The following is a 111,628-nucleotide window of genomic DNA, read 5'->3' as shown; positions in this document are numbered from 1 at the left end:
CATCGTGAAGAACGGCCGCGGATCGTCGGCCGCCCACCAGGCCAGCTCCGTACCGCTCGCGCGGGCCGGGGCGTGCGGGGTCGTGTAGCCACTGCGCCGGTACGCGAGCAGCGCCGGCAGGTCGATGTTCTCCACCAGGTAACCGCGGCCCGCACGCTGCTCCCCCTGCGGGACGTCACGGCCGGTCAGCCGCAGATGCAGGGCGCGGACCACGTCGATGCCCGCCTCGCTCTCGAACAGGCGGAACTGGGCCCCCATCCTCGGGTTGAAGTCGAGCAGCTTGTACTGTCCGTCGCGCCGGTCGAAGCGCAGATCGAGGTCGATGATGCCGGTGAAGCCGATCTGCTTGACGAAACGTGCGGCGAGGTCCGCGAGTTCCGGGTTGTCGACGACGTACGCGTGCGCCGTCATCCCCGCGTGCGGTGGCCACGAGCGGACCTTGACCCCGGTGAACAGCGCCCGCGGCGTGGAGTCCTGGTCGAAGTAGGCGTGCACGATCCAGTCCTCGGCGTCCTCGCGCGGCAGGTACTCCTGGAGGATCACGCCGGGCCGCTCGCCCCAGCCCCGGGCGAGCGCGCGCAGACCGTCGGGGCCGGCGATCCTCGTCGTCCCGTTCACCACCGGACTGCTGCGGCGGGTGAACGCCTCCCGGTTCTTCGCGACGACCGGGAAGCGCGCCTTCCCGGCGAACTCCTCGATCTCCGCGCGGCTGTCGGGGAACGAGGCCACCGGCGAGGGGATCCCGTGCTCCACGCACAGCTCGTGCAGCCCCTGCTTGCTGGCGAGGCGGCGCGGCAACTCCCGCTCCACGCGCGGGAAGAGATAGCCCGCACCGGCCAGCGGGTCCTGGTGCTCGGCGATGAGGACGGCCGCCTCCTCGTCCGTCGGGATCAGTACGGCGGGCCGGCCGATACGGCCCGCGATGCGCACCAGCCCTTCGACGAGGCGTTCGGGCTCCTCCACCCCGGTGGTCCGCCAGGGGAACGCCCGGCACAGATAACGGGAGGCCGCCGCGGGCGTGTACCGGTCCTCCGTGATCGCGTACATGGGCACGCCGAGACGGCCCAGGCTGCGGATGGCCCCCACCCCGCCGTGGTGCAACGGGTAGTCACCGAACTTGACGATGAGAGCCGGCACGGAGCGGTCCAGTGCGAACGGCACACCTCCGGCACCCCCGCGAGCACGACCGGGACTCCTGGCCATCGGGTTCCCCCACGTGTCCTGTCCCCCTCGGGCCCGGCCCCACCCCACCCGAGCCCACCGAGCATCGACGCTAAGCCGGAACCGACCACTCCATCAACGGGTCATTCGGACATTGCGAACTCTTTAGACACTGCCCGAACCCGCGTCCCCCACGTAACGTGAGCCGCACTCGACGGAAAGAGAGGCAGGTAGGCATGGCCCACGCGCCCGAGCACACCCCGCTCGACCTCCCCGAAGGCGATCCCTTCGGCCCGCACAACCTCCCCTACGGAGTCTTCTCGACGGCCCCCGACGACCGTCGCCGGGTCGGCGTCCGCCTGGGCGACCACGTCCTCGACGCGGCAGCGGCGGCAGCGGCCCTCGGCTCCCCCTACGCCGACCTCCTGGCGGGGCCGACCCTCAACCCGCTGCTCGCGGCGGGCCGTACGGCCTGGTCCGACGTGCGCCGCGCGCTGACCGCCTGGGTGACGGTGCCCGCCCACCGCGCCACCGTCCTGCCCTTCCTGCACCCGCTCTCCTCGGTCACGCTCCACCTCCCCTTCGAGGTCGCGGACTACGTCGACTTCTACGCCTCCGAGAACCACGCCTCGAACCTCGGCCGCCTCTTCCGCCCCGACGAGGAGCCGCTGAAGCCCAACTGGAAGCACCTGCCCGTGGGTTACCACGGCCGGGCCGGCACCGTCGTGGTCTCCGGGACCGACGTCGTCCGCCCGTCGGGCCAGCGCAAGAGCCCGGCCGACCCGGCCCCGGTCTTCGGCCCCTCGGTCCGCCTCGACATCGAGACGGAGGTCGGCTACGTGGTCGGGACGCCCTCCGCGCAGGGCACCGCCGTACCGCTCTCGTCCTACCGCGACCACGTCTTCGGTCTCTGCCTCCTCAACGACTGGTCGGCGCGCGACATCCAGTCCTGGGAGACCGTGCCGCTCGGCCCGCACCTCGGCAAGTCCTTCGCGACGTCGATCTCCGCGTGGATCACCCCCCTCGACGCCCTGGACGCCGCGCGCGTGGCGGCACCGCCCCGCACGGTCCCCTTGCTCCCCTACCTGGACGACGCCGACCCGGCCCTGGACCCCGCCGGTTACGACCTGCGCATCACGGTCTCCCTCAACGGCCACGTCATCTCCGAGCCCCCCTTCTCCGGCATGTACTGGACGGGCGCCCAGATGCTGGCCCACATGACGGTCAACGGCGCCTCGCTGCGCACCGGCGACCTCTACGGCTCCGGCACCATCAGCGGCACCGAGGAGAACGAGCGCGGCTCGCTCATCGAGATGACCTGGAACGGTCAGCGGCCCCTCGAACTCCCCGACGGCAAGCGCGGTTTCCTGGAGGACGGCGACGAGGTGACCCTGTCGGCGTGGGCCCCGGGCCCGAACGGCACCCGGGTGGGCCTGGGGGATGTGACGGGCAGGATCGTGGCGGCCGGCTGAGGGACCCGGGCCCGGGCGGGCGACCGACCGGGCTCGGTGCGCTCACCAGTCGATCTCCTCGGGCTCGGGCTCGGGCCCGAAGTCCGGCTCGGGCCCGGGGTGCGGCTCGGGCCCGGGGTGCGGCGCCTGCTCCGGCTCGCCCGCGCCCACGCCCGCGGCCTGACCGCCGCCGTCCAGTCCTGCCAGCACCGCGAGCACCCCCTCGCCCCACGTCGCCAGCTTCTTCTCGCCGACCCCGCCGATGGTGCCCAACTGCGCCAGCGACGTGGGCCGTTGCACCGCGATCTCCTTGAGCGTCGCGTCATGGAAGATGACGTACGCCGGGACCCCGTTCTCCTTCGCCTGCGCCCCGCGCCAGGACCGCAGCGCCTCGAAGACGGGCAGCAGCTCCTCGGGGAGGTCGGCGGCGGGCGTCCTGGCCTTCCGGTCGCGTGCGGCGGCCCGCACCGTCGCCGCCTTCGGCGCCTCCTTGCGCAGCCGCACCTCGCGCCGCCCGCCGAGCACACTCCCGCTCTCCTCGGTGAGCACCAGCGTCCCGAACTCGCCCTCGACCGCGACGAGCCCCTGCGCCAGCAACTGCCGCGCGACACCCCGCCATTCGGCCTCGCTCAGATCGTCGCCGATACCGAAGACGGAGAGCTGATCGTGGTCGAACTGGATGACCTTCGCGGTGCGCTTGCCCAGCAGGATGTCGATGATCTGCCCCGCGCCGAACTTCTGCCTGCGCTCCCGGTCGAGCCGCACCACCGTGGACAGGAACTTCTGCGCGGCGACGGTGCCGTCCCAGGTCTCCGGCGGGGCCAGGCACGTGTCGCAGTTGCCGCAGTCGGCCGCCTGCGCCTCCTGGCCGAAGTACGTGAGCAACTGCGACCTGCGGCACCGGGCCGTCTCGCACAGCGCCAGCATCGAGTCGAGGTGGGAGGAGGCCCGGCGCCGGAACGCCTCGTCCCCCTCCCCCATGTTGATCAGCTTCCGCTGCTGGACGACGTCCTGGAGCCCGTACGCCATCCACGCCGTGGACGGCAGCCCGTCGCGCCCGGCACGGCCGGTCTCCTGGTAGTACCCCTCGACGGACTTCGGCAGGTCCAGGTGGGCGACGAAGCGGACGTCCGGCTTGTCGATGCCCATGCCGAACGCGATCGTCGCGCAGACGACCAGGCCCTCCTCGCGCAGGAACCGGGACTGGTGGCGCGCACGGGTGCCCGCGTCCAGGCCCGCGTGGTAGGGCACCGCCTCGATCCCGTTCCGGCACAGGAACTCGGCCGTGGCCTCCACCGACTTGCGCGACAGGCAGTACACGATGCCCGCGTCGCCCTCGTGCTCCTGCTTGAGGAAGGAGAGGAGCTGCTTCTTGGGGTCGGCCTTCGCGACGATCCGGTACTGGATGTTGGGCCGGTCGAAGCTCGCCACGAAGTGCTTGGCGTCCGGCATCCCGAGGCTCTGGGTGATCTCCTGATGCGTGGCGTGCGTCGCCGTCGCGGTCAGGGCGATACGCGGTACGTCCGGCCACCGCTGCCCGAGGACGGAGAGGGCCCGGTACTCGGGACGGAAGTCGTGCCCCCACTGCGCCACGCAGTGTGCCTCGTCGATGGCGAAGACGGAGATCTTGCCGCGCGAGAGCAGATCGAGGGTGGAGTCGAGGCGCAGCCGCTCCGGCGCCAGGTAGATGATGTCCAGCTCACCCGCGAGGAACTCGGCCTCGACGGTGCGCCGCTCGTCGAAGTCCTGCGTCGAGTTCATGAACCCGGCGCGCACGCCGAGCGCCCTGAGCGCGTCCACCTGGTCCTGCATGAGCGCGATCAGCGGCGAGACGACGACGCCCGTACCTGGCCTGACCAGGGCCGGAATCTGATAACAGAGCGACTTGCCGCCACCGGTCGGCATGAGGACGACGGCGTCCCCGCCGCTCACCACGTGCTCGATGACCGCTTCCTGCTCCCCGCGGAAAGCGTCGTATCCGAAGACGCGGTGGAGCGTGGCTAGCGCCTCGCTCTCGATGACCTCGCTCATGTCCCAGTCCCGTCCTGCCGATCCCGACTTCCCCCGCAACGATAGGGGTCCGGACCGACAGCCCGGAGTTATCCACAGCAGCCCCTGTGGATAACTTCGTCACAACGACAAAGACGTTCACACGTCCGTATGAGACCGGATCATTACTGCCGGTCAGCCTGAAAGCTTTGGCGAGACTCCGTCCCATGGGAGCACCGAGGAGCATCGATCCGAAGGCGTCCGAGCATGCCTGGCCGATGCCGCCCGAGGGCGGCTGCACAGCCGACGACCTGGACCGGCTTCCGGATCTTCCTCCGCGCACGGAGCTGATCGACGGGAGTCTGGTCTTCGCGTGTCCGCAGACCATGTTTCACACGCGCACCATTGATTTCTTCAACTGGCAGCTCCAGTCCCTGGCACCGGCGCAGTTCGAAGTCGTCCGCGAGTTCACCATCGACATCGACCGCCAGAACCGCCCCGAGCCGGACGTGGTCGTCGTCCGGGAAGACGTCGTCGAGGTCCCGGACCAGACCCGTTTTCCCGCCGAAGCCGTGATCCTGGCCATCGAGGTCGTCTCCCCCGACTCCGTCTCCCGCGACCGCGAGACCAAGCCCGTGAAATACGCCCGCGCCAAGATCCCGCACTACTGGCGCGTGGAGAACGAGAACGGCAAAGTCGTCGTCCACGCCTTCGAGCTGGAGCCGGCCACCGGTGCGTATGTGAGCGTCGGCATCTTCCGTGAGCGCATGAAGGTGGACGCCCCCTTCACCGCGGACCTGGACCTCACCGCGATCAAGGCGCGCCGCGACAGGACCGCCTGAACGACCCACTCGCTCCCGGACAGCCGAAAGCCCGGCCCCCGACCGGGGACCGGGCTCTGCGGATCGATCGATGCCTACCGGACGAAGACGCTCGCCTGGCCGGCCAGATCCAGGAAGTACTGCGGCGCGACGCCGAGCACCACCGTCACCGCGACGCCCACCGCGATCGTCGTCATGGTCAGCGGCGACGGCACGGCGACGGTCGGCCCGTCCGCCTTCGGCTCGCTGAAGAACATGAGGACGATCACGCGGATGTAGAAGAACGCGGCGATCGCGGACGAGATCACACCGACCACGACGAGCGCGCCCGCGCCGCCTTCCGCAGCCGCCTTGAACACCGCGAACTTCCCCGCGAACCCGGAGGTCAGCGGGATACCGGCGAAGGCGAGCAGGAAGATCGCGAAGACCGCCGCCACCAGCGGGGAGCGCCGGCCGAGCCCCGCCCACTTGGAGAGGTGCGTCGCCTCGCCGCCCGCGTCACGCACCAGCGTCACCACGGCGAACGCACCGATCGTGACGAAGGAGTACGCCCCCAAGTAGAAGAGGACCGACGAGACGCCGTCGGGGCTCGTCGCGATGACACCGGCGAGGATGAAACCGGCGTGCGCGATGGACGAGTAGGCGAGCAGCCGCTTGATGTCGGTCTGCGTGATCGCGACGACCGCACCGCCGAGCATCGTGACGATGGCGACGGCCCACATGACCGGCCGCCAGTCCCAGCGCAGCCCCGGCAGGACCACGTACAGGAGCCTGAGCAGCGCGCCGAACGCCGCGACCTTCGTGGCCGCCGCCATGAAGCCGGTGACCGGGGTCGGGGCACCCTGGTACACGTCCGGGGTCCACATGTGGAAGGGGACCGCGCCGACCTTGAACAGCAGGCCCATGACGACGAGCGCCATGCCGATGAGGAGCAGCGCGTCGTTGCCCATGGTGTCGGCGAGGGCCGGGTCGATGCTCTGCACACTGCCGTCGGCGACGCTCGCGATGGTGGCGTACGAGACAGAGCCCGCGTAGCCGTAGAGCAGTGCGATGCCGAACAGGGTGAAGGCGGAGGCGAACGCGCCGAGCAGGAAGTACTTGACGGCGGCCTCCTGCGACATGAGCCGCTTGCGGCGGGCCACGGCGCACAGCAGGTACAGCGGGAGGGAGAAGACCTCCAGGGCGATGAAGAGGGTCAGCAGGTCGTTCGCCGCGGGGAAGACCAGCATGCCGCCGATCGCGAACAGGGCGAGCGGGAACACCTCGGTGGTGGTGAACCCGGCCTTGACCGCGGCCTTCTCACTGTCGCTGCCCGGTACGGACGCGGCCTGCGCGGCGAAGGAGTCGACGCGGTTGCCGTGCGCCTCCGGGTCGAGGCGGCGCTCCGCGAACGTGAAGATCGCGACGAGTCCCGCCAGCAGGATGGTGCCTTGCAGGAAGAGGGCCGGTCCGTCGACGGCGATCGCGCCCATGGCCGCGATGTGTGCCTTGGTCGTGCCGTAGCCACCGGCCGCGAGGCCCACGACCGCCGCGAAGGCGGCGGCGAGCGCGACGACCGACAGGAACACCTGGACGTAGTAGCGGGACTTGCGGGGCACGAACGCCTCGACCAGGACCCCCAGGACGGCGGCACCAATGACGATCAAGGTCGGGGACAATTGCCCGTACTCGATCTTCGGTGCGTCGATCTTGGAGATCGGCTCGGCGGCGGTTGTCCACAGGCTGTGGACGGCTGAAGCGCTCACTTGTGGGCCGCCTCCACTTCCGGCTTCGGGTCCTTCTTCTGGACGTCGGACATGGTGTGCTTGACCGCCGGGTTCACCAGTTCGGTGAGCGGCTTCGGGTACACACCGAGGAAGATCAGTACGCCGATCAGCGGGACCACGACCGCGAGCTCACGCACCCGCAGGTCGGTGATGCCCTCGGTCGACGGCTTCACCGGACCCGTCATGGTGCGCTGGTAGAGGACCAGCGTGTAGAGCGCGGCGAGAACGATGCCGAAGGTGGCGATGATGCCGATGACCGGGTAGCGCGTGAACGTGCCGACCAGGACGAGGAACTCGCTGACGAACGGGGCGAGGCCCGGCAGCGAGAGCGTCGCGAGTCCGCCGATCAGGAACGTGCCGGCGAGTACGGGAGCCACCTTCTGCACACCCCCGTAGTCCGCGATGAGCCGCGAGCCGCGCCGGGAGATCAGGAACCCGGCGACGAGCATCAGCGCGGCGGTCGAGAGCCCGTGGTTGACCATGTAGAGCGTCGCGCCCGACTGGCCCTGGCTGGTCATCGCGAAGATGCCCATGATGATGAAGCCGAAGTGCGAGATCGACGCGTACGCCACCAAACGCTTGATGTCCCGCTGGCCGACAGCGAGGAGTGCGCCGTAGACGATGCTGATGAGGGCGAGCACCAGGATGACCGGTGTCGCCCACTTGCTGGCCTCCGGGAACAACTGGAGGCAGAAGCGCAGCATCGCGAACGTGCCGACCTTGTCGACCACCGCCGTGATCAGTACGGCGACCGGGGCCGTGGCCTCGCCCATCGCGTTCGGCAGCCAGGTGTGCAGCGGCCAGAGCGGGGCCTTCACCGCGAAGGCGAAGAAGAAGCCGAGGAACAGCCATCGCTCCGTGTTGGTCGCCATGTCGAGCGAACCGCTCGCCCGGGCCTCGGCGATCTCCTGGAGCGAGAAGTTCCCCGCCACGACATAGAGGCCGATGACGGCGGCGAGCATGATGAGGCCGCCGACGAGGTTGTAGAGGAGGAACTTGACGGCCGCGTACGAGCGTTGGGCCGCCGCGTTCTCGTCCGTGCCCGCGTGGGCCCGGTCCCCGAAGCCGCCGATGAGGAAGTACATCGGGATGAGCATGGCTTCGAAGAAGATGTAGAAGAGGAAGACGTCGGTGGCCTCGAAGGAGATGATCACCATCGCCTCGACCAGCAGGATCAGGGCGAAGAAGCCCTGCGTCGGCCGCCACCGGGTGCTCCCGGTCTCCTGCGGGTCCGCGTCGTGCCATCCGGCGAGGATGACGAACGGGATGAGCAGCGCGGTCAGCGCGACGAGCGCGACCCCGATGCCGTCCACACCCAACTCGTAGCGGACGCCGAAGTCCGCGATCCACGCGTGGGACTCGGTCAGTTGGTAACGGCCACCCTCCGGGTCGAAGCGGATCGCGACCAGCGCCGCGAGCACCAGCGTCCCGACCGAGACCAGGAGCGCGAGCCACTTGGCCGCGGTGCGCTGTTTCGCCGGCACGGCGGCCGTGGCGATCGCACCCACGGCGGGGAGCACCGCCGTCGCTGTCAGCAGAGGAAAGGACATCGGTATCAGACCGCCCTCATCAGCAGGGTCACGGCGGTGATGACCGCCGCACCGCCGAACATCGAGACGGCGTACGAGCGCACGTAGCCGTTCTGGAGCTTGCGCAGTCGGCCGGAGAGGCCGCCCACCGACGCCGCCGTCCCGTTGACCACCCCGTCGACCAGGGTGTGGTCGAGGTAGACCAGCGAGCGCGTCAGGTGCTCGCCGCCGCGGACGAGGACGACATGGTTGAAGTCGTCCTGGAGCAGGTCGCGGCGGGCCGCCCGGGTGAGCAGCGAGCCGCGCGGGGCGACCGCGGGGACAGCACGGCGCCCGTACTGGAGCCAGGCGAGGCCGACACCGATGACCAGGCACACCATGGTGGCCCCGGTGACGACGCCCGCGCTGATCGGCGGGTGTCCGTGCTTGTGCCCGGTGACCGGCTCCAGCCAGTCCAGGAAGCGGTCGCCGACGGAGAAGAAGCCACCCGCGAAGACCGAGCCGACGGCGAGCACGATCATCGGGATCGTCATGGACGACGGCGACTCGTGCGGGTGCGGCTCGTCGTGGGCGCCGCGCGTCTCGGCGGCGGGCTCCGCGCTGGGCTGCTCCGGCGACGGCGTCGCCCGGTTCTTCCAGCGCTCCTCACCGAAGAAGGTCATGATCATCACGCGGGTCATGTAGAACGCGGTGATGGCCGCACCGAGCAGGGCGACGGAGCCGAGGATCCAGCCTTCCGTCCCGCCCTTCGCGAAGGCAGCCTCGATGATCTTGTCCTTGGAGAAGAAGCCGGACAGGCCGGGGAAGCCGATGATGGCGAGATAGCCGAGGCCGAACGTCACGAAGGTGACCGGCATGTACTTCCTGAGGCCGCCGTACTTGCGCATGTCGACCTCGTCGTTCATGCCGTGCATGACCGAACCGGCGCCGAGGAACAGCCCGGCCTTGAAGAAGCCGTGCGTCACCAGGTGCATGATCGCGAAGACGTAGCCGATGGGGCCGAGTCCCGCGGCGAGCACCATGTAGCCGATCTGCGACATCGTCGAACCCGCGAGGGCCTTCTTGATGTCGTCCTTCGCGCAACCGACGATCGCACCGAACAGCAGCGTGACCGCGCCGACGATGGTGACGACCAACTGCGCGTCGGGAGCCGCGTCGAAGAGCGCCCCGGAGCGCACGATCAGGTAGACGCCCGCGGTCACCATGGTCGCGGCGTGGATGAGGGCCGAGACCGGGGTCGGGCCCTCCATCGCGTCCCCGAGCCAGGACTGGAGCGGGACCTGCGCCGACTTGCCGCACGCGGCGAGCAGCAGCATCAGGCCGATCGCGGTGAGCTTGCCCTCGGAGGTGTCGCCGACGCTGTCGAGCACCGGCTCGAAGGCGAACGTGCCGAAGGTCGTGAACATCAGCATGATCGCGATGGACAGACCCATGTCGCCGACACGGTTGACCAGGAACGCCTTCTTCGCGGCGGTGGCCGCGCTCGGCTTGTGCTGCCAGAAGCCGATGAGGAGGTACGAGGCGAGGCCGACGCCCTCCCAGCCGACGTACAGCAGCAGGTAGTTGTCGGCGATGACGAGAAGGAGCATCGCCGCGACGAACAGGTTCAGGTAGCCGAAGAAGCGGCGGCGCCGCTCGTCGTGCTCCATGTACCCGATCGAGTACAGGTGGATCAGCGTGCCGACCCCGGAGATGAGCAGGACGAACGTCATGGACAGTTGATCGAGCTGGAAGGCGACGTCCGCCTGGAAACCCTCGACCGGGACCCAACTGAACAAGTGCTGACTGAACGTGCGCTCCTCCGCGCCCTTGCCGAGCATGTCGGTGAAGAGCACGACGGCGATCACGAAGGAGACGGCCGCGAGCAGCGTGCCGAGCAGATGGCCCACCCGGTCCAGTGCCCGCCCGCCGCACAGCAGTACGGCCGCTCCCAGCAAGGGCGCCGCCACCAGCAGCGCGATCATGTTCTCTGCGTTCATGTGGTTCGCGGCCCCTTACAGCTTCATCAGGCTGGCGTCGTCGACCGAGGCCGAGTGGCGGGAACGGAACAGCGACACGATGATCGCCAGTCCGACCACGACCTCCGCGGCGGCGACGACCATCGTGAAGAACGCGATGATCTGCCCGTCGAGGTTGCCGTGCATCCGGGAGAACGCGACGAACGCGAGGTTGCACGCGTTCAGCATCAGCTCGATGCACATGAACACCACGATCGCGTTCCGCCTGATCAGCACGCCGGTGGCGCCGATCGTGAACAACAGGGCGGCGAGATACAGGTAGTTGACCGGGTTCACTTCGACGCCTCCTCCGACCGCTCCAGGCGCTCCGCCGAGCGCTGCTCCAGGGCCTTCAGGTCACGGAGCGCCTCACCGGAGACGTCGCGGACCTGACCGCGCTCGCGCAGTGTCCCCATGACCGTGAGCTCCGACGGGGTGCCGTCGGGCAGCAGGCCGGCGATGTCCACCGCGTTGTGCCGGGCGTAGACGCCGGGGGCGGGCAGCGGCGGCAGGTGCTTGCCCTCGCGTACTCGCTGCTCGGACAACTCCCGCTGTGTCTTGGCCCGCTCGGTGCGCTCGCGGTGCGTGAGCACCATGGCGCCGACGGCGGCCGTGATGAGCAGGGCGCCGGTGATCTCGAAGGCGAAGACGTACTTGGTGAAGATGAGGGCGGCCAGGCCCTCCACGTTCCCGTTCGCGTTGGCCTCGCCGAGGCCGTTGAACTGGTTCAGCGACGCGTTCGCGATCCCCGCGAACAGCAGGACGCCGAAGCCGAGCCCGCACAGGGCGGCCAGCCAGCGCTGCCCCTTGATGGTCTCCTTCAGGGAGTCCGCGGCGGTGACACCGACCAGCATGACCACGAAGAGGAACAGCATCATGATCGCGCCCGTGTAGACGACGATCTGCACGATGCCCAGGAAGTACGCCCCGTTGGCCAGGTAGAACACCGCGAGGATGATCATGGTCCCGGCGAGGCACAGGGCGCTGTGCACGGCCTTCCGCATCAGGATCGTGCACAGCGCGCCGATCACGGCGACCGTGCCGAGGACCCAGAACTGGAACGCCTCACCGGTGGAGGTACCTGCGGCGAGGGTGACGGCGGTGAGCTGCGTCATCAGCCGATCACCTGCTCCGCGGCGGGCTCGCCGTCCCCGAAGGTCGTGGCCCCCTCTTGGGGCTTCTCGCCCTTGGAGAGCGCCACTTGGCGCTCGGTGCCGGGCGCGGCCTCGGTCACCAGACCCTGGTAGTAGTCCTGCTCGTCCGTGCCGGGGAAGATCGAGTGCGGCGACTCGACCATGCCTTCCTCCAGCCCGGCGAGCAGTTGCTCCTTGGTGTAGATGAGGTTGGCGCGGCTGCTGTCGGCCAGCTCGAACTCGTTGGTCATCGTCAGCGCGCGCGTGGGGCACGCCTCGATGCACAGGCCGCACAGGATGCAGCGGGCGTAGTTGATCTGGTAGACGCGGCCGTACCGCTCGCCCGGGGAGTAGCGCTCCTCCTCCGTGTTGTCCGCGCCCTCCACGTAGATGGCGTCCGCCGGGCAGGCCCATGCGCACAGCTCGCAGCCGACGCACTTCTCCAGGCCGTCCGGATGGCGGTTGAGCTGGTGCCTGCCGTGGAAGCGGGGAGCAGTGGTCTTCTTCTGCTCCGGGTACTGCTCGGTCAGCCGCTTCTTGAACATGGCCTTGAAGGTCACGCCGAAACCGGCGACAGGGTTCTGGAACCCGGGCTTGGTGTCTTTCTCGTCAGCCATCGGACGCCTCCTTTCCATCACGAGATCCGCCAAGTGATTCGTCACTCGCAGTATCGGGCCCACCACTGACAATCAACTCCCGCTCATGCCTCGGGCGTCGACGTGGCACGGGCGGCAGGGTCTGTCCGGGCAGCGGAGGAACGGGGAACCCGCCCGCCATCGGGTCGAAGGCGGCGGGCTCCTCGGTCTCCGCGCGCTGCTTGGCGCCCCGGTCGCGGAAGATGTCCACGACGAACGACAGCAGCAGGATCACGAGGATGGCGCCGCCGATGTAGAGGGCGATGTCGGCGAAGTCGTAGTTCTCGTTGTGCAGGGTCCGCACGGTGGCGACGAGCATCAGCCACACCACGGAGACCGGGATGAGCACCTTCCAGCCGAGCTTCATCAACTGGTCGTAGCGGACCCGGGGCAGCGTGCCGCGCAGCCAGATGAAGAAGAACAGCAGCAACTGGACCTTGACGACGAACCAGAGCAGCGGCCACCAGCCGTGGTTCGCGCCCTCCCAGAACGTGGAGACCGGCCACGGTGCGCGCCAGCCGCCCAGGAAGAGCGTCACGGAGACCGCCGAGACCGTCACCATGTTCACGTACTCGGCGAGCATGAACATCGCGAACTTGATGGACGAGTACTCGGTGTTGAAACCGCCGACGAGGTCGCCCTCGGACTCCGGCATGTCGAACGGCGCGCGGTTCGTCTCCCCGACCATCGTCACGATGTAGATCAGGAACGAGACCGGCAGCAGGACGATGTACCAGCGGTCGTGCTGCTGGGCGACGATCTCCGACGTCGACATCGAGCCCGAGTACAGGAAGACCGAGGCGAACGCGGCGCCCATCGCGATCTCGTACGAGATCATCTGCGCGCAGGACCGCAAGCCGCCGAGGAGCGGGTACGTGGACCCGGAGGACCAGCCGGCGAGCACGATGCCGTAGATGCCGACCGAGGCGACGGCGAGGATGTAGAGCATCGCGATCGGCAGGTCGGTGAGCTGCATCGCCGTACGGTGACCGAAGATCGAGACCTCGTTGCCCGACGGGCCGAAGGGGATCACGGCGATCGCCATGAAGGCGGGGATCGCGGCGACGACCGGCGCGAGGACGTAGACCACCTTGTCCGCGCGCTTGACGATCAGATCTTCCTTGAGCATCAGCTTGATGCCGTCGGCGAGCGACTGGAGCATGCCCCAGGGGCCGTGCCGGTTCGGCCCGATGCGCAACTGCATCCAGGCGACGACCTTGCGCTCCCACACGATGGAGAACAGCACGGTCACCATCAGGAAGGCGAAGCAGAACACCGCCTTGACGACGACCAGCCACCACGGGTCGGTGCCGAACATGGACAGGTCCTCGGCCGCGAGCGGGCTCAGTGCCATCGGGCTCATGACTGCACCTCCGGGGCCCCGGCGACGGCCGGGCCGATCTTCACCAGGGCGCCGGGGACGGCACCGGTGTCCGACGCGACGCCGCCGCCCACGGAGTTGAGCGGCAGCCACACCACGCGGTCCGGCATCTCCGTGACCTGGAGGGGCAGCGCGACCGCGCCCGCGGGCCCGGTGACGGCGAGCACGTCGCCGGGCTTGACGCCCACCTCGGCGGCCGTGGCGGCGGACACGCGTGCGTGGGCAGCGTGCCGCGTACCGGCGAGCGCTTCGTCGCCGTCCTGGAGACGGCCCTGGTCGAGCAGGAGCCGGTGCCCGGCGAGCACGGCCTCCCCGACGGCCGGGCGCGGCAACGGGCCGCCGGTCTCCAGCGGCTCGCTCGCGTGCGGCCCGTCCCAGTTGCCCAGGCGGTCCAGCTCACCGCGGGCGGCGCGCAGATCCGGCAGCCCCAGGTGTACGTCCATGGCGTCGGCCAGCATCTGGAGCACGCGCGCGTCCGCGGGCGCGACACGGCGCGTCATCTGGTCGGGCTTGAGCGCGGCCTCGAACATCCGCACACGGCCCTCCCAGTTGAGGAACGTGCCCGCCTTCTCGGCGACCGCGGCCACCGGGAACACGACGTCCGCGTGCTCGGTGACCTCACTGGGCCGCTGCTCCAGGGAGACCAGGAAGCCGACCTCGTGAAGGGCTTCACGCGCGCGTGCCGGGTTCGGCAGATCGGCGATCTCGACCCCGGCCACGACGAGGGCCCGCAGTTCACCGGTGGCGGCGGACTCGATCATCTGGCCGGTGTCGCGCCCGTAACGGTGCGGCAGTTCGGCCAGCCCCCAGGCCGCGGCGACCTCGTCCCGCGCGCGCGGGTCGGTCACGGGACGGCCGCCCGGCAGCAGCGACGGCAGCGCGCCCGCCTCGACGGCGCCGCGCTCACCGGCCCGGCGCGGGATCCACACCAGCTCGGCGCCGGTCGCGGACGCGGCCCGCACCGCGGCGGTGAGACCACCCGCGACGGCCGCGAGCCGCTCGCCGACGACCAGCACGGCGCCTTCGGTGCGCAGCGCCTCCGCGGCTGCCGCGCCGCCCTCCGCCAGGCCGACCCCGGAGGCGAGCGCGTCCAGCCACTCGGTCTCGGTGCCGGGCGCGGCGGGCAACAGCGTGCCACCGGCCTTCTCCAGGCCCCGCGTCGCGTGCGTGGCCAGCGAGAACACCCGCTGACCGTGCTTGCGCCACGCCTTGCGGAGTTTGAGGAAGACGCCGGGCGCCTCCTCCTCCGACTCGAAGCCGACGAGCAGCACGGCGGGCGCGCTCTCCAGCTTCCGGTACGTGACACCGCTGCCGTCCAGGTCCCGGCCCCGGCCCGCGACACGCGCCGCGAGGAAGTCGGCCTCCTCGCTGCTGTGCACGCGCGCGCGGAAGTCGATGTCGTTGGTGTCGAGGGCGACGCGCGTGAACTTGCTGTACGCGTACGCGTCCTCGACCGTCAGCCGGCCTCCCGTGAGGACACCGGCCCGACCGCGCGCCCCGGTGAGGCCACGCGCGGCGACCTCCAGGGCCTCCGGCCAGGACGCGGCCCGCAGCTCACCGGTGGCGGCGTCCCGCACCAAGGGCGTCGTCAGCCGCTGTGGCCGCTGCGCGTACCGGAAACCGAACCTGCCCTTGTCGCAGATCCACTCCTCGTTGACCTCGGGGTCCTCTGCCGCCAGGCGGCGCATGACCTTGCCGCGCCGGTGGTCCGTGCGGGTCGCGCAGCCACCGGCACAGTGCTCGCACACCGACGGCGACGACACCAGGTCGAAGGGGCGGGAGCGGAATCGGTACGCCGCCGAGGTCAGCGCGCCGACCGGGCAGATCTGGATGGTGTTCCCCGAGAAGTACGACTCGAACGGGTCGCCCTCGCCCGTGCCGACCTGCTGGAGCGCGCCACGCTCGATCAGCTCGATCATCGGGTCGCCCGCGATCTGGTTCGAGAACCGGGTGCAGCGCGCGCACAGCACGCACCGCTCGCGGTCGAGCAGTACCTGCGTGGAGATCGGCACCGGCTTCTCATAGGTGCGCTTCTTGCCCTCGAACCGCGATTCGGCCTGGCCGTGCGACATCGCCTGGTTCTGCAACGGGCACTCGCCGCCCTTGTCGCAGACCGGGCAGTCCAGCGGGTGGTTGATGAGCAGCAGCTCCATCACGCCGTGCTGCGCCTTCTCGGCGACGGGCGAGGAGAGCTGGCTCTTGACCACCATGCCGTCGGTGCAGGTGATGGTGCAGGACGCCATCGGCTTGCGCTGGCCCTCCACCTCCACGATGCACTGGCGGCAGGCGCCGGCCGGGTCGAGGAGCGGGTGGTCGCAGAAGCGGGGGATCTCGATGCCGAGCTGTTCGGCGGCGCGGATGACCAGGGTGCCCTTGGGGACGCTGATCTCGATGCCGTCGATCGTCAGCGAGACCAGGTCCTCCGGCGGAACGGCCGCCTCGCCGCCCCCGGAGGGAGCGTTGGTGGTCACAGTCACGCGTTCACCTCCGTGCGGTGCTGGTCGGCCCACACGGTGGAGCGGGCCGGGTCGAAGGGGCAGCCCTTGCCCGTGATGTGCTGCTCGTACTCGTCGCGGAAGTACTTGAGCGAGGAGAAGATCGGCGAGGCGGCGCCGTCGCCGAGGGCGCAGAACGACTTGCCGTTGATGTTGTCGGCGATGTCGTTCAGCTTGTCGAGGTCGCCCAGGGTGCCCTTGCCGGCCTCGATGTCGCGGAGCAACTGCACGAGCCAGTACGTCCCTTCGCGGCACGGCGTGCACTTGCCGCAGGACTCGTGGGCGTAGAACTCGGTCCACCTGGTGACCGCGCGCACGACGCACGTCGTCTCGTCGAAGCACTGGAGCGCCTTGGTGCCCAGCATCGATCCGGCGGCGCCGACGCCCTCGTAGTCGAGGGGTACGTCGAGGTGCTCCTCGGTGAACATCGGGGTCGAACTGCCGCCCGGTGTCCAGAACTTGAGGCGGTGGCCGGGCCTGATGCCGCCGCTCATGTCGAGGAGCTGGCGCAGCGTAATGCCGAGCGGGGCCTCGTACTGGCCGGGCGAGGCGACGTGGCCGCTGAGCGAGTAGAGCGTGAAGCCGGGCGACTTCTCGCTGCCCATCGACCGGAACCAGTCCTTGCCGCGATGCAGGATCGCGGGAACCGACGCGATGGACTCCACGTTGTTCACCACAGTGGGGCACGCGTAGAGGCCCGCGACGGCGGGGAAGGGGGGACGGAGTCGCGGCTGACCACGGCGGCCTTCGAGCGAGTCCAGGAGTGCGGTCTCCTCACCGCAGATGTACGCGCCGGCTCCGGCGTGCACGGTGAGTTCGAGGTCGAGACCGGATCCCAGGATGTTCTGCCCGAGGTATCCGGCGGCGTACGCCTCGCGGACGGCCTCGTGCAGGCGCCGCAGTACGGGGACGACTTCTCCGCGCAGGTAGATGAACGCGTGCTCGGAACGGATCGCGTAACAGGCGATCACGATGCCCTCGATGAGGCTGTGCGGGTTCGCGAAGAGGAGCGGGATGTCCTTGCAGGTCCCCGGCTCCGATTCGTCGGCGTTGACAACCAGATAGTGCGGTTTGCCGTCTCCCTGCGGGATGAACTGCCACTTCATCCCGGTCGGGAACCCTGCGCCGCCGCGCCCGCGGAGCCCCGCGTCCTTCACATAGGCGATGAGGTCGTCCGGCGCCATCGCGAGGGCCTTGCGCAGCCCCTCGTACCCGTCGTGCCGGCGGTACACGTCCAAGGACCAGGACCTGTCCTCGTCCCAGAAGGCGGAAAGGACCGGTGCGAGCACCTTCTCCGGGCCGGCCTCGTCGTTCTCGATCTCGGCTGCCAAGGTCATCACTCCCCCTCCTCGGCGGCGGGACCCGCCGGGTGGGACGGGTCGGAGGCCGATGTGTCCTGGGGCGCGTCGTGCGAGCTCAGGTGCTCGGCGGGCGACGGCTCGTGCGTCGTCGTGCCGTCCGTGGCCTCGGCGCGCGGGTGGACCACGCGCGCGGGCGGCGTCTCGCCCTTGGCGAGCCGCAGCCCGATCAGGGACGCGGGCCCGGCGCTGCCGCCCGCCTCGACGGCGCCCTCGCGCTCGTCGGGGAAGCCGGCCAGGATGCGCGCCGTCTCCTTGAAGGTGCACAGGGGGGCGCCGCGGGTGGGCGTCACCTGGGTCCCGGCGCGCAGGTCGTCGACGAGTCGCTTGGCGGACTCGGGCGTCTGGTTGTCGAAGAACTCCCAGTTGACCATCACGACGGGGGCGAAGTCGCAGGCCGCGTTGCACTCGATGTGCTCCAGCGTGACCTTGCCGTCCGGTGTCGTGCCGCCGTTGCCGACTTCGAGGTGTTCCTGGAGCGTCTCGAAGATGGCGTCGCCGCCCATGACGGCGCAGAGCGTGTTGGTGCAGACGCCGACCTGGTAGTCGCCGCTGGGCGCCCGCCGGTACATGGAGTAGAAGGTGGCGACGGCCGTGACCTCGGCGGTGGTCAGGTCGAGCATGTCGGCGCAGAACCTCATGCCGGTCCGCGTGACGTGGCCCTCCTCCGACTGGACGAGGTGCAGCAGCGGGAGCAGCGCCGAGCGGGAGCCGGGGTAGCGGGAGATGATCTCCTTGGCGTCGCTCTCCAGGCGGGCCCGGACGTCGTCCGGGTAGGCGGGCGCGGGCGGCTGGGGCATGCCCAGGCTGACGCCCTGCCCAGCGGAGTCCGTGGAACTGGTGGTCACCGGTCGACGCCTCCCATCACGGGGTCGATGGACGCGACAGCGACGATGACGTCGGCGACCTGGCCGCCCTCGCACATCGCCGCCATCGCCTGAAGGTTGGTGAAGGACGGGTCGCGGAAGTGGACCCGGTAGGGGCGGGTTCCGCCGTCGGAGACGACGTGCACGCCCAGTTCGCCCTTGGGTGACTCCACTGCGGAGTACGCCTGTCCCGGCGGGACGCGGAAGCCCTCGGTCACGAGCTTGAAGTGGTGGATGAGGGCTTCCATGGAGGTGCCCATGATGTTCTTGATGTGGTCCAGGGAGTTGCCGAGGCCGTCGGGGCCGAGGGCGAGCTGGGCGGGCCAGGCGATCTTCTTGTCGCCGACCATCACCTCGCCCGGGCGCAGCCGGTCCAGGCACTGCTCGATGATGTGCAGCGACTGCCGCATCTCCTCCAGGCGGACCAGGAAGCGGCCGTAGGAGTCGCAGGTGTCGGCGGTCGGGATCTCGAAGTCGTAGGTCTCGTAGCCGCAGTACGGGTCCGTCTTGCGCAGGTCGTGCGGGAGTCCGGCGGAGCGCAGGATGGGTCCGGTGGCGCCGAGGGCCATGCAGCCGGTGAGGTCGAGGTGGCCGACGTCCTGCATACGGGCCTTGAAGATGGGGTTCCCGGTGGCGAGCTTGTCGTACTCGGGGAGGTTCTTCTTCATCTTCTTCACGAACTCGCGGAGTTGGTCCACCGCGCCGGGCGGCAGGTCCTGGGCGAGTCCACCGGGCCGGATGTACGCGTGGTTCATGCGCAGGCCGGTGATCAGCTCGTAGAGGTCGAGAATGAGTTCACGATCACGAAAGCCGTAGATCATGATGGTGGTCGCGCCGAGTTCCATGCCGCCGGTGGCGATGCACACCAGGTGCGAGGACATCCGGTTCAGCTCCATGAGCAGGACGCGGATGACGCTCGCCCGGTCGGGGATCTCGTCCGTGATGCCGAGCAGCTTCTCGACGGCGAGGCAGTACGCCGTCTCGTTGAAGAACGGCGTCAGGTAGTCCATGCGCGTCACGAACGTGGTGCCCTGCGTCCACGTGCGGTACTCGAGGTTCTTCTCGATGCCCGTGTGCAGGTAACCGATTCCGCAGCGGGCCTCGGTGACCGTCTCGCCGTCGATCTCCAGGATCAGCCGCAGCACTCCGTGCGTGGAGGGGTGCTGGGGGCCCATGTTGACGATGATGCGTTCGTCGTCCGACTTCGCCGCGGACTGGACGACCTCGTCCCAGTCGCCGCCGGTGACCGTGTAGACGGTGCCTTCGGTGGTCTCGCGTGCCGAAGAGAACGACTGCTGCGCGTGGGGAGTGGTCACGAGTACGACCTCCGCTGGTCCGGAGCCGGGATCTGGGCGCCCTTGTACTCGACGGGGATGCCGCCGAGGGGATAGTCCTTGCGCTGCGGGAAGCCCTGCCAGTCGTCCGGCATCATGATCCGGGTCAGCGCGGGGTGGCCGTCGAAGACGATGCCGAAGAAGTCGTACGCCTCGCGCTCGTGCCAGTCGTTCGTCGGATAGACGGGGACCAGGGACGGGACGTGCGGGTCCGCGTCGGGCATGGAGACCTCTAGGCGGATCAGCCGGCCGTGGGTGAGCGAGCGCAGGTGGTAGACGGCGTGCAGTTCGCGGCCCTTGTCGCCGGGGTAGTGGACGCCGCTCACGCCCGTACACAGCTCGAAGCGCAGGGCCGGGTCGTCGCGCAGGGTGCGGGCGACGCGGACCAGGTGCTCGCGCTCGATGTGGAAGGTGAGTTCGCCGCGGTCGACGACCGTCTTGTCGATGGCGTTGGCGGGGACGACGCCCTGTTCCTCCAGGGCGCCCTCCAGTTCGTCGGCGACCTCGTCGAACCAGCCGCCGTAGGGGCGGACGGACTCGCCGGGCAGCCGGATCGACCGGACGAGTCCCCCGTAGCCGGAGGTGTCGCCTCCCTTGTCGGCGCCGAACATGCCGCGCTGGACGCGGATCTCCTCGCCCTGGTCGCCGCGCTGCCCCGGGAGGTTCGCGGCACTGAGGTCCTTCTCGGGGTTGGCCCCGTCGCTGTGCGCGTCACTCACCGCAGCAGCCCCTTCATCTCGATCGTCGGGAGTGCCTTGAGCGCCGCTTCCTCCGCCTCGCGGGCCGCCTCCTCGGCGTTCACGCCGAGCTTGGAGGACTGGATCTTCTGGTGGAGCTTGAGGATCGCGTCCATCAGCATCTCTGGCCGGGGCGGGCAGCCGGGCAGATAGATGTCGACCGGCACGATGTGGTCGACGCCCTGCACGATGGCGTAGTTGTTGAACATGCCGCCGGACGAGGCGCAGACCCCCATGGAGATGACCCACTTGGGGTTGGGCATCTGGTCGTAGACCTGGCGCAGGACGGGCGCCATCTTCTGGCTCACCCGGCCCGCGACGATCATCAGGTCCGCCTGCCGGGGCGATCCGCGGAACACCTCCATGCCGAACCGCGCCAGGTCGTAGCGGCCCGCGCCCGTCGTCATCATCTCGATGGCGCAGCACGCGAGTCCGAACGTGGCGGGGAAGACGGACGACTTGCGCACCCACCCCGCGGCCTGCTCGACGGTGGTCAGCAGGAATCCGCTCGGCAGCTTTTCTTCGAGTCCCATTGGTCTGTGGCTCCCGGTCTCCCCTGTACGGGGCTCAGTCCCATTCCAGGCCGCCGCGCCGCCACACGTACGCGTACGCGACGAAGACGGTGAGCACGAAGAGCAGCATCTCCACGAGCCCGAAAACCCCCAGGGCGTCGAAGGTGACGGCCCAGGGGTAGAGGAAGACGATCTCGATGTCGAAGACGATGAAGAGCATCGCCGTCAGGTAGTACTTGATGGGGAAGCGCCCGCCACCGGCCGGTGTGGGGGTCGGTTCGATCCCGCACTCATAAGCCTCAAGCTTGGCCCTGTTGTACCGCTTTGGACCGATAAGCGTGGCCATGACCACGGAGAAGATCGCAAAGCCTGCCCCGAGGGCTCCCAGTACGAGGATGGGCGCATACGCGTTCACCGCTCCTCGCTCCTCTCAGTCGGCACTGACTGCTGGCGGTCACGGGCCCGCGCCCCCACTCCCCGCAAGCGGTCGAAGATCGCTTACATGTGAAGCAGGTCACAAGCCCAACTTGCCCCGCATCTTATGCCTGCTCCTCTGTGATCTGCGACACGGGGTACGCCAACTACTTTGTGATCTCCACCACCTGACGAAGGATCATGAAGTCGGATGAGCGGTGATCTTCACACGCGAAGCACCTGAGTGATCACCAGAGGTGACAACTTGTCGCGTCATGGCTGGTGAGAGGCGCGTCGCACTATCAAGAGGTGCGCCGCGCGGGCAAATTGGCGCTGGACGCGAGTGGCTGATAGTGGACGCCGTTCACGCATCAGAGGGAAAGGCGCGGACGGAAGTGGACGGAGGGTCGTCCCCTAGGGGTTCTGTGTGACCTGCATCACGTGCCACGTAACGTCCCGGAAACCGGGCTTGGCCAACGGTGTCAACGAGTGGTAGGCGTCGGGCAATTCGGGCGTATTGCAGAAACAGCGTGATCACAGCCGTGATCAAGGTTGTCCGTATTGCCCGTTACGGCGTCAATAAGGGCCATGGCGCGCCCGATTCGCGCCGCAACTTCACAACTGTGGCGCACCACACGTTTCTTGATGGGAACCGTGAAGCCCTGATAGCGGTTGTACTCATGTCCCACACCGCTCACATACCCAGCCACCGGAAGCCCCGTCGCAGCGCCTCGAAGATGGCCCTGCGCGCCGGAGTCACCGGTGGCGTACTCAGCACCCTCGCCGTGGCTGGTGCGTCCGGTGCGGCGAACGCTGCCGAGCCCGTGACGCAGACCATCGAGCTGCCCACGCTCACCACCGACCTGTCCTCCCAGGTCGCCCAGTCCGCGGACGCCACCCAGCAGGCCGCGGCCAACTACCAGCTCCAGGCCGAGCGCGACGAGGCGTTCGCCAACGCCGCCAAGCAGGCGAAGAAGGACCAGGCCGCCGCCGAGAAGAAGGCGGAGGCCAAGAAGAAGGCCGAGGCCGCCGCCAAGGAGAAGGCCGAGCGCGAGGCCGCCGCCCAGCAGGCCGCCTCCCGCTCCAGCGAGCGCACGACGCTGTCCACCGCCTCCGCCCCGGCCGCCTCCACGGCCACCGTGGCCGCCCCGGCCAGCGGCTCGGTCGGCGCCGTCATCAGCTTCCTGCGGGCGCAGGTCGGCGACGCGTACGTGATGGGTGGCACCGGCCCCAACTCGTGGGACTGCTCCGGCCTCGTCCAGGCCGCGTTCAAGCAGGCCGGTGTGGACCTGCCGCGCACCTCCCAGGAGCAGTCGACCTTCGGCACCCCGGTCTCGCTGTCCAACGTCCAGGTCGGCGACATCCTCTACTGGGGCGGCGCGGGCTCGGCGTACCACGTCGGCGTCTACATCGGTGGCGGCCAGTACCTGGACGCCGCCAACCCCTCCAAGGGCGTCGTCATCCAGGACCTGTCGGGCTACCCGGCGAGCGGCGCGGTCCGCGCCCTCTGAAGACTCCCCTGAGCACGGCGAAGGCCGCCGCACCCCCGTTCGGGGCGCGGCGGCCTTCGTGCGTCGCGCAGGCGGCGTCCTGGCGGGCGCTCAGTCCTGCGGGGTCAGCTCGCCCATCGGGCCCCAGCCCTCGTTCGGGATGTCGGCGTTGATGATCTCGGGGGTGGTGGCGATGAGCGGCGCCATCGCGGCGAGGCCGTCCTTGAAGTGGTCGGAGGCGACGTGCGCCGCGCCCGCGTCACCGTCCCGGAAACCCTCCAGGAGGACGTACTGGTTCGGGTCGTCGACGCTGCGGGACCAGTCGAAGAAGAGGTTGCCCTCCTCGGCGCGGGTCGCGGCGGTGAACGCGGCGGTCTTTTCCAGCCAGGAGTCGGCGTGTTCGGGGCGGGCGGTGAACTTCACGGCGATGAAAATCATGGCTCCACCCTGCCCCCACCACGCATCCCGACCAAATCGGACCGCGGCCCGGCCGCTTTACGCCTTCGGCGCCACCTTGCTCAAGCCGTTGATGATGCGGTCCATGGCGTCGCCGCCCGTCGGGTCCGTCAGGTTCGCGAGCATCTTCAGCGTGAACTTCATCAGGATCGGGTGGGTCAGCCCGCGCTGTGTCGCGATCTTCATGACCTTCGGGTTGCCGATGACCTTCACGAAGGCGCGGCCCAGCGTGTAGTAGCCGCCGTAGGTGTCCTTGAGGACCTTCGGGTAGCGCTGGAGGGCGAGTTCGCGCTGGGCGTCCGTGGCGCGGGCGTGGGCCTGCACGATGACGTCGGCGGCGATCTGGCCCGACTCCATGGCGTACGCGATGCCCTCGCCGTTGAACGGGTTGACCAGGCCGCCCGCGTCACCGACCAGGAGCAGGCCCTTGGTGTAGTGCGGCTGGCGGTTGAAGGCCATCGGCAGGGCCGCGCCGCGGATCGGCATGGTCATGTTCTCCGGGGTGTAGCCCCAGTCCGCCGGCATCGAGGCGCACCACGCCTTGAGCACCTCGCGCCAGTCCAGCTCCTTGAACGCCTTGGAGGAGTTGAGGATGCCGAGGCCCACGTTGGACGTACCGTCGCCCATGCCGAAGATCCAGCCGTAGCCGGGCAGGAGACGGTCCTCGCCGGGGCCGCGCCGGTCCCACAGCTCCAGCCAGGACTCCAGGTAGTCGTCGTCGTGGCGGGGCGACGTGAAGTACGTACGCACGGCGACGCCCATCGGGCGGTCCTCGCGGCGGTGCAGGCCCATCGCGAGGGAGAGGCGGGTGGAGTTGCCGTCGGCCGCGACGACGAGCGGGGCGTGGAAGGTGACGTCGCGCTTCTCGCCGGAGTCACCGAGTTTGGCGTGGACGCCCGTGATGCGGCCGGTGCGGTCGTCGATGATCGGCGCCCCGACGTTGCACCGCTCGTACAGCCGGGCGCCCGCCTTCTGCGCCTGCCGGGCGAGCTGCTCGTCGAAGTCGTCGCGCTTGCGGACCAGGCCGTAGTCCGGGTAGCTGGCCAGGTCCGGCCAGTCGAGCTGGAGACGGACACCGCCGCCGATGATGCGCAGGCCCTTGTTGCGCAGCCAGCCCGCCTCCTCGGAGATGTCGATGCCCATGGAGACGAGCTGCTTGGTGGCGCGCGGCGTCAGACCGTCGCCGCACACCTTCTCGCGGGGGAACGCCGTCTTCTCCAGGAGCAGGACGTCCAGGCCCGCCTTCGCCAGGTAGTAGGCGGTCGTCGAACCGGCAGGACCGGCCCCGACGACAATCACATCTGCGCTGTGCTCAGCGTTGTCGGCGAGTCGCTTGGGCTGCTCGGTCACGGCGGGTTCTCCCCAGGCTCGAAAACGGTGTGCCGTCCGGCACGGACATGGGCAGTCTATTCAGCGGTACCGATCTCCCAGCCGAAGGGCCAGCCCATGAGTCGAGTCCTGCCCGCCGTGGATCTGCGCGTCCCCACCCACGAGGACGCCTTCGCCTGGCACCGGGTCTTCGACCACCCCGACGTCATGGAGTTCCACGGCGGCGCCCCGGCCGAACTGTCCGTCTACGAGGAGCTGACGGCCCGCCAGCGCCGGCACGACGCCGAACGCGGCATCTGCCTGTGGACGATGACCGACGGCTCCCGCGAGGTCATCGGTTTCACGGGTGCGCAGCCGTGGGACCGCGCGTGGGGCCCGACCGGTGAGATCGAGATCGGCTGGCGGCTCGGGCGCGCGTACTGGGGTCAGGGGTACGCCACGGCCGCCGCGTTCGCGACCCTGGAGCGGGTCCGGGCGGCGGGCGTCACCAGCGTCGTCGCGATGGTCGACGCGCGCAACGAACGCTCGATCGCGGTGACCAGACGCCTCGGCATGGAGCGGTCGGAGACGTTCGTGACCCCGACGGGGCGCCAGGGGCACTGCTTCCGCCTCGCGTTGTAGCGGGCGGTCCCGGAGGAGGCGGGGCGATCGCGTCGACAGGCGCCGGTACGCACCGGTACGCGCGGCGCCCCGCGTTGTAGCGGGCGGCCTCGGAGGACGCGGGGCGGTCGCGTCGACAGGCGCGGGTACGCACCGGTACGCGCGGCGCCTCGCGTTGTAGCGGGCGGCCCCGGAGGACGCGGGGCGGTCGCGTCGACAGGCGCCGGTACGCGCCGTTCCGCGCGGCGCCCCGCGAGGGCTACCCTGCCGGTACCTCCTGGGGGTGACCTCCGTGCACATTCCACCCGAGAACCCACCGGAACCGGCGGACGTCCGGGTTCCGAGACTGGTCGGTCTGATGGCGGTCGACGCGCGCAGCACGGCCGAGGGCCACGGCGTGCGGCTCGTCACCCCCGACCGGCCCGACTTCCCGCTGACGAGCGTCGACTACGTGGTGCGCCAGTACCCGCGTCCCGGCGCCGAGATCCCCCGGGACGCGGCGGTCACCGTCTGGTTCGACCTCGGCGAGGGGGACGGCGGCGGGGGCGCGGGGGTGCGGGTGCCCCGCGAGCCGGGCCCGCGGGGTGGTGGCATGCGGCGCGAACTCGACGAGCCCGCCGCCCCGTTCACTCCGTGTCAGTGAGCCGCCATGAGTCGAGCCCGACCTGGTAGGTACCGGCCAGCTCGTTCCAGACGTCCTCCTTGCCGGTGAGGAAGATGGTGTACTCGGTGCCGTCCGCGGTGATGTAGGACTGGTCGATGCCGTGGATCGTCTGCCCGGCCTCGTTCTCGTACGTGTACTCCCAGATGGCTCCGGGCTCGCCCTGGAAGGTGTTCGTGTCCAGGAGGATGCGCCGGTAACCCGTCTTCTTCTTGTCCTCCTTGAGGTGCTTCTCCATGGCGAGCAGGTTGCCGTGCGAGGTGTAGTCCGCGTTCGGGATGACGCCGACGACGTACTTCTCCATGCCGGTGCTGCCCGCGTAGGTGATCTGGCTGCCGTTCGTGACGCCGACGCGGTCCCATACGTCGGGGATGACGAAGGAGAAGCCCTTCTCGTCGAAGACCTGGTGGTAACCGGCGGGCACGTCGGGCATGTCGCTGGGCGCGGCGGCGTTGCCCGTCGTCGGGGGCGCGGTCGGGGTCGGGGTGGGCGGGGCGGGGGTCGGCGTCGGGCTCTCGTCCGGGGTCACCGGCGGGGGCGGGCTCTGCTGCTGGGAGCGGGTGGCGACCGGACCCGGCTTGTTGTCCGCGGTGTCCTTCTTGCCGTCGCCGTCGTCCTGGAGCAGCAGCACACCGGCCGCCGCGCCGCCGCCGATGACGAACGCGCCGACGATGGTCCCGACCCACACCCCGACGCGCCGCTTCGGGAAGGGTTCGGCCCCGGCCGGCGGGGCGAGCTGGAAGGCGCCGGGATCGTATGGTGCCGGGACGTGGCCGGGCGCGTACGGGCCCTGGTGGGACATGGCGGGCGGCGGAGGGGACGCGGGGGGCGGGGTGGGGGGAGAGGTGGGAGAAGAGGTGGGGGTGCGCAGCAGGCCGGGGCCCATGGTCAGCGCCTGGTCCAGGGCGGGCGGCGGAGCGGGAAGCGGCACGGGGCCGGGCGCGGGTGCCTGCGTCCCGGTCGGGGGCTGGTCGGCCTCCGCGTCCGGGCCGGATGCCGGTCCCTGCTCGGGCACGGGCGCCTGACCCGCGGACGCCTTGTCGAAGGCCGCGCTCCCGAGGGACGTCGTCGGCCGGTCGAACGCCGGGGCCGGGAGCAGGGGCGGGGGCGGCATGAGCCCCGTGCCGAGTCCTGCCATCCGCAGCAGGTACGGCGCGAGGAGCGCGGCGCCACCGGTCCACAGCAGCCCGAACAGCAGCGCGTCCGGGACGCTCAGGCCCACCTCGACCCGGCCCTGGCCGCTGCCGAAGAAGTCGAGGTCCCCGGCGAACTCCGCGCCCAGGCCCCCGACCCCGGCGAGCAGCAGGAAAAGGGCGAAGAACAGCCCGGCCGAGAGGAGGTGTTCGCGCCGGTCCAGTGAGCGCCGCGCGGTGAGCACGCCCATGGCCAGGGCGCAGACCAGCCCGAGGGCGAGGGCGTAGACCAGGGCTCCCGAGCCGAGTTCGTCACCGATCCGGGACAGCCCGAGCGACTCCTTCTCGTAGCCACCGCCGCCGAACGACGACGAACCTCGGCCACTGGCCTCCAGCGGGGCGCCCCAGCAGACGCCGAGCACCGTGAGGGCGAGATTGGGCAGCAGCATCAGGGTGGCGCCGAGCGCCGCCGCGGTCGAGCCGTCGAAGTCGGAGGAGTCGGAGACGTCGGACGGGCCGGAACCGCTGTCCTCACCGAAGATCGCGAGCCCGATCCAGCCGAGGACCGCGGCGATCAGCAGCACCCACCCCATGGCGCGCACCGCCGTGCCGAACGCCCGTGCCGTCAGCCGCACGCCCGGCCGGGCCGCCGCGACCCGGTACTTCAGGTCGTCGGCGTGGAGCACTCCCCCGGCGACCGCGAGCGCGAGGAGCAGTGTCCACAGCGCGGTGAGGAACGGCGCCGTGGACAGGGACACGCCGTGGATGTCCGGCTGTCCGAGCAGCGCGAGCGCCAGCGTCGCCGCCGTCACCACCAGCGCGACCCGCACGGCCGCTTCGAGACCCGCTGTCGCGCCGGTCGCGCCGCCCGGGGCGCCGGGCACGATCCGCGCGTACAGACGCGTGCGCAGCATCCGTACGCCGATGACGAGCGCCACGATCCACAGGATGGTGACCAGAAGCGGGATGACGGACAGCGACGCGGTGCCGGAGGAACCGGAGTCGTAGCCGCCGTACAGCGATCCGCCGGAGTCCGCGCCGGAGACTTCGAGGCTGCCGCCGAGGCCCTGGAGCAGTACGGCCAGGGCGATGCGCATGCGGTCGGCGAAGCCGACGGCCACGTCGTCGGAGTCCTGCCCGTACGAGGGGACGGCGAGGGCGAACGCGGCGATCAGCACCAGCCCGACCGGCCACGACGCGGCCTGTGCCGCCCCGGCCCAGTCGCCGCGCAGCGCGCGCCCGAGGAACTGTCCGACGGCCGAGGGCTGAGCGGGGCCCGGGGCGTGGTTCGGGGCGTGGTTCGGGGCGTGGTTCGGGGCGTGGTTCGGGGCGTGGTTCGGAGCGGGCGGGGCGCCGGGGGGAGGCGGCAGGGGAGGTGGCGGCGGTGGCGCCGCCGGGGACCGTTCCTGGCCGCATCTCATGCAGAAGCGGGCTTCTTCAGGAGCCTCGGCTCCACAGTGCGGGCAGGACGACGGCATGGGGTTGCTCCGTGATGTTCCGGGGACGATCGGGTGACGTACCGTCACCGGCCGTCACCACGTAATCAACGGAGACACATCTTTCCCGTGGCCCGGTTCCCGTCAACTGCAATGGGCGAAACGGGACTTACTTGATACCGCGGTGCAACGCGACGATTCCGCCGGTGAGGTCGCGCCAGGCGACCTTCTGCCAGCCGGCGCCCTGGAGGCGGGCCGCCAGCTCGGGCTGGGTCGGCCAGGCGCGGATCGACTCGGCGAGGTAGACGTAGGCGTCCGGGTTGGAGGAGACGGCGCGCGCGACCGGCGGCAGGGCCCGCATCAGGTACTCGGTGTAGACCGTGCGGAACGGGGCCCACGTCGGATGGCTGAACTCGCAGATGACGACGCGACCGCCCGGCTTGGTGACGCGGTACAGCTCGCGCAGCGCCTGGTCGGTGTCCTGGATGTTGCGCAGCCCGAAGGAGATGGTGACGGCGTCGAACGTGTCGTCCTTGAACGGCAGCCGCGTGCCGTCGCCCGCGGTGAACGGCATCCACGGGTGGCGCCGCTTGCCGACCCGCAGCATGCCGAGCGAGAAGTCGCAGGGGACGACGTACGCACCGGCCCGCGCGAACGGCTGCGAGGACGTGGCGGTCCCGGCGGCCAGGTCGAGGATCTTCTGCGCGGGGCGCGCGTCGACCGCCTTGGCGACCTCCTTGCGCCACAGCCGCGCCTGCCCGAGGGAGAGCACGTCGTTGGTGAGGTCGTACTTCTCCGCCACGTCGTCGAACATCGAAGCGACTTCGTGCGGCTGCTTGTCCAGGGATGCGCGGGTCACCTGCCCATTGTGGCAGTACGGGATCCCGCACCGGCGGACCGGGACCCGTCCAGGATGCGGACCTGTTCAACCGATCTTGGAGGCGGGCGAGTTGGCGGGGGCGCGCGGGAGACGGTCGCTGCGGTGGGCCGCCGGGGCGTGGGCGGTCCTGGTGGTGGGCGGCTGGGGGGCTGGGGGCCACGCAGGTCCTGGAGGGCGGCATCCGGGCGACGGACGGGCCGCGGGCGGGCCGCGGCCGGGCCGGTCGGCCCCGCCGTCACCGGCACCGACACCGACACCGACACCGACACCGATCACTCTGCCGGGGGCGTGCCCGTCCTCGTCCCCGCCGATACGCCCACCGATACGCCCAACCGATGCGCCCGCCGATGCTCTCCCCGGGCCTGATCCCGGGTGAGTCCGCCGTCCAGGTCAGCGACCACCTCGTGTACTCGACCCCGGTCGGGGTGACGGGCGCCGGGAACTGCGTGGTCCTCACCACTCGTCGACGGCGCGGACCGCCCGTCGAGCGGGGGTCACCGGCCCCGGTACACCAGTCGTCCCGCGATCACGGTCGCCACACACGTGGCCGCCCCCCGCCGCACCAGCTCCGCGCGGTCCGCCACGTCGAACACCGCGAAGCGGGCGGGGGCGCCCTCGGTGAGACCCGGCAGCAGTACCAGCGGCTTCGGGGAGAGGGAGACCGGTCCGGGAAGCCGGTCGGGGCGCGCGGCGAAGACGAGTCCGGAGCGCTGTGCCACGTCGAGCACCGGTTTGGCCCTCAACTCCCCGGCCAGGGCCACCGTGCCGTGCGCGAACAGCCGCTGCACACCCCGCCGGGCACTGGCGCCGAGCCGTGACGGGTCCGCCCGGAAGATCTCGCGGGCACGCGCGCCGCCGATCGGCGTGGTGCCGTACGTGTCGGCCTCGCGCGGATCGGGGTGGTACGTGTGCTCCAGGATCTCCGGGCCGTACGGGTTGAGCAGCCCGGGCGTGAGGATGCCGGGCCAGCGCCGCACCCGTGCGTCCGGGTGGGCGTCGGCCAGTTCCTCGCAGGGGCCGAGCGCCTTGACGTGCTCCCCGTCGACGAGGACGGCCGAGCCGTCGGCGACGGCGTGAAGTGTCAGCACCGGGGCCCTAGTTGGTGGCGACGAGCTTCAGCTCGGGGTGGGCCGTGCCGCCGTCGATCGCGGTGGAGGAGATGTGGGACATGACGCGCTCGTCGACCGGGTCGTTCGCCGGGTCGTCGTGCACGACGAGGTGCTCGTAGGTGGTGGCGCGCTGGGCGGGGACGCGACCGGCCTTGCGGATCAGGTCGATGATCTCCATACGGTTCGAGCGGTGCTTGGCACCGGCCGAGGAGACGACGTTCTCCTCCAGCATGATCGAGCCGAGGTCGTCGGCGCCGTAGTGCAGGGAGAGCTGGCCGACCTCCTTGCCCGTGGTCAGCCAGGAGCCCTGGATGTGCTGGACGTTGTCGAGGAAGATCCGGGCGATCGCGATCATCCGCAGGTACTCGAAGAGGGTGGCCTGCGTACGGCCCTTGAGGTGGTTGTTCTCCGGCTGGTACGTGTACGGGATGAAGGCGCGGAAGCCGCCCGTCCGGTCCTGTACGTCGCGGATCATGCGCAGGTGCTCGATGCGCTCGGCGTTGGTCTCGCCGGTCCCCATGAGCATGGTGGAGGTGGACTCGACGCCCAGGTTGTGGGCGGTCTCCATGATCTCCAGCCAGCGCTCGCCGGACTCCTTCAGCGGGGCGATGGCCTTGCGCGGGCGCTCCGGCAGCAGCTCGGCACCGGCACCGGCGAAGGAGTCGAGCCCCGCGGCGTGGATGCGCTGGATCGCCTCCTCGACGCTCACCTTGGAGATCCGCGCCATGTGCTCGACCTCGGACGCGCCCAGGGAGTGGATGACGAGCTGCGGGTACGCCTTCTTGATCGCGGAGAAGTGCTCCTCGTAGTACTCGACGCCGTAGTCCGGGTGGTGGCCGCCCTGGAACATGATCTGGGTGCCGCCCAGCTCGATCGTCTCCGCGCAGCGGCGCAGGATGTCGTCGAGGTCGCGCGACCAGCCCTTCTTGGTGTCCTTGGGGGCCGCGTAGAAGGCACAGAACTTGCACGCCGTGACGCACACGTTCGTGTAGTTGATGTTCCGCTCGATGATGTACGTCGCGATGTGCTCGATCCCCGCGTACTTGCGGCGGCGGATCGCGTCGGCGGCGGCGCCGAGCGCGTGCAGCGGGGCGTCGCGGTACAGCTCGACGGCCTCCTCGGGGGTGATGCGCCCACCGGCGGCGGCACGGTCGAGGACGGACTGCTGAGCGGCCTTCTCGGTCACCGGGCGTGCCCCTTTCGGAGGTTCTGGACAAAAGCGGGTCGGACCGTTTCAGCGTACGTCAGGCGGCCAGGGCCCCCAGCAGAACCCCCACGAAGCCCCCCATGATCATGAACGGGCCGAAGGGGATCTCCGTCCGGCGCCCGGCGCGGCGGGTGACGACGAGCACCGCGGCGTACAGGCCGTTGCCCAGCACCCCCGCGAACACGCCGATGGCCAGCACCCCGAGCCCGTACCAGCCGAGCGCCGCCCCGAGACCGACCGCCAGCTTCACGTCGCCGAACCCCATGCCGCGCGGGCTGATCAGGTGCAGCACCAGATAGAAGGCCGCCATACCGAGCGCCCCGAGCAGCGCGCCGCGCCACGACCCGCCCGGCTCGGGGAGCAGCGCGGCGGCGCCCAGCGCGGCAAGGGCGAGCCCGGCGAGCGGGAGCGTGAGCACGTCCGGCAGCCGGTGCACGGCGAAGTCGACCGTGGCCAGCAGGACGCAGAGGGGCGCGAGCAGCAGCCAGGCGCCGAGTTCGGGCCGGGTGCCGGTGGCCGCGGCCAGCAGGGCGCAGACGAGGGCGGTGCAGAGGGTGAGCGCCGGGGCGCTCGGGCCGTAGCGCGCGGTGCCGAGCCAGCCGCGGATCGGCCGCCCGGCGGGGTCCTCCGCGCGCCACGGCTCCTCCGGTTCCACGGAGAGGCGGTGGGCGGGGCGCGGCAGCAGCAGTCCCGTGGCGGCGCCCCACAGGGCGGCCAGGACGACGAGCACGGTCTGCGCCGTCTGCGGGGCCGGATCGGGGCTCAGCACCGGCTCACCGCTCCACCCGCGTCAGATCGGCCGTGGGGTTGCCCGCCTGCGGGTACCGGGACGTGTACGTGAGGGTGGCGCCGTCGCGCGTGAGGTGCACGGTGTGGGTGCCTTTCGCGCAGGTCCCCGGATTGTCCGGCGCGGCCTCGCCCCCGGCCACGAGCTCCTTGTCGTCGGCGGACCTCAGCGTCAGTACGTCGACGCACCGGATGCCCAGTGGATCGGTCGAGGTCACCGTGCCGACCCGCTTCCCTACCGCGGCCTGCTCCAGATCGACGCGGAACGTGCCGAAGGAGATGCCCGCTTGGACGGCCGGGCCGTCCCACGCGCCGAGGTAGAACGCCGGCACGGCCGCCGCACCCGTCGGGCGCACCGAGCCGGTGGGCGGGGCCGAGCCCATGGGCGGGGCCGCCGTCGTGGGGGCGCTGCCGTCGGCGCCCGCGTCCCTGTCCCCCGAGTCGGGGAGCATGTTCACCACGAAGATGCCGCCGACCGTGACCGCCGCCAGCGCCCCGGCCACCGCGAGCGCCACCGAGCAACTCACCTTGCGGCCATGGCCGTCGGCCGAGGTGGGCGTCGAGGTCGCCGACACCGAGACGGAGAACTTCCCGGGGGCGGCGTCCCGCGGTTCCCGCGATCCGTGCGGGGTCCGCGGTTCCCGCGCCGGTGGTTCCGTGCGTGGCAACGGCAACGGCAACGGCGCCGACACCGGCCCGTACGTCGGATCCGGCGGCCCGAAGACCCCCGCCGGGGGCGTACCCGGGGGCGAACTCCCCGTGACCGAGGGGCTGGTGAAGCCGACCGGGCCCGAGACCGGCGCGGGCGACGGGGTGCCCTCCAGATCCAGGAGCTGCACCGCGCCGCGCGACACCTGCTCCACCAGCGCCCCGGGCAGCCAGCCCGCCGCGACGAGCCGCGCCGCCCCCTCCGGCGCGAGCCGCCGCGCGATCTCCTCGGGAGCGGGCCGCGCCGCCGCCTCCTTGGCCAGGCAGGCCGCCGCGACCTCACGCAGGTCGCCGGTGAGGGCGCCGAGTTCGGGCTCCTCGTGGACGACCTTGTAGAGCAGCGCCGCCGACGAGTCACCGGGGAACGGGGATCGCCCCGTCGCCGCGTACACCAGGACCGCGCCGAGCGAGAAGACGTCCGCGGCGCCGGTGACGCCCTTGCCGAGGATCTGCTCGGGCGCCATGTAGCCGGGCGAGCCGACGGAGACGCCCGTGGACGTCAGCGACGCCGTGTTGTCGGTGGCCCGCGCGATCCCGAAGTCGATCAGCCGCGGCCCGTCCACCGTCAGCAGCACATTGGAGGGCTTCACGTCCCGGTGGACGAGACCGAGACCGTGCACGGCCGCCAGCGCCTCCGCGAGGCCCGCGCCGAGAACCCGTACGGAATGCTCGGGCAGCGTCCTGACGGGACCGCCGCCGAGATCACCACCGGGGTCACCACCGAGGCCGTCACCTGCGCTGCCGCCCGGGTCGGTCCCCGCGCCGGGACCGGCCGCCTGCGCGAGCGAGGGGCCCGCGACATAACCCGTCGCCACCCACGGCACCCGCGCCGCCGGATCGGCGTCGAGCACCGGAGCGGTCCACGCCCCGCCGACCCGCCGCGCCGCGTCCACCTCACGCCGGAACCGGGCCCTGAACTCCTCGTCGAGCGCGAAGTGCGGATGCACCACCTTCACGGCGACGGTCCGCCCACCGGCGCTGCGGCCCAGATACACCCGGCCCATACCGCCGTGCCCGAGCCTGCCGACGAGCCGGTACGGACCCACGGTCGCCGGATCGTCCGCCTCAAGCGGCTGCATCTCCCGAGCCACCTCCCCCGAAGCTCTCCCCCGTACGGCCGGAACCGTACGCCCGGAACCATCCGTACCGCGCACCTGCCCCAGCAGCGTAGTCCCGTGCCGTGAATGCCGTGCGTTCACACCGATTTCATCCAGGGCCCACGGAATTTTGCCGCCGAGTTCATTCCCACCGGAATTCCTCCGCACGCCCCGGTCGAATTCCGGGGGCCCGAGCGATCAGCGTGAGAGGAGTTCCACCGTGACGTCCGCGGGAAATCCGGTGGTCGGGCCGACCCGCCGCGCGAACTCCGTGACGCCTTCGAGCTGCGCCGCCCCGAACCGGAAGTCGAGCGTCGTGAAGTACTCCTCCAGCACGGCCTCGTCGAAGGCCTCCCAGCGCGCCGCCTGCTCGGCGACCTTGGAGACCTCCTCCAACGACACGTCCCGCGACGTCAGGAACGCCTCGTGCACCTGCCGCGTGATCACCGGCTCCCGCGCCGCGTACTCCTTGCGCGCGGCCCACACGGCGAAGACGAACGGCAGCCCCGTCCACTCCTTCCACATGGCCCCCAGATCGTGTACCTGGAGCCCGAGCCGCGGGGCGTCGTGCAGATTGGCCCGCAGCGCCGCGTCCCCGATGAGCACGGCCGCCTCCGCGTCCTGCATCATCAGGCCGAGGTCGGGCGGGCACGTGTAGTACTCGGGCTGTACGCCGACCCGCTCCGCGAGCAGCAACTGGGCCAGCCTGACCGACGTACGCGACGTGGAACCCAGCGCCACACGGCGCCCGTCGAGCTGGTCGAGGGGCACCTGCGACACGATCACGCAGGACATCACGGGTCCGTCGCAGCCGACGGCCAGGTCGGGGAAGGCGACCAGTCGGTCGGCGGCCTTCAGGAACTCGACGAGGGTGATCGGACCGATGTCCAGGTCGCCCTCGACCAACTGCTCGCTGAGCTTCTCCGGGGTGTCCTTCGTGAGCTCGAAATCGAGGAGTGATCCCGTCCTGGCGAGGCCCCAGTAGAGGGGCATGCAGTTCAGGAACTGGATGTGGCCTACGCGCGGCCGGGTGCGCCGCGCGGCCTGAGGAGTCTCGGGAGAATTGTCCACATCGGTGAGGCTAGACCCCATGCGGTACGGTGCATGCTCCGGGTGGCACAGGCCACCGGCCAACCCGTTCGGGCCTCCGTCAAACCTCTGGGTGACGTGATCTTGCCCTCTATTGCGTTCGGCTGCCTACGTGCTAGGCTCGCCGCAAGTTGCAGTTTGGTTTCCCTTGCAGTACAGAGCCTGCGGAGCATGTAACCGCAGGCTCTCGTCGTATTCAGACTTTTGCAGTTGTTCGCAAGCGCATTTGCAGGTTCTGGAGCAGGGCGACCCTTTGGCCCATAGGAGGGCTTATGGCTACCGGAACCGTGAAGTGGTTCAACGCTGAAAAGGGCTTTGGCTTCATCGCCCAGGAAGGCGGCGGCCCGGACGTCTTCGTCCACTACTCGGCGATCAACGCGAACGGCTTCCGCTCCCTCGAGGAGAACCAGGCCGTGACCTTTGACGTCACGCAGGGTCCGAAGGGCCCGCAGGCGGAGAACGTCACCCCCGCCTAATTCCTTCGTGATCGCACGGCAGGTGCCGTGATCCGATCCGGAACCTAGCGCAGTACCCAAGGAGCCCCGCTCCCCCGTCCGGTTTCGCCGGTGGGGTGAGACGGGGCTCCTGCCTTCGCGTTCCTTACGTGTCCGGCAGATGGTCAGTCAGCCGTGCATCCGCGCGCCCTTCAAGGCCTTGTCCACCGCGTTGCGCGGCCCGTACACCGCCACCCCCACCAGATCCAGGTCCGCGGCGGCCACCGCCCGTACCGCCGCCCTGTTGTCCGTGTCATTGCCGGTCGCGAACAGGTCCGAGGTGAACACCGCTCGCGGCAGCGCCCTGCGCAACGCGCGCTCGTGCGCCGCCCTCAGCACCTCCTTGCCACCCTCGAAGACCAGCACCGGCTGCCGGAACATCGGCAGGTACGGGGTGTCGTCGGCGTCCGCGTACGGCTCCCCGACCACCTCGGGCACCTGCGTGCCGAGGCCGCTCACGAGGAACGCCGTCACGTTGAGCCGCTGCCACGTCTCCAGGTCGTCCCTGAGCAGAACAGCGATCTTGGTGTCGAAGCGGGTCGGGTGCGGGACCTCGGCAAACGTCTCTGTGCTCATGCCCTGAGACTGCCGAACGGGCGGCGACCCGGTCTTGTACGTTTTTTGCATGGCGGCCGACGGCGCGCGGACCGGCGGGTCCGAGCAGATCACCGCGTGGCGTCCCCAGGTGCGGGGCGTCACGGAGGTCTTCCACGCCCACTTCACCCGGCACGCCTACCCGATGCACGTACACGACACCTGGACGCTGCTCATCGTCGACGAGGGCGCCGTCCGCTACGACCTCGAACGCCACGAACACGGCACCCCGCTCGGCACCGTCTCCCTGCTGCCGCCCCACGTGCCGCACAACGGTTCCGCCGCGACGCCGCTCGGCTTCCGCAAACGGGTGCTGTACCTCGACGCCGTCGGTGGGCCGCTGGACGCCTCCTTCATCGGGGCCGCCGTGGACACGCCCGATCTCGCGGATCCGCTGCTGCGGCGCCGGATCAGTCAGCTCCACGCGTCGCTGACGCATCCCGGTGACGAACTGGAGGCGGCGGCGCGGCTCGCGCTCGTCGGGGAACGGTTGCGGGAGCGGTTGCGGCCCCGGCCGGCCGAGGAGGCGCGGCCCGGGCCCGATCGGCGCGTCGCGCGGTCGCTGCGGGAACTGCTCGACGCGCGCGTCGTCGAGGGCGTCGAGCTGAACGAGGCCGCGGGGCTCGTGCATGCGCATCCCGCGCATCTGGTGCGGTCGTTCGGGGCGGCGTACGGGATCGCGCCGCATCAGTATCTGATGGCGCGGCGGGTGGATCGGGCGCGGCGGTTGCTGTTGGCCGGGCAGGCGCCGGGGGAGGTCGCGGTGGCCTGCGGGTTCTATGACCAGTCGCATCTCAACCGGCACTTCAAGAAGGTGGTCGGGGTGCCGCCGGGGCGGTACGCACGCGGCCGCTGACAGCGGCACCGCCCTGCGCCCTATCGCGTTGTGGGGCGGGGCCGCGCCGGGTACCTCCTCGGCCGGATCAGGTGCCTGGCCCTCCGAACGCCGAGCGGCACCGCCTTGCGCCCCGTCGCGTTGTGGGGCGGGGCCGCGCCGGGTACCTCCTCGGCCGGATCGATTGCCTGGCCCTCCGAACGCCGAGCGGCACCGCCCTGCGCCCCGTCGCGTTGTGGGGCGGGGCCGCGCCGGGGTACCTCCTCGGCCGGATCGGCTGCCTCGCCCTCCGAACGCCGAGCGGCACCGCCCTGCGCCCTATCGCCTTGTGGGGCGGGGCCGCGCCGGGGTACCTCCTCGGCCGGATCGGCTGCCTGGCCCTCCGAACGCCGAGCGGCACCGCCCTGCGCCCCGTCCCTTCGTGGGGCGGGGCCGCGCCGGGGTACCTCCTCGGCCGGATCGGGTGCCTGGCCCTCTGAACGCCACAGGCGCGTCATCCGGCGCTGAGTCCCTGCGGTGTCCTGCGGGGGCACCCCGACACGTCCCCTCACGCCGTCGCGCGAGTACCGGACCGGTGGGGAGTCCCGCGCCTTGCGCCGACCCTCCCTTCGTAGGGCGGGGCCGTGCCCGGGTACCTCCTCGGCCGGATCGATTGCCTGGCCCTCCGAACGCCGACCGGCACCGCCCTGCGCCCCATCGCGTTGTGCGGCGGGGCCGCGCCGGGGTACCTCCTCGGCCGGATCGGGTGCCTGGCCCTCCGAACGCCATAGGCGCGTCATCCGGCGCTCGGTTCCTGCGGTGTCCTGCGGGGGCACCCCGACACGTCCCCTCACGTTGTCGCGCGAGTGCCGGGCCGGTGGGGGTGCCCTAATCGCGTCCCGGGGCTCGTCTCCAAGTGGTGACGCGACCTAGCGGGTGCCTGGCCCTCCGGACGCCATAGGCGCGTCACCCAGCGCTCGGTTCCTGCGGTGTCCTGCGGGGGCACCCCGACACGTCCCCTCACGCCGTCGCGCGAGTGCCGTCCGGTGGTCCCTTCCGTAATCGGGTGCGATCCGGTTCGGCCCGCCTTGGGCCATCTGCCTCCCCCAGGGCGGCAGGGTGGGCAAGGTGGCCCCCAGCGCCGGATAGCAAGGTCGAGCACCTGCTCACCTGGTTCGGGGCAAGCGCCACGCCGCCAGCGCCGCTGTCACGCACAGCGCGGAACCGGCCACCACCAGACTCACCCGCATCCCCGGCAGGGAGAACGCCCCGGCACCCCCCGCGATCAGGGACCCGAACAGAGCCACCGCCAGCGCCCCACCGGTCTGCCGAAACGCGTTGAGCAGGCCGGATGCCGTACCCACACGCGGGCCGGGGACGGAGTCCATGAGCATCGCCGTGACCGCCGGAATGGCGAACGCGCCGCCGAGACCCGTCGGGACGAGCAGGAGCAGGACCAGCCACAGCGGCGTGTCGGAGCCCAGCGGCAGCAGCACGAACATGGCCAGGGCCAGGACGAGTTGGCCGGTCACGATGACGGGGCGGCGTCCGATGCGCTCGGCCATGCGGGGCGAGACGAGGTTCGTCCCCGTGATGATCGCCGCGAGCGGCACGAACATCAGGCCCGCCGTCAGCGCCGTCATGCCACGCTCCTGCTGGAGGTAGAGACCCAGCAGGAAGACGAGCCCGTAGAAAGCGAGGTTGAGGGCGAAGCCGACCGCGAGGGAGACCGCGACCGTGCGGTCGCGGAGCATCGACAGCGGGACCATGGGCGCCCGGTGCCGCTTCTCGGTGGCGTAGAAGGCGAACCCGGCGCCCACCGCGACCGCCGCGGAGAGCAGGACCGGCACGGAGAGCAGCCCCGTGTGTCCGCCCTCGATCACCGCGAAGGTGAGTCCCGCCAGGGCGAGGACGGCCGTGATCTGGCCGGGTACGTCGAGCGGGGCGGGTCGCCTCGGCGACGGTGCGACGCGGAGCAGGAGAAGGAGAACGGCCGCGCCGACGGGCAGGTTGAGGAAGAACACGGCCCGCCAGCCCACGCTCTGGGTGAGGACACCGCCCAGCACGGGCCCCGCCGCCATCGCGACGGAACCGCCCACCGTCCACAGGGCGACGGCCCGCGCCCGTTGCCGCGCGTCGTCGTACGCCTGCCGGATCAGCGCGAGGGAGGCGGGCATGAGGATGGCGGCGGCCCCGCCCTGCACGACCCGCGCCGCGACCAGCGCGCCGATGCCGGGGGCGAGGGCGCAGGCGAGGGAGGCGAGGGTGAACAGGGCGGTGCCCCAGGCGTAGGCGCGGCGGGCGCCCGCGCGGTCGGAGAGCGCCCCGGCGGACAGCATCAGGCCCGCGAACATCAGGGTGTACGCGTCCACGACCCACTGGAGCCCCGTCATGCCGCCGTGCAGGGAGGCGCGGATGTCGGGCAGGGCGATGTTCACCGCCGACACGTCGACCGTGATGACGGTGAAGCCGAGGAGCGCGGCCACGAGCGCGGTGCCGCCGGACGCGGCGGCGCGGGCCGGTGGCGCGGTGCGGACGGCGACAGCGGGCGTACCGGTGAGGGGCACGGGGTCTCCAGACGGGTGGGCGGTGAGGGACGGGGTCGCGGGTGGCGGGCCCCCCGGGCCGCGGACCGGTGTCGTGCACCCCCTGGGCCCGGTGGCGCCCGCCACCCGCAACGGGTTCCACTCTCCCGGGGGCCGCCCGGAAGTGGCAGGCCGCGCTCCACAGGGGTGCCGCGTTCCAGGCCCTGGGACACCCCCCCACCGAACGCGCCGACCGGGGACAATGGGCGTATGGCGGAGAGCAACGGCACGGGCGGCGGCACCGAACTGGGCAGGTATCTGAGGGCGCGCCGCGCACAGGTCACCCCGGCCGAGGCGGGTCTGCCCGCCGGTATGGGGCTGCGCCGCACCCCTGGCCTGCGCCGGGAGGAGCTGGCGACTCTTGCCGGGGTCAGCGTCGACTACTACACGCGTCTGGAGCGGGGCCGCGAGACCAACCCGTCGACCGCCGTGATCGACGCCCTCAGCCGGGCCCTGCGGTTGCGTGGCGACGCCCATGAACGGCTGCACGAGCTGGCCGAGTTGGCGTCCGGGCGGCTCACCGTGCCGCACCCCACGACGGACGACACGGTCCGCGACTCGGTGCTCCAGATGCTGGAGGCGCTGCGTCCGATGCCCGCGTACGTGGTCAACCGGTACGGCTACATGCTGGCCGCGAACCCGGCGGGCCGCCGGTTGCTGCCGGGCATGTGGGACCTGCCGCCCGAGGAGCGCAACATGACCCGCTACCTCTTCCTGCATCCCGTCGGCCGGACGCTTTACGTGCCGTGGGAGGAGACGGTCGCCAAGTCGGTGGCGCATCTGCGGGCGGTGGGCGGCACCGATCCCGACGATCCGCGGATGACCCGGCTGGTCGGTGAACTCCTCCTCAAGTCACCGGAGTTCGCTCGCCTGTGGGACCGGTACGAGGTGCAGGAGCGGGGCGGCGGCACGAAGACGTTCGACCACCCGAAGGTGGGCGGCATGACCCTCACGTACGAGGTGATGCAACTGGCCCGCACGGGCGGCCAGCGACTGGTCGTCTACCAGGCGCCGGCCGGTTCCCCGGACGAGACCGCACTGCTCGGCCTCGACCCGGCCGCCCGCGCTTAGGGGTTCGAGGGCTCAGGCTCGTTCCAGGATCGCCGTCACTCCCTGCCCGCCCGCGGCGCAGACGGAGATGAGGCCGCGGGCGGGGCCCTCGCGTTCGGCGAGCAGCGTGGCCAGGGTCGCGACGATCCGTGCCCCTGTCGCCGCGAAGGGGTGGCCGGTGGCGAGGGAGGAGCCCGCCACGTTGAGCCGGGCCCGGTCGACCGGCGCGAGGCCCTGCTTCTCCCATGCCGCGAGCGTCGCCAGGACCTGTGAGGCGAACGCCTCGTGCACCTCGATCAGGTCGAAGTCCTCGATCCCGAGACCGGCCCGCTCCAGCATGCGCGGCACGGCGTACGCGGGCGCCATCAGCAGCCCGTCCCCGCCGCCACCGGTGACGTCCCCGCCGACGAAGTCGACGGCCGCCGTCTCGTGGGCGGTCAGGTACGCCAGTGGCCGCAGCCCGCGCGCCTCGGCCCACTCCTCGCTCGCGAGCAGCACCACGGCCGCCCCGTCGGTGAGCGGGGTCGAGTTGCCCGCCGTCATGGTGGGGTGGGGGTCCTTGGTGCCGAAGACCGGCTTGAGCGTGGCGAGTTTGGCCGTCGTCGAGCCCGGTCGCAGGTTCTGGTCGCGCTCAAGTCCCCTGTAGGGCACCACCAGTTCGTCGAAGAGGCCCCGGTCGTACGCCGCCGCGAGGCGCTGGTGGCTCGTCGCGGCCAACGCGTCCTGGTCCTCCCGGGAGATGCCCCACTCGCGGGCGGTGACCGCCGCGTGCTCGCCCATCGACAGGCCGGTACGCGGTTCCGCGTTGCGCGGGATGTCGGGCACGAGGTGGCCCGGCCTGATCCGGGCCAGCGCCTTGAGCCGGGCCGGTGCCGACTTCGCGCGCCGTGCGGCGAGCAGGATCTTGCGCAGGTCGTCGTTGACGCCCAGCGGGGCGTCGCTCGCGGTGTCCGAGCCACCCGCGATCGCGCTGTCGGTCTGGCCGAGCGCGATCTTGTTGGCGGCGGCGATCACGGCTTGCAGCCCCGTGCCGCAGGCCTGCTGGATGTCGTAGGCGGGGGTGCGCGCGTCCAGCGTCGAGCCGAGCACGGTCTCGCGCGCGAGGTTGAAGTCCCGGCTGTGCTTGAGCACGGCGCCGGCCACGAACTCACCCACCGCGCCGGGCTCGTGGAGCTCGAAGCGGCCGACCAGGCCGTCCAGGGCCGCGGTCAGCATCTCCTGGTTGGAGGCCGTCGCGTACGGGCCGTCGGAGCGTGCGAACGGGATGCGGCTGCCGCCGATGACGGCGACTCGGCGGGGCGGTGCCGGGGTTTTGGCGGGGCGTACCATCTCGACAACTCCTGACTACTGAGTAACCTTACTCCGAAGTAAATTTACGACCGCGCAGGGAGTTGGACAATGGCCGACCGCTATCTGAACTTCACCGGCACGGCCCCCGGCCGCTTCCTGACCCGCCGCCTGGGTCTGCCGCAGCCCGCGCCCCTGCACCGCCGAACCGAGGAGCACCCCGCCTTCGAGGGGCAGTTGCTGCACTTCACAGCGGGTGCCTCCCCCTACCGCAAGGAGCTTTCGGAGCTCCTCGCCCGCACCGGCCTCCAGGTGCGTGGCTCGCTCTCGGGCCGCGCCGCGGGGCCGAAGGACCTCGTCGGCGTCGTCGTGGACGCCACCGCCGTCACCGGCCCGGACACGCTCGCCGAGGTGCACGCCGCACTGCACCCCGTCGTCCGCTCCCTCGCGGCGAGCGGGCGCGTCCTCGTGCTCGGCGCACCCCCGTCCGCCGACGACCACCACCAGGCGGCGGCGCAACAGGGCCTCGAAGGGTTCGTACGCTCCCTCGGCAAGGAGATCGGACGCGGCCGTACGGTGAACCTGGTGCGGATCGCCGGGCCCGTCGCCGCGGCCGAGACGACACTGCGCTTCCTGCTCTCGCCCCGGTCGGCCTACGTCAGCGGACAGGTCATCGAAGTGGGCGCCATCGACAGCGAGTTGGTGCTGCCGGACGACTGGGAGCGGCCCCTCGCCGGGCGCACCGCCCTGGTCACCGGCGCCGCGCGCGGCATCGGCGAGGCCGTCGCCGAGGCCCTCGTACGGGACGGTGCCCGCGTCGTCCTCCTCGACGTGCCGTCCGCCGAGGGCGACGTGGCGAAGGTCGCGGAACGGCTCGGCGGGCGCGCGCTGCCCCTCGACATCACCGCCGACGACGCGGGCGAGCGCATCGCCGAGTTCACCTCCGGGCCCGACGGCCCCGAACTCGACGTCCTCGTCCACAACGCGGGCATCACCCGCGACCGCCGACTCGCCAACATGGACGCGGCGCGCTGGAGCTCGGTCCTCGACGTCAACCTCGGCAGCGTGCTGCGCACCACCGACACCCTGCTGAAGGCGGGAGCGATACGCCGCGGCGGCAGCATCGTCACCACCGCGTCCATCGCGGGCATCGCGGGCAACACCGGCCAGACCAACTACGCCGCCAGCAAGGCGGGCATCATCGGCCTCACCCGCTCCCTCGCGCCGCGCGCCCGCACCGAGCACGGCGTCACCGTCAACGCGGTGGCCCCCGGCTTCATCGAGACCAAGATGACGGCCGCCGTCCCGCTGGTCATCCGCGAGGCCGGCCGGCGCATGAACTCCCTCGGCCAGGGCGGCCTTCCCGTCGACGTGGCCGAGACGACGGCATGGCTCGCCTGCGCCGGTTCCGGCGCGGTGAACGGGCAGGTGGTCAGGGTCTGCGGACAGAGCCTGCTCGGCGCCTGACCTGCGCCGCCCGGCCCCCGGACGTCCGCCCCCTCTCCCCCAGGACCGCCATGACCGACACCGCCCGCACCACCACCGTCACCCTCCCCTCGCTCCCCTCCCTCCTGCCCCTCATGGCCCGCGGCGCCCTGCTGTCCCCCCTCAAACGGCCCCGCCACCCCGTCGGCGCCCGCGGTCTGTCCCGCACCCGGCTCGTGGTGCCCGCGCTCCGCATCTCGCGAAGCCACCTCGCCGCGTACGCACGCGTCTGCGCCTTCCCCACCGGTGGGGCCGAACTGCCCGTCACGTATCCGCATGTCCTGGGCTTCCCGCTGGCCATGCGGCTGATGTCGGAACGCGCCTTCCCCCTGCCGCTGCTCGGGCTCGTCCACACCTCGATCGACATCACCCAGCACCGGCCCCCGAACCCCGGCGACGTCCACGAACTCAGCGCACGCATCGAGGAGTTGCGGCCCCACCGGCGCGGCACCGAAGCCGTCGTCAGCACCGAGCTCCGCACCGACGGCGCCCTCGTCTGGCAGTCGACCAGCGCCTACCTGGCCCGCCACAGGACGCCCGGCACCACGGACACCGACCCGCCCGCACCCACCCCCGCCGCACCCCTCCCCCCGCTCGCCGAATGGACCCTGAGCGGCGACCTCGGCCGCCGCTACGCCGCCGCGTCCGGCGACCGCAACCCGATCCACCTGCACCCGCTCACCGCCCGCGCCTTCGGCTTCCCGCGCGCCATCGCCCACGGCATGTGGACCGTCGCCCGCTGCCTCGCGGAACACGGCGCGCGCGGACCCGTCCACGTACGCGCGCAGTTCAAGGCGCCCGTCCTGCTGCCGGGCACCGTGACCTACGCGGCACACGGCACGGCCTTCGCACTGCGCGCCACCGACGGGGACCGGGTGCACGTCACCGGTGACGTACGGGAGATCGACACCCCTCTACGGGGGTGACCAGCGCCGCCCGTCCATCAGGTTCCCGAGGCCCGACCAGGCGAAGTTCATCATCGTGGTGGCGGCCTCCTTCGCGGAGACGGACGGGTCGGCGTTGGCCCACCCGGCGAGCGCCTCGGCCGCCCCCACCAGGGCCAGCGCGAGCCCCGCGACCTCCCGTGCGGCCGGGCCCGGCTCCTCGTGCGCCTCCCGCGAGGCCTGCGCGATCAACGACGCCACGAACGCCACGATCTCCTCCCGGGCGACCCCGACCTCCGCGACGAACGGCTCCCCGCCCGACCGCGCCTGGCTGTGCAGCACCGCCCACCCGTCGGGGCGCTCGGCGGTGTGCGTGAAGAAGGCGGTGAGCCCGTCCCAGAGCTGCCGGTCGGCGGGCGCGTCCGTCCGCACCCCGGCCCGCACCGCCGCGATCAGCGCCCGCGCCTCCCGCCGGATGCAGGCGGTGAACAGCTCCTCCTTCGAGTTCAGATACAGGTACACCAAGGGCTTGGAGACCCCGGCCAGTTCGGCGATCTCGTCCATCGACGCCGCCCGGTACCCCCGTTGTCCGAACACCCGCACCGCGGCGTCCATCATCTGCCGCTCCCGCTCGGCCCGCGGCAACCGCACCGCCCGAACCCGCACCCCACCGCTCACCGCGGCCCCTTCCCTCCACACACCTGCGCCGCGTTCACCCTACGCAGCGCGCCCCGCCCCCGGAGTCCGGGGACGGGGCGCTGCGGCGTACGAGCCGGGGGACGTCAGGCGGCGGCCGACAGGGCCACCGGCTGCGGCTCGTCCACCGGGGAGGAGGTCGCGTTGTCGTAGGCGTCGCGGTCCAGGATCCGCTCACGGGCGGAGACGATCACCGGGACGACGACCTGCCCGGCGACGTTCGTCGCGGTCCTCATCATGTCCAGGATCGGGTCGATCGCGAGGAGCAGGCCGACGCCCTCCATCGGCAGGCCGAGCGTGGAGAGGGTCAGGGTCAGCATGACCGTGGCGCCGGTGAGGCCCGCCGTGGCGGCGGAGCCGACGACCGAGACGAAGGCGATGAGCAGGTAGTCACCGACGCTCAGGTCGATGTCGAAGATCTGCGCGACGAAGATCGCGGCGATCGCCGGGTAGATCGCGGCGCAGCCGTCCATCTTCGTGGTGGCGCCGAACGGGACGGAGAAGGAGGCGTACTCCTTCGGCACGCCGAGGCGCTCGGTGACCTTCTGGGTCAGCGGCATGGTGCCGACCGAGGAGCGGGAGACGAAGGCGAGCTGGATGGCGGGCCAGGCACCCTTGAAGAACTGGAGCGGGCTCAGCTTGGCGACGGTCGCGAGCAGCGTCGGGTAGACGACGAACATGACCAGGGCGCAGCCGACGTAGATGTCGGCGGTGAAGGTCGCGTACTTGCTGATGAGGTCCCAGCCGTAGGTGGCGATGGCGTAGCCGATGAGGCCGATGGTGCCGATGGGCGCCAGCTTGATGACCCACCACAGGGCCTTCTGGAGGAGTTCGAGGATCGACTCGGAGAGGGTGAGGATCGGCTTGGCCTTCTCGCCGACCTGGAGGATGGCGATGCCGGCGACGACGGCCATGAAGACGATCTGGAGGACGTTCAGCTCGGTGAACGGCGTGATGACGTCGGTGGGGACGATGCCGGTCAGGAAGTCGAGCCAGGAGCCCGCGTGGTCCGGCTTGCCGCCGTCCTTCGGGGTGAGTCCGGTGCCCGCGCCGGGGTTGGTGACCAGGCCGATGACGAGGCCGATGGCGACCGCGATCAGCGAGGTGATCATGAACCAGAGGAGGGTGCGGGAGGCGAGCCGCGCGGCGTTGTTGACCTTGCGGAGGTTGGTGATGGACACCAGGATCGCGAAGAAGACGAGCGGGGCGACCGCCAGCTTCAGGAGCTGGACGAAGATGCTGCCGATCTTGTCCAGGGTGGTGACCAGCCAGGACAGGTCCTGGCTGCGGGCGAGCCAGCCGAGCAGCACACCGAGGACGAGGCCGCCCAGGATCTGGGCCCAGAAGGGGAGCTTGGGTATGCGGGAGCCGGGCTTCGGCTCGGCCGGCGTGGCGTCGGCCGGGGCGGTGGTGTTCGCGGACACGAGAGCACTCCAGTGGAACGTGGGAACGCGCGGGGACAGGGCGGGGCTACGTACGGGACGTACTGGAGCGGCTGCCGGGACGAGGGTCAGCGGCGCCGCTGCATCGGGGATGGTCGCGTCAGGCGCGACAGGCCGCGGACATGCAGCGGCAGAGATCGACATGCAGGCGCGCCACGAGCGGGACGCCCGGGACAGTGCGGTGCGCGGCTGATGTCTTCATGTCAGAAACGTTAACACCAGAGCTTTGAGAACATCAAAGGGTCTCTTGGGGGAAGACCGGGGGGACGTACGCCCTTAAAGCCGCATTTGCCTTGAAAACACAGGCGCCCCCGCCACCTGAGCGGTGACGGGGGCGGAAGGTCTGTGAGGTAACTTACGCGCCGTGGGCGCGGGCGGCGTCGTCCGCCTGGTCCTCCATGGAGCGGTTGGCGTCCATGGTGGCCTTGGCGCGGTCGACGCGGGCGACGATCTTCTCGGAGGCCCGGTCGCGCTCGCCGCGCAGCACCACGAAGCTGATGGGCGCGGAGACGACCAGGGCGAGGAGCGCGATCCAGAGGTAGTTGGAGCCACCCAGGCCGCGCGGGACGATGCCGGTGGCGACGAGACCCCAGACGACGAGGAAGCAGCCCACGAAGATTCCGAGGCGCATCAGCGTGTAGCGGAGCATCTCAATCCACTCTTCCGTTGCGAAATGGTCCCCCCAGTGAAGCACGGGCGCCGCAAACCTTGTTGAGCGGTCCCGCATGTAATGGGTACGGTCGCCTTATGCCTCTTACCTTCACCCTTGATCCGTCGATCGACCCGGCGCTGCGGGACGGCGTCCTCACACTGTGGGCGGACGTCTCGAACGCGGGCGGGGCCGTGGGTTTCGTCCCGCCCGTCGCCCCCGAGGACATCCGTCCCGAGCTGATGAAGCACCTCGCCGGGATGGCCGAGGGCCGAATCCGTCTCCTCGTCGGCCACGACGAGGAGGGCAGGGTCGCGGCGACGGCGTTCCTGGCCCACAACCGGCACCGTCTGATGCGCCACCACCTGTGGGTGTACACGGTGATGGTCCACCCCCGGCACCAGGGCCGGGGGTACGGGCGGGCGCTCATGTCCGCCGTGGAGGACGCGGCGCGCGGCTTCGACGGCATAGAGGCGCTGCGGCTGACGTGCCGTGGCGGCACGGGCGCGGACGCCTTCTACGCGGCGTGCGGCTACAAGGAGGTCGGGCGGATCCCCGGGGCGATCCGGGTGGCCCCGGGGGACGACCGCGACGACGTGCACATGATGCTGCCGCTGTACTGAGGTCCGCTGTACCGAGGCCCCTGCACCGAGGCCCCTGTACCGAGTGGCCGGGCGGGGCCTCAGACGCGCATCGCCTGCGGGGTGTCCCGGCGGGCCGGGTCGGGGCCCTCGTACTCGCGGATGATCTCGTAGCGCGTGTTGCGCTCGACGGGCCTGAACCCGGCGTCGCGGATGAGGTCGAGCAGGTCTTCGCGGGTCAGCTTGTTCGGCGTGCCGTAGTTGTCCGCGTCGTGCGTGATCTTGTACTCGACGACCGAGCCGTCCATGTCGTCGGCGCCGTGCTGGAGCGCGAGCTGGGTGGTCTGGAGACCGTGCATGACCCAGAAGCACTTCACGTGCGGCACGTTGTCGAAGAGCAGGCGCGAGACGGCGAACGTCTTGAGCGCCTCCGCACCCGTCGCCATCGTGGTGCGGGCCTGGAGGCGGTTCCTGACCTTGCCGTCCTTCATGTCGACGAAGTCGTGCTGGTAGCGCAGCGGGATGAAGACCTGGAAGCCGCCGGTCTCGTCCTGGAGCTCACGCAAGCGCAGCACGTGGTCGACGCGGTGACGGGGCTCCTCGATGTGCCCGTACAGCATCGTCGCGGGGGTCTTGAGCCCCTTCTCGTGCGCCAGGCGGTGGATGCGCGACCAGTCCTCCCAGTGGGTGTCGTGGTCGACGATGTGCTGACGGATCTCCCAGTCGAAGATCTCGGCGCCGCCGCCGGTGAGGGACTCCAGGCCCGCGTCGATCAGTTCGTCGAGGATCTCGCTCGCCGGGAGACCGGAGATCTTCTCGAAGTGGTGGATCTCGGTGGCCGTGAAGGCCTTGAGCCCGACGTGGGGCAGGGCCTCCTTGAGGGCCTTCAGCGAGCGCGGGTAGTAGCGCCAGGGGAGCGTCGGGTGCAGGCCGTTGACGATGTGCAGCTCGGTGAGGCTCTCCGACTCCATCGCCTTGGCGAGCTTGACGGCCTCCTCGATGCGCATCGTGTACGCGTCCTTCTCGCCCGGCTTGCGCTGGAACGAGCAGTAGGCGCACGAGGCGGTGCACACGTTGGTCATGTTGAGGTGGCGGTTGACGTTGAAGTGCACGACGTCGCCGTTCTTGCGCGTGCGCACCTCGTGGGCGAGACCGCCGAGCCAGGCCAGGTCGTCCGACGCGTAGAGCGCGACGCCGTCCTCGCGGGACAGCCGCTCACCGTCCCTGACCTTCTGCTCCAGCTCGCGCTTGAGCCCTGCGTCCATGCCCGTACCTCTCCTCACCAACACGACCCATAAGTCCGGTCCACCGTACGCCCACCCTCCGACAGGCGGCGCTCAGACCTCCTCGGGAAGCTTCCCGACCCTGTTCTCCCACTTCGTGGAGAGGACGATCGTGGTGCGGGTGCGGGAGACGCCCTTGGTGCCGCTGAGGCGGCGGATCGTCTTCTCCAGGCCGTCGACGTCGCCGACGCGCACCTTGAGCATGTAGGAGTCGTCACCGGCGATGAACCAGCAGTCCTCGATCTCGTGCAGGTCCTTCAGGCGGCGCGCGACGTCCTCGTGGTCGGCGGCGTCGGAGAGCGAGATGCCGATGAGGGCGGTGACGCCGAGGCCGAGCGAGGCGGAGTCGACGGTGGCGCGGTAGCCGGTGATGACGCCGGCCGCCTCCAGGCGGTTGATGCGGTCCGTCACGCTCGGTCCTGACAGGCCGACGAGGCGGCCCAACTCCGCATACGAGGCGCGGCCGTTCTCGCGCAGGGCCTGGATGAGCTGCCTGTCCACGGCGTCCATAGGTCCAAAGCCTTTCATTGTTCAGCGTTGACGCGAGTTTACGCACAGAAAGCAAGGCGCATGGGGGCAATGCACCATAAATTTCAAGCCAAGGTGAGGGTTACGGCGTACGGGAGCCTCCCCCGAGCTCTCCCTGCCAGCGCCGGTACAGCGTGTGCGGCACCCCTGCCGCGTCCAGCGCCCGGCCCGCGACGAAGTCCACCAGATCCTGGATGTGTGTGGCGCCCGCGTAGAACGCCGGTGAGGCGGGCAGCACGACCGCGCCCGCGTCGTCCAGCGTCACCAGATGCCTCAGCGTCTGCCCGTTCAACGGCGTCTCCCGCACCGCGACGACCAGCCTGCGCCCCTCCTTGAGCGTCACGCTCGCCGCGCGCTGGAGCAGGTCCTTGGACAGGCCCAGCGCCACACCCGCCACGCACGCCGTCGAGGCGGGCACGATGATCATGCCCTTGACCGGGTACGAGCCGGAGGAAGGACCCGCCGCGAGATCACCGGCGGGCCAGTGCCGTACGTCGCTCAGATCGACGCCCTCGAAGGTGCCGGGCTTGCCGTCCGCGCCCCGCTCCAGCCACCGCGCCAGGTCCTCGCGCCAGTGCCCGTCCCGGAACGCGATGCCCGTCTCGTCGAGCAGCGTGAGCCGCGAGGCCCGCGAGACGACCAGGTCCACCGCCTCGCCCGCGGCCAGGAGTGCGCGCAGCACGGCAGCGGCGTACGGGGTCCCCGATGCGCCGGACACCCCGACAACCCAGGGCCTGCGGCTCGGTGCGTTAACGTGCTCCACACCACGAGCCTATCCGGCGCGCCCCGAGGGGAACTTGAGCAGGGGCCGTGGTCGTTCATCGGGCGGGGGGAGCTTGAGATGACGGACGGCACGAGGACGGTACGGGGACAGGCGCGCGGGCGCGTACTGGCCGCGGGACAGCTCATGGTCGGGTGGGTGGCCCTGCTGTGGCTGCTCGAAGCGGTGGACGCGGCGTCGGGGCACGCGCTCGACCGTTTTGGCATACAGCCGCGCGACCCCGCCGAGCTGGTCGACGTCGTCCCGGCCTCGTTCATCCACTTCGGCTTCGACCACGTCGCCGCGAACTCCGTACCCCTGCTGGTCCTCGGCTTCGTCGCGGCACTCTCCGGGCTGCGCCGCTTCCTGCTGGTCTGCGCCCTGATCGTGGTGGCCGACGGGCTCGGGGTGTGGCTGGTGGCCCCGGCCCACTCGAACACGGCGGGCGCGTCCGGCCTGATCTTCGGCCTGTTCGGCTTCGTCGTGCTCAGCGGTTTCGTCGAGCGCAGACCGCTCGGCATCGTCGTGGGCGTGCTGACGGCGGCGTACTGGGGCACGACGATCCTGGCGGGCCTGTCCCCGGCCAACGACGGGGTGAGCTGGCAGGGCCATCTCATCGGGCTGATCGCGGGCGTGGCGGCGGCGTTCGTCGTACGCCGCAGACGCATACCGGGCGCGGCCTGAACAAGCGGCCTGAGTACGTGCTCTGAGTACGCCGCCTCATGCGCGGGCCGCCCGGGCTCGTGAGAGTGGGGCCATGAAGGCCCGATACCTCGTGCTCTGCGCGGTGGCCGCCGTCGCCGCCCTCGTCCTGGTCCGCGTGCTCGGCATCCCCGCCGAGACCGTGCTGCTCGCCGTCGGTGCGACGGTCTGCCTGCTCTGGCTCGTCCTGCTGCTGACCCTGCCCTGGAACCTGTACTTCCGTGCCCGTTCCGTCGTCCACGAGGCCCGCGTCAGCCGCGAGAAGGGGATCGCGGTCCCGGCCGACCGGGACGCGGAGGCCGCCCGGATCGCCGCCGTCATGCTGCGCCTTGCCGTCGGCGCGCACCTCGTCACCGGCGCCGTCACGGTGTGCGCCGCCTGGGCCACGGGCCGGACCGCGGGCTACTGGCTCGCGGGCTGCTATCTGCTCAGCACCCTGTTCCGCCCCGCGGGCGCCTACTTCGCCGCGCTGCGGCGCCGCCTCACCACGCTCCACGGCGAGGTGCGCTTCCCGCGCGACGACGTGGCGGCACTGCGCACCGCCGTCACCGCGCTCCAGAACGGCACGGCCGTCCTGGAGGAGAAGGCGGAGGAGACGTACCGGGTCCTGGCCGAACTGCGTACGTCCGTCGACGCCGTGGGCCTGTCCGCCCACGGCCGCGCGGACCGCCTGGACCTGCGGATCGAGGCCCTCGGCCGCGAGTTCGAGTCAGTGGTGAACCGGCTGACGGACAACCAGGAGATCATCACCGGACTCAAGGCGTTCCTGCGGCTGCTGCGCGCCGGGGACGGCCCGGCACACCTCACACCGTGAGGCCGCGCACCAGCAGGTCGAGGAGCGCGCACACGAAGAGGGCGATCCCGATGAAGCCGTTGACCTGGAAGAACGCCCGGTTCAGCCGGGACAGGTCATGCGGCTTCACGATCGTGTGCTCGTAGAGGAAGGCAGCGGCGACGATGACCAGGCCGACCCAGAAGAAGATGCCGGCGCCGGTGGCGAGCGCGTACCAGACGAACAGGGCCGTCGTGACGAAGTGGCAGCCGCGCGCGCCGCGGATCGCGGCCGGGATGCCGAAACGGGCCGGGACCGACATGACGCCGACCTCGCGGTCGGTCTCCACGTCCTGGCACGCGTAGATCAGGTCGAACCCGCCGATCCAGATGCCGACGGCGAGACCGAGGATCACCGCGTCCCACGACCAGGAGCCGGTGACCGCGATCCACGCGCCGATCGGGCCCATCGCCTGGGCGAGACCGAGGATGGCCTGCGGGAAGTTCGTGAACCGCTTGCCGTACGGGTAGACGACCATCGGGATCACCGCGATGGGCGCGAGCGCCAGGCAGAGCGGGTTCAGGAGCGCCGCCGACGCCAGGAAGATCACCAGGGCGATGAGCGCGCCGGTCCAGGCGGACTTCACGGACACGGCGCCGGTGACGAGTTCGCGGTGGGCGGTGCGCGGGTTGCGGGCGTCGATCTCGCGGTCGATGATCCGGTTCGCCGCCATGGCGAACGTGCGCAGGCCCACCATGCAGATGGTGACCAGGAGCAGCCGGCCCCAGTGGATGTTCTTGTCCAGCTCGAACATCGCGGTCAGCGCCGCGGTGTAGGCGAACGGCAGCGCGAAGACCGAGTGCTCGATCATGACCAGGCGCAGGAACGCCTTGGTGCGGCCCGGCTGTCGCGGGATCGCGGCGGATGCTGAGGTCACTTGAGTCCGTACTCCTTCCAGCGGCGGTCCACCAGGGCCGCCGTTCGGGGGTCGGAGACGACCATCTCCGGCCATCCGCCGTCTCGCGTATAGCCCTCCTCGGGCCACTTCCTCGTCGCGTCGATACCCGCCTTGCCGCCCCAGAACTGCTGGTAGGAGGCGTGGTCGAGATGGTCGACGGGTCCCTCGACGACGGTCAGGTCACGGGCGTAGTCCGTGTTCCCGAGCGCGCGCCACGACACTTCATGAAGATCGTGGACGTCGCAATCGGAGTCGACGACGACGATCAGCTTGGTCAGCGACATCATGTGGGCGCCCCAGATGGCGCTCATCACCTTCTGGGCGTGCTTCGGGTACTTCTTGTCGATCGAGACGATCGCGCAGTTGTGGAAGCCGCCCGACTCGGGCAGGTGGTAGTCGACGATGTCGGGGACGATCACCTTGAGCAGCGGCAGGAAGAACCGCTCCGTGGCGCGGCCGAGCGGCCCGTCCTCGGTGGGCGGACGGCCGACGACGATCGACTGGAGCAGCGGACGCCTGCGCATCGTGACGCAGTCGATGGTCAGCGCGGGGAACGGTTCCTGCGGGGTGTAGAACCCCGTGTGGTCGCCGAAGGGCCCCTCGGGCAGCATCTCACCGGGTTCGAGCCAGCCCTCGATGACCACCTCGGCGTGGGCCGGGACCTGGAGCGGGACCGTCTTGCAGTCGACCATCTCGACGCGCTTGCCCTGGATGAACCCGGCCAGCATGTACTCGTCCATGTCGCCGGGGAGCGGCGCCGTGGAGGCGTACGTGACCGCGGGCGGGCAGCCGAAGGCGATGGCGACGGGCAGCTTCTCGCCCTTGCGGGCGGCCACCTGGTAGTGGTTGCGGCTGTCCTTGTGGATCTGCCAGTGCATGCCGATGGTGCGCTTGTCGTGGCGCTGGAGGCGGTACAGGCCGAGGTTGCGCACCCCGGACTCCGGGTCCTTGGTGTGGGTCAGCCCCAGGTTGAAGAAGGAGCCGCCGTCCTGGGGCCAGGTGAACAGCGCCGGGAGCGCGTCGAGGTCGACGTCGTCGCCGTGCAGCACGACCTCCTGCACGGGTGCGTCCTTGACCTTGCGCGGCGGCACGTGCGTCATCGCGCCGAGCTTGCCGAACGCCTCCCGGATCCCGACGAAGCCGTGCGGCAGTTCGGGCTTGAGCAGGCCGCCGATCTTCTCGCTGATGTCGTTGTACGACTTCAGGCCGAGCGCCTTGAGCAGCCGCCGGTCGGTGCCGTACACGTTCATCGCGAGGGGCATCGCGGCGCCCTTCACGTTCTCGAAGAGCAGGGCCGGGCCGCCGGACTTCTGTACGCGGTCGACGATCTCACCGACCTCCAGATAGGGGTCGACCTCGGCCTTGATGCGCAGCAGGTCGCCCTCGCGCTCCAGCGCCCGGAGCAGGGAGCGAAGATCGTCGTAAGCCATGCCTTCCAGTTTGTCATCCCCTGCGGCGGATCTCGCCGGGGGCCGGGCGCTACCCTGGGCCCGCCTTCGCGAACCCAGCGAACTCGTCACATGCCCCGGGGGGACCACACGTCATGCTCAGGTATCTGCCGTTCCTCTTGGTCCTGGCGCTGTGGATCTACGCCTTCATCGACTGCCTGAACACCCCGGAGGAGGAGGTGCGCGGGCTGCCGAAGGTGATCTGGGTCATCATCATCCTGCTCTTCGGCGAGGTCCTCGTCGGGCCGATCGCCTGGCTGGCGGCCGGAAAGCGACGGCACGCCCCCGCGGGCGGCTCGACCCCCTCCGAGTGGCATCGCGAGCACCGGACGCGGTTCGTGGCGCCCGACGACGACCCCGAGTTCCTCCAGTCCCTCAAGGGGGAGAACAAGAAGGACGAGGCGCTCCTCAAGGACTGGGAGGCGGACCTGCGCCGCCGCGAGGAGGAGCTGAGGCGCCGCGAGGGCGAGCAGGGCACCGAGTGACCGGGGCCCCGTAGGACACGGGCGGGGCGTGCCGCACACTGGATGCGGAACACCCCCCTCCGCCACCGCACTCCCGTGAAGGCCATGCCCAGACCCACGCACGCCCCGGCGCCCGATGTGGCCACCGGCCCCGAGAAACTCATCGCCGTCGAGGAGCACGGAGCCGATCCCGTCCCGCACGAGCGACGGCACGGCGGCCCGCGGCAGCTTCTGTGGACGTGGGCGTCGCCCCAGGTCGGTTTCGCGACGGTCTTCATCGGGGTGCTGTCGGTCACCGCGTTCGGCCTCGGCTTCCCGCAGGCGGTCGCGGCCCTGGTGCTCGGCGCGGGCCTCGGCTCGCTGGCGCACGGGGTGCTGTCGACGGACGGGCCCCGGTTCGGGGTCCCGCAAATGGTGATCGGCCGGCTCTCCTTCGGCCACCGCGGCAACGCGCTGCCGTCCGCCGTCAACGCCCTGGTCTCCGGCGTCGGCTGGTTCGCCGTCAACACGGTCGGCGGCGCCTTCGCCCTCAACTCCCTGACCGGGCTGCCGCCGCTGCCCAGCCTGCTGATCCTCGTCGTCTTGGAAGTCCTCATCGGCTACGTGGGCCACGACCTGGTGCACCGCTTCGAGCGCTACGCCTTCCCGGTCCTCGCGGCTGTCTTCCTGCTCGCCGGGGTGTGGATCTTCAAGGGCGCCGACCTCACGGGCCCGGGCCACGGCGGCGGCTTCGGCGGTTTCCTGCTGGCGTTCAGCGCCGTCTTCGGCTTCACGGCGGGCTGGAACCCGTGCGCCGCCGACTACGCCCGCTATCTGCCCGCCGACACCCCGCGCCGGGCCACCGCCTGGTACGCGGGGCTCGGCCTGTTCGTGTCGGTCGCCGTCGTCTCCGTGATCGGCGCCGCCTCCGGCACGCTCGCCGCGCCCGCGGGGGCCAGCCCCACCGACGCCTTCACCGGCCACCTCCCCGACCGGCTCGGCGACCTCACGCTCGTCGCGATCATCCTGGGCGCGATGGCCGCCTCCACCCTGAACGTCTACTCGGCGGCCGTCTCCCTGTCCTCGCTCGACCTGAAGCTGCCCCTGTGGCTGAACCGGGCCGCGCTCGTCGCGGTCGTCGGCGTCATCGGCACCGCCGCGGGCTGGGCCTCGCTCGCCGACGCGGGCCACGCCTTCGAGAACTTCCTGCTCGTCATCGCGTACTGGATCGCCCCCTGGCTCGGCGTCGTCCTCATGGAGCACCGCCTGCGCGCCCTGCCCGACGCGGCGCTCGCGGACCGCCTCCAGGACCGCTCCTTCGGCAATCCGGCCGGTCTGATCGCCCTGCTCGCCGGCGTCGCCGTGTCGGTCCCGCTGTTCTCCAACCAGACCGTGTTCGTCGGCGTCGTGCCGCACCACTGGCCCGGCGTCGGCGACCTGACCTGCCCGGTCGGCTTCGCGCTCGGCGCGCTCCTGTACGTGCTGCTGCGCCGCCGCGACACGCCCCTCTAGAAAGGCCCGTACGTCATGGAACTCGACCTCGCCCGCACCTGGCTCGCCACCGCCGTGGAGGAGGCGAAGGCCGGTCTCGCCGAGGGCGGCATCCCGATCGGTGCCGCGCTGTACTCGGCCGACGGCACGGTGCTCGGCCGTGGCCACAATCGGCGGGTGCAGGACGCGGATCCGTCGGTGCACGGGGAGACCGACGCGTTTCGCGCCGCGGGTCGCCAGCGCTCGTACCGGGGCACCACGATGGTGACCACGCTCAGTCCCTGCTGGTACTGCTCGGGGCTGGTACGGCAGTTCGGCATCTCCCGCGTGGTCATCGGGGAGGCGCGTACGTTCCACGGTGGGCACGACTGGCTTGCCGAGCACGGGGTGGAGATCGTGCTGCTGGACGATCCGGAGTGCGCGGCGATGATGCGGAACTTCATCGAGGCGAGCCCGGCCCTGTGGAACGAGGACATCGGCGACTAGGCGCCACGCCCCCGCGCCGGGCGCCTCCCCGTTTGAGAAGGTGCCCCGGCGCTGGGGGGCGGCGGGTCAGACGCCGGCGTAGGAGTGCTTGCCGGTGACGAAGATGTTGACGCCGTAGTAGTTGAACAGCCAGCAGCCGAAGGCGGCCAGCGCCAGGTAGGCGGCCTTGCGGCCCTTCCAGCCGGCGGTGGCGCGGGCGTGCAGGTAGGCCGCGTAGGCGACCCAGGTGATGAACGACCAGGTCTCCTTGGGGTCCCAGCCCCAGTACCGGCCCCAGGCGTCACCCGCCCAGATCGCACCCGCGATGATCGTGAACGTCCACAGCGGGAAGACCGCCGCGTTCACGCGGTAGGAGAACTTGTCGAGGGACTGCGAGGCGGGCAGCCGCTCCATGACGGAGGTCGCGAACCGGCCCGGCTGACCGCCGCTCGCGAGCTTGTTCTCGTAGCTGTCCTTGAAGAGGTACAGGATCGTGCCGACCGCGCCGACGTAGAAGACCGCGCCGCAGAAGATCGCCGTGGAGACGTGGATGTACAGCCAGTACGAGTGGAGGGCCGGGACGAGCTGGTCGCTGGCCGTGTACAGGACGGTGACGGCGAGGCCGAGGTCGAGCAGGACCGTGGTGACCAGGGGCAGGCCGAGCCAGCGGACGTTCTTCTTCGCCGCGAGCAGTCCGAGGTAGACGCCGACGGCGACGGTGGAGAAGGTGATGTTGAACTCGTACATGTTGCCCCACGGCGCGCGCTGCACGGAGAGCGCGCGGGTGAGGACACCGGCGAACTCGACGAGGAACGCGAGCACGGTGAGGGAGATGGCGATTCGCCCGTAGAGGTCGCCCTGTTCGTCACCGCCGGAGGCGCCGGGCCCGTCCGGTACGTCGCGGGAGCCCGCGGCGGCCCGGGTGACGACCTGGGGCCGTTCCAGGACGGCGGTGCCACCGTTCTTCTGCTGGACGGTGACGGCGGGGGCGGGGGCCGCCGCCTCGGCCTTGCCGGTGAGCGCGGCGGCGGTGCGGCCGACCTTGCTGCGGCTGCCGAAGATCCATTCGGCCATGTTGGCGAAGAAGGCCAGCAGGTACACGGCCATGGACGAATAGATGAGGACGTTACTGGTGTGCGCCAGGTTCTCGTTGGTCGCGGCGGCGAGATTCACTTCTCAGCCCCTTCGGCGGCAGGAACAGCGGTTGACGGTTCTTCTGGGCTGTGGGCGGGCTCGGGGGCGCTGGGCGCCTGGGTGTGCAGGCGGCCGACGAGATCGCCCAGTTCCTCGGGGAGCTTCGCGGACTCGCTGCGGCCGAGGCCGGCCATCTCGACGACGGTCACGCCGTCGGGGCCCTCGACGGCCCGGACCCAGACGCGGCGGCGCTGGATGAACAGGGAGCCGGCGAGCCCGAAGATGGCGACGACGGCACCGCCGAGCGCCCAGGTGTCACCGGGCTGGTGGGAGATCTGGAAGGTGACCCATTCCTTGATGTCCTTGTCGAAGGTGATGGAGCCGGCCCCGTCGGGGAGCTTCATCGTCTCGCCGGGCAGCAGCCGCGTCTTGAGCGGCTGGCCCTTGGAGTCCTTGAAGGCCTTCATGTGGGTGGTGTCGAGCTGGTACACGTTCTGCGGCAGACCGGCGTCGACGCCGAGGTCGCCGTGGAGCGCGTTGACCGCGAGGACGGGGAAGTCGAGCCCGGGGTACTGGGAGAACATCGTGCCCTTGCCCGCGCCCGCGAAGGTCGGGACGAACCAGGCGCTGAAGCCGAGCTGGTCCTTCCTGCCCTTGGCGTCGCGGTAGCCGTCCATCACCTTGATGGCGCCCTGGGAGGTGATGTTGGAGTCGACGGGGAGCATCGGCACGGTCTGCTGCGAGACGACCTTGCCCTTGCCGTCGCGGACGGTGACGTTCACGGCGTAGCCGTGGCCGTTGAGGAAGATCTTGGTGCCGTCGATGTCGAGCGGGTGGTTCGAGCGGATCGCGGCCTTCTTCTCCTTGCCGCCGGGGCCCTCGGTGTAGGTGACGTCGGCGCGGAAGACGCGGGGGGTGCCCTTCTGGGGCCCTGTGCGCTCGTACGTCGCCGTGAACGTGTCGAGGTTGAAGCTGAAGGGCGTGAGGTCGTTGTCCCGGTCGAAGAGGCTGCCCGACTTGAAGTCGTCGTACTGGGTGAGGGTGTTGGCGAAGCCGTCGCCCTCGACGACGAGTTTGCCGCCCTCGAACTTGAAGAGCTGCCCCCAGGCGAAGCCGACCAGCATCACGATCAGCGCGATGTGGAAGGCCAGGTTGCCGACCTCGCGCAGATAGCCCTTCTCGGCGGCGACGGCGTCCCCCGCGAGATGGGCGCGGAAGCGGCGCTTCTTCAGCAGGGCGAGCGCGTCGGCCCGCACCTGGCCGGGGTCGGCCTCGGTGCGCCAGGTCGCGTAGGCGGGCAGTCGTTCCAGGCGCTTGGGGGCGCCCGGCGGACGGCCGCGGAGCTGGCCGACGAACTGCCAGGTGCGGGGCACGATGCAGCCGATGAGGGAGACGAACAGCAGGATGTAGATGGCCGAGAACCACACCGAGCTGTAGACGTGGAAGAGGCCGAGCTTCTCGTAGAGCGGCCCGAGCGTGGTGTGCGCCTTCTGGAAGTCGCTGACCTTGAGCGGGTCCGTCCCGGACTGCGGGATCAGCGAGCCGGGGATGGCGCCGAGCGACAGCAGGAACAGCAGGATCAGGGCGACCCGCATCGAGGTGAGCTGCCGCCAGAACCAGCGGACCCAGCCGATGACGCCGAGCTTGGGCAGGTTCGGGGAGCGATCCTCCAGCGGGGCCGTGCTGAGCTGCGCCCCGGCTTCCTGCTCCGTGGTCTCCTGGCCCTCAGGGGTGTGCGTCTTGCTCATAAGTCAGATTCCCACCTGGAAGCCGGTGGACCAGGTCCGCATCTGCCCGACGAGGCTGTCCCAAGCGCCCGTGAGCAGGAGGAGTCCGGTCAGGATCATCATGATGCCGCCGATCCGCATCACCCATGTGTAGTGCTTCTTGACCCAGCCGAAGGCGCCGAGCGCCTTGCGGAAGGCGATCGCGGCGAGCACGAACGGCAGGCCGAGACCGAGGCAGTAGGCGACGGTCAGTATGGCTCCGCGTCCGGCGCTGCCCTGGTCCTGGGACAGGATGATCACCGAGCCGAGGGTCGGGCCGATGCACGGGGTCCAGCCGATACCGAAGAGGGCGCCGAGCAGCGGGGCGCCGATCAGTCCGGCGGCGGGCTTCTTGTGGATACGGAACTCGCGCTGGGTCATCCAGGGCATCAGCCCCATGAAGAACACGCCCATGACGATCATGAGCCCGCCGAGCACCTTGTTCAGGACTTCCTGGTACTCCTGGAGCGTCTGGCCGAAGAAGCCGAACAGCGCCCCCCCGGACACGAACACGGCGGTGAAGCCGAGCACGAACAGTCCGGCACCGGCCGCCATCCGGCCCCGCCGCCGCTCCATGAGGTCGGTGCCGGTGATCCCGGTCACGTAGGAGAGGTAGCCGGGGACGAGCGGCAGCACGCAGGGCGAGAAGAAGGAGACGAGTCCGCCGACGAGCGCGATCGGGATGGCGAGGAGGAGCGCGCCGTCGGTGACGGTGTCACCGGCGGCGAGCGTGACAAGCGTGGGGGGCACCGTCGCTCACTTCTCCGCGACTACCGGGTCGAGCATCTTCCGCAGGCTCTCCTCGCTGAGCGGCTTCAGCGAGCGCGCGGCGATCTTCCCCTCCCGGTCGACGATGATCGTGGACGGGATGGCCTGCGGGTTCAGCGTGCCCTTCTCGAACGTGAGGAGCAGCTTGCCCGTCGGGTCGTAGTAGCTCGGGTACGTGACGTCGAAGCTCTTCTCGAACTCCTTCGCCGGACTCGTGCTGGTGTCCCGCGTGTTGATGCCGAGGAACCGCACGCCCTGCTTCTCGGTGTCCTTGGCGACCTTGACGAAGTTGGGGGCTTCGGCGCGGCACGGCGGGCACCAGGAGCCCCAGACGTTGAGCACGACGACCTTGCCCCGGTAGTCGGCGAGGTCGAGGGCCTTGCCCTCCAGGTCCTTGCCCGTCAGGTCGGGGGCGTCGTGCCGCTCGCCCTTCTTGACGGTGGCGATTCCGCCGGAGCTGGTCACGAAGTTGGTGTTGTTGCCGCCTCCGGACGTGCCGCCGGAGCCGCACGCCGTGAGCGCGAGGGCCAGGGTGGCGGCTCCCACGGTCAGCGTGGCGGCGCGGCGCGGGATCGCGGAGGTGCGCGGGGTGCGGCGGGCGGCGCTCATGTGAAAAGTTTCGCATGTCTGTTTAGGGGATCTTCCGCACCCCCCTCATGGACGGAAAAGCCCATCTCAGGACGGGTTTGTCGCCGCCGTCGAGGACTTCGCGGGCTGCGCGAGGAAGGCGCGCCAGCCCTCGGCGGGCCGCTGTCCGACGTCGAGTGTGCGGAGCTTGGCGAGCACCTCGGGGTCCTGCGCGTCCATCCAGTCGACGTACTGCCGGAAGGAGACGAGGCGTACGTCGCCGTGCTTGTCCCCGGTCGCGGCCATGTGCTTGAGCGCTTCCTCGACGGCGTCCATGTAGATGCCGCCGTTCCACTCCTCGAAGTGGTTGCCGATGAAGAACGGCGCCCGGTTCGTCTCGTAGGCCCGCTTGAATCCGGATATGTACGCGCCGGTGGCCTGTTCGCGCCAGGCCGGGTAGTTGTGGGCGGGCGCCTTCGTGGAGTTGAGGGACTGGTTGGCCAGCATGTTGTAGTCCATGGACAGCACCTCGAAGCCGCGCCCGGGGAACGGGACGGCTTGCAGCGGCAGGTCCCACAGGCCGTGCCTCTTCTCCGGCCAGCGCTGCCGGCCGCCGGGCGATGAGGCGTCGTAGCGCCAGCCGAGTTCGCGGGCGGCGGGCAGCAGGTTGTCCTGTCCGAGCAGGCAGGGGGTGCGACCGCCGATCAGCTCCTTGTCGTAGTCGAACGGGAGCGAGGGCAGTTCGTGCCAGCCCGTGTTCGTCCGCCACCGCTGCACGAACGACCTGGCCTGGTCGATCTCGTCGCGCCACTGCTTCGGTGTCCAGTGGGCGACGGTCCCGGAGCCCGCGCAGAAGTGCCCGTTGAAGTGCGTGCCGATCTCGTGCCCGTCGAGCCATGCCTGGCGGACGTGGGTCAGCGTCGCCTTGATGTGCTCGTCGGTGAGGTAGCCGATGTCGGAGGCGCCGACCGGGTTGTTGGGCCCGTGGTAGAGCCGCTTCTTGGACTCCGGCAGCAGGTAGAGGCCGGAGAGGAAGAAGGTCATGTGCGCGCCGTGGTCCTTGGCGAGCTTCAGGAAGCGGGGGAAGAGGCCGTTGCCCACTTCTCCCGCGCCGTCCCACGAGAAGACCACGAACTGCGGCGGCTTCTGACCCGGTTCGAGCCGCTCGGGCGCGGCGGGCTGGTGGGGCTGCTTTCCGGTGTACGCGGTCGAGCCGTCCCCGATGGGCTTGGCGACGGGCCGCTCGGGCTTCCCCGGCCGCCCGCCACGGCCGTGCCCGGCCGGCGCGACGGTCGGCGAGCCGCCCGATCCGCACCCGGCGAGCGCCGCCGTGGCCGCCGCCCCGGCCCCCAGACCGAGAAGTCCCCTACGGCTGACATCACGCATCACAACCCCATTCGTCACGCCCTGTCCCCGTTCATGGCGGGCACACAGTGAGAGGGCGTGACGATCAAGCGGGTTCCGACAATTCGTTAGTGATTGCGGGGTTTGTCAGGGAAAGGCCTGCTCTCAGGCGCCGTAGGCCTTGCCGCCGCCCGTGGTGCCCTTGGCCGGCTTGGCGCCCGCGAGCAGATGGGCGGGGACCAGGTCCCGGGCGGGCTCGGTGTAGCCGACCGAGACGATCCGGTCGCCCTGGTACGTGAACGTGGTGAGCGAGGCGAGCGTGCACTGCCGCTTGCGCGGGTCGTGCCACAGCCGCCGCTTCTCGACGAAGCTGCGCACGGTCCAGATCGGGAGCTGGTGGCTGACGCAGACCGCCTCGTGGCCGCGCGCCGCGTCCTTGGCCGCGTCGAGCGCGCCCATCATCCGCACGACCTGCTCGACGTAGGGCTCGCCCCACGACGGCTTGAACGGGTTGACCAGGTGCTTCCAGTTGTCCGGGTTGCGCAGGGCGCCGTCGCCGACGCCGAACGTCTTGCCCTGGAAGACGTTGGCCGCCTCGATGAGCCGCCCGTCGGTGTCCAGGTCGAGGCCGTGCGCCTTGGCGATCGGCGTCGCCGTCTCCTGCGCCCGCTCCAGCGGCGAGGCGACGACGTGCGTGATGTCGCGGGACGACAGGTGCTCGGCGACCCGGTCGGCCATCTGCCGCCCGAGGTCGGAGAGGTGGTAGTCGGGCAGCCGCCCGTACAGGATGCCGTCCGGGTTCTCCACCTCGCCGTGGCGCATCAGGTGGACGACGGTGATGTCCTCGTCGCTCTTGATGGTCTTGCCCTTCTCGCCGGTGCTGTCACTCATGCCGTGGCCTCCGCGGCGGCGCGCGCGGCGGCCGGGAGCGCGGCGGCGATCCGCTCGACGGCCCGCTCGTCGTGGGCGGTCGAGACGAACCAGGACTCGAAGGCCGACGGCGGCAGGTAGACGCCCTGCGCCAGCATCGACTGGAAGAACGCGGTGAAGCGGAAGGACTCCTGCGCCTTCGCGTCCTCGTAGTTCGACACCGGCGTGTCGGGGGTCGTGGTGAAGAAGACGGAGAACATGTTGGAGGCGTTCTGCACGCGGTGCGCGACGCCCTCCTTGGTGAACGCCTCCGTGACCAGGGCGCGGAGCTGCTCGCTGACCGCGTCGACCTTCGCGTACGCGGCGTCGTCGAGGAGGCGCAACTGGGCGAGGCCGGCGGCGGTGGCGACCGGGTTCCCGGACAGGGTGCCGGCCTGGTAGACCGGGCCGGCCGGGGCGAGGTGCGCCATGACGTCGGCGCGACCGCCGAACGCGGCGGCGGGGAAGCCGCCGCCCATGACCTTGCCGAAGGTCATCAGGTCGGGCACGACCCCGTCGACGCCGAACCAGCCGGCCTTCGACGTACGGAAGCCGGTCATGACCTCGTCGGAGATGTACAGCGCGCCGTTCTCCTGGCAGACGGCCTTGAGCCCGGCGTTGAAGCCGTCCCGCGGCGGGACGACGCCCATGTTGCCGGGCGAGGCCTCGGTGATGACGCAGGCGATCTCGCCGGGGTGCGCGGCGAACGCGGCCCGCACGGCGTCCAGGTCGTTGTAGGGCAGGACGATCGTGTCCCCCGCCTGGGCGCCGGTGACGCCGGGGGTGTCCGGCAGGGCGAACGTGGCGACGCCCGACCCCGCGGCGGCCAGCAGCGCGTCGACGTGCCCGTGGTAGCAGCCGGCGAACTTGACGACCTTCGCGCGGCCGGTGAAGCCGCGGGCGAGCCGGATCGCCGACATGGTCGCCTCGGTGCCGGAGGAGACCAGGCGGACCTGCTCGACCGGCGCGATCCGGGCGACGATCTCCTCGGCGAGCGCGACCTCGCCCTCCCCCGGCGTGCCGAAGGAGGTGCCGCGGGCGACGGCCTCCTGGACGGCCGCGACGACCTCGGGGTGGGAGTGGCCGAGGATCATCGGCCCCCACGAGCAGACGAGGTCGACGTACTCACGGCCGTCGGCGTCCGTCAGATAAGGACCGGTACCGGACACCATGAAACGGGGCGTACCGCCCACGGCTCGGAACGCGCGCACCGGAGAGTTCACGCCACCGGGCGTGACCTGGGCCGCACGGTCGAAGAGCCCCTGCGAAACAGGTGCCTCATAGGGATAGGGGGTGTTGTTCGCCTCTGCCATGCCTCTCAGCGTACGGCCCGCTTGCCCGGCACCCTCCGCGCGCTCCCCGGGCGGCCTAGACTCGGGCTGTCAGGGCGCTGGACGGCTTCCGTGCAGCGGTGCGGAGCCGACCACTCGCGCAGTTGTTTCACTCGGACGTTTCGGCGGGTGACCGTGGGGGAGGTCACTGACACGATGATCGGGTTGCGCGCCGGCGGTCGCGCGGCCTAGAAAAGGGCCTGGCGCCCTGAGAACAGCAGTCGGGTGGAGATATGCATCGCGGTGGCGGCGGACTGGGCGAGGGGACCGACGATCTGGGCCCCCGGCGTGCCCGGCGGGGCAAGCACCGGCGCGAGGGCCGCGACGACACGGTGGCACGGGTCCAGAGAGCGACGGGCGGCGGGGACAGCGGGAATGGTGGCCGGGTGGGGGTGACGTACAAATACTTCGGCGCGCCCGACGGCGCGACGGCCGCCCGCGTCCCGATCTCCATGCGTCCCGAGGAGCTCGGCGGTGACGAGCTGGGCATGGGCGGCATGTTCACCAAGATCAAGCCGGAGACGATGGCCGCGATGGTCCTCACCGGTATCGAGGGCATACCCCTGCACAAGGTGCCCCCGCTGGAGCTGGTCGTCCTGCATCCCGACTACGCGGTCGTGAAGCTGCCCATGACGGTCGTCGACCCGCTGCGCGGGGTGGGCGAGGAGGCCGTCGGCGCGGCGGCGTTCATCTGGTCCACGGTGCCCGACCGCGGCGGCCCGCGCGACGCGTTCAACGTCTACCAACTCCTCCACGAGTGGCAGGACTTCAGCCACCGCCTGCACGACGCGGGCCACCAGGCGTACTGCTTGGTGTGGCCCTAGGGGCCGTCTGAGCCGCGTCCCCTGATCGGCCGTCGGCCAAAGGGCTTCTTGGCCGTCTGTCACCCGGCGCGGAGCGGTGCCTTACCCGCTCCCGGCGTGCCGTGCCGGTACATCAGGGGGTGTGCGGGGCCGTACCGGGCGCCCGCCGGGGAAGGCGCTACGTATGAAGATCGCGTTTTTGCTGCACAACGTGTACGCCGTCGGCGGCACGGTGCGCACCACCCTCAACCTCGCCGCGGCGCTCGTGGAGCACGGCGGTCACGAGGTGGAGATCGTCTCGATGTCCCGCCACCGCGAGAAACCCCGGTTCGCGGTCGACCCACGGATCTCCCTCGTGCCGCTGGTGGACACGCGGGCCGGCAGCGCGGACACGCTGGACGCCGCGTACCGGGAACCGGCGCGGGACTTCCCGGCCGCCGAGAAGCGGTACAAGCAGTACACGCTCCTGCACGACCAGCGGGTCCGCGCGTATCTGGAGGACCGCTGCACCGCGGACGTCGTGGTGGGCACGCGGCCCGGCATCAACGTCTATCTCGCCCTATGGGGGCCGCGGCGCGCCCTCAAGATCGGGCAGGAGCACCTGCGGCACGACGCGCACGGCAAGAAGCTGCGCGACCGGCTCGCGCGGCACTACCGGCGCCTCGACGCGCTCGTGACGATGACGGAGGCGGACGCGGCGGTGTACCGGTCGCGGATGTCGCTGCCCGGTGTGCGGGTGCTGTCCGTCCCGAACATCGTGCCGCCGGTCACCGGACCGCTCTGCGACGGCACCTCGAAGATCGTCGCGGCGGCGGGGCGGCTCGCGCCCGGCAAGCGGTTCGACCTGCTCCTGGAGGCGTTCGCCGAGGTCGCGGCGGAGGCACCCGACTGGGAGCTGCGGATCTACGGCGGCGGCGCCCAGGAACCGCGCCTGCGCGCGCTCGTCGCCGACCTCGGGCTGACCGGCCGGGTCCGGCTGATGGGGACGGTGTCGCCGATCGAGCCGGAGTTCGCCCGGGCGGCGCTCGTGGTGAGCGCCTCCGACGCCGAGTCGTTCGGGATGACGCTGGTCGAGGCGATGCGCTGCGGGACGCCTGTGATCAGCACGGACGCGCCGCTCGGCCCCGCCGAGATCATCACGGACGGCGTCGACGGGCGGCTCGTCCCGGTCGGTGACGCGCGGGCCCTCGCCGAGGCGATGCTGGAGCTCATCGGGGATCCGGCGGGCCGCGCACGGATGGGCGCGGCGGCTCTCGCCTCGGCCCACCGCTACGACCCCGAGCCCATCGTGGCGCGATATGACTCCCTGTTCATGGAACTCCGGGCCTCTCGCCGTCGTCGAGCATGGCAGAAGTTGTGCGCCCGGACGACCAACTGGGCGCGCAGGAAAGCACGCTCGCTGCGCGCTGCGCGGTCGGGCGGTCCAGGGGGGACATCGCATGACCGACGACGCAGCCGTGCCCACGGCACCGCACAGCCGGGGCGCCTCTGAGGTGCGGGCGGCACCCGCACGGCAGCCCGCGCCGCCGGGGTCCGCCGCCCCGCCCCGCTCCTCGTGGTGGCGAGCCGGTGCGGGGCGGGGAGCGGACCGGCCGAGCGCCGACGCGTGGCTCGCGCTCGTCGCCCTCCTCTACTGCGTCTGCCAGCTCGCCCTGGTGGTGACGCGGCTGGGGCACGGTCTGGGCTGGGACGAGTCGGTGTACGTGTCGCAGTACGACCCCCGCGGCCCGGCCGTCTTCTTCAGCGCCCCGCGCTCGCGCGGCACGAGTCTGCTGACGGCGCCGCTCATCGCCGCGACCGACTCCACGGTCGTGCTCCGTATCGCCCTCGCCGTGCTGTCCTCGGCCGCGCTGTACGCCGCGTTCCGCGTGTGGCGGCCCCTGGTCGGGGCGCGGACGACGGCGCTGGCGGCGCTGCTGTTCGCCGGGCTGTGGATCACCGTGCTGTCCGGCGCGATGGCCATGCCGAACCTGTGGGTGGCGTTCGGCGCGGTCGCCGCCGTGGGCTGGTTCCTGCGCGACGAGGGCAGGGGCCGCCACTGGTGGCTGGCCGGCTGTGTCGCGGCGGTGGCCCTGTTCCGGGCGCCGGACGCGGCATGGCTGGTGCTGCCGCTGGCCGTCGCCGCCCTGCTGCCGCGCGGGCGTCGGCGCACCCTGCCGTTCCTGGCCGCGGGCCTCGCGGCGGGCCTCGTCCAGTGGGTCGTGGAGGCGTACGTCCGCTGGGGCGGGGTGCCCGAGCGGCTGCGCGTGTCCAGCGCCACCGAGGGCGACATGGGCATTCACCTGAACCTGGGCACCGCCTGGCACGCGGTCAACGGGCCGCTGCTGTGCCGCCCCTGCACGGCGGGCAGCCCCGCCCATCCCGAACTCACCCTGTGGTGGCTCGCCCTGCCCCTGCTCGCCGCCGCGGCCCTCTGGACCGCCCGCCGGTCGCGCCGCCCCGCGCCGACCGTCCTGCCGGTGGCCTGCGCCGCCGCGCTGGCGGTCCCGTACCTCCTGCTCATCGGCTACTCGGCGCCGCGCTTCCTGCTGCCGACGTACGCGCTGCTGTCCCTGCCGGTGGCGGTGCTGGCGCGGCGGCTGCGCGGCCCGCGCCCCCTCGCCGTCGCCGCGGTCGCCGTCCTCGCGCTGCACCTCGCCTCGCAGCTCGTCGTGTTGCACAGCGAGGCCGGTTCCGCCGCGCGGACCAACGCCCGCTATGTCGCCGCGGCCCGGGGTCTGCACGCCATGGGGGTGACCCCGCCGTGTCTGGTCACGGGCCCGCGCGCGCTGCCCGTCGGGTACGCGGCGGGCTGCGCCTCGGCGCAGACGAAGGGCAACAACCGCTCCACGACCCGCGCCGACCTGCTGCGCCGCGCCGCGCGGGTGCCCACCGCCCTGCTCATGGAGTCCGGCCGCCGGCCACCGCGGTACGCCCGGGACTGGACCCCGTACGAGCTGCCGCACACCGGTGGCTGGACGGCGTGGAAGGCGCCGGTGACCTCCGCCTCGCCGCTACTCGGGCCGTAGGGCGGCCAGCCGCCGCGCGAACGGCACGATCTCGAAACCGTCCGCCGGGTCCACCGAGGTGATCGCGCCCGTCAGCGAGCGGGGCGCGATCGCGGCGGCGGTGTCGACATCGGGGGTGGCCGCCGTCCCGGAGGGTGCCATGAAGCGGGCCAGCTCGGCGCCCGCGCGGGCGATCCGCCGCTCCAGGCCCTCCTCGCCCCAGTCCTCCGACGCCGCGAACACGGCGGTCGGCAGGACGAGGGCGCGCAGGTAGGTGAAGAGGGGGCGCAGCGCGTGCTCGGTGACCAGGGAGTGCCGGGCGGTGCCGCCGGTCGCGGCGACGAGCACCGGCTTGCCGGTCAGCGCGTCCTTGTCGATGACGTCGAAGAACGACTTGAACAGGCCGCTGTAGGAGGCCGCGAACACCGGGGTCACGGCGATCAGGCCGTCCGCGGCGGCCACCGCGTCGAGCGCGGCGGCCAGGCGGGCGGGCGGGAAGCCGGTGACGAAGTGCTGGGCGATCTCGGTGGCGAGGTCCCGCAGTTCGACGACCTCGGTCTCGGTCTCGACGTGTCCGGCCGTCGCGGCGGCGAGCCGGTCGGCGAGCAGCCGGGTCGAGGACGGGGAGCTGAGCCCTGCCGAGACGACGACGAGCCTCATTCCGCACTCCCTTCCGGGGCAGCCGCCTTGGCGGCGACGCGGGCGGTGTGGGTGGGGGCGTCCGGCACGTTCGCCGGGCGCTTGTTCGCGAACTCCTTGCGCAGCACCGGCACGACCTCCTCGCCGAGCAGGTCGAGCTGTTCCAGGACGGTCTTCAGCGGCAGGCCCGCGTGGTCCATCAGGAACAACTGGCGCTGGTAGTCGCCGACGACGTCACGGAAGGACAGGGTCCGCTCGATGACCTCCTGCGGCGAGCCGACGGTCAGCGGCGTCTCGCGGGTGAACTCCTCCAGGGACGGGCCGTGCCCGTAGACCGGCGCGTTGTCGAAGTAGGGGCGGAACTCGCGCACCGCGTCCTGCGAGTTCTTGCGCATGAACACCTGGCCGCCGAGGCCGACGATGGCCTGCTCGGGGGTGCCGTGCCCGTAGTGGGCGTAGCGCTGGCGGTACAGGTTCACCATCTGCCGGGTGTGGCTGGCGGGCCAGAAGATGTTGTTGTGGAAGAAGCCGTCGCCGTAGTACGCGGCCTGCTCGGCGATCTCCGGGGAGCGGATGGAGCCGTGCCACACGAAGGGCGCGACACCGTCGAGCGGGCGCGGCGTCGAGGTGAACGACTGGAGCGGCGTGCGGAACTTGCCCTTCCAGGTGACGACGTCCTCGTCCCACAGGCGGCGAAGCAGCGCGTAGTTCTCGACGGCGAGGTCGATGCCGTCGCGGATGTCCTTGCCGAACCAGGGGTAGACCGGGCCGGTGTTGCCGCGGCCCATCATCACGTCGACGCGGCCGTCCGCGACGTGCTGGAGCATCGCGAAGTCCTCGGCGATCTTCACCGGGTCGTTCGTGGTGATCAGCGTCGTGGAGGTGGACAGGATCAGGTTCTCGGTGCGCGCGGCGATGTAACCGAGCATCGTCGTCGGCGAGGACGGGACGAACGGCGGGTTGTGGTGCTCACCGGTGGCGAAGACGTCGAGCCCGACCTCCTCGGCCTTCTGCGCGATGGCGAGCATCGCCTTGATGCGCTCGTGCTCGCTCGGCGCACGTCCGGTCGTCGGATCGGTCGTGACATCACCGACGGTGAAGATCCCGAACTGCATGCTGCTCACTCTCCCGGTTTGTTGACTGTTCAACTATACCCCGGAACCGCAGGTGCGGACGGGGTATTCCCCGCAGACCAGGAGGGTGTCAGTGGCCCGCCGTACGATCCGGGCATGGAGCGGGACACCCGGGACACCCGAGGGATCGTCGATCCGGCCGCGCTGCTCACGCGCGTCCGCCTCCGGCGGCACGAGCCCGCCGAGCCCCTGCGCCCGTACGTCGAGAACTACTGGTTCATCGACTGGGACCTGCCCGCGCCCTACGCCTCGCACGTCGTGCCGCACCCCGCCGTGAACCTCACGTTCCAGTGGGACGAGGACGAAGGGCCGCCCTACGGAGAACTGACCGGCGTATCCGCGCCCGGGCTCTACACCCGCAAGATCGGCGGGCGGGGACGGGTGTGCGGGGTGAAGTTCCGGCCGGGGGCGTTCCGGCCGTTCGTGCCGCGGGTGCCGGTCGCGGAGTGGACCGGGCGGGTGCTGCCGTACGAGGAGGTGTTCCCGGCGACGGACGTGGCGGCGATCGTCGCGCCCGAGCCCGACCCGGACGACGACCGGGCCCGGGTCACCGCCCTGGACACCTGTCTGCTCGCCCTCGCCCCGGCCGCACCCGATCCGGTGGCCGAGCTGGCGCGCGGGCTCGTCGCGCGGATCCGGGCCGAGCGCGGGATGCGCCGCGTCGCGGACCTCGCGCGGGAGGAGGGGATGTCGGTGCGGTCGCTGCAGCGGCTGTTCTCCGGCCACGTCGGCGTCAGCCCCAAGTGGTGCATCCTGCGCTACCGCATCCACGAGGCGCTGGAGACGGCCGGTTCCCGCGGGGACGTCGACTGGGCCGCCCTCGCCGCCGACCTCGGCTACGCGGACCAGGCGCACCTGGTCCGCGACTTCACGGCGACGGTGGGCGTCCCGCCGACGGCCTACCCGACCTCGTAGAGCGGGATCGGAGCGGGGCCCTCACTGCTCGCGGTGCACCTTCGAGTTCGACGCCTGGGCGCGCGGCCTGACCACCAGCAGATCGATGTTGACGTGGCTGGGCCGCGTCACCGCCCACGTGATCGTGTCCGCGACATCGTCCGCCGTCAGCGGCTCCGCGACACCCGCGTACACCTTCGCCGCCTTCTCCGCGTCCCCGCCGAACCGGGTCAGCGCGAACTCCTCCGTCTTCACCATGCCGGGCGCCACCTCGATGACCCGCACCGGCGTCCCCACGATCTCCAGCCGCAGCGTCTCCGCGAGCACGTGCTCGGCATGCTTCGCCGCCACGTAACCGGCGCCGCCCTCGTACGTGCTGAACCCCGCCGTCGACGACAGCACGACGACCGTGCCGTCACCGGACGCCGTCAGCGCGGGCAGCAGCGCCTGCGTCACGTTCAGCGTGCCGATGACGTTCGTCTCGTACATCTGCCGCCACTGGTCCGGGTCGCCGGAGGCCACCGGGTCCGCGCCGAGCGCGCCACCCGCGTTGTTCACCAGCACCCCGACCGAGGTGAACGCCGTCGCGAACTCGTCCACGGCCGCCCGGTCCGTGATGTCCAGGGCGTACGCGGTGGCCTGGTGCCCCGCGCCGTTGATCTCCTCCGCCAGCGCCTCGATCCGGTCCTTGCGGCGGGCCGTGAGCACCACCCGGTACCCGGCCGCGGCCAACTGCCGCGCGGTCGCGGCGCCGATGCCGCTGCTCGCGCCCGTGACGACGGCGATACGGGAAGACGCTGCGGGGGCCATGAGCTACTCCTCGAACGGCGGGACTGTTGTACGACAGATCGACAACGCCCAGCCTACGACGCGGTGATCAGTCTCCCCGAGGCGCAAACATGATCAGGCACATACCGGCCAGGCACACCAGCGCGCCCACCACGTCCCAGCGGGTCGGCCGGTACCCGTCCGCGACCACGCCCCACGCGAGCGAACCCGCCACGAACACCCCGCCGTACGCCGCCAGGATCCGCCCGAACTCGGCATCCGGCTGCAACGTCGCCACGAACCCGTACAGCCCCAGCGCGATCACCCCGCCCCCGATCCACGCCCAGCCCCGCCCCTCCCGCACCCCCTGCCACACCAGCCACGCGCCCCCGATCTCGAACAGGGCGGCCAGCGCGAACAGGAACACGGAACGGGCGACGACCATGGGCCACAGGGTGCCACGCGGCCCCGGACCCGTGACGCACGCCCGGCCCCGTGGAACACGTGGTTCACATCGGGCGGCCACCGCTACCGCCCCCTCCCGAAGGTCCCGACGCCGATGCCCTCCCCCCTCACCCTCACCCTCGCCCTGACCACCGCCCTCATGACCCCGGCGGCCTACGCGACCCCCGCCACCCCGGCCGCCCCGGTGACTCCCCCCACATCCAAGGCAGCCGCCACGTCCACGGCACCGCCCGACGGCGACCCGCCCGAGGCCGACCTCGCCTTCCACGGCCACGCCCGCCTGACCGGCACCCGGCTCACCGTCGTCCTCACCCCGCGCAACAACGGCCCCCACGACATCCCCGACGCCACCCTGCGCCTGACCCTGTCCAGCCCCCTGGCCGACGCCCAGACCCTGCCCACCACCTGCCTGCGCAGCGACCGCCGCGCCCTCTCCTGCCGCACCGGCCCCCTACCGGCCACGACCCACGGCCCCCGCCTCACCGTCCCGGTCGGATTCGCAGCGGCCCCCACGGAGATCACCGTCGAGATCACCACGCCCTGGAACGGCGGCCCGAGGGACCGCGCCCCGGACAACAACCACCTGGAGGTCCTGCTCCGGGACACGGACGCCACGTATTACTTCTGATTACTTCTGACCCGGGTCCGGGCGGAGGTGCTCGGCGTGTGACCGGGAGGCTCAGCCCTTCACACACACCACCTGCTTCAGCTTCGCCACGACCTCCACGAGGTCGCGCTGCTGATCGATGACCTGCTCGATCGGCTTGTAGGCACCCGGGATCTCGTCCACGACACCGCTGTCCTTACGGCACTCCACGCCCCGGGTCTGCTCCTCCAGGTCGCGCGTCGAGAAGCGCCTCTTGGCCGCGTTCCGACTCATCTTCCGGCCCGCGCCGTGCGAGGCGGAGTTGAAGGACGCCGCGTTGCCGAGGCCCTTCACGATGTACGAACCCGTCCCCATGGAGCCGGGGATGATCCCGAACTCCCCCGAGCCCGCGCGGATCGCGCCCTTACGGGTGACGAGCAGGTCCACACCGTCGTAGCGCTCCTCACTGACGTAGTTGTGGTGCGCGCTGATCTCCGGCTCGAAGGTCACCTTCGCCTTCTTGAACTCCTTGCGGACCACGTCCTTGAGGAGCGCCATCATGATCGAGCGGTTGTACCTCGCGTACTCCTGAGCCCAGAACAGGTCGTTGCGGTACGCGGCCATCTGCGGGGTCTCCGAGATGAACACGGCCAGGTCGCGGTCGACGAGGTTCTGGTTGTGCGGAAGCTTCTGCGCGACGCCGATGTGGTGGTCGGCGAGCTCCTTGCCGATGTTGCGGGAACCGGAGTGGAGCATGAGCCAGACCGAATCGGATGTATCTACACAAACCTCTACGAAGTGATTGCCGCTGCCGAGCGTCCCCATCTGCTTGAGGGCCCTGCCCTCGCGGAACTTGACCGCGTCCGCGACACCCCCGAACCGCTCCCAGAAGTCGTCCCAGCCCGCGGTTCCGAAGCCGTGCAGGCGGCCCGGGTCGACCGGGTCGTCGTGCATGCCGCGGCCCACCGGGATCGCCTGCTCGATCTTGGAGCGGAGGCGGGAGAGGTCGCCGGGGAGGTCGTTCGCCGTCAGGGACGTCTTGACCGCGCTCATGCCGCAGCCGATGTCGACCCCGACCGCCGCCGGGCAGACCGCGCCCCGCATCGCGATCACCGAGCCGACCGTCGCGCCCTTGCCGTAATGGACGTCGGGCATGACGGCAAGGCCCTTGATCCAGGGAAGGGTCGCCACGTTGCGGAGCTGCCGCATCGCCCCGTCCTCGACGGACGCGGGGTCAGCCCACATGCGGATGGGAACCTTGGCCCCCGGTACCTCTACGTATGACATGAAATCCCCCGAAAGTAGACGTGGTTGGCGCCAAAGGTGTCAGTGGTGTCAGTGGTGCCTATGGCGCTGAAGTCTCAATAAGCAAATACCGGGGCCAAGGTCGACGAAAAGGTTGCCGGACCGGCGTCCACGGCAGTGCGTGCGATAGACATTGTCAGCACTGGTCGCCTCGGGGCGGCAACCGATTAACCAGGCGTGACCCGCCGAGAGGAGCCCTTACGGTGCAGCGGAAGTCGTACGCGTACGTGGTGCCGGGCATCGCCGTGTTCCTGGCGGCGTTGCTCGCCGGCTGCACAGGAGGTTCCGGCTCCGACGACGACGCGGGCGACGCGAAGCAGGGCGGGATGAGCGCCTCCGCGCCGGCGGCCAAGCCCGGCAAGTACCGGACGCTGCCGGAACCGTGCGCCCAGCCCGACAAGGAGACGCTGGACGCGATGCTCCCCGGCATCAAGGAGCTGACGGACGAGCGGCAGCGGGAGAACGCGTACGAGGGCACGGCGACGGCCACGTACGACACGGACCGCCGGGCGGGGTGCGGGTGGAAGGACGGTTCGGCGACGGGCGGTACGCATCGGCTGACCCTGGACTTCGAGCGGGTGGTCTCCTACGGCGCGTCGGACAGCGACGACGCGTCGGCGCAGGAGGTCTTCGCCTCGAAGCTGGAGAAGGCCGATCTACCGACTCCGGTGCCGACGAGCTCCGTGACGGAGACCGATAAGCCCGAGAAGACCGATAAGCCCGAGGAGACCGGCAAGTCGGAGAAGGCTGACAAGACGGAGAAGGCGGACAAGGCCGATAAGTCGGGTACGTCGGAGAAGGCCGGGGAAGGTGGGAAGTCCGACCGGTCCGACCAGTCCGGCGCGTCCGATGCGGGCGCCGAGTCGTCGGCCCCCGCCTCGCCCTCCTCGTCCGTGCCCGCCGCCGAGCTCCAGCCGCGGCTGCTGGACGGTCTGGGTGACGAGGCGTTCATCGATGACGAGCTGTCGGGTCCCGAGGCGGCCCGGAGCCGGACGGTGACTGTGGTGTTCCGCACGTCCAACGCCCTGGTGACCATCCAGTACGTGGCCCAGTCCGCGACCCCGGGACAGGCCCCGGACAGCAAGGAATCGCAGGACACAGTGCAGGAGCTGGCGCAGAAGCTGGTCGGGAAGTTCGGCGAGTAGGGGGCTCTCGGGGGGCGTCGCGGGTGCGGGGAAGCCGAGGCGTGCGGGGCGGCTACGGCGTACGGTGGCCCATCGGACCCGGGTTCGTGGTGGCTCTGTGAAGATGCCGCCGTGTTTCCGGGGTCGTGCTCCAGCCAGCGTCCTAGTGAAGGAACCATGCACCGTCCGACCAAGCGACTCACCCGCATCCTTGCCTGCGCAGCCGCCGTGCCGGTGGTTCTCGTCGTAGCAGGCTGCTCCTCCGACTCCGGTTCGGATTCCGGCTCCGGCGACAAGGCGGCCAAGACGTCGGGGGCGAAGGCGTCCTCGTCGACCGCCGCGGACGCGGCGAAGAAGGTGGCTCCGGCGACGTACAAGTCGCTGCCGCAGGCGTGCTCGGCGCTCTCGAAGAAGACGCTGGGCGATCTGGTGCCGAAGGGCGACAGCAAGTCGGGGCCGTCGGACGACGAGTCGACGCGGGCGAGCTGTTCCTGGTCGAGCCTGGACAACAACGGGGTCAAGGGCTCCCAGTTCCGCTGGCTGAATGTCTCGATGGTCCGTTTCGAGTCGGATGTGAACCGGGGCAGCGGCGACAAGCTGGCGTCGGCGTACTACGCGAAGCAGGTCAAGGACGCGCAGGCGACGGACGGCGCGAAGGGCGTGAAGACGCAGCCGGTGGCGGGTACGGGTGACGAGGCGACGCTGGTGCGCTTCGACAGCACGTACAAGGAGAAGAAGAAGGACGTCACGTCCAGGCAGCAGACGGTCGTCTCGCGCGTGGACAACGTGGTGGTGACGGTCAACTACAACGGTTCCGGTCTCGCGGGCGAGAAGACCCCGGACGCCGACGAGCTGTCGAAGGACACCGAGAAGGCGGCGAAGGAGGCGGTGGCCTCGGTCGTGGACTCGGCGAAGAGCAACCCTTCGGGGTCGCAGTCGTCCCCGTCCTCGTCGTCCTCGTCGTCCTCGTCGTCCTCGTCGGTGAAGCCGTCCTCGTCGGCGAAGCCGAGCGCGTCCGCTTCGAAGAAGGCCGACGCCAAGGCCTAGGACGAGTAAGTCACCGTTGTTTTCCGCGGTTTGAGGAGCCCGGCCCCTTTTGGGTGCCGGGCTCCGGGCGTACCGGCCCACGGCCGTCCGCACAGGTGTGCCAGTCTGGTGGACGCAACATGCCGAACTGGGAGGGGAACTGGAGTGGCCGCGCCACTGGAGCTGACACGGACGCACCGGATACTCATCGGCCTGGTGGTGGCCGGTGCGGTCGTCATCGCGGGGATCGGTTTCGCCGGTTCGTACGCGGCCGTGCGTGAGCTGGCCCTGGAGAAGGGCTTCGGGAACTTCGCCTACGTCTTCCCGATCGGCATCGACGCGGGCATCTGCGTCCTGCTCGCCCTGGATCTCCTGCTCACCTGGATCCGCATCCCGTTCCCGCTCCTGCGGCAGACCGCATGGCTGCTGACCGCCGCGACGATCGCGTTCAACGGTGCGGCGGCCTGGCCGGACCCGCTGGGCACCGGAATGCACGCCGTCATCCCGATCCTGTTCGTGGTCGCGGTGGAGGCGGCGCGGCACGCGATCGGGCGGATCGCGGACATCACCGCGGACAAGCACATGGAGGGCGTGCGCCTCACGCGGTGGCTGCTGTCGCCGCTTCCGACGTTCCTGCTGTGGCGGCGGATGAAGCTGTGGGAGCTGCGCAGCTACGACGCGACGATCAAGCTGGAGCAGGAGCGGCTCGTGTACCAGGCGCGGTTGCGTTCGCGGTTCGGGCGGGCGTGGCGGCGCAAGGCGCCGGTGGAGTCGTTGATGCCGCTCAGGCTGGCGCGGTACGGGGTGCCGCTCTCGGAGACGGCACCGGCCGGGCTCGCCGCGGCCGGGATCGAGCCGCAGTTGTTGCCGCCGCAGCCCGTGGCGCAGGGCCGGGACGCGGTGCCCGCGCTGGAGCCGACGGCCGGGGCGGGGGCTGCTCAGGTGGCGGGCCCGATGGCGGGTCCGGCGGTCGCCGAGGCCGTTGCCGAGGCGCCGAGCCAGTGGTTCGCGACGCCGCGTGAGGTGGCGTACCAGGGTGACTACAACCCGGATTTCGAACCGCCGACGTTCGTCCCCGAGCAGGAACATCAGGGCTGGTACGAGGAGCAGCCGCAGCAGATCCCGGTGCCGGTGCCGCGACCCAGGGCGGCGGAGCCCGGGGTGGAGCAGGAGCCCGAGGCCGGGTTCCCGGTGCCGAACGGGGCGGGCGGGACGCGGGCGTTGGGTGACGGCGCGCAGGACACCGTCGCCGCGGCGCCCACCGAGGAGGATCTGTACCGGGTGTACCGGCAGGCGATCGACGGGGAGATGCCGTCGCCGGGGCGGTTCGCGGCGGACGTGGAGGACTCGTTCGGTATCCGGCTGGACCCGCGTGACGTGAAGCGGCTCGCGGACCAGTTCGAGGCGCGTTACAACGCGGAGCTGATGGCGGATCACATCGCCTGAGGCGTGTACGCGCCTGCGGCGACAGGAAGGGGCGGCACCGGAGTGGATTCCGGTGCCGCCCCTTCCCTGCGGCCGGGCGGGTCAGGCGCCGAGCAGCTTGCGCACGCGGTCGGCTCCGACGGCGAGCAGCAGCGTGGGCAGGCGCGGGCCGGTGTCGCGGCCCACGAGCAGGTGGTAGAGCAGCGCGAAGAAGGAGCGCTGGGCCACCTTGATCTCGGCGGGCAGTTCCTTGGCGGTGGCGTCGGCGGGGAAGCCGGCCTGCACCTTCGGGACGCCGTACACGAGGTGGGTGAGGCCGTCGAGCGACCAGTGCGAGTCCAGGCCGTCCAGGAGGAGGCGGACGGACTGGCGGTTCGCCTCGTCGAGGGCGGCGAGGGCGTCGGTGTCCGGTTCGGCGCGGACGATGGTCCGCGATTCGGCGGGCACGTACGTGGTGGCCCACGCCTCGGCCTTGTCGAGCCGGGGGCGGACGACGGAGAGGTCCGTGACCGGGTTCTCCGGGTCGAGCTCGGCGAGGATGCGCAGCGTCTGCCGCTCGTCCCCGGCCGTCACGTCGGCGACGGAGGCCAGCGTGCGGTAGGGCAGGGGGCGTTCGGTGCGCGGGAGTTCACCGGCGGCGGTGCCGACGGCGCGGCTGTACGCGGCGGCGTCGGCGGGCAGCGCGGAGCCGTCCGCCACCTTCGCGGCGAGCTTGTCCCACTCGTCGTAGAGCCGCTGGATCTCCTGGTCGAAGGCGATCTTGAAGGACTGGTTGGGGCGGCGGCGGGCGTAGAGCCAGCGCAGGATCTGCGGCTCCATGATCTCCAGCGCGTCGCCCGGGGTCGGGACGCCGCCCTTGGACGACGACATCTTCGCCATGCCGGAGATGCCGACGAAGGCGTACATCGGGCCGATGGGCTGCTTGCCGCCGAAGACGCGGTCGACGATCTGGCCGCCGACCTGGAAGGAGGAGCCGGGGGACGAGTGGTCGACGCCGGACGGCTCGAAGATCACGCCCTCGTAGGCCCAGCGCATCGGCCAGTCGACCTTCCAGACCAGCTTGCCGCGGTTGAACTCGGTGAGCCGGACGGTCTCGGTGAAGCCGTCGAGGGTGCAGGTGTAGGACAGCTCCGTCGTCTCGTCGTCGTAGGAGGTGACGGTGGTGAGGTCCTTGCCGCACCGGCCGCAGAACGGCTTGTACGGGTAGTAGCCGCCCGCGCCGCCGCTGCCGTCGTCCTCGGAGGCGGCGCCGGAGCCCTCGGCGGCCTCCACCTCGGCCTCGTCCAGCGGCTTCTGCTGCTTCTGCTGCTTGGCCGGGGCCTTCTTCGTGCGGTACTGGGCGAGGATCGCGTCGATGTCGCCGCGGTGCTTCATGGCGTGCAGGATTTGCTCGCGGTAGACGCCCGAGGTGTACTGCGCGGTCTGGCTGATGCCGTCGAACTCCACGCCGAGGGCGCCGAGCGCCTCGACCATGGCGGCCTTGAAGTGCTCGGCCCAGTTCGGGTGGGCGGAGCCGGCCGGGGCGGGCACGGAGGTCAGCGGCTTGCCGATGTGCTCGGCCCAGGACGCGTCGGTGCCGGGCACCCCGTTCGGGACCTTGCGGTAGCGGTCGTAGTCGTCCCAGGAGATCAGGTGCCTGACCTGGTACCCGCGGCGGCGGATCTCGTCGGCGACCAGGTGCGGGGTCATGACCTCGCGCAGGTTGCCCAGGTGGATCGGGCCGGACGGGGACAGGCCGGAGGCGACGACGACCGGTTTGCCCGGGGCACGGCGCTCGGACTCGGCGATGACATCGTCCGCGTAACGCGACACCCAGTCGGCCTGCTGGGCGCTCTGAGCGCTGCTGTCAGCCACGGTCGGCACGTCCTTCTCTCCTCGTTGTCTCATACGGAGTACATCCGCCGGGCCGCGCCGGTACGTCGGCGGGCCCGCCCATTGTCACCCGCGACGGTTCGTGCCGGAAAACGGATAGGTCCGCCGTACAACCCCAAGGGCCCCGCGTCAGTCCTCTCTGCGTGATCACAGACAGATTCCGCGCAGGGCTGCGCGTGGGGGCCGCCGGGCTCTCCATAGCCCTGCCGTCGGCCTGCGTCGTCCTCGCGGCGCCCTCCGCCGTAGCCGCCGTGACCTGCGGCGACACCACCTTCAAGCGGACGTTCTACAGCAATACCTCCTTCTCCGGGACGCCGAAGAAGACGGACTGCGACACCACCATCGACCAGAAGTGGACCGGCGCGCCGCTCTCCGGCATGGCGACGAACAACTTCTCGGTGCGCTGGTCGCTCACCCGTGACTTCGGCTCGGGCGGCTGCTTCACCTATCGCCTCTCCGGCACGGACGGCCTGCGGCTGTACGTGGACGGCGTCCGCAAGGTCGACAAGTGGAAGAACACCGGTGACGGCGGCAACAGCGTCCCCGGCACGTTCTGCGTCGGCTCGGGCACGCACACCGTCCGCGTCGACCACACGAACTGGACGGGGCTTTCCCAGGTGAAGTTCGCCTGGCCCGCCTCGTCGGACAGCAAGGCACCGCTCGCCCCGACCGGCATCAGTACCTCGTACGACGCGGCGACCGGCAAGGCGACCGCCCGCTGGACCAAGAACCGCGAGCTGGACATCGCTCGCTACGAGGTCCTGGTGGAGACCGTCGGGAGCGGTGTGTCGCGGTGGACGACCACCGGCACCAGCGCGTCGTACGCGCTGCCGAAGGACGGCCAGAAGTATCGGTTCTGCATCCAGGCCGTGGACAAGTGGACCAACTACGGCAAGACCGCCTGCGGCCCGTACGTCACCCCGCCGGACAAGACGGCCCCGCCGGTCCCGGCCGTGCGCGCGTCGGACGTCTCGGTCTCCACGTATCTCGGTACGCCGCGCGTCAACGTCTGGCTGGGCCAGGTGCAGCCGTCGGAGGGGCCCGTCTTCACGCTGTGGCGCGCCACCGCCGCGACGGGCCCGTTCACCGCGGTCGCCACCATGGACCTGCGCGAGAGCCCGGGCGAGCAGTACCTGTACGACGAGACGCCCGGCGAGAGCAGGACGTACTACTACGCGGCGTCCGCGACCGACGCCGTCGGCAACACCTCGGCGCGCACCACGCCGGTCAAGGTGAGCACGCCGGACACGACGGCGCCGGGCGCGGTGGCGGGGCTCGCGGCCACGGCGGACATCGACAGAGCCGTCCTGACGTGGAACGCGTCGTCCGACGGCGCGGTGCGCTGGGAGGTGTACGGCGCGGACGGCGGCGCGGCCCCGGCCCTGCTCGGCACCGCCACGACCGCCGAGTACCGGGACACCACGGCGAAGCCGGGCGTGCGGCGCACGTACACGGTGTACGCGTTCGACGCGGCGGGCAACCGGTCGAAGCCGGCGACCGTCACGGCGACGCGGCAGGTGGCGCCCCCGACGCCCGTCAGCCTGAAGCCCGACGCGCAGGGCCGCCCGGAGCTGCGCTTCAAGGTGGCGGCGGACAACGACCACAGCGGCGGCTTCAAGGTCTACTCGGGCTCCAGCGCGTCCACGGCGCGCACCACGCAGCGCGCCTGCGCGCCGGTCGAGGTGGCCCGGACGTCCCTGGACGTCGAGTATGTGTGCACGCTCACCGACTTCGGTGGCTCGACGGACCGCTACGTCACGGTCGCCGCCGTCGCCGGGAACGGGGTGACGTCCGGCTACGCCAAGGCGGTGCGGTACGACGACACGGTCGCGCCGCCGGTCCCCTCCGGCTTCGCGGCGACGCCCGAGGCGTGGGGCACGACCCTGCGCTGGGACGCCCCCGCCGTCGCCGACCTGCGCTCCTACTGGCTGCGCGCCGGGCGTCCCGAGACGGTCGACGGTGTGCGCACCTGCGCGGGCGGGAACACCGAGGTCCTCGCGGGCGGCGCCACGTCGTACCAGGACACGGAGGGCCTGCCGGACGGCGAGGAGCGCTGCTGGGAGCTGCGCGCGGTGGACGGCGCCAACAACTACAGCGAGGCCGTCACCGTCTACGCGGCCGAGCAGGACACCCGGCCCGCGGAGGCGACCGCGCCGGGCTCCCCCGTGACCGGCCTCGACGCCTCGGTGAACGCCGGTGACACCGCCTTGAACTGGGACACGCTCGACGGCGCCACCGGCTACCGGGTCTACCGCTGGGACCGGGCCTCTGGCGCGTACGAGCGGATCGCCGACGGCGCGCTGGAGAACCCGAACACGGCGGAGTTCCGGCACTTCCGTGACGAGCAGGCCCCGGCGGGCACCGCCGTCTACTACCGCGTGAGCGCGGTGTACGCGGACGGCACCGAGTCGGCACCGGCCCTCGCGGCCGTGGCCCTGGCACCCACGGCCTGACGCGGCGGCCGGCGGGGGCGGGCGGGAATCCATGCGACCGCCCGTCCGCCCCCGTGGGAGACTGGAGGCGTTTTCGGTACACCTGACTCCTACGAGCGGAACGGCATCTACTCCATGGCCTCGGTCACGTCCCTCACGTCCTCCGTCGATCAGCGTCTCGCCGACGCCCTCGGTGCCGCCCTCCCCGAGGCCGGTGCGGGCGCGGACCCGCTGCTGCGACGTAGCGACCGGGCCGACTACCAGGCCAACGGGATCCTCGCCCTCGCCAAGAAGGCGAAGGCGAACCCGCGGGAGCTGGCCGCGCAGGTCGTGGAGAAGATCGTCAAGGGTGAGCTGCTCGCCGACGTCGAGGTCTCGGGGCCCGGCTTCCTGAACGTCACGGTCACCGACCGGGCGATCACCGAGACGCTCGCCGCGCGCGCCGCCGACGGCGACCGGCTCGGCGTGCCGTTGAAGGAGAACCCGGGCGTCACGGTCATCGACTACGCGCAGCCGAACGTGGCGAAGGAGATGCACGTCGGCCACCTGCGCTCGGCGGTCATCGGCGACGCGCTGCGGGGCATGCTCGACTTCACCGGCGAGCGGACGATCGGCCGGCACCACATCGGCGACTGGGGCACCCAGTTCGGCATGCTCATCCAGTACCTGATCGAGAACCCCGGCGTGCTGGCCCCGGCCACGGACGTCGACGGCGAGCAGGCCATGTCGAACCTGAACCGGGTCTACAAGGCGTCGCGCGCGGTCTTCGACACGGACGAGCAGTTCAAGGAGCGGGCCCGCAAGCGGGTCGTGGCGCTCCAGTCCGGCGACAAGGAGACCCTCGACCTGTGGCAGCGGTTCGTCGACGAGTCGAAGGTCTACTTCTACTCGGTCTTCGAGAAGCTCGACATGGAGATCCGCGACGACGAGATCGTCGGCGAGTCGGCGTACAACGACATGATGCCGCAGACGGCGCGGCTCCTTGAGGAGTCGGGTGTCGCGGTGCGTTCCGAGGGCGCGCTCGTCGTGTTCTTCGACGAGATCCGCGGCAAGGACGGCGAGCGGGTGCCGCTGATCGTGCAGAAGGCGGACGGCGGCTTCGGCTACGCGGCCTCCGACCTCTCGGCGATCCGGAACCGCGTCACGGAGCTGGACGCGACGACGCTCCTGTACGTCGTGGACGTGCGGCAGTCGTTGCACTTCAAGATGGTCTTCGAGGCGGCCCGCCGGATGGGCTGGCTGAGCGAGAAGGTCACCGCGCACAACATGGGCTACGGCACGGTGCTCGGCGCGGACGGCAAGCCGTTCAAGACGCGTGCGGGTGAGACGGTGAAGCTGGAGGACCTGCTCGACGAGGCCGTCGAGCGGGCCACCGCCGTGGTGCGCGAGAAGGCCGAGAAGGTCGGCCTGTCCGAGGACGAGATCGTCGAGAACGGGCGCTACGTCGGGATCGGCGCCGTGAAGTACGCGGACCTGTCGACGTCGGCGAACCGGGACTACAAGTTCGACCTGGACCAGATGGTGTCGCTGAACGGCGACACGAGCGTCTACCTCCAGTACGCGTACGCGCGGATCAAGTCGATCCTGCGCAAGGCGGCGGGTGTGAGCCCGGCCGCGCACCCCGAGGTCGCGCTGGCCCCGGCGGAGCGGGCGCTCGGCCTGCACCTGGACGCGTTCGGCGATCTGGTCTACGAGGCGTCGGCCGAGTACGCGCCGCACAAGCTGGCCGCGTACCTGTACCAACTGGCGTCGCTGTACACGACGTTCTACGACCAGTGCCCGGTGCTGAAGGCGGAGACGACGGAGCAGGTCGAGAACCGGCTGTTCCTCTGCGACCTGACGGCCCGGACGCTCCACCAGGGCATGGCCCTGCTGGGCATCCGGACCCCCGAGCGCCTTTGATCAACCCCTGAGCGCCCGGCCCAGGCGTCGCAGGCCCTCCGCGATCTCCCGCGGGGTCTGGGTCACGAAGCAGAGTCGCAGGGTCCTTGGGTCGGGCTCGGCGCTGTGGAACGGGGCGCCGGGGACGTAGGCCACCTCGTGTTCGACCGCCTTGCTCAGCAGGGCGGTCGAGTCGTACGCACCGCTGTCCGGGAGCCGCGCCCAGAGGAACATGCCGCCTTCGGGGCGGGTCCAGGTGGAGCCGTCGGGCAGCGCGTCGGCCAGCCCCGCGAGCATCGCGTCGCGGCGTGTCCCGTACTCCGCGGCGACCTTCGCGACGTGCGCGTCGAGGTCGCTGTCGGCCAGGTAGCGGGCGGCGGCGAGCTGGTTGACGGTCGGGGTGTGCAGGTCGGCGGCCTGTTTGGCGACGGCGCAGGCGCGGCGCAGTTCCTCCGGGGCGCGCAGCCAGCCCAGGCGCAGTCCGGGCGCCATCACCTTGGAGAAGGAGCCGAGCAGGACGGTGCGGTCGCGGGCGCCTTCGTGGGCGGCGATCCAGGGGACGCGGTCGCCCTCGAAGCGGAGTTCGCCGTACGGGTCGTCCTCGACGATCCACAGTCCGCGGCGGGCCGCGACCTCGGCGACGGCGGCGCGGCGGTCGGCGGGCAGGGTGCGGCCGGTCGGGTTCTGGAACGTCGGCACCGTGTAGAGCAGCTTGGGCCGGTGCGCGGTGACGAGCGCGTCGAGGGCGTCCGGGTCGATGCCGTCGGCGTCGCAGGGGACGGGGACGACGCGGGCCCCGGCGAAGCGGAACGTCTGGAGGGCCGCCAGATAACAGGGGTTCTCGACGAAGACGGTGTCGCCGGGTTCGACGAGGGCGGTGGCGAGGAGGGACAGGGCCTGCTGGGAGCCGGTGGTGACGAGCAGGTCGTCGGCGGTCGTGGGCAGGGAGCGGGCCGTGGTGCGGGCGGCGAGCGCCTCGCGCAGGGCGGGTTCGCCCTCGGTGGTGGAGTACTGGAGGGCGCGCCGCGGGTTCTCGGCGAGGACGTGGGCGAAGGCGGCGGCGATGCCGTCGGTGTCGAAGAGTTCGGGCGCCGGCAGGCCACCCGCGAAGTTGATGACCTCGGGGCGGGCGGTCACCGCCAGGATGGCCCGGATCGGCGAGCCGCCGGTGGTGGCGACGCGGGCGGCGGGCGAGGCGGGTGGCACGGTGGCGGTCATGGTCGCGGGGTCCTTCCTGGCGGGTGTCTCCCGCGACCCTAGAGAGATCGGTGTCCTGTGCACCGGCCTTTCCGCGATCCGGACGACGGCCCCGGGTTATCCCCCCACCCGTTCGATCCACTCGCCGCCGCCCAGCGGGTAGTCGTAGCCGGGGCGGCCGGTGTTCGCGCTGGTGCGGAACGCGGTGCCCGCGTTGTCGATGTGCACGGTGCCGCGGCGGTCGCCGCTGGACCATTCCAGGCTGAGGTCCCAGCGGACGTCACGGGTCCTGGTGCGGGCGGTGAGGTAGAAGACCTCGGGGTCGGACTCGCTGACCTTGTACGGGAAGTCGCGCTGCCCGTGGGCGGCGCGGGCGGTCGGGGTGCCCGCGTCCAGGTTCACGTCGAACGACTTGGTCTCCACGCCGCCGCCGCAGCCGACGCCCATCGAGTAGTCGTTCCAGGCGAGCGGGGCGCCGCTGCTGACGACGCGGACGTGCAGCGCTTCCAGGACGACGGTGTCGTGCCCGGTGCCCTGCACGGTGAGGCCCACGCGCTGTTCGCCGGAGGAGACCGCGCCGTACGCGGACGCCCAGCGCTGGGCGTCCTGTTCACCGGCGGGCGGCCCCATCTGGGCCGGTCCGCTGTCGACGAGGAAGTGCTGGCTGCACGCGCTCTCGTAGACGTAGGGACGGGTGCTGACAGTGAGGGGGGTGCCGGTGGGGGCGGTGGTGGAGCGGGAGGGCCGCGCGGCCGGCGGGGCCTTCCGCCCCGTGGGCGCGGAGGGCGCGGCGGAGCCGGTGGCCGATGTGGACGCCGACGGTGAGGTCGACGCGGAGGCGGTCGGCGGGCGGGACGGTGCCCGGTCCGCCGCGCCCCGCCCGCTCGGTGCCGTCGCCCCGGCCGCCGTCCGGCGCGCGGCGTCCTTGTCGCCGCCGGAGGGCAGGTTCACGGCGAGGACGACGGCTCCGAGCACGGTGACGGCGGCGACACCGGCCACCAGAGCGGTGGGCCTGCGGCGGGACCGGGCGGGGGGTTCGGCGGCGCCGGGGAGGTCGATGTCCTCGGGGGGCGGCGCGCTGTCGGCGGACGTCTGCGCGGGCGCCGGGGTCTTTGAGGACTCCGGTGTCTCGTCCGGCGCGGTGAGGGCCTCGGGCGGGGTGGTGGCAGCGGTTCGGCGTCCCCGGTTCGCGTCCGCGAGGACCCACTGGCGGTGCAGGGCGACGAGTTCCTGCGGCGTGGCCTTGCAGAGCCGCGCCAGGCGCTCCACCGGGGCGTAGTCCGTCGGCACGGCCGTGCCGTTGCAGTAGCGGTGCAGTGTGGACGTGCTCATGTGCAGCCGCTTGGCCAGCGTGCCGTAGCTGAGCCCCGAACGGTCCTTCAGCTCGCGCAGCCGCGCCGCGAACGCGTCCGCGGCGCCTTGCGTGCTCTCCCCTGACACCCGTTCCTCCGTTCCCCCGCGTCCCGCCCCAGCGTTCCAGGCGGTCCGCGTTTCCCCTGGTCAAAGCGTGTTCCAGCGTTCCAGTGTCCCGTACTGCCCGTGGCTCGTGGCGGCTGGGACGGATCGCCGCACAAGCTCTGGTCATCCAAGCACCACACCCACCGCAGCACCGAAGGGGATCTCCCGCATGTCCAGCATCCGTACCTCCCGTACCCGTCGTGTTCGTCGTGCCCGTCTCGCCACCGCCGCGGCGGGTGTCGCCCTAGCCGCGTTCTCGCTGACCGCGTGCGACGACGGCTCGGGCGTCAAGGACGAGGGCGCGTCGGCGGGCAACGCCGGTTCCGCCTCCACCGTGTCGGACACGAAGCCCGCCGGCACGCAGCCCGCCCCGGCCGGTTCGCAGTCCGCCACGGCCGCTCCGAAGCCCACCGCCTCGGCGCCCGCCGCCCCGAAGCCGTCCGCCTCGGCACCGGCCGCGAACAAGCCGGGCGCCGCCGAGCCGGCCGCGCCGGGCAAGCGCGTCGTCTGCGACGCCTCCATCACGCGGACCACGGCCGCACCGGTCAACCGTCCCGTGAACCACATGCTGCTCACCGTCACCAACACCGGTTCGACCGCCTGCGATCTGTACTACTACCCGGCGGTGCAGTTCACGGGCGCCCAGTCCGTGCCGCCGGTCATCGAGGAGTCCCAGCCGCAGGCGGTGGTCTCGCTGGCGCCCGGCCAGTCCGGCTATGCGGGCGTCGCCCTCGCATCGGCGGACGGCAGCGGCTCCCACGGCTACACGGCGAAGTCCCTCACCGTGCACTTCGCGGGTCCCAAGGGCCACTCCGGCTACGACGGGAAGGCCGCGCGGCCCGCGCTCCCCGCCGGGGGCGTCTACCTGGACGACTCGGTCAAGGTCACGTACTGGCAGACGTCGATGGACGCCGCGCTGACCTGGTGAGGTGGGCCGTCGACGCGGGGCGTGGTGCAGGCTGTCGTCCATGCAGTCGTACGCCGATGTCGAGGAACTGGCCGCCCGCGCCCGCACCCTGGCCGCCACAGGATCGCGCCGCGTCCTCGGGGTGGCGGGCCCACCGGGCGCGGGCAAGTCCACGCTCGCCGGGGCTCTCGTGCGGGCCCTGGACGGTCTGGCGGTGCTCGTGCCCATGGACGGTTTCCACCTGGCCGACGCCGAACTGGCCCGGCTCGGCCGGGCCGACCGCAAGGGCGCCCCTGACACCTTCGACGCGCACGGGTACGCGGCGCTCCTCGCGCGGCTGCGGGCGCCGCGTCCCGGGGAGACGGTGTACGCGCCGTCCTTCGAACGGGACCTTGAGCAGCCGCTCGCGGGGGCGCTGCCGGTGGAGCCGGACGTACCGCTCGTGGTGACCGAGGGGAACTACCTGCTCCTGGACGAGGAGCCGTGGTCGACGCGGGTGCGCCCGCTCCTCGACGAGGTGTGGTGGGTGTCCGTGGACGACGCCCTGCGCGTCGAGCGGCTGACCGCCCGCCACGTCGCCTTCGGCAAGTCCCCGTCCGCCGCCCGCGACTGGGTCCTGCGCTCGGACGAGGCGAACGCCCGCCGGGTGGCCCCGGGCCGCGAACGGGCCGACCTGGTGGTGGACCTGCCTCTCCTCGGCCGCCGCCCCGGCGCCTGAGCGGGTCACCGGCCGCGCAGCTCCCCCTTGACGACTTTGCCGCTCGCGTTGCGCGGCAGTTCCGGTACGAAGGTGACGTGCCGCGGCACCTTGTAGTTGGCCATCTCGCGGCGGGCCCAGGCGATCAGGTCGTCGGCGGTGAGGAGCGCGCCGGGCCGCCGGACCACGTACGCCTTGCCGACCTCGCCGAGACGGCCGTCCGGTACGCCGACGACCGCCACGTCGGCGATGTCCGGGTGCAGGCCGAGCAGTTGCTCCGTCTCGGCCGGGTAGGCGTTGAAGCCGCCGACGATGTACATGTCCTTGATGCGGTCGGTGATGCGGAGGTAGCCGTCCGCGTCCATGACCCCGACGTCGCCCGTGCGCAGCCAGCCGTCGGCCGTGATCGCCTCGGCCGTCGAGGCGGGGTCCTCGAAGTAGCCGCGCATGACGTTGAAGCCGCGGACCAGGACCTCCCCGGGTTCGCCGGGGGCGGCCGAGTCGACCCGTACCTCGGTGCCGGGGATCGCCCGCCCGGAGGTCGCCGCGATCCGTTCGGCGGGATCGCCGCGCCGGCACATCGTGACGATGCCGCTCGCCTCGGACAGGCCGTAGGCGGTGAGCACCGTGTCGACGCGCAGTTCACCGCGCAACCGCTCGACCAGGCGCAGCGGCACCACGGCCGCGCCCGTCACGACGAGCCGCAGCGCCGACAGGTCGTGGGCGTCGCGGCCCGGGTGGTCGAGCAGGGCCTGGTGCAGGGTGGGCGGTCCCGGCAGCACGGAGATGCGTTCGGCGGCGATGTTGGCGAGGACCGTGTCGACGTCGAAGACGGGTTGCGGGACCATCGTGGCGCCGCGCGTGAGGCAGGCGATGATGCCCGCCTTGTAGCCGAAGGTGTGGAAGAACGGGTTCACGATGAGGTAGCGGTCGCCCTCGCGCAGGCCCGCGAGGTCCGACCAGATCTCGTAGCCGCGCACGGTCTGCGCGTGGGTGATGACCGCGCCCTTGGGCCGCCCGGTGGTGCCGGAGGTGAAGATGATGTCCGAGGCCGACGCCGGGGCGACGGCGTCGGAGCGGGCCCGCGCGTCCTTGTCGGTCACCGTGTCCCCGGCGGCCAGGAACTCCTTCCAGGTGCGGTACCCGGGCACGTCGGGCGCGGTGTCGCCGAGCACCACCACCTGTTCCAGGCAGGGGAGTTCGGCGCCCGCCTGGTGCGCGCGGCGCAGCGAGGCCACGTAGGAGGTGCCGAGGAAGGTGCCGGTGACGAAGAGGAGGCGGGCCCGGGAGCGGGCCAGGACGTCGGCGGCCTCGGCTCCCTTGAAGCGGGTGTTGAGGGGGACGAGGACGGCGCCCGCGCCGACCGCGCCGAGCGCGGCGACGATCCAGTCGAGGGTGTTGGGGGCCCAGATCGCGACGCGGTCGCCGGGTTCCACGCCCGCGGCGACGCAGGCCGCGGTGGCCCGTTCGACGCGTTCGCCGAGCTGCGCGTAGGTGACCCGGGTGCGGCCCTCGACGACGGCCTCCCGGTCGGCGTGGCGCCGGGCGGCGTCGCGCACCAGCTCCGGGATGGTCCGCGGGTCGCTCCCGGCCGCTGTGCCGCCGTCCGTACGCATCGCGCTCCCCTCCACGACCACCACCGCGGCGGCCGGGCACCGTAGCTGACTATCCGTCAGATTAGCTGTAGCCTGACGCGCTGTCAGCACACCGGGATTCCAGTCAGGGGTGTCCATGGCGCACGCGACGGCAGGCATCAAGGACGCGACGGCCATCGTCGGCATAGGACAGACGGGCTTCGCGAAGCAACTCCCCGAGTCCGAGAAGACGTTGGCGTGCCGGGCGGTCGTCGCCGCGCTGGACGACGCGGGCATCGCGCCGTCCGAGGTCGACGCCTTCGCCTCGTACACGATGGAGGAGACGGACGAGGTCGAGCTCGCGAAGGCCATCGGCGCCGGTGACGTCACGTACTTCGGCAAGGTCGGCTACGGCGGCGGCGGTTCCTGCGCGACCCTCGCCCATCTCGCCTCGGCCATCGCCACGGGACAGGCGAGCGTCGGCGTCGCCTGGCGCTCACGGAAACGGGGCAGCGGCCCCCGCCCGTGGAGGAGCACCACCGCCCAACTCCCCACGCCCGCCCAGTGGACCCGGCCGTTCGGGCTGCTGCGGCCCGCCGACGAGATCGGCATGCTGGCCCGCCGCTACATGCACGAGTACGGCGCCACCCGCGACCACTTCTTCAACGTCGCCCTCGCCTGCCGCAACCGGGCCAACCAGAACCCCGCCGCGATGATGTACGAGCGTCCCCTCACCCGGGACATGTATATGACGGCCCGCTGGATCAGCGAACCGCTCTGCCTCTACGACAACTGCCTGGAGACGGACGGGGCGCTGGCCTGCGTCCTGGTCTCCGCCGAACGCGCCCGCGACTGCCGCCACAAGCCGGTCTACGTGCACTCCGCCGCCCAGGGCCTGCCCGCCCAGCACCACGGCATGGTCAACTACTGGAACGACGACCCGCTCACCGGCCCCGCCTGGACGGCCGCCCGCCACCTGTGGAAGCACGCCGACCTCACCCCCGAGGACATCGACGTGGCCCAGATCTACGACGCGTTCACCCCGCTCATCCCGCTCTCCCTGGAGGGCTACGGCTTCTGCGGACGCGGCGAGGGCGGCGCGTTCACCGAGGGCGGCGCCCTGGAGATCGGCGGGCGGCTGCCCATCAACACCGGCGGCGGCGGCCTCTCCGAGGCGTACGTCCACGGCTTCAACCTCATCAACGAGGGCGTGAAGCAACTGCGCGGCACCAGCACGGCCCAGATCCCGGACGCACGGACCTGCCTGGTGACAGCGGGCGAAGGGGTCCCCACATCGGCGGTGCTGCTGAGAGCCCCGTAGGGCCTGGAAGTGCGCGAGCGACCACGACGAACCGGGCACCCGGCAAAGGACAGCGACATGGCAGACGCTCCCCCATCCGCCCTACTGACCCCGACCCCCGACGACGACGGCGCCCCTTTCTGGGCCTACACGGCACGCGGCGAACTGAGGATCCAGGCCTGCGCCGACCCGGCCTGCGCGGAACTCCGCTTCCCGCCCCGCCCCTGCTGCCCGCACTGCCGGTCCTTCGACAGCGAATGGCGCGCGATGAGCGGCCAGGGACGCATCTGGTCCTACGTCGTCCCGCACCCGCCGCTGCTCCCCGCCTACGCCGCGCAGGCCCCCTACAACGCGATCGTCGTCGAACTCGCGGACGCCCCCCGCATCCGTCTCGTCGGCAACCTGGTCGCCTCGGCCGACGCCCGCCTGGACTCGGTCGACCCGGACCGCATCAGGATCGGCGCGAAGGTGCAGGTCGTCTTCGCGCGGGTCGACGGCTTCGCACTGCCCCGCTGGGTCCTGGAGCGGCCGTGACCCTGCGCACGGAGACCGACAAGGAGACCGGGGTGGCCGTGGTCACCCTGGACCGCCCGCACCGCCTCAACGCGATCGACGCCGCCACCGCCGACGAACTGGCCGCCGCCTGGCGCAGGTTCCGCTTCGACGACACCGTACGGGCGATCGTCCTGACCGGCGCGGGGGACCGCGCGTTCTGCACGGGCATCGACCGCTCCACCGCCGCCCCGCAGCCCGGCTCCCCCTTCTCCACGGACGATCCGCTCCTGCGAGTCGGCCCGAAGGCCAACGACCTGTGGAAGCCGGTCATCGCCGCCGTCCGGGGCATGGCCTGCGGCGGGGCGTTCTACCTCCTTGCCGAGGCGGAGTTCGTGATCGCGGACGAGACGGCCACGTTCTTCGACCCGCACACCACGTACGGCATGGTCAACGCGTACGAGGCGATGCACCTCGCGCAGCGCATGCCGCCCGGCGAGGTGGCGCGGCTCGCGCTGATGGGGGCGGCGGAGCGGATGTCGGCGCGGCGGGCCCACGAGATCGGCCTGGTCAGTGAAGTCACCGCGCCGGGCGGGGCGTTGGAGGCGGCACTCGCGTGCGCCGCCACCGTCGCCGGATGCCCGACGGAGGCGGTGCAGGGCACGGTGCGGGCGGTGTGGGCGGCCACGGAGACCGCCCGCGCCCACGCCTTCGCCCAGGCCCCGCACCTGATCGCCCTCGGCAGCCTGCCGCCCGAGCGGCAGGCCGAGCTGTTCACGTCCCGGTCGCCGGGCGGGTTCCGGGTGCGGTGAGGGTCAGCCCGAGGGGGTGGCGGTCCGGTCGACCTCGCAGTGGTCCACCCGGGCCGCCAGGTCGTCGCCCCCGACCGGCACCTTCGCCCTCGTCCTCCCCTTCGCGTCCACCTTGACCTCGTGGAACACCTGCTTGACCGTGTCGCCGTCCGCGTCGAGGAAGCGGACGTCCACGGCGAACCGCACGTACTTGCTGTTGGGATTGCGCACCTCGACGGTGGCGTACGGCGTCACCGCGTCGGCGCAGGCGATCAGGCGCGCGGTGCCGTCCTGCGTCGTCGTCCGTCCGCCGCCGGAGGACGACGACGGCGTGGACCGGTACCCGGGCCGCCGCCGCGTGGTGCCGCTGTCGCCCGACGAACCGGACGACCCCGACGAGCCGTACGATCCCGAAGAACCGTACGGGTCCACGGAGGAGTCGTCGGAGTCGTCGGAGTCATCGGAGGAGTCGTAGGAGCCGGAGGACCCGCCGGAGCCGGACGAACCCGACGAGCCGGACGAGCTGTCGTGGCTCTGCGACGAGCTGCTGCATCCGCCGCCCCCGCCGCCGCTCCGGTGCCCGTGCGAACCCCCGTGCCCCCGGCCGGTGGAGAAACCCGTCAGGGCCAGTACCACCATCGCCGCGACAGCCGTCAGCTTCATTCCCCGTTTCATCACCCGGGGACCCTACCGGCACACGACTGCCGCGTGGCACCCCGCGGGTACCCGGCGTAGCGTCGAAAGCCCGACGGAGGAGGCTGTGATGCTGCGCAACATCGTCGGATCGGTCCTGGCTCTCGTCGGGGCGGCGGCCACCGTCTGGAGCCCTTTCCGCGCCTGGTACGACGGCCGTCGTGGCCGCGACTACCGCCTCGGAGACCTGTTCTCGGGCGGCGGGGTCACCGGCGCCCGAGCGGAGCTGTTCGGCTCCGCGTTCCTGCCCTTCGTGGTCCTCGCGCTGCTCGCGCTCCTGGGCATCCTGCTGCGGTCCCGGCCGCTGGTCGCCCTGACGGGCCTGCTCGTGCTGGCGGTGACCGTGCTGTGGATGGTGCGCGTGGCGCAGGCCGAGGGCGAGCTGGTCCTCACGGCGAACGGGAACGGGCTCGGCGACGGGGTGGCGGGCGCCCTCGGCGGCGGGCTGCTGCTCGTCATCGGCGCGCTGGTCATGCGCGGCCGGCGCCACCGCGGGCACCGGGAGCCCGCGCCCGCCCCCGCCGAAGGGCACGACCCGCAGGCGTGGGCCGCGACCGAACAGGACCGGACGCCCACCCAGACCCTCGGCACCCTGGGACAGCCGCAACCGCAGCCGCCGGTGCACTGGGGCGCGGACGCCGACCGGACCCAGCCGCTCCCCCAGCCACCCGAACGGCCGCCCGTGTGGGACGACACGAGTGCCCCGCAGGCGGCCCCACCCGACGACGGCCGGCCGCGCTAGCGGCTCGTCCCGGTCCCCTTCTCCGCGTCCAGGGCGTACACGCACCGGTCCTTGCTGCACGCGTACACCACGCCGTCGCGCACGACCGGGGTACCGGTGATCTCGCCGCCGGTGGCGAGCTTCCAGCGCAGTCGGCCGTCGTCCGCCTTCAGCGTGTACAGCAGGTGGTCCGTCGAGCCGAAGTGCACCCGCCCGTCGGCGACCACCGGCGAGCCGACGATCTCCCCGCCCGCCTGGAAACGCCACTTCGGCGTCCCCGTCACGGCGTCCAGGGTGTACAGGCCGTGGCCGCTGCCCACGTGCACATGGCCCTGGGCGACCAGCACCGGGTCGGTCGACGCGGGCCGCGCCTCCGTCGCGATGCGCCAGCGGTCACGGCCGTCCGTGGCGTCGAGCGCGTACACCGTGCCGAGGTGGTCGGCGAGGTACACGCCGCCGCCGGTCACCGCGGGTCCCGGCGCGAAGGCGGGCGGCGACAGGAACACCGCGGGCGCCTCGAAGTGCCAGCGGACGCGCCCGGAGCCGGTCTCCAGGGCGAGGACGCGGGTGCCCGCGGCGACGTACACGTGGCCGTCGGAGGCCGGGGTGAGCCGGACAGGGACGCCGCCGCAGGACGCCGCGTCGCCGATCGGGTACGACCAGCGCTCCTCGCCCGTGCGCGCCTCCAGGGCGCGCAGGCGCGCGTCCTGCCACACGTACACCGTGCCGTCGTGGACGACGGGCCCCGCCTCGGGCGACTCGAAGTCGGTCTGGCAGCCGGTGATCTCCCACAGCTTGTCGCCGCTCGCGGCCTCGCGGGCCTGGACGCCGCCGCCGCGGGTGCCGGTGACGACGGTGCCGCGGTCGGCCCGGAGCGCGTACACCCAGGCGTCGGTCTGGAGCCGCCACAGGTCGCCGCCCTCGCGGGCGTCGAGCGCCCACAGGGTCGGGCCGTCGGAGGCGTGGACACGGCCGTCGGCGACGGCCATGGACCAGGCGACGTCGCGGGTCTTGAAGCGGCGCCGCCCGGTCGCCACGTCGAGCGCGTGGACCTCGAAGGAGGTGACGTAGACGAGGTCACCGGCGACGTTCGGGGTGCCCCACACGTCGTTCGACATACGGAACCGCCAGGGCCGCCACGCGGAGCCCTCGGCCTGGGCGGGCGCGGGCACGACGGGGTCCGTCGTGCCGTTGAGGCCGGGCGCGGGGGAGGTGGCGCGGGACCAGGACGCGGCGAGGCCCGACGCGGCCGGGGGCGCCTTCACGGCGGCGGCGCGCGCGTCGGCGACCCGCGGCCCGGGCCCGATCGGCACCCGCGCCCCGGCCAGCCGGACGGGGCCGTCGGCGCCGAACCCCGTCCCCGCCATGGCCGGTGCGGGGCGCCGGTGGTCGGCGGAGCCGGGGCCCGGCGGGCGGTCCGGCATCGCGGGCACCCGGGCGCCGTGTCCCGGGGTGCGGCCGGCCGGGGGCTTGACGACGGTCCGGCCGCCGCGGCGCGCCTCGATCAGCGCGACGGACCGCTCGGGCAGCCACGCCGACGCCGTGCCGCTGTCGTCGCTGCCGGAGCCGAACAGGTGCGGTGCGAGCTGCGCCTGGAGGTCGGCGGGCGAGGGGCGCCGCGTGGCGTCCATCTGCATGCACGACTCGATGAGGGGCCGCAGCTCGGCGGGCAGGCCCTCCAGGTCGGGGCCCTCGCGCAGCAGCATGAAGACCGTCTCGACGGGGTTCGCGCCGTGGAAGGGGGCGTGCCCGGTCGCGGCGAAGACGAGGGTCGAGCCGAGCGAGAACACGTCGCTCGCGCCGGTGACGCTGCGGGAGTCCTTCGCCTGCTCGGGCGACATGTACGCGGGCGTGCCCACGGCCACGTTGGTCATGGTCAGGCGGGTGTTGGAGACGCCGGACGCGATACCGAAGTCGATGACGCGCGGCCCGTCCTCGACGACCAGGACGTTCGACGGCTTGAGGTCGCGGTGGACGAGGCCCGCGCCGTGGATGGACTGGAGCGCCTCGGCGACGCCCGCCGCGAGCCAGCGCACCGCCTGGGCGGGCAGCGGCCCGCACTCATTCACTATTTCCTCGAGGGAGGGCGCGGGCACGTAGGCGGTGGCGAGCCAGGGCACGGCCGCGCGCGGGTCGGCGTCGACGACGGCGGCCGTGTAGAAGCCGGACACCGCGCGGGCCGCCTCGACCTCGCGGGTGAAGCGCACCCGGAAGAGCTGGTCCTCGGCCAGTTCCGTGCGCACCGTCTTGATGGCCACGCGCCGGCCGGACGCCGAGCGTGCCAGATAGACCAGACCCATGCCGCCCGCACCCAGCCGTCCCAGCACCTCGAACGGCCCGATCCTCCTCGGATCGTGCTGCGTAAGCTGATCCATCACTTGCCTGCCACCTCCCCGTGCGATGCCGGAACCCCGAGGGTCCAGGTCGGTCGCACATACGGCCCCCGTCAGCGTCTCACCACCGCAGTGCTACGGCGGCACGCACCCTGATTCTTCCTGTCCGAGGCGCCGGTGGCGAACCTGGGGGCATATCGGGGTGTCACGGGCCCGCCCCGGCCGTTCTCAGACGGCGCACAGGGCGAACGCGGCGCCCTGGTCGTCGGTGAGGACCGCGAGGGGCCCGTACGGGGACTCGTGCGGTGCCTGAAGGACCCGTGCGCCGAGCCGGACCGCCTCGGCGCAACCGCCGGGGACGTCGGCCGCACCGAAGTGCGGCAGGAAGCGGGCGGCCCGCCCGGGGACCAGGCGGCGGCTCACCTCGGGAGCGGCGGGCCCGCCGGACCGCCACAGCCGCGCGTCGGCCGTGGCAGGGGTGCCGAACACGGCCGCGCGGAAGCTGTCACCGCGGGCCGCGTCGGGGGTCCGCAGTTCGACGCGGCAGAGGGCGCCGGGCGCCCCGGTCCGCTCGAAGCCCTGGTGGCTGCCCGCCTGCCACAGGCCGAACAGCGCTCCGTCGGGTCCCGCGGCGAGCGCCACGGTGGCCACGGCGCCGTCGGAGACCGGCCCCGAGACGAGGCGGCCACCGGCCGCGACGACCCGTTCGGCGGCGGCGTAGGCGTCCCGTACCGCGAAGTGCACGCGCCAGGCCGGAGGCCCGGGGGCGAGGGCGGCGACGGCCCGGTCCTCGCTGTACGCCGCCGTGTAGAAGCCGCGCTCGGCGCCCGCGCCCTCGTCGAAGGCCCACCCGAAGAGGTCGCCGTAGAAGCGCTTGCCCGCCTCGACGTCGGGCAGCCGGGCGTCGGCCCAGCACGGGGCGCCTTCGGGGAAGTCCGGCAGCATGGCGTAGACGCTAGCCACGGCGGCCCCGGCCCGGTGGTTCACATGCGAACGTCTGGCCGGATTCGGGCCCCCCGGTCGCCGCTTTTGTCCGGCAGGCAGGGGCCCCAACCCCATTTGCAGTCGGTCAGATCGCGCTCCGATCACCCCTCGGTAAGCTGACGGCATGACAGGACAAGTACGTACCGTCGACGGCCGTGTGGCCGGACGGCGTGGTCAGGCGACACGTCAGAAGCTGCTCGACTGCCTCGGCGAGATGCTCAGCTCCTCGCCCTACCGGGACGTCAAAGTCATCGATGTCGCCCGGAAGGCGGGCACTTCGCCCGCGACCTTCTACCAGTACTTCCCGGACGTCGAGGGTGCCGTCCTGGAGATCGCCGAGCAAATGGCCGCCGAGGGAGCGGGCTTGACCGATCTGGTCGCCGACCGTTCCTGGGTCGGCAAGGCCGGCTGGGCCACCGCCCAGGAGCTCGTGGACGGGTTCCTGGAGTTCTGGCGCCGCAATGACGCGATCCTGCGCGTCGTCGACCTCGGGGCGGCCGAGGGCGACAAGCGGTTCTACAAGCTCCGTATGAAGATCCTGAACTCGGTGAACAACTCCCTTGCGGACGCGGTCAAGGAGCTCCAGGACAAGGGCAAGGTCGACAAGGACGTGAGCCCGGCGGCGGTGGCCGGTTCCCTGGTCGCGATGCTCGCGGCGGTCGCCTCGCACCAGAAGGGTTTCCAGAGCTGGGGCGTCAAGCAGGCCGAACTCAGGCCGAACCTGGCTCTGTTGGTGTTCCTGGGCGTGACGGGGAAGAAGCCGACGAGGTAGCGCCTCCCCTTTCTCTCTTTTTCTTTCTTTTTCTTTCTCTCTTTCGTTCCTGGTCCTGTCGTACGGCGGCGGTCCGCGTGTTCCTCGCGGACCGCCGCCGTTGCTTCACCCGCTTCGACGCCTTTCGAGCCGGAACAGTCTGATCTCGCGGCCCACGCGTGCCTGGTACGCCGCGTACGGCGGCCAGAACCGCACGGCTGCCGCCCACGCCTCCTCGCGTTCGGCGCCACCCAGCAGCCGGGCCGTCACGGGTACGTCCTCGCCCCGCAGGCTGATCTCCGCGTCGGGGTGGGCCAGCAGGTTCGCCGTCCAGGCCGGGTGGCCCGGCCGACCGAAGTTCGACCCGATCAGCAGCCACGTCCCCGCGCCCTCGGGCATGCAGGCGAGCGGGGTGTGCCGCACGACCCCGCTCCTCGCGCCGCGCACGCTCAGCACCACACCCGGCAGCATCTGGGCGCTGAGCAGCACCTTCCCGCGGGTGAGCCGGTGGACGGCACGGTCGAGGGCCGGGACGACGTGCGGGGCGACGCGGGCGAACGCCCTGGTCGACGACACCTTCTGGACGAGCCGGACGCCGGGCGGGGCCATCAGACGCCCACCTCCGCGCCGGGCGCGAACAGGTCGGCGGCCCGGGCCGCGCGCGCCCGCAGCAGATGGACGGGCCCGAAGAGCAGTTCGTCGCCGGTGGCCCGCTTCAGGTACAGGTGCGCGTCGTGTTCCCAGGTGAAGCCGATGCCGCCGTGCAACTGGACGGCTTCGGCGGCGGCCGTCCGCAGGGCTTCCAGGCCCTGGGCGAGCGCGAGCCCGCCGACGCGCTCACCGCCCCGGACGCCCGCGGCCCAGGCGGCGTAGTACGCGGCCGAGCGCGCCGCCTGCACCTGTACGTACACGTCGGCGAGGCGGTGCTTGACCGCCTGGAAGGAGCCGATGGGGCGCCCGAACTGCTCGCGCGCCTTCACATGCTCGACCGTACGCTCCAGGGCCCGGTCGGCGGCGCCGACGGCCTCCGCGGCGAGCAGCGTGGCGGCGGTGTCGCCGGTCGCGGCGAGCGCCCCCGCCACGTCCGCGTCCTCGCCGCCCAGCAACTCGGCTGCCACGTACCGCAGTTCGAGCCTGGCCTGCGGGCGGGTCTCGTCGAGGGAGGTCTGCCGGGTGCGGACGAGGCCGTGGGCGTCGTCGCGGACGAGGAACAGCAGCGTGCGGGAGCGGACGAAGCCGCCGGTGTGGGCGGCGACGAGGAGCAGCTTGGCGCTGTGCCCGTCGAGGACCTGCCCGGCCTGCCCGTAGAGCCGCCAGCCGTCGCCTCGCCGGGTGGCCTGGACGCCGCCCGCCCGGCCGCCGCCCGCCCAGTCGCCCGCGTTGTCGGCGACGAGTCCGAGGGCGGTGGCGAGCCCGGTGCCGGGGACGGCGAGGGCCGCGGTCAGGCTGCCGTCGGCGATCCGCGGGAGGAGCGCCGCCTGCTGCTCCTCGCTGCCGAGAGCCGTGATCAGCGGGGTGGCGAGACCGCTGGTGGCGAACAGGGGCGTCGGTGCGAGGACCCGCCCCAGCTCCTCCTCGGCGAGCGCGAGTTCGGTGACGGTGGCGCCGACACCGCCGTGCTCCTCGGACAGGGCGAGACCGGCAAGACCGAGTTCCGCGCCGAGGGTGGCCCACAGGGGGCGGTCCTGGCCGGACGGGGTGCGGGTCGCGGCTTTGACGTCGTCCGGGGTGCAGCGTTCGGTGGTGAGTGCGCGCAGGGTGCGGCGGATCTCCTGCTGTTCCTCGGTGAACCTGGCGTCCATGCGGGCCCCTTCCTGACGGGCCGTCATATTAGGGCTCGGGGTCATGATTGCCCAGGGCCGAACCCGGTTACGCGGCAGAACATCTGATGTACCGTCAGCTTTATGACCGGCCCCCTCCGCAAGGCCGCCGTCGCGGGTGTCGCCCTCTCCGACTGCGGCCGCGTCGACGAAGCCACCCCCTACACCCTGCACGCCCAGGCCGCGCGCCGCGCGCTCGCCGACGCGGGGCTCACCCCGGACGCCGTCGACGGATTCGCGAGCGCGGGCCTCGGCACGCTCGCCCCGGCCGAGGTCGCCGAGTACCTGGGGCTGCGGCCCCGCTGGGTCGATTCCACCTCGGTCGGCGGCGCCACCTGGGAGGTCATGGCGGCCCACGCGGCGGACGCCATCGCCGCCGGGCACGCCCGCGCCGTCCTCCTCGTCTACGGCTCGACGGCCCGCGCCGACATCAGGGCGGGACGGCGCACGGCGAACCTGTCGTTCGGGGCGCGGGGCCCGCTCCAGTTCGAGGTCCCCTACGGCCACACCCTCATCGCCAAGTACGCGATGGCGGCCCGCCGCCACATGTACGCGTACGGCACCACCCTTGACCAGCTCGCCCAGGTCGCCGTGCAGGCCCGGGCGAACGCGGCCCGCAACCCGGACGCCCTGTACCGCGCGCCCCTCGGCGTCGACGACGTCCTGTCGGGGCCGATGATCGCCGATCCGTTCACCCTGCTGCACTGCTGCGTCCGCTCCGACGGCGGCGCGGCCGTCCTCCTCGTCGCCGACGACCTGCTGCCCGACTGCGCCAAGGCCCCGGTGTGGGTCCTGGGATCGGGCGAGTACGTCTCGCACACGACGATGTCCCAGTGGGACGACTTCACCGTCTCACCCGCCGCCGTCAGCGGCCGACTGGCCTTCGAACGAGCCGGTGTCACCCCCGGCGACATCGACATCGCCGAGATCTACGACGCGTTCACCTACATGACGCTGGTGACGCTGGAGGACCTCGGCTTCTGCGCCAAGGGGGAAGGCGGCCCGTTCGTGGAGAAGGGACGCCTGCGCCACGACGGCGCGCTGCCGACCAACACGGACGGCGGCGGCCTCTCCGCCCAGCATCCCGGCATGCGCGGCCTGTTCCTGCTGGTGGAGGCCGTACGGCAACTGCGCGGCGAGGCGGGCGGACACCAGGTGCACCGGCCGGACGGCTCCCCGCCCGCGCTCGCGGTGGCCTCCGGTACGGGCGGATGGTTCTGCTCGGCGGGAACGGTGGTGCTGGGCCGGGACTGACCGGCCCCGCCGAAGCGCAACCGTTACGCATCGAGATCCGCCCCGATATGCCGAGCCGACGATTCCGGCCCTAGCTTCGGACGCTATGCGGGGACGACTGCTCAGCGGCCGCTACCGGCTCATGGCGACCATCGGCTCCGGCGGCATGGGGCAGGTGTGGCGCGCCCACGACGAGGAGCTGGGGCGGCTCGTCGCCCTGAAACTCTTCGCGCCGCCGGACGACATCGCGGCGGGCGAACGGCACGAACTGCTGCGCCGCTTCCGGCGTGAGGCGCGGGCGGTCGCGGCGCTGTCGAGCCCGCACGTCGTGACCGTCCACGACCACGGCACCGACGAAACCACCGGGACCTCCTCCCCGTACCTGGTCATGGAGTTGATCGACGGGGAGTCGTTGCGACAGGTGCTGCGGCGCGACGTACGCGTGCCCGTGGACCGCGCCCTGGAATGGGCCCGGCAGACCCTGCGCGGCCTCGCCGTCGCACACGCCGCCGGGATCGTCCACCGGGACATCAAACCCGCCAACATCATGGTCACGCCGCCCCGCGCCGACGCCCCGCACGGCACCGTCAAGATCCTCGACTTCGGGATCGCCGCGTTCCTGGAGGGCGCGGAGGCCGCGACCCGACTGACCCGGACGGGGACGCTGCCGATCGGGAGCGTGCTGTACATGGCACCGGAACGGTTCCGGCAGGAGCCGGGCGACGGGCGGATCGACCTCTACGCGCTCGGCTGCGTCCTGTACGAACTCCTCGTCGGACGGCCCCCGTTCAACGGGCCGCCCGCCGGGGTCATGTACAACCACCTGCACGACACCCCGCTGCGTCCCGGCCGCGCACGTCCCGAAGTACCGTCCGACGTGGACGAGTTGATCGCGGCGCTGATGGCCAAGCGACCCGAGGACCGGCCCCGGGACGCACCGACGGCGCTCGCGACGCTGACGACGCTCACGGCACTGACGAGCGGCGGCTCGGCCCAGCCCGCCACCGTCCCGGACCCCGCCCCGGACCCGGACCCAAGCCCACCGCCGAGCCCCGCCCCGCCCGCGTCGCGGCCCCGTAGGCGGCGGGGGCTGCTCGTCGGGGCCGTCGCGCTGGCCTGTGTGGGGGCTGGGGTGGCCGTGCCCGCCGCCATGGACGGTGAGGGGGCGGCGCCGCGGCCCGGCATCACCGGCGCGGCGACCGGACCACCGCCCGTCTTCCGGATCGCCGTCGTCAGCCGGGGCGCCCGGGTCGACACCCGCGCGGCCGAGCGGGCCCTCGGCGCCTACGCGGGGCCGTCGCCGCTCAGGATCGTCGCCGTGCCGCACGCCGACCGGCTCACCGTCCGGGAGCTGGTGGCACGGCATCCCGGCGTCGTCGCGGCCGTCGGAGATCCGGGCGGGCTGCGCGGACCGTACCGGGACATCGCCTTCGTGCAGACCTGCCAGGACCCGCCGGGCTCCAGGGCCCGGCGCGGGAAGGGGTTCGTCGGGCTCGGCCAGCCCGACGACCGGTTCGGCGAACAGTTCGGCACCTACCTGGAGCGGACCCTGCACACCAGGCGACTCCTGGCCATGGGGGTGGCGACGTCCGGCCCGGACGGGTCCGTGCGGCGGCCGGGCGCACCCCACCGGCGCGCACTCGCCGCCCGTTTCGCCGCGGCACGCGGAGCGGGCTTCGCGTACACGGCGCACGATCACCGCCCCACCGCTCTGGCCCCGGCCGCGCTGGAGACGCTGCTTCGCCGGGCCCGCCCGGACACCGTCTATCTGGAGGACAGCCGCACGCCGGGGAGGGATGTCGGCCGGTTGCGGCAGGCCGGGTTCGGCGGCCGGGTGGTGTTGGCCCCGGACCGGCTGCGGGACTGTTCCCTCGCCGCGGGCGACCGCGCCGAGGACTCCGTGCCGACCGGCGTCCACCGCTTCCGCACCGTCTCCGACTCCCCGTACCGGCACGCGGACTGCGCTCAGGACGCCGCCCTCTGCTCCCGCGTAGGACCCCTGATGACGCGGCCGGGGGCGCTGGAGGAGTTCGAGGCGGTCCAGGCCGTCGTCGCGGCGTTCCGGGCGCGCGCCGCCCGCGACACCTCGGCGGACGCCGCGCGCGCCCACGTGCTTGAGGGCGTGCCGGACGCCCGGGTCCACGGCCTCCAGGGCGACTACACCGTCCGCCGACTGGACACGGACGCGGTACGCCCGGTGTGGGTGGAGCGCAGGACGGCGGGCGCCTGGAAGGTGCTGGGCACGGTGGCGTCCCTGACCCGCGACTGACAGCCTGCTTCGCACCGCCGCCCCGCCGACGGACGACAATCCCCCCATGGAACCCGATCTGCCCGAGCCGCACACCCCGCCCGCCGCGCCGGACCTCCAGGCCCTCCTGCGGTCCCTGCGCGTCTGGGACACCGCCCTGCCCGCCTTCGACCCGGCGACCGCGCCGCAGGCGCCGCTGCCGCTGTTCGTCCAGTGGTTCGCGGCGGCCGTGGCGGCCGGGCAGCCCGAGCCGCACACCCCGGCGCTGGCGACCACGGACGCCGAGGGCCGCGCCGACATCCGTACGGTGATGCTGCACGGCGCCGACGAGTCGGGCTGGCACTTCGCCTCCCACGCGGGCAGCGCCAAGGGCCGCCAGCTCGCCGCCCGCCCCTACGCCGCGCTCGGCTTCTACTGGCCGGTGCAGGGCCGCCAGGTCCGGGTGCGCGGCCCGGTCCGCACACTGCCCGCCGAGGTGGCGCACGCCGATCTGCACGCCCGCTCGACGGGCGCCCTCGCCTCGGCCCTCGTCGGCCACCAGAGCGAACCCCTGCCCTCCATCGACGAGTTGGAGCGCGCCTCCGACGCCGCCTGGGAGCGGGCGGGCCGCGAACCCGACGCCCCCGCCCCGAGCTGGACGGTGTACGAACTGGACCCGCGAGAGGTCGAGTTCTTCCAGGGCGACGCCCGGCGGCGCCACGTACGGCTCAAGTACACGCGCACGGGCGATGGTTGGGACAGGTCACTGCTCTGGCCGTGACGGGCCCTCCTGTGCCTTCAGCTCCAGGATCGTGAAGTCGCGCACGGGACGGTAGCCCAGGCGCTGGTACAGGGCGTTCGAGGTGGCGTTGGCCAGGTCGGTGAAGAGCAGCACCTGGGTGGCGCCGTCGGCGCGGGCGGCCCTGCTGACCTCGGCGGTGGCCGCTGCCGCGTACCCCTTTCCGCGCAGGGGAGCGGGGGTGTAGACGGGCGCGACGCGGACCGTGGCGGCGGACCTGCGGGTGACACCGGCCATCGACACGGGGTGGCCGTCCGGTGTCTCCCACAGGGTGACGCCGCCGTAGGACAACCGGCTGTCGGCCCAGCGGTACGCCCGGCCGCGGTCGACGGGGGGTTCGCCGACGTCCGCGTGGAAGCGCCGGAACCAGTCCGCGAGGAGTTCGCGGTCGTCCTCGCCGGCCACGCGGGCCCGCCCGGGCGGCGCCGGGTCGGGCGGTGTGAGGTCGCCGAGGCGGTACAGGCGCTGGGCCTCGGCCTGCGTGACCCGGCCGCCGGGACGCGAGCGCCGCCAGGCACGGGCCACGGCCCACGCGCCCTCGACGGGTCCGCCGATCTCCTCCGGCGCCTTGTCACCGGGGTCGAGGAGTCCGTCGAGCGCGGCGACGAGCCCCTCGGCCGCGTCGTCCCCGAGCGGGCTCACGTACGGGCGCTGCGGCGGCGTCCACATGAGGTAGCCCGCCGGGCGGCCCCCCGGGTCCGTCCACAGGCCGAAGCGGGGTGTCACCCCCTCGAACCGCGCCTCGCCCGCCCGCATCCCCTCCAGGATGCTCAGCACGACCGTGTGCAGGGCCGGATCGTCGCGCAGGAAGGGCCCGGCCCGGTCGGCGAACTCGGCGTGGTCCGAGGTGAAACGCCACTCCCCCGTACCGGCACCGCCGTCGTTGGTCCTCGTACTCTCGAAGGTCGTCATGGTCCCGATCGTGACGGTGCACGCCCGTGCTCGGCCACGGAATTACCCGGCCGCCGTCGCCCCCGACGGGCGGAAGACCGGTACCGCGAACCCGGCGTCGTCTTGGCGGAAGGCGACCTGGAGCTCCATCCCGATCCACAGGTCGCCCGCCGCGCACTCCACGATCTCCGTCATCATCCGGGGGCCCTCGGCGAGGTCGACGACGGCGGCGACGTACGGCAGGCGCCCGCCGAACGGAGGCAGGTCGTTGCGGTGCACCACGGACCACGTGTAGAGCACGGCCCGCCCGCTCGCGTCCCGCCACCGCACGCTCTCGCCCTCGCTCCAGCAGAACGGGCAGAACTCGCGCGGGTAGTGATGGGCGCGGTCGCAGACGGCGCAGTGGCGCAGCAGGAGCCGCCCCTCGGCCGCCGCGTCCCAGTAGGGGCGGGTGAAGGCGTCGGGCTCGGGGACGTCGACCCGGGCGTCCGCGCCGGTCGCGGCCATCAGAACAGCCCGATCGCGTGGTCGAGGGACCAGGTCTGCCAGGACATGGCGAACAGCGCGACCAGGGAGATGAGCGCCATCATCGCGTTCTGCCCCTGCTCGGCCCAGTCGTGGATCATGAGGGTGAGGTAGAGCAGGTTGAGCAGCAGCCCGCCGACGAGCGCGACCGGCGTCAGGAGGCCGAGCACCAGTCCGAGTCCCAGCGCGAGTTCGGCGTAGACGACGAGGTACGCCATGGTGCGCGGCCGTGGCGCGACGACGACGTCGAAGCCGCTGCGCACGGCGTTCCACCGGTGTTTTCCCGCCACGTCCGCGGCCCACGCGATGCCGGTGCCGCGCTCGAACCAACCCTTCTTGTCCTTGTGCCGCCAGCTCTCCAGCCACCACAGGCCGAGCCCGATGCGCAGCACGGCGAGCCACTCGGCGCCGCTGAGCCCTATCGCGTCCATGCGCGTCAGCCGCCTCCCCCTCGGTGTGCCCGGCCGCCTTTCTGACGGTACGTCAGTTCAGCGCACGCGGTGCCGCACGCGCAAGGGGCCCGTACCGCCGCGGCGCGCGGCACGGGCCACCGCGTGATCAATTCGCAATCGATTCCGGTCTCGACCGAGACCCACCGGGTAAGCGCGCGATTACGCTCCCGCACATGACCGCCCCCCTCCCCCCACCGGCCGCCCGCAGCCACGAACGCCCGCCCGTGTACGTCGTCGGGGGCGGCCCCGGCGGCCTCGCGGTGGCCGCGCGACTGAAGGCGCACGGCGTACGGGCCGTCGTCCTGGAGAGGTCCGACCGCGTCGGCGCCTCCTGGCGCGGCCACTACGACCGGCTCCGCCTGCACACCACGCGCCGCCTCTCGGGCCTGCCGGGGCTGCCGATCCCGCGCCGCTTCGGCCGCTGGGTCGCGCGGGACGACGTCGTGCGCTACCTGGAGAGGTACGCCGAGCACCACGATCTGGAGGTGGCCACCGGGGTCGAGGTCACCCGCGTCGACCGCGCGCCCGACGGCGCCGGATGGGTGCTGCGCGCCACCGGCGGCCGGGAGCTGACGGCCCCCGCGGTCGTCGTCGCCACCGGCTACAACCACACCCCGCGCCTGCCCGACCTGCCGGGCACCGACTCCTACACCGGCACCCTGCTGCACGCGAGCGCGTACCGCGCCCCTGGGGCCTACGCGGACCAGGACGTCCTGGTCGTCGGCGTCGGCAACACCGGCGCCGAGATAGCCGTCGACCTCGCCGAGGGCGGCGCCGCGCGGGTCCGGCTGGCGGTGCGCACCGCCCCGCACCTCGTACGCCGCTCCACGCTGGGCTGGCCGGCCCAGCTCACCGGCATCCTCTGCCGCCGCCTGCCGGTGCGGCTCGTCGACCGGCTCGCCGTGCCGCTGGGCAGGCTGAGCGTGCCGGACCTGACGGCGCGGGGGCTGCCGCGCCCGGACACGGGCCTGTACACGCGGGCGCGCCAGGGCTCGATCCCGGTGCAGGATGTCGGGCTGATCTCGGCGGTGCGCTCGGGCCGGGTCGAGCCGGTGGCGGCGGTCGCGTCCTTCGAGGGCGCCGAGGTCGTCCTGGCCGACGGCACACGGCTGACCCCCGACGCGGTGATCGCGGCGACCGGCTACCGGCAGGGCCTGGAGAGCCTGGTCGGCCACCTCGGCGTCCTCGACCCCGCGACGGGCCGCCCCCGCCCGCACGGCGCCCGTACCCTGCCGTCGGCGCCGGGCCTGTACTTCTCCGGGTACACGAACCCGATCAGCGGGATGCTGCGCGAGATGGCCCTGGACGCGGACCGGATCGGCAAGGCGCTGGCGAGATCCATGAGAGCGAGAGCCAAGAAGCCCGCGAGACCGGCGAAGCCCTAGGCGTCTCTCGAAGTTCCGCCCGCCCCCGATCCGCACTCCTCCCCTCCGGCGGCCAGACCTTTCCATGCAGCCCTGTTCCTGACGCGGTGTCAACTCGGTAATCTGATGGGGCGTCAGGTACCCCGTGTCACGACGATGCGGGGGTGAAGGCGCACGGAGGCACCGCGCACGGGCAAGAGTTGTCGCTGACACACAGGAGCGGGCGGACCGATGCTTGGATCGACTTACGGCACCCTGACCACCGACTCCCGCCGGGCCCGCGTGATCGCCTGCGGCGAACCGCCCGGTCCTGCCGTGCACGGCAGGACCGACGCCGGCGAACGGGACGTGAGCGGACGCCCGCTGCACGCCGACGTACCCGACCTCGACCGGTTCTTCCGGCCCGAGTCCATGGCCGTCGTCGGGGCGTCCGACACCGAGGGCCGGCCCAACGCGGGCGTGACGCGCCGGCTCATGGGCTGGGCGGAGCGCGTCGGCGCGCGGCTGTATCCGGTGCACCCCTCGCGCGAGACGGTCTTCGGCCTGCCGTGCCGCCCCTCCGTCGGCGACCTGCCCGAGCAGGTCGACCTCGCGGTCCTGCTGATCGCCGACCCGCTGCCCGTCATCGAGCAGCTCGCCGACACCAAGGTGCGGTTCGCGGTCGCCTTCGCCTCCGGGTTCGCCGAGACCGGCGAGGAGGGCGCCGCCGCGCAGCGGCGCCTCGCCGAGGCCGTCGGGCGCTCGGGGCTGCGGCTGCTCGGCCCGAACACCAACCTCAACGCGTTCGAGCACTTCCGTGACGACCTCGACGGGCCCGCCATCGCCCTCGTCACCCAGTCCGGCCACCAGGGCCGCCCGGTCTTCGCCCTCCAGGAGCTGGGCATCCGGCTCTCGCACTGGGCACCGACGGGCAACGAGGCCGATCTGGAGACCGCCGACTTCATCTCCTACTTCGCGCGGCGGCCCGAGGTCGGCGCCATCGCCGCCTACGTCGAAGGGCTCAAGGACGGCCGCTCCTTCCTGCTCGCCGCCGACCGGGCCGCGCGCGAGGGCGTGCCCGTCGTCGCGGTGAAGGTGGGGCGGACCGAGGCGGGGGCGCGCACCGCCGCCTCGCACACGGGGAAGCTGACCGGCGCCGACGCCGTCGTGGACGCGGCGATGCGGCAGTTCGGCGTGGTCCGCGTCGACGGGCTCGACGAACTCCAGGACACGGCCGCCCTGCTGGCCCGGGCCAGGCCACCACAGGCCGAAGGCGTCGTCGTGTACTCCATATCCGGCGGCACCGGCGCCCATTTCGCGGACCTGGCGGCGGCGGGCGGCCTGCCCCTGCCCACCCTGGGCGAGGCCAAGCAGGCCGAACTGCACCAGTGGATCCCCGACTACTTGAACGTCGCCAACCCGGTCGACAACGGGGGCCACCCGGTCGGCGACGCGCGCGGCCGGAAGATCATCGACGCGCTCCTCGCCGACCCGTCCGTCGGCGTGCTCGTCTGCCCCGTCACCGGCCCCTTCCCGCCGATGAGCGACAAGCTCGCGCAGGACCTGGTGGACGCGGCGGAACGGACGGACAAGCTGGTGTGCGTGGTGTGGGGTTCGCCGGTCGGCACCGAGGCCGCGTACCGCGAGACGCTGCTCGGCTCCTCCCGCGTGGCCACCTTCCGCACCTTCGCCAACTGCGTCACCGCCGTCCGCGCCTACCTCGGCCACCACCGCTTCACCGCCTCCTACCGCTCCCCCTTCGACGAGGCGCCCCGCACCCCCTCGCCCTCCCACCGCAAGGCGCAGGCCCTGATGCGCCCGGGCAAGCGGCTCAGCGAGCACGCGGCGAAGCAACTGCTGCGGGCGTACGGCATCCGCGTACCGCGTGAGCAACTGGTGACCAGCGCGGCGGCCTCGGTGCGCGCCGCCTCGCTCGTCGGCTACCCGGTGGTCATGAAGGCCTCGGCGCCCCAACTCGCCCACAAGACGGAACTCGGCCTGGTCAAGGTCGCCCTGACCTCCGCGAGCCAGGTCAGGGACGCGTACCGCGAACTGACCGACATCGCCCGCTACGAGGGCATCGACCTCGACGGCGTCCTCGTCTGCCAGATGGTCGAACGGGGTGTGGAAATGGTCGTGGGGGTCACGCCCGACGACCTGTTCGGCCCGACCGTGACGGTGGGCCTCGGCGGCGTACTCGTCGAGGTGCTGCGGGACACGGCCGTGTGCGTGCCCCCCTTCGGCGAGCACCAGGCCCGCGCCGCCCTCGACGAGCTGCGGGGCCGCGCCCTGCTCGACGGGGTCAGGGGGGCGCCTCCCGCGGATGTCGACGCGCTGGTCGAAGTGGTCCTGCGGGTCCAGCGCATGGCGCTCGAACTGGGCGACGACCTCGCCGAGCTGGACATCAACCCGCTGATGGTGCTCGGCCGCGGCCAGGGCGCCGTCGCCCTCGACGCGCTGGCCGTCTGCCGCTGACCCGCACCCGGATCGGAGCCGCTCCCCCATGACATCTCCCCCGTCCTCCCCCGACACCTCTCCTGCGTCATGGGTACTGCACGCCACTGACAACGGCGTCTCCTGGATCACCCTGAACCGCCCGGAGGCCCTGAACGCCGTCACCCGGGACCAGCGCGAACGCGTCATCGGCCTGCTCACCGCCGCCTCCGCCGACCCGGACGTACGCGCCGTCGTCCTCACCGGGACCGGCAAGGGCTTCTGCGCGGGCGCGGACCTGCGCGGCGCCCCCGACGCCGGGGAGCGGGTCGCGGGCGACGTCGCGCGGATGATCCGCCTCGGGGCGCAGCGCCTGGTCGCCGCGGTCCTTGACTGCGAGAAGCCGGTGATCGCGGCGGTCAACGGCACGGCGGCGGGCCTCGGCGCGCATCTGGCCCTCGCCTGCGATCTGGTGCTCGCGGCGGAGTCGGCCCGCTTCATCGAGGTGTTCGTCCGACGCGGTCTGGTCCCCGACGGCGGCGGCGCCCATCTACTGCCGCGCCTGGTGGGGCCGCGGCGCGCGAAGGAGCTGATGTTCTTCGGGGACGCCCTGCCCGCCGCCGACGCGGAGCGGTGGGGTCTGGTCAACCGGGTCGTACCGGACGCGGAGCTGGCGAGGACGGCGCGGGAGTGGGCCGAGCGTCTGGCGAGCGGCCCGACCCGCGCCCTGGCCCTCACCAAGCAGCTCGTGAACGCGGCCCTGGACACGGACCGCGCCGCGGCGTTCGCGGCGGAGGCGTCGGCGCAGGAGCTGAACATGGCCACGCACGACGCGAACGAGGGCGTCACCGCTTACCGGGAACGCCGCTCCCCCCGCTTCCGGGGCCGCTGACCCCGGGCCCCTCGGACCCCTTCCCATCTGACACTCCGTCAGCTTCACTGGGACCATGATGGGACACGCAGGGATGGCGGCCACCGCCGTCCGGTACCTCAGGTCGGTCGGCGCCCCCACCACCGCGGGCCCGGTGGAGGCGCTTCCCCGCCCCGCGCTGCGGGCCGTCGGCGACGACGAGCGCGCGCCCGTCGACCCGGCCGAGTTCCGCCGCGTCCTCGGCACCTTCGCGACCGGCGTCACGGTCGTCACGGCCCCACCGGCCGCCCCCGGCACGGCGCCCGCCGGGTTCGCCTGCCAGTCCTTCGCGTCCCTCTCCCTCGACCCACCGCTGGTCGCGTTCATGGTGGGCCGTACGTCGACGACGTGGCCCCGGATCGCGCGCGCGGGCGTCTTCTGTGTCAACGTGCTCGCGGCCGACCAGGACGAGTTGTGCCGCGCCTTCGCGGTCAGCGGCGCCGACAAGTTCGCGGGGGTGCGTCATGGGGCGGCGCCGGTGTCGGGCTCGCCCCGGCTCGACGGCGCCGCCGCGTGGGTCGACTGCGCCGTCCACGCCGTCCACACCGGCGGCGACCACCTGATCGTGGTCGGCCGGGTCACGGCGCTCGGCACCCACCCCGACGAGCGCCCCCCGCTCCTCTTCCACCGGGGCCGCTTCACCCGCCCGGCCGACGCCTGAGGAGCGCCGTCAGGCCGCGGCGACGACGACCCGCTCGCGCCGGATCACCAGGGACATCAGCGCGGCGACGGCGCACAGCGCGCCGGAGGCGTACCAGATCAGGTCGTAGGAGCCCGTGACGTCGCGCACCACACCGCCCAGGAAGGCGACGACGGCGGCCCCCACCTGGTGCGAGGCGAGCACCCACCCGAAGACGATGGCGCTGTCCTCGCCGTAGTGCTCACGGCACAGGGCGATGGTGGGCGGCACGGTGGCGACCCAGTCCAAGCCGTAGAAGACGATGAAAAGGATCATCGGCGGGTGCAC

101 protein-coding genes (2 of these 101 cut by a window edge) are annotated in these 111,628 nt (G+C 71.8%); 40 read left to right on the top strand and 61 right to left on the bottom strand.

From position 1 onward, the window contains the following. A protein-coding gene (locus tag ACIRF8_RS01590; protein WP_404209762.1) for an ATP-grasp domain-containing protein crosses the window boundary here: on the bottom strand, window positions 1–1,161 show its 5' portion. Its footprint begins 90 nt before the window's first position; 1,161 of the gene's 1,251 nt are visible here — the first part of the coding sequence; it begins with the start codon at window positions 1,159–1,161; its stop codon lies off the left edge, out of view. Between the two features lie 236 nt (window positions 1,162–1,397). On the opposite strand from ACIRF8_RS01590, the gene fahA reads away from it, so the two are divergent. Next, complete coding sequence (gene fahA, locus ACIRF8_RS01585; protein WP_404209760.1) at window positions 1,398–2,633, top strand: fumarylacetoacetase; 1,236 nt, start codon at window positions 1,398–1,400, stop codon at window positions 2,631–2,633. 42 nt (window positions 2,634–2,675) lie between these two features. Here the strand turns inward: fahA and recQ are convergent, their stop codons facing one another. Further along, on the bottom strand, window positions 2,676–4,643 hold the full coding sequence (gene recQ / locus ACIRF8_RS01580) for a DNA helicase RecQ (RefSeq protein WP_404209758.1): 1,968 nt from the start codon (window positions 4,641–4,643) through the stop codon (window positions 2,676–2,678). Window positions 4,644–4,828: 185 nt separating this feature from the next. Here recQ and ACIRF8_RS01575 point away from each other — a divergent pair, with 185 nt between their 5' ends. After that, window positions 4,829–5,443 carry a Uma2 family endonuclease gene (locus ACIRF8_RS01575; RefSeq protein ID WP_404209756.1) on the top strand — a complete coding sequence of 205 codons (615 nt, stop codon included), beginning with the start codon at window positions 4,829–4,831 and terminating at the stop codon, window positions 5,441–5,443. A 74-nt stretch (window positions 5,444–5,517) separates the two neighbouring features. Here ACIRF8_RS01575 and nuoN read toward each other — a convergent pair whose 3' ends face one another. The 14 genes from nuoN to ACIRF8_RS01505 are packed head-to-tail and all read right to left on the bottom strand — an operon-like array spanning window position 5,518 to window position 21,580. Further along, window positions 5,518–7,167, bottom strand: a complete 1,650-nt coding sequence (nuoN, locus tag ACIRF8_RS01570; RefSeq protein WP_404209754.1) for an NADH-quinone oxidoreductase subunit NuoN — start codon at window positions 7,165–7,167, stop codon at window positions 5,518–5,520. Then, the gene (locus ACIRF8_RS01565) at window positions 7,164–8,738 is read right to left on the bottom strand and encodes an NADH-quinone oxidoreductase subunit M (protein ID WP_404209752.1); all 1,575 of its coding nucleotides are present in this window, start codon (window positions 8,736–8,738) and stop codon (window positions 7,164–7,166) included. Before ACIRF8_RS01565 ends, nuoN begins: the two co-directional genes overlap by 4 nt. 5 nt (window positions 8,739–8,743) lie before the next feature. Further along, entirely contained in the window at window positions 8,744–10,696 is a 1,953-nt protein-coding gene (gene nuoL, locus ACIRF8_RS01560; RefSeq protein WP_404209750.1) for an NADH-quinone oxidoreductase subunit L, read from the bottom strand. Window positions 10,697–10,711: 15 nt separating this feature from the next. Further along, the gene (nuoK, locus tag ACIRF8_RS01555; protein ID WP_003974374.1) at window positions 10,712–11,011 is read right to left on the bottom strand and encodes an NADH-quinone oxidoreductase subunit NuoK; all 300 of its coding nucleotides are present in this window, start codon (window positions 11,009–11,011) and stop codon (window positions 10,712–10,714) included. Further along, window positions 11,008–11,829 (bottom strand): NADH-quinone oxidoreductase subunit J, encoded by an 822-nt coding sequence (locus tag ACIRF8_RS01550; protein WP_404209748.1) that lies wholly within the window; start codon window positions 11,827–11,829, stop codon window positions 11,008–11,010. Before ACIRF8_RS01550 ends, nuoK begins: the two co-directional genes overlap by 4 nt. Next, window positions 11,829–12,464 carry an NADH-quinone oxidoreductase subunit NuoI gene (gene nuoI, locus ACIRF8_RS01545; protein ID WP_404209746.1) on the bottom strand — a complete coding sequence of 212 codons (636 nt, stop codon included), beginning with the start codon at window positions 12,462–12,464 and terminating at the stop codon, window positions 11,829–11,831. Before nuoI ends, ACIRF8_RS01550 begins: the two co-directional genes overlap by 1 nt. Further along, a complete protein-coding gene (gene nuoH / locus ACIRF8_RS01540) occupies window positions 12,457–13,830 on the bottom strand; it encodes an NADH-quinone oxidoreductase subunit NuoH (RefSeq protein ID WP_404212218.1) in 1,374 nt (457 codons plus the stop codon). Before nuoH ends, nuoI begins: the two co-directional genes overlap by 8 nt. A gap of 11 nt (window positions 13,831–13,841) precedes the next feature. Continuing rightward, window positions 13,842–16,340: an NADH-quinone oxidoreductase subunit G gene (locus tag ACIRF8_RS01535; RefSeq protein ID WP_404209744.1), complete on the bottom strand. Its 2,499-nt coding sequence runs from the start codon at window positions 16,338–16,340 to the stop codon at window positions 13,842–13,844. Next, window positions 16,337–17,698, bottom strand: coding sequence for an NADH-quinone oxidoreductase subunit NuoF (nuoF, locus tag ACIRF8_RS01530; protein WP_404209743.1), 1,362 nt, complete (start codon window positions 17,696–17,698; stop codon window positions 16,337–16,339). The genes ACIRF8_RS01535 and nuoF overlap by 4 nt, the downstream gene beginning before the upstream one ends. Next, window positions 17,695–18,516, bottom strand: a complete 822-nt coding sequence (nuoE, locus tag ACIRF8_RS01525; RefSeq protein ID WP_404212216.1) for an NADH-quinone oxidoreductase subunit NuoE — start codon at window positions 18,514–18,516, stop codon at window positions 17,695–17,697. Before nuoE ends, nuoF begins: the two co-directional genes overlap by 4 nt. A gap of 44 nt (window positions 18,517–18,560) precedes the next feature. Beyond that, complete coding sequence (locus ACIRF8_RS01520; RefSeq protein ID WP_404209741.1) at window positions 18,561–19,898, bottom strand: NADH-quinone oxidoreductase subunit D; 1,338 nt, start codon at window positions 19,896–19,898, stop codon at window positions 18,561–18,563. Continuing rightward, complete coding sequence (locus ACIRF8_RS01515) at window positions 19,895–20,635, bottom strand: NADH-quinone oxidoreductase subunit C (RefSeq protein ID WP_404209739.1); 741 nt, start codon at window positions 20,633–20,635, stop codon at window positions 19,895–19,897. The genes ACIRF8_RS01520 and ACIRF8_RS01515 overlap by 4 nt, the downstream gene beginning before the upstream one ends. Next, window positions 20,632–21,186, bottom strand: a complete 555-nt coding sequence (locus tag ACIRF8_RS01510; protein ID WP_018528252.1) for an NADH-quinone oxidoreductase subunit B family protein — start codon at window positions 21,184–21,186, stop codon at window positions 20,632–20,634. Before ACIRF8_RS01510 ends, ACIRF8_RS01515 begins: the two co-directional genes overlap by 4 nt. 34 nt (window positions 21,187–21,220) lie before the next feature. Next, on the bottom strand, window positions 21,221–21,580 hold the full coding sequence (locus ACIRF8_RS01505; protein WP_007383963.1) for an NADH-quinone oxidoreductase subunit A: 360 nt from the start codon (window positions 21,578–21,580) through the stop codon (window positions 21,221–21,223). 679 nt (window positions 21,581–22,259) lie between these two features. On the opposite strand from ACIRF8_RS01505, the gene ACIRF8_RS01500 reads away from it, so the two are divergent. Then, window positions 22,260–23,090, top strand: coding sequence for a C40 family peptidase (locus ACIRF8_RS01500; RefSeq protein WP_404209737.1), 831 nt, complete (start codon window positions 22,260–22,262; stop codon window positions 23,088–23,090). Between the two features lie 90 nt (window positions 23,091–23,180). Here ACIRF8_RS01500 and ACIRF8_RS01495 read toward each other — a convergent pair whose 3' ends face one another. Together ACIRF8_RS01495 and ACIRF8_RS01490 are read right to left on the bottom strand one after the other, a co-directional pair. Continuing rightward, window positions 23,181–23,507 carry a putative quinol monooxygenase gene (locus ACIRF8_RS01495; protein ID WP_404209735.1) on the bottom strand — a complete coding sequence of 109 codons (327 nt, stop codon included), beginning with the start codon at window positions 23,505–23,507 and terminating at the stop codon, window positions 23,181–23,183. A 57-nt stretch (window positions 23,508–23,564) separates the two neighbouring features. After that, window positions 23,565–24,875 carry a geranylgeranyl reductase family protein gene (locus tag ACIRF8_RS01490; protein WP_404209734.1) on the bottom strand — a complete coding sequence of 437 codons (1,311 nt, stop codon included), beginning with the start codon at window positions 24,873–24,875 and terminating at the stop codon, window positions 23,565–23,567. Between the two features lie 96 nt (window positions 24,876–24,971). Between ACIRF8_RS01490 and ACIRF8_RS01485 the strand changes: the two genes are divergently transcribed. Further along, the gene (locus ACIRF8_RS01485; RefSeq protein WP_404209732.1) at window positions 24,972–25,475 is read left to right on the top strand and encodes a GNAT family N-acetyltransferase; all 504 of its coding nucleotides are present in this window, start codon (window positions 24,972–24,974) and stop codon (window positions 25,473–25,475) included. Between the two features lie 271 nt (window positions 25,476–25,746). Beyond that, entirely contained in the window at window positions 25,747–26,097 is a 351-nt protein-coding gene (locus tag ACIRF8_RS01480; RefSeq protein WP_404209730.1) for a PASTA domain-containing protein, read from the top strand. Here ACIRF8_RS01480 and ACIRF8_RS01475 read toward each other — a convergent pair. The 7 genes from ACIRF8_RS01475 to ACIRF8_RS01445 form a co-directional block, all read right to left on the bottom strand. After that, the gene (locus ACIRF8_RS01475) at window positions 26,081–28,726 is read right to left on the bottom strand and encodes a zinc ribbon domain-containing protein (protein WP_404209728.1); all 2,646 of its coding nucleotides are present in this window, start codon (window positions 28,724–28,726) and stop codon (window positions 26,081–26,083) included. The genes ACIRF8_RS01480 and ACIRF8_RS01475 overlap by 17 nt on opposite strands. A 127-nt stretch (window positions 28,727–28,853) precedes the next feature. After that, window positions 28,854–29,543, bottom strand: a complete 690-nt coding sequence (locus ACIRF8_RS01470) for a demethylmenaquinone methyltransferase (protein WP_404209726.1) — start codon at window positions 29,541–29,543, stop codon at window positions 28,854–28,856. A gap of 515 nt (window positions 29,544–30,058) precedes the next feature. Continuing rightward, on the bottom strand, window positions 30,059–30,652 hold the full coding sequence (locus ACIRF8_RS01465; RefSeq protein WP_404209724.1) for a hypothetical protein: 594 nt from the start codon (window positions 30,650–30,652) through the stop codon (window positions 30,059–30,061). 7 nt (window positions 30,653–30,659) lie between these two features. Then, on the bottom strand, window positions 30,660–31,859 hold the full coding sequence (gene mqnC / locus ACIRF8_RS01460) for a cyclic dehypoxanthinyl futalosine synthase (protein WP_404209722.1): 1,200 nt from the start codon (window positions 31,857–31,859) through the stop codon (window positions 30,660–30,662). Between the two features lie 58 nt (window positions 31,860–31,917). Further along, the gene (locus tag ACIRF8_RS01455; RefSeq protein ID WP_404209720.1) at window positions 31,918–32,649 is read right to left on the bottom strand and encodes a prepilin peptidase; all 732 of its coding nucleotides are present in this window, start codon (window positions 32,647–32,649) and stop codon (window positions 31,918–31,920) included. A gap of 4 nt (window positions 32,650–32,653) precedes the next feature. After that, the gene (locus ACIRF8_RS01450; RefSeq protein WP_404209718.1) at window positions 32,654–34,453 is read right to left on the bottom strand and encodes a protein kinase; all 1,800 of its coding nucleotides are present in this window, start codon (window positions 34,451–34,453) and stop codon (window positions 32,654–32,656) included. A 216-nt stretch (window positions 34,454–34,669) separates the two neighbouring features. Continuing rightward, entirely contained in the window at window positions 34,670–35,542 is an 873-nt protein-coding gene (locus ACIRF8_RS01445; RefSeq protein WP_404209716.1) for a menaquinone biosynthetic enzyme MqnA/MqnD family protein, read from the bottom strand. Window positions 35,543–35,832: 290 nt separating this feature from the next. On the opposite strand from ACIRF8_RS01445, the gene ACIRF8_RS01440 reads away from it, so the two are divergent. Continuing rightward, complete coding sequence (locus ACIRF8_RS01440; RefSeq protein ID WP_003948780.1) at window positions 35,833–36,036, top strand: cold-shock protein; 204 nt, start codon at window positions 35,833–35,835, stop codon at window positions 36,034–36,036. A 147-nt stretch (window positions 36,037–36,183) separates the two neighbouring features. Here ACIRF8_RS01440 and ACIRF8_RS01435 read toward each other — a convergent pair whose 3' ends face one another. After that, window positions 36,184–36,681, bottom strand: coding sequence for a DUF2000 family protein (locus tag ACIRF8_RS01435; RefSeq protein WP_404209714.1), 498 nt, complete (start codon window positions 36,679–36,681; stop codon window positions 36,184–36,186). On the opposite strand from ACIRF8_RS01435, the gene ACIRF8_RS01430 reads away from it, so the two are divergent. Then, a complete protein-coding gene (locus ACIRF8_RS01430) occupies window positions 36,680–37,504 on the top strand; it encodes a helix-turn-helix domain-containing protein (protein ID WP_404209712.1) in 825 nt (274 codons plus the stop codon). The two genes, ACIRF8_RS01435 and ACIRF8_RS01430, sit on opposite strands and share 2 nt — an antisense overlap. Before the next feature lie 1,124 nt (window positions 37,505–38,628). Here ACIRF8_RS01430 and ACIRF8_RS01425 read toward each other — a convergent pair. Beyond that, complete coding sequence (locus ACIRF8_RS01425) at window positions 38,629–40,029, bottom strand: MFS transporter (protein WP_404209710.1); 1,401 nt, start codon at window positions 40,027–40,029, stop codon at window positions 38,629–38,631. Window positions 40,030–40,257: 228 nt separating this feature from the next. On the opposite strand from ACIRF8_RS01425, the gene ACIRF8_RS01420 reads away from it, so the two are divergent. Continuing rightward, complete coding sequence (locus ACIRF8_RS01420; RefSeq protein WP_404209709.1) at window positions 40,258–41,118, top strand: helix-turn-helix domain-containing protein; 861 nt, start codon at window positions 40,258–40,260, stop codon at window positions 41,116–41,118. A 12-nt stretch (window positions 41,119–41,130) separates the two neighbouring features. On the opposite strand, the gene ACIRF8_RS01415 is transcribed toward ACIRF8_RS01420, so the two are convergent. Then, on the bottom strand, window positions 41,131–42,426 hold the full coding sequence (locus ACIRF8_RS01415) for an acetyl-CoA C-acetyltransferase (protein WP_404209707.1): 1,296 nt from the start codon (window positions 42,424–42,426) through the stop codon (window positions 41,131–41,133). Window positions 42,427–42,495: 69 nt separating this feature from the next. Here ACIRF8_RS01415 and ACIRF8_RS01410 point away from each other — a divergent pair, with 69 nt between their 5' ends. Next, the gene (locus ACIRF8_RS01410) at window positions 42,496–43,851 is read left to right on the top strand and encodes a 3-oxoacyl-ACP reductase (RefSeq protein ID WP_404209705.1); all 1,356 of its coding nucleotides are present in this window, start codon (window positions 42,496–42,498) and stop codon (window positions 43,849–43,851) included. A gap of 50 nt (window positions 43,852–43,901) precedes the next feature. Beyond that, window positions 43,902–44,795, top strand: a complete 894-nt coding sequence (locus ACIRF8_RS01405; RefSeq protein WP_404209703.1) for a MaoC family dehydratase — start codon at window positions 43,902–43,904, stop codon at window positions 44,793–44,795. Here ACIRF8_RS01405 and ACIRF8_RS01400 read toward each other — a convergent pair. The 3 genes from ACIRF8_RS01400 to ACIRF8_RS01390 form a co-directional block, all read right to left on the bottom strand. Next, entirely contained in the window at window positions 44,784–45,371 is a 588-nt protein-coding gene (locus ACIRF8_RS01400; protein WP_404212214.1) for a TetR/AcrR family transcriptional regulator, read from the bottom strand. The two genes, ACIRF8_RS01405 and ACIRF8_RS01400, sit on opposite strands and share 12 nt — an antisense overlap. Before the next feature lie 164 nt (window positions 45,372–45,535). Next, on the bottom strand, window positions 45,536–46,873 hold the full coding sequence (locus tag ACIRF8_RS01395; protein WP_404209701.1) for a dicarboxylate/amino acid:cation symporter: 1,338 nt from the start codon (window positions 46,871–46,873) through the stop codon (window positions 45,536–45,538). A 373-nt stretch (window positions 46,874–47,246) separates the two neighbouring features. Further along, complete coding sequence (locus ACIRF8_RS01390; RefSeq protein ID WP_404209699.1) at window positions 47,247–47,540, bottom strand: DUF4229 domain-containing protein; 294 nt, start codon at window positions 47,538–47,540, stop codon at window positions 47,247–47,249. A gap of 98 nt (window positions 47,541–47,638) precedes the next feature. On the opposite strand from ACIRF8_RS01390, the gene ACIRF8_RS01385 reads away from it, so the two are divergent. Beyond that, a complete protein-coding gene (locus ACIRF8_RS01385; protein WP_404209697.1) occupies window positions 47,639–48,163 on the top strand; it encodes a GNAT family N-acetyltransferase in 525 nt (174 codons plus the stop codon). Window positions 48,164–48,222: 59 nt separating this feature from the next. Here the strand turns inward: ACIRF8_RS01385 and mqnE are convergent, their stop codons facing one another. The 3 genes from mqnE to ACIRF8_RS01370 all read right to left on the bottom strand — a co-directional run bounded on the left by mqnE (window position 48,223) and on the right by ACIRF8_RS01370 (window position 50,695). Then, window positions 48,223–49,386: an aminofutalosine synthase MqnE gene (mqnE, locus tag ACIRF8_RS01380; RefSeq protein WP_404209695.1), complete on the bottom strand. Its 1,164-nt coding sequence runs from the start codon at window positions 49,384–49,386 to the stop codon at window positions 48,223–48,225. A gap of 72 nt (window positions 49,387–49,458) precedes the next feature. Then, the gene (locus ACIRF8_RS01375; RefSeq protein ID WP_404209693.1) at window positions 49,459–49,914 is read right to left on the bottom strand and encodes an Lrp/AsnC family transcriptional regulator; all 456 of its coding nucleotides are present in this window, start codon (window positions 49,912–49,914) and stop codon (window positions 49,459–49,461) included. 100 nt (window positions 49,915–50,014) lie between these two features. Continuing rightward, window positions 50,015–50,695, bottom strand: coding sequence for a UbiX family flavin prenyltransferase (locus tag ACIRF8_RS01370; protein WP_404209691.1), 681 nt, complete (start codon window positions 50,693–50,695; stop codon window positions 50,015–50,017). A gap of 78 nt (window positions 50,696–50,773) precedes the next feature. Between ACIRF8_RS01370 and ACIRF8_RS01365 the strand changes: the two genes are divergently transcribed. After that, window positions 50,774–51,376, top strand: a complete 603-nt coding sequence (locus tag ACIRF8_RS01365) for a rhomboid family intramembrane serine protease (RefSeq protein ID WP_404209689.1) — start codon at window positions 50,774–50,776, stop codon at window positions 51,374–51,376. Window positions 51,377–51,449: 73 nt separating this feature from the next. Further along, a complete protein-coding gene (locus ACIRF8_RS01360; protein ID WP_404209687.1) occupies window positions 51,450–52,208 on the top strand; it encodes a hypothetical protein in 759 nt (252 codons plus the stop codon). On the opposite strand, the gene mqnP is transcribed toward ACIRF8_RS01360, so the two are convergent. Both mqnP and ACIRF8_RS01350 read right to left on the bottom strand, forming a co-directional pair. Next, window positions 52,198–53,103: a menaquinone biosynthesis prenyltransferase MqnP gene (gene mqnP, locus ACIRF8_RS01355; protein ID WP_404209685.1), complete on the bottom strand. Its 906-nt coding sequence runs from the start codon at window positions 53,101–53,103 to the stop codon at window positions 52,198–52,200. The two genes, ACIRF8_RS01360 and mqnP, sit on opposite strands and share 11 nt — an antisense overlap. Further along, on the bottom strand, window positions 53,100–54,554 hold the full coding sequence (locus ACIRF8_RS01350) for a menaquinone biosynthesis decarboxylase (protein ID WP_404209683.1): 1,455 nt from the start codon (window positions 54,552–54,554) through the stop codon (window positions 53,100–53,102). The genes mqnP and ACIRF8_RS01350 overlap by 4 nt, the downstream gene beginning before the upstream one ends. Before the next feature lie 113 nt (window positions 54,555–54,667). Here ACIRF8_RS01350 and ACIRF8_RS01345 point away from each other — a divergent pair, with 113 nt between their 5' ends. From ACIRF8_RS01345 to ACIRF8_RS01335, 3 genes are all read left to right on the top strand, one after another. Beyond that, window positions 54,668–55,057 (top strand): PLD nuclease N-terminal domain-containing protein, encoded by a 390-nt coding sequence (locus tag ACIRF8_RS01345; RefSeq protein ID WP_404209681.1) that lies wholly within the window; start codon window positions 54,668–54,670, stop codon window positions 55,055–55,057. A gap of 84 nt (window positions 55,058–55,141) precedes the next feature. Next, a complete protein-coding gene (locus tag ACIRF8_RS01340; RefSeq protein WP_404209679.1) occupies window positions 55,142–56,527 on the top strand; it encodes a purine-cytosine permease family protein in 1,386 nt (461 codons plus the stop codon). A gap of 15 nt (window positions 56,528–56,542) precedes the next feature. After that, window positions 56,543–56,992 (top strand): nucleoside deaminase, encoded by a 450-nt coding sequence (locus ACIRF8_RS01335; protein WP_404209677.1) that lies wholly within the window; start codon window positions 56,543–56,545, stop codon window positions 56,990–56,992. Between the two features lie 66 nt (window positions 56,993–57,058). On the opposite strand, the gene ccsB is transcribed toward ACIRF8_RS01335, so the two are convergent. The 7 genes from ccsB to hemL all read right to left on the bottom strand — a co-directional run bounded on the left by ccsB (window position 57,059) and on the right by hemL (window position 64,772). Next, window positions 57,059–58,144 (bottom strand): c-type cytochrome biogenesis protein CcsB, encoded by a 1,086-nt coding sequence (ccsB, locus tag ACIRF8_RS01330; protein ID WP_404209675.1) that lies wholly within the window; start codon window positions 58,142–58,144, stop codon window positions 57,059–57,061. Next, on the bottom strand, window positions 58,141–59,853 hold the full coding sequence (locus tag ACIRF8_RS01325) for a cytochrome c biogenesis protein ResB (RefSeq protein WP_404209673.1): 1,713 nt from the start codon (window positions 59,851–59,853) through the stop codon (window positions 58,141–58,143). Before ACIRF8_RS01325 ends, ccsB begins: the two co-directional genes overlap by 4 nt. A 3-nt stretch (window positions 59,854–59,856) precedes the next feature. Beyond that, entirely contained in the window at window positions 59,857–60,621 is a 765-nt protein-coding gene (locus ACIRF8_RS01320) for a cytochrome c biogenesis CcdA family protein (protein ID WP_404209671.1), read from the bottom strand. A 6-nt stretch (window positions 60,622–60,627) separates the two neighbouring features. After that, on the bottom strand, window positions 60,628–61,248 hold the full coding sequence (locus ACIRF8_RS01315) for a TlpA family protein disulfide reductase (RefSeq protein WP_404209669.1): 621 nt from the start codon (window positions 61,246–61,248) through the stop codon (window positions 60,628–60,630). A gap of 66 nt (window positions 61,249–61,314) precedes the next feature. Then, complete coding sequence (locus tag ACIRF8_RS01310) at window positions 61,315–62,592, bottom strand: hypothetical protein (protein ID WP_404209667.1); 1,278 nt, start codon at window positions 62,590–62,592, stop codon at window positions 61,315–61,317. 123 nt (window positions 62,593–62,715) lie between these two features. Beyond that, window positions 62,716–63,441 carry a histidine phosphatase family protein gene (locus ACIRF8_RS01305; protein ID WP_404209665.1) on the bottom strand — a complete coding sequence of 242 codons (726 nt, stop codon included), beginning with the start codon at window positions 63,439–63,441 and terminating at the stop codon, window positions 62,716–62,718. Next, window positions 63,438–64,772: a glutamate-1-semialdehyde 2,1-aminomutase gene (hemL, locus tag ACIRF8_RS01300; RefSeq protein ID WP_404209663.1), complete on the bottom strand. Its 1,335-nt coding sequence runs from the start codon at window positions 64,770–64,772 to the stop codon at window positions 63,438–63,440. The genes ACIRF8_RS01305 and hemL overlap by 4 nt, the downstream gene beginning before the upstream one ends. Before the next feature lie 251 nt (window positions 64,773–65,023). Between hemL and ACIRF8_RS01295 the strand changes: the two genes are divergently transcribed. The 3 genes from ACIRF8_RS01295 (at window position 65,024) to ACIRF8_RS01285 (ending at window position 68,601) form a co-directional block, all read left to right on the top strand. Beyond that, window positions 65,024–65,614 (top strand): hypothetical protein, encoded by a 591-nt coding sequence (locus ACIRF8_RS01295; protein WP_404209661.1) that lies wholly within the window; start codon window positions 65,024–65,026, stop codon window positions 65,612–65,614. Between the two features lie 163 nt (window positions 65,615–65,777). Next, window positions 65,778–67,085, top strand: a complete 1,308-nt coding sequence (locus tag ACIRF8_RS01290) for a glycosyltransferase family 4 protein (protein WP_404209659.1) — start codon at window positions 65,778–65,780, stop codon at window positions 67,083–67,085. After that, complete coding sequence (locus ACIRF8_RS01285) at window positions 67,033–68,601, top strand: hypothetical protein (protein ID WP_404209657.1); 1,569 nt, start codon at window positions 67,033–67,035, stop codon at window positions 68,599–68,601. The genes ACIRF8_RS01290 and ACIRF8_RS01285 overlap by 53 nt, the downstream gene beginning before the upstream one ends. On the opposite strand, the gene ACIRF8_RS01280 is transcribed toward ACIRF8_RS01285, so the two are convergent. Together ACIRF8_RS01280 and ACIRF8_RS01275 are read right to left on the bottom strand one after the other, a co-directional pair. Next, a complete protein-coding gene (locus ACIRF8_RS01280) occupies window positions 68,587–69,240 on the bottom strand; it encodes a CE1759 family FMN reductase (RefSeq protein WP_404209655.1) in 654 nt (217 codons plus the stop codon). The two genes, ACIRF8_RS01285 and ACIRF8_RS01280, sit on opposite strands and share 15 nt — an antisense overlap. Next, window positions 69,237–70,334, bottom strand: a complete 1,098-nt coding sequence (locus ACIRF8_RS01275) for an LLM class flavin-dependent oxidoreductase (protein ID WP_404212212.1) — start codon at window positions 70,332–70,334, stop codon at window positions 69,237–69,239. Before ACIRF8_RS01275 ends, ACIRF8_RS01280 begins: the two co-directional genes overlap by 4 nt. Window positions 70,335–70,448: 114 nt before the next feature. Between ACIRF8_RS01275 and ACIRF8_RS01270 the strand changes: the two genes are divergently transcribed. Next, window positions 70,449–71,267, top strand: a complete 819-nt coding sequence (locus tag ACIRF8_RS01270) for a DUF6597 domain-containing transcriptional factor (RefSeq protein ID WP_404209653.1) — start codon at window positions 70,449–70,451, stop codon at window positions 71,265–71,267. A gap of 21 nt (window positions 71,268–71,288) precedes the next feature. Here ACIRF8_RS01270 and ACIRF8_RS01265 read toward each other — a convergent pair whose 3' ends face one another. Together ACIRF8_RS01265 and ACIRF8_RS01260 are read right to left on the bottom strand one after the other, a co-directional pair. After that, window positions 71,289–72,056: an SDR family NAD(P)-dependent oxidoreductase gene (locus tag ACIRF8_RS01265; protein ID WP_404209651.1), complete on the bottom strand. Its 768-nt coding sequence runs from the start codon at window positions 72,054–72,056 to the stop codon at window positions 71,289–71,291. Between the two features lie 67 nt (window positions 72,057–72,123). After that, the gene (locus tag ACIRF8_RS01260; protein ID WP_404209649.1) at window positions 72,124–72,459 is read right to left on the bottom strand and encodes a YnfA family protein; all 336 of its coding nucleotides are present in this window, start codon (window positions 72,457–72,459) and stop codon (window positions 72,124–72,126) included. Between the two features lie 114 nt (window positions 72,460–72,573). Here ACIRF8_RS01260 and ACIRF8_RS01255 point away from each other — a divergent pair, with 114 nt between their 5' ends. Beyond that, window positions 72,574–73,107, top strand: coding sequence for a hypothetical protein (locus ACIRF8_RS01255; RefSeq protein ID WP_404209647.1), 534 nt, complete (start codon window positions 72,574–72,576; stop codon window positions 73,105–73,107). Window positions 73,108–73,158: 51 nt separating this feature from the next. Here the strand turns inward: ACIRF8_RS01255 and ACIRF8_RS01250 are convergent, their stop codons facing one another. Beyond that, complete coding sequence (locus tag ACIRF8_RS01250; RefSeq protein ID WP_404209646.1) at window positions 73,159–74,352, bottom strand: RtcB family protein; 1,194 nt, start codon at window positions 74,350–74,352, stop codon at window positions 73,159–73,161. 221 nt (window positions 74,353–74,573) lie between these two features. On the opposite strand from ACIRF8_RS01250, the gene ACIRF8_RS01245 reads away from it, so the two are divergent. From ACIRF8_RS01245 to ACIRF8_RS01235, 3 genes are all read left to right on the top strand, one after another. Beyond that, a complete protein-coding gene (locus tag ACIRF8_RS01245) occupies window positions 74,574–75,515 on the top strand; it encodes a DUF3558 domain-containing protein (RefSeq protein WP_404209644.1) in 942 nt (313 codons plus the stop codon). A gap of 156 nt (window positions 75,516–75,671) precedes the next feature. Continuing rightward, complete coding sequence (locus ACIRF8_RS01240) at window positions 75,672–76,541, top strand: DUF3558 family protein (protein ID WP_404209642.1); 870 nt, start codon at window positions 75,672–75,674, stop codon at window positions 76,539–76,541. Between the two features lie 144 nt (window positions 76,542–76,685). Further along, window positions 76,686–77,966 (top strand): DUF2637 domain-containing protein, encoded by a 1,281-nt coding sequence (locus ACIRF8_RS01235; protein WP_404209640.1) that lies wholly within the window; start codon window positions 76,686–76,688, stop codon window positions 77,964–77,966. Window positions 77,967–78,047: 81 nt separating this feature from the next. Here the strand turns inward: ACIRF8_RS01235 and lysS are convergent, their stop codons facing one another. After that, window positions 78,048–79,832 (bottom strand): lysine--tRNA ligase, encoded by a 1,785-nt coding sequence (lysS, locus tag ACIRF8_RS01230; protein WP_404209638.1) that lies wholly within the window; start codon window positions 79,830–79,832, stop codon window positions 78,048–78,050. 128 nt (window positions 79,833–79,960) lie between these two features. Between lysS and ACIRF8_RS01225 the strand changes: the two genes are divergently transcribed. Next, on the top strand, window positions 79,961–82,270 hold the full coding sequence (locus tag ACIRF8_RS01225) for a PA14 domain-containing protein (protein WP_404209636.1): 2,310 nt from the start codon (window positions 79,961–79,963) through the stop codon (window positions 82,268–82,270). 114 nt (window positions 82,271–82,384) lie between these two features. Continuing rightward, the gene (gene argS, locus ACIRF8_RS01220) at window positions 82,385–84,151 is read left to right on the top strand and encodes an arginine--tRNA ligase (protein ID WP_404209634.1); all 1,767 of its coding nucleotides are present in this window, start codon (window positions 82,385–82,387) and stop codon (window positions 84,149–84,151) included. Here argS and ACIRF8_RS01215 read toward each other — a convergent pair whose 3' ends face one another. Together ACIRF8_RS01215 and ACIRF8_RS01210 are read right to left on the bottom strand one after the other, a co-directional pair. Next, a complete protein-coding gene (locus tag ACIRF8_RS01215; RefSeq protein WP_404209632.1) occupies window positions 84,152–85,348 on the bottom strand; it encodes a PLP-dependent aminotransferase family protein in 1,197 nt (398 codons plus the stop codon). It lies immediately after the preceding gene. Window positions 85,349–85,444: 96 nt separating this feature from the next. Further along, a complete protein-coding gene (locus ACIRF8_RS01210; protein ID WP_404209630.1) occupies window positions 85,445–86,767 on the bottom strand; it encodes a helix-turn-helix domain-containing protein in 1,323 nt (440 codons plus the stop codon). 187 nt (window positions 86,768–86,954) lie between these two features. Here ACIRF8_RS01210 and ACIRF8_RS01205 point away from each other — a divergent pair, with 187 nt between their 5' ends. Beyond that, the gene (locus ACIRF8_RS01205) at window positions 86,955–87,713 is read left to right on the top strand and encodes a DUF4232 domain-containing protein (RefSeq protein ID WP_404209628.1); all 759 of its coding nucleotides are present in this window, start codon (window positions 86,955–86,957) and stop codon (window positions 87,711–87,713) included. A gap of 40 nt (window positions 87,714–87,753) precedes the next feature. Beyond that, entirely contained in the window at window positions 87,754–88,410 is a 657-nt protein-coding gene (locus tag ACIRF8_RS01200; RefSeq protein ID WP_404209626.1) for a nucleoside/nucleotide kinase family protein, read from the top strand. A gap of 5 nt (window positions 88,411–88,415) precedes the next feature. Here ACIRF8_RS01200 and ACIRF8_RS01195 read toward each other — a convergent pair whose 3' ends face one another. Then, window positions 88,416–90,005: a FadD3 family acyl-CoA ligase gene (locus ACIRF8_RS01195; protein WP_404209624.1), complete on the bottom strand. Its 1,590-nt coding sequence runs from the start codon at window positions 90,003–90,005 to the stop codon at window positions 88,416–88,418. 115 nt (window positions 90,006–90,120) lie between these two features. Between ACIRF8_RS01195 and ACIRF8_RS01190 the strand changes: the two genes are divergently transcribed. Genes ACIRF8_RS01190 through ACIRF8_RS01180 form a run of 3 tightly spaced genes read left to right on the top strand, consistent with a single transcriptional unit; the run spans window position 90,121 to window position 92,567 of the window. Continuing rightward, window positions 90,121–91,284: a lipid-transfer protein gene (locus ACIRF8_RS01190; protein WP_404209622.1), complete on the top strand. Its 1,164-nt coding sequence runs from the start codon at window positions 90,121–90,123 to the stop codon at window positions 91,282–91,284. A 57-nt stretch (window positions 91,285–91,341) separates the two neighbouring features. Continuing rightward, entirely contained in the window at window positions 91,342–91,797 is a 456-nt protein-coding gene (locus tag ACIRF8_RS01185; protein ID WP_404209620.1) for a Zn-ribbon domain-containing OB-fold protein, read from the top strand. After that, window positions 91,794–92,567: an enoyl-CoA hydratase/isomerase family protein gene (locus tag ACIRF8_RS01180; RefSeq protein ID WP_404209618.1), complete on the top strand. Its 774-nt coding sequence runs from the start codon at window positions 91,794–91,796 to the stop codon at window positions 92,565–92,567. The genes ACIRF8_RS01185 and ACIRF8_RS01180 overlap by 4 nt, the downstream gene beginning before the upstream one ends. A gap of 3 nt (window positions 92,568–92,570) precedes the next feature. Here the strand turns inward: ACIRF8_RS01180 and ACIRF8_RS01175 are convergent, their stop codons facing one another. Then, on the bottom strand, window positions 92,571–93,209 hold the full coding sequence (locus ACIRF8_RS01175) for a hypothetical protein (protein WP_404209617.1): 639 nt from the start codon (window positions 93,207–93,209) through the stop codon (window positions 92,571–92,573). Between the two features lie 100 nt (window positions 93,210–93,309). Here ACIRF8_RS01175 and ACIRF8_RS01170 point away from each other — a divergent pair, with 100 nt between their 5' ends. Beyond that, window positions 93,310–93,981: a hypothetical protein gene (locus ACIRF8_RS01170; RefSeq protein ID WP_404209615.1), complete on the top strand. Its 672-nt coding sequence runs from the start codon at window positions 93,310–93,312 to the stop codon at window positions 93,979–93,981. Here ACIRF8_RS01170 and ACIRF8_RS01165 read toward each other — a convergent pair. Both ACIRF8_RS01165 and ACIRF8_RS01160 read right to left on the bottom strand, forming a co-directional pair. Continuing rightward, the gene (locus ACIRF8_RS01165; RefSeq protein WP_404209613.1) at window positions 93,978–96,338 is read right to left on the bottom strand and encodes a PQQ-binding-like beta-propeller repeat protein; all 2,361 of its coding nucleotides are present in this window, start codon (window positions 96,336–96,338) and stop codon (window positions 93,978–93,980) included. The genes ACIRF8_RS01170 and ACIRF8_RS01165 overlap by 4 nt on opposite strands. Window positions 96,339–96,521: 183 nt before the next feature. Beyond that, window positions 96,522–97,256 (bottom strand): VOC family protein, encoded by a 735-nt coding sequence (locus tag ACIRF8_RS01160; RefSeq protein WP_404209611.1) that lies wholly within the window; start codon window positions 97,254–97,256, stop codon window positions 96,522–96,524. Window positions 97,257–97,401: 145 nt separating this feature from the next. On the opposite strand from ACIRF8_RS01160, the gene ACIRF8_RS01155 reads away from it, so the two are divergent. Continuing rightward, window positions 97,402–98,049 carry a TetR family transcriptional regulator gene (locus ACIRF8_RS01155; RefSeq protein ID WP_404209609.1) on the top strand — a complete coding sequence of 216 codons (648 nt, stop codon included), beginning with the start codon at window positions 97,402–97,404 and terminating at the stop codon, window positions 98,047–98,049. 105 nt (window positions 98,050–98,154) lie between these two features. On the opposite strand, the gene ACIRF8_RS01150 is transcribed toward ACIRF8_RS01155, so the two are convergent. Together ACIRF8_RS01150 and ACIRF8_RS01145 are read right to left on the bottom strand one after the other, a co-directional pair. Further along, on the bottom strand, window positions 98,155–98,637 hold the full coding sequence (locus ACIRF8_RS01150; protein WP_404209607.1) for a nitroreductase family deazaflavin-dependent oxidoreductase: 483 nt from the start codon (window positions 98,635–98,637) through the stop codon (window positions 98,155–98,157). After that, window positions 98,637–99,830 (bottom strand): acyl-CoA dehydrogenase family protein, encoded by a 1,194-nt coding sequence (locus tag ACIRF8_RS01145; protein ID WP_404209605.1) that lies wholly within the window; start codon window positions 99,828–99,830, stop codon window positions 98,637–98,639. The genes ACIRF8_RS01150 and ACIRF8_RS01145 overlap by 1 nt, the downstream gene beginning before the upstream one ends. 102 nt (window positions 99,831–99,932) lie before the next feature. On the opposite strand from ACIRF8_RS01145, the gene ACIRF8_RS01140 reads away from it, so the two are divergent. From ACIRF8_RS01140 to ACIRF8_RS01130, 3 genes are all read left to right on the top strand, one after another. Continuing rightward, entirely contained in the window at window positions 99,933–101,102 is a 1,170-nt protein-coding gene (locus ACIRF8_RS01140; protein WP_404209603.1) for a thiolase C-terminal domain-containing protein, read from the top strand. A gap of 85 nt (window positions 101,103–101,187) precedes the next feature. Further along, window positions 101,188–103,350 carry a serine/threonine-protein kinase gene (locus tag ACIRF8_RS01135; RefSeq protein ID WP_404209601.1) on the top strand — a complete coding sequence of 721 codons (2,163 nt, stop codon included), beginning with the start codon at window positions 101,188–101,190 and terminating at the stop codon, window positions 103,348–103,350. A 46-nt stretch (window positions 103,351–103,396) separates the two neighbouring features. Next, entirely contained in the window at window positions 103,397–104,089 is a 693-nt protein-coding gene (locus ACIRF8_RS01130; RefSeq protein WP_404209599.1) for a pyridoxal 5'-phosphate synthase, read from the top strand. On the opposite strand, the gene ACIRF8_RS01125 is transcribed toward ACIRF8_RS01130, so the two are convergent. From ACIRF8_RS01125 to ACIRF8_RS01115, 3 genes are read right to left on the bottom strand one after another with little or no spacing between them, the layout of a single operon-like run. After that, window positions 104,072–105,019 (bottom strand): GNAT family N-acetyltransferase, encoded by a 948-nt coding sequence (locus ACIRF8_RS01125; protein WP_404209597.1) that lies wholly within the window; start codon window positions 105,017–105,019, stop codon window positions 104,072–104,074. The two genes, ACIRF8_RS01130 and ACIRF8_RS01125, sit on opposite strands and share 18 nt — an antisense overlap. 42 nt (window positions 105,020–105,061) lie before the next feature. Then, a complete protein-coding gene (locus ACIRF8_RS01120; RefSeq protein ID WP_404209595.1) occupies window positions 105,062–105,505 on the bottom strand; it encodes a Zn-ribbon domain-containing OB-fold protein in 444 nt (147 codons plus the stop codon). Further along, window positions 105,505–105,954: a DoxX family protein gene (locus ACIRF8_RS01115; RefSeq protein WP_404209593.1), complete on the bottom strand. Its 450-nt coding sequence runs from the start codon at window positions 105,952–105,954 to the stop codon at window positions 105,505–105,507. Before ACIRF8_RS01115 ends, ACIRF8_RS01120 begins: the two co-directional genes overlap by 1 nt. Before the next feature lie 194 nt (window positions 105,955–106,148). Between ACIRF8_RS01115 and ACIRF8_RS01110 the strand changes: the two genes are divergently transcribed. From ACIRF8_RS01110 to ACIRF8_RS01095, 4 genes are all read left to right on the top strand, one after another. Beyond that, complete coding sequence (locus tag ACIRF8_RS01110) at window positions 106,149–107,360, top strand: flavin-containing monooxygenase (protein WP_404209591.1); 1,212 nt, start codon at window positions 106,149–106,151, stop codon at window positions 107,358–107,360. A 210-nt stretch (window positions 107,361–107,570) separates the two neighbouring features. After that, window positions 107,571–109,793 (top strand): acetate--CoA ligase family protein, encoded by a 2,223-nt coding sequence (locus tag ACIRF8_RS01105; RefSeq protein ID WP_404209589.1) that lies wholly within the window; start codon window positions 107,571–107,573, stop codon window positions 109,791–109,793. Window positions 109,794–109,821: 28 nt separating this feature from the next. Further along, window positions 109,822–110,643 carry an enoyl-CoA hydratase/isomerase family protein gene (locus ACIRF8_RS01100; RefSeq protein ID WP_404209587.1) on the top strand — a complete coding sequence of 274 codons (822 nt, stop codon included), beginning with the start codon at window positions 109,822–109,824 and terminating at the stop codon, window positions 110,641–110,643. Between the two features lie 58 nt (window positions 110,644–110,701). Continuing rightward, window positions 110,702–111,322: a flavin reductase family protein gene (locus ACIRF8_RS01095; protein ID WP_404212210.1), complete on the top strand. Its 621-nt coding sequence runs from the start codon at window positions 110,702–110,704 to the stop codon at window positions 111,320–111,322. A gap of 9 nt (window positions 111,323–111,331) precedes the next feature. Here the strand turns inward: ACIRF8_RS01095 and ACIRF8_RS01090 are convergent, their stop codons facing one another. Continuing rightward, window positions 111,332–111,628, bottom strand: partial view of an MFS transporter gene (locus tag ACIRF8_RS01090; protein ID WP_404209585.1) — the end only. Its footprint extends 1,002 nt past the window's final position; only the last 297 of its 1,299 coding nucleotides appear in the window; its start codon lies off the right edge, out of view; the stop codon is at window positions 111,332–111,334.

Origin of the sequence: Streptomyces sp. NPDC102406 (assembly GCF_044765725.1) — a bacterium.
In the GTDB taxonomy this organism is placed as follows: domain Bacteria; phylum Actinomycetota; class Actinomycetes; order Streptomycetales; family Streptomycetaceae; genus Streptomyces.
Note: the sequence above shows the minus strand (reverse complement) of the source record. Positions and strands in the feature narration are given on the sequence as shown.

Excerpts from the sequence above, each read along its gene's own strand:
- fahA (WP_404209760.1), top strand. The coding sequence starts at position 1,398 with ATGGCCCACGCGCCCGAGCACACCCCGCTCGACCTCCCCGAAGGCGAT.
- recQ (WP_404209758.1), bottom strand. The coding sequence starts at position 4,643 with ATGAGCGAGGTCATCGAGAGCGAGGCGCTAGCCACGCTCCACCGCGTC.
- ACIRF8_RS01575 (WP_404209756.1), top strand. The coding sequence starts at position 4,829 with ATGGGAGCACCGAGGAGCATCGATCCGAAGGCGTCCGAGCATGCCTGG.
- ACIRF8_RS01565 (WP_404209752.1), bottom strand. The coding sequence starts at position 8,738 with ATGTCCTTTCCTCTGCTGACAGCGACGGCGGTGCTCCCCGCCGTGGGT.
- nuoL (WP_404209750.1), bottom strand. The coding sequence starts at position 10,696 with ATGAACGCAGAGAACATGATCGCGCTGCTGGTGGCGGCGCCCTTGCTG.
- ACIRF8_RS01550 (WP_404209748.1), bottom strand. The coding sequence starts at position 11,829 with ATGACGCAGCTCACCGCCGTCACCCTCGCCGCAGGTACCTCCACCGGT.
- nuoI (WP_404209746.1), bottom strand. The coding sequence starts at position 12,464 with ATGGCTGACGAGAAAGACACCAAGCCCGGGTTCCAGAACCCTGTCGCC.
- nuoE (WP_404212216.1), bottom strand. The coding sequence starts at position 18,516 with ATGCCCCAGCCGCCCGCGCCCGCCTACCCGGACGACGTCCGGGCCCGC.
- ACIRF8_RS01510 (WP_018528252.1), bottom strand. The coding sequence starts at position 21,186 with ATGGGACTCGAAGAAAAGCTGCCGAGCGGATTCCTGCTGACCACCGTC.
- ACIRF8_RS01500 (WP_404209737.1), top strand. The coding sequence starts at position 22,260 with ATGTCCCACACCGCTCACATACCCAGCCACCGGAAGCCCCGTCGCAGC.
- ACIRF8_RS01495 (WP_404209735.1), bottom strand. The coding sequence starts at position 23,507 with ATGATTTTCATCGCCGTGAAGTTCACCGCCCGCCCCGAACACGCCGAC.
- ACIRF8_RS01485 (WP_404209732.1), top strand. The coding sequence starts at position 24,972 with ATGAGTCGAGTCCTGCCCGCCGTGGATCTGCGCGTCCCCACCCACGAG.
- ACIRF8_RS01475 (WP_404209728.1), bottom strand. The coding sequence starts at position 28,726 with ATGCCGTCGTCCTGCCCGCACTGTGGAGCCGAGGCTCCTGAAGAAGCC.
- ACIRF8_RS01450 (WP_404209718.1), bottom strand. The coding sequence starts at position 34,453 with ATGCAGCCGCTTGAGGCGGACGATCCGGCGACCGTGGGTCCGTACCGG.
- ACIRF8_RS01440 (WP_003948780.1), top strand. The coding sequence starts at position 35,833 with ATGGCTACCGGAACCGTGAAGTGGTTCAACGCTGAAAAGGGCTTTGGC.
- ACIRF8_RS01430 (WP_404209712.1), top strand. The coding sequence starts at position 36,680 with ATGGCGGCCGACGGCGCGCGGACCGGCGGGTCCGAGCAGATCACCGCG.
- ACIRF8_RS01435 (WP_404209714.1), bottom strand. The coding sequence starts at position 36,681 with ATGCAAAAAACGTACAAGACCGGGTCGCCGCCCGTTCGGCAGTCTCAG.
- ACIRF8_RS01420 (WP_404209709.1), top strand. The coding sequence starts at position 40,258 with ATGGCGGAGAGCAACGGCACGGGCGGCGGCACCGAACTGGGCAGGTAT.
- ACIRF8_RS01415 (WP_404209707.1), bottom strand. The coding sequence starts at position 42,426 with ATGGTACGCCCCGCCAAAACCCCGGCACCGCCCCGCCGAGTCGCCGTC.
- ACIRF8_RS01410 (WP_404209705.1), top strand. The coding sequence starts at position 42,496 with ATGGCCGACCGCTATCTGAACTTCACCGGCACGGCCCCCGGCCGCTTC.
- ACIRF8_RS01405 (WP_404209703.1), top strand. The coding sequence starts at position 43,902 with ATGACCGACACCGCCCGCACCACCACCGTCACCCTCCCCTCGCTCCCC.
- ACIRF8_RS01400 (WP_404212214.1), bottom strand. The coding sequence starts at position 45,371 with ATGATGGACGCCGCGGTGCGGGTGTTCGGACAACGGGGGTACCGGGCG.
- ACIRF8_RS01390 (WP_404209699.1), bottom strand. The coding sequence starts at position 47,540 with ATGCTCCGCTACACGCTGATGCGCCTCGGAATCTTCGTGGGCTGCTTC.
- ACIRF8_RS01385 (WP_404209697.1), top strand. The coding sequence starts at position 47,639 with ATGCCTCTTACCTTCACCCTTGATCCGTCGATCGACCCGGCGCTGCGG.
- mqnE (WP_404209695.1), bottom strand. The coding sequence starts at position 49,386 with ATGGACGCAGGGCTCAAGCGCGAGCTGGAGCAGAAGGTCAGGGACGGT.
- ACIRF8_RS01375 (WP_404209693.1), bottom strand. The coding sequence starts at position 49,914 with ATGGACGCCGTGGACAGGCAGCTCATCCAGGCCCTGCGCGAGAACGGC.
- ACIRF8_RS01365 (WP_404209689.1), top strand. The coding sequence starts at position 50,774 with ATGACGGACGGCACGAGGACGGTACGGGGACAGGCGCGCGGGCGCGTA.
- ACIRF8_RS01360 (WP_404209687.1), top strand. The coding sequence starts at position 51,450 with ATGAAGGCCCGATACCTCGTGCTCTGCGCGGTGGCCGCCGTCGCCGCC.
- ACIRF8_RS01350 (WP_404209683.1), bottom strand. The coding sequence starts at position 54,554 with ATGGCTTACGACGATCTTCGCTCCCTGCTCCGGGCGCTGGAGCGCGAG.
- ACIRF8_RS01345 (WP_404209681.1), top strand. The coding sequence starts at position 54,668 with ATGCTCAGGTATCTGCCGTTCCTCTTGGTCCTGGCGCTGTGGATCTAC.
- ACIRF8_RS01340 (WP_404209679.1), top strand. The coding sequence starts at position 55,142 with ATGCCCAGACCCACGCACGCCCCGGCGCCCGATGTGGCCACCGGCCCC.
- ACIRF8_RS01335 (WP_404209677.1), top strand. The coding sequence starts at position 56,543 with ATGGAACTCGACCTCGCCCGCACCTGGCTCGCCACCGCCGTGGAGGAG.
- ACIRF8_RS01325 (WP_404209673.1), bottom strand. The coding sequence starts at position 59,853 with ATGAGCAAGACGCACACCCCTGAGGGCCAGGAGACCACGGAGCAGGAA.
- ACIRF8_RS01315 (WP_404209669.1), bottom strand. The coding sequence starts at position 61,248 with ATGAGCGCCGCCCGCCGCACCCCGCGCACCTCCGCGATCCCGCGCCGC.
- ACIRF8_RS01310 (WP_404209667.1), bottom strand. The coding sequence starts at position 62,592 with ATGCGTGATGTCAGCCGTAGGGGACTTCTCGGTCTGGGGGCCGGGGCG.
- ACIRF8_RS01305 (WP_404209665.1), bottom strand. The coding sequence starts at position 63,441 with ATGAGTGACAGCACCGGCGAGAAGGGCAAGACCATCAAGAGCGACGAG.
- hemL (WP_404209663.1), bottom strand. The coding sequence starts at position 64,772 with ATGGCAGAGGCGAACAACACCCCCTATCCCTATGAGGCACCTGTTTCG.
- ACIRF8_RS01295 (WP_404209661.1), top strand. The coding sequence starts at position 65,024 with ATGCATCGCGGTGGCGGCGGACTGGGCGAGGGGACCGACGATCTGGGC.
- ACIRF8_RS01290 (WP_404209659.1), top strand. The coding sequence starts at position 65,778 with ATGAAGATCGCGTTTTTGCTGCACAACGTGTACGCCGTCGGCGGCACG.
- ACIRF8_RS01285 (WP_404209657.1), top strand. The coding sequence starts at position 67,033 with ATGACCGACGACGCAGCCGTGCCCACGGCACCGCACAGCCGGGGCGCC.
- ACIRF8_RS01280 (WP_404209655.1), bottom strand. The coding sequence starts at position 69,240 with ATGAGGCTCGTCGTCGTCTCGGCAGGGCTCAGCTCCCCGTCCTCGACC.
- ACIRF8_RS01275 (WP_404212212.1), bottom strand. The coding sequence starts at position 70,334 with ATGCAGTTCGGGATCTTCACCGTCGGTGATGTCACGACCGATCCGACG.
- ACIRF8_RS01270 (WP_404209653.1), top strand. The coding sequence starts at position 70,449 with ATGGAGCGGGACACCCGGGACACCCGAGGGATCGTCGATCCGGCCGCG.
- ACIRF8_RS01265 (WP_404209651.1), bottom strand. The coding sequence starts at position 72,056 with ATGGCCCCCGCAGCGTCTTCCCGTATCGCCGTCGTCACGGGCGCGAGC.
- ACIRF8_RS01260 (WP_404209649.1), bottom strand. The coding sequence starts at position 72,459 with ATGGTCGTCGCCCGTTCCGTGTTCCTGTTCGCGCTGGCCGCCCTGTTC.
- ACIRF8_RS01255 (WP_404209647.1), top strand. The coding sequence starts at position 72,574 with ATGCCCTCCCCCCTCACCCTCACCCTCGCCCTGACCACCGCCCTCATG.
- ACIRF8_RS01250 (WP_404209646.1), bottom strand. The coding sequence starts at position 74,352 with ATGTCATACGTAGAGGTACCGGGGGCCAAGGTTCCCATCCGCATGTGG.
- ACIRF8_RS01240 (WP_404209642.1), top strand. The coding sequence starts at position 75,672 with ATGCACCGTCCGACCAAGCGACTCACCCGCATCCTTGCCTGCGCAGCC.
- lysS (WP_404209638.1), bottom strand. The coding sequence starts at position 79,832 with ATGAGACAACGAGGAGAGAAGGACGTGCCGACCGTGGCTGACAGCAGC.
- argS (WP_404209634.1), top strand. The coding sequence starts at position 82,385 with ATGGCCTCGGTCACGTCCCTCACGTCCTCCGTCGATCAGCGTCTCGCC.
- ACIRF8_RS01215 (WP_404209632.1), bottom strand. The coding sequence starts at position 85,348 with ATGACCGCCACCGTGCCACCCGCCTCGCCCGCCGCCCGCGTCGCCACC.
- ACIRF8_RS01205 (WP_404209628.1), top strand. The coding sequence starts at position 86,955 with ATGTCCAGCATCCGTACCTCCCGTACCCGTCGTGTTCGTCGTGCCCGT.
- ACIRF8_RS01200 (WP_404209626.1), top strand. The coding sequence starts at position 87,754 with ATGCAGTCGTACGCCGATGTCGAGGAACTGGCCGCCCGCGCCCGCACC.
- ACIRF8_RS01195 (WP_404209624.1), bottom strand. The coding sequence starts at position 90,005 with ATGCGTACGGACGGCGGCACAGCGGCCGGGAGCGACCCGCGGACCATC.
- ACIRF8_RS01190 (WP_404209622.1), top strand. The coding sequence starts at position 90,121 with ATGGCGCACGCGACGGCAGGCATCAAGGACGCGACGGCCATCGTCGGC.
- ACIRF8_RS01185 (WP_404209620.1), top strand. The coding sequence starts at position 91,342 with ATGGCAGACGCTCCCCCATCCGCCCTACTGACCCCGACCCCCGACGAC.
- ACIRF8_RS01175 (WP_404209617.1), bottom strand. The coding sequence starts at position 93,209 with ATGAAGCTGACGGCTGTCGCGGCGATGGTGGTACTGGCCCTGACGGGT.
- ACIRF8_RS01170 (WP_404209615.1), top strand. The coding sequence starts at position 93,310 with ATGCTGCGCAACATCGTCGGATCGGTCCTGGCTCTCGTCGGGGCGGCG.
- ACIRF8_RS01155 (WP_404209609.1), top strand. The coding sequence starts at position 97,402 with ATGACAGGACAAGTACGTACCGTCGACGGCCGTGTGGCCGGACGGCGT.
- ACIRF8_RS01150 (WP_404209607.1), bottom strand. The coding sequence starts at position 98,637 with ATGGCCCCGCCCGGCGTCCGGCTCGTCCAGAAGGTGTCGTCGACCAGG.
- ACIRF8_RS01145 (WP_404209605.1), bottom strand. The coding sequence starts at position 99,830 with ATGGACGCCAGGTTCACCGAGGAACAGCAGGAGATCCGCCGCACCCTG.
- ACIRF8_RS01140 (WP_404209603.1), top strand. The coding sequence starts at position 99,933 with ATGACCGGCCCCCTCCGCAAGGCCGCCGTCGCGGGTGTCGCCCTCTCC.
- ACIRF8_RS01135 (WP_404209601.1), top strand. The coding sequence starts at position 101,188 with ATGCGGGGACGACTGCTCAGCGGCCGCTACCGGCTCATGGCGACCATC.
- ACIRF8_RS01130 (WP_404209599.1), top strand. The coding sequence starts at position 103,397 with ATGGAACCCGATCTGCCCGAGCCGCACACCCCGCCCGCCGCGCCGGAC.
- ACIRF8_RS01125 (WP_404209597.1), bottom strand. The coding sequence starts at position 105,019 with ATGACGACCTTCGAGAGTACGAGGACCAACGACGGCGGTGCCGGTACG.
- ACIRF8_RS01120 (WP_404209595.1), bottom strand. The coding sequence starts at position 105,505 with ATGGCCGCGACCGGCGCGGACGCCCGGGTCGACGTCCCCGAGCCCGAC.
- ACIRF8_RS01115 (WP_404209593.1), bottom strand. The coding sequence starts at position 105,954 with ATGGACGCGATAGGGCTCAGCGGCGCCGAGTGGCTCGCCGTGCTGCGC.
- ACIRF8_RS01110 (WP_404209591.1), top strand. The coding sequence starts at position 106,149 with ATGACCGCCCCCCTCCCCCCACCGGCCGCCCGCAGCCACGAACGCCCG.
- ACIRF8_RS01105 (WP_404209589.1), top strand. The coding sequence starts at position 107,571 with ATGCTTGGATCGACTTACGGCACCCTGACCACCGACTCCCGCCGGGCC.
- ACIRF8_RS01100 (WP_404209587.1), top strand. The coding sequence starts at position 109,822 with ATGACATCTCCCCCGTCCTCCCCCGACACCTCTCCTGCGTCATGGGTA.
- ACIRF8_RS01095 (WP_404212210.1), top strand. The coding sequence starts at position 110,702 with ATGGGACACGCAGGGATGGCGGCCACCGCCGTCCGGTACCTCAGGTCG.